General features: G+C 69.0%; 103 protein-coding genes, 1 tRNA gene and 1 pseudogene (1 of these 105 cut by a window edge). 53 read left to right on the forward strand and 52 right to left on the reverse strand.

Annotation, left to right across the window (positions count from 1 at the left end; translation table 11 throughout):
* The 3 genes in view from ABFT43_RS01270 to ABFT43_RS01280 are tightly spaced (at most 39 nt apart) and all read left to right on the forward strand, a layout consistent with a single transcriptional unit that may run on beyond the window.
* On the forward strand, positions 1–1,012 hold the end of the coding sequence (locus ABFT43_RS01270) for a CaiB/BaiF CoA transferase family protein (RefSeq protein ID WP_347958596.1). Its footprint begins 1,379 nt before the window's first position; 1,012 of the gene's 2,391 nt are visible here — the last part of the coding sequence; its start codon lies beyond the left edge, outside the window; its stop codon occupies positions 1,010–1,012.
* Entirely contained in the window at positions 1,009–1,995 is a 987-nt protein-coding gene (locus ABFT43_RS01275; protein WP_347958597.1) for a GNAT family N-acetyltransferase, read from the forward strand. Before ABFT43_RS01270 ends, ABFT43_RS01275 begins: the two co-directional genes overlap by 4 nt.
* A gap of 39 nt (positions 1,996–2,034) precedes the next feature.
* On the forward strand, positions 2,035–3,009 hold the full coding sequence (locus tag ABFT43_RS01280) for a PDR/VanB family oxidoreductase (protein ID WP_347958598.1): 975 nt from the start codon (positions 2,035–2,037) through the stop codon (positions 3,007–3,009).
* 162 nt (positions 3,010–3,171) lie between these two features.
* Here ABFT43_RS01280 and ABFT43_RS01285 read toward each other — a convergent pair whose 3' ends face one another.
* The 5 genes from ABFT43_RS01285 to moeA all read right to left on the reverse strand — a co-directional run bounded on the left by ABFT43_RS01285 (position 3,172) and on the right by moeA (position 9,456).
* Positions 3,172–3,825 (reverse strand): TetR family transcriptional regulator, encoded by a 654-nt coding sequence (locus tag ABFT43_RS01285; protein ID WP_347958599.1) that lies wholly within the window; start codon positions 3,823–3,825, stop codon positions 3,172–3,174.
* Between the two features lie 116 nt (positions 3,826–3,941).
* The gene (locus ABFT43_RS01290) at positions 3,942–6,227 is read right to left on the reverse strand and encodes an AAA family ATPase (protein WP_347958600.1); all 2,286 of its coding nucleotides are present in this window, start codon (positions 6,225–6,227) and stop codon (positions 3,942–3,944) included.
* Positions 6,227–7,399, reverse strand: coding sequence for a CDP-alcohol phosphatidyltransferase family protein (locus ABFT43_RS01295; protein WP_347958601.1), 1,173 nt, complete (start codon positions 7,397–7,399; stop codon positions 6,227–6,229). Before ABFT43_RS01295 ends, ABFT43_RS01290 begins: the two co-directional genes overlap by 1 nt.
* 14 nt (positions 7,400–7,413) lie before the next feature.
* Positions 7,414–8,145: a phosphatidylserine decarboxylase gene (locus ABFT43_RS01300; RefSeq protein WP_347958602.1), complete on the reverse strand. Its 732-nt coding sequence runs from the start codon at positions 8,143–8,145 to the stop codon at positions 7,414–7,416.
* 84 nt (positions 8,146–8,229) lie between these two features.
* The gene (moeA, locus tag ABFT43_RS01305; protein WP_347958603.1) at positions 8,230–9,456 is read right to left on the reverse strand and encodes a molybdopterin molybdotransferase MoeA; all 1,227 of its coding nucleotides are present in this window, start codon (positions 9,454–9,456) and stop codon (positions 8,230–8,232) included.
* A 131-nt stretch (positions 9,457–9,587) separates the two neighbouring features.
* Between moeA and ABFT43_RS01310 the strand changes: the two genes are divergently transcribed.
* Entirely contained in the window at positions 9,588–10,388 is an 801-nt protein-coding gene (locus ABFT43_RS01310) for an HAD-IIA family hydrolase (RefSeq protein WP_347958604.1), read from the forward strand.
* Positions 10,389–10,431: 43 nt separating this feature from the next.
* Here ABFT43_RS01310 and ABFT43_RS01315 read toward each other — a convergent pair whose 3' ends face one another.
* From ABFT43_RS01315 to ABFT43_RS01330, 4 genes are all read right to left on the reverse strand, one after another.
* The gene (locus tag ABFT43_RS01315; RefSeq protein ID WP_347958605.1) at positions 10,432–10,902 is read right to left on the reverse strand and encodes an SRPBCC family protein; all 471 of its coding nucleotides are present in this window, start codon (positions 10,900–10,902) and stop codon (positions 10,432–10,434) included.
* 98 nt (positions 10,903–11,000) lie between these two features.
* Positions 11,001–11,429 (reverse strand): DUF350 domain-containing protein, encoded by a 429-nt coding sequence (locus tag ABFT43_RS01320; RefSeq protein ID WP_347958606.1) that lies wholly within the window; start codon positions 11,427–11,429, stop codon positions 11,001–11,003.
* A 359-nt stretch (positions 11,430–11,788) separates the two neighbouring features.
* Positions 11,789–12,901, reverse strand: coding sequence for an acyl-CoA dehydrogenase family protein (locus ABFT43_RS01325; protein ID WP_347958607.1), 1,113 nt, complete (start codon positions 12,899–12,901; stop codon positions 11,789–11,791).
* 56 nt (positions 12,902–12,957) lie between these two features.
* Positions 12,958–14,151, reverse strand: coding sequence for an acyl-CoA dehydrogenase family protein (locus tag ABFT43_RS01330; RefSeq protein ID WP_347958608.1), 1,194 nt, complete (start codon positions 14,149–14,151; stop codon positions 12,958–12,960).
* 250 nt (positions 14,152–14,401) lie between these two features.
* Here ABFT43_RS01330 and ABFT43_RS01335 point away from each other — a divergent pair, with 250 nt between their 5' ends.
* Positions 14,402–15,022, forward strand: a complete 621-nt coding sequence (locus ABFT43_RS01335) for a TetR/AcrR family transcriptional regulator (RefSeq protein ID WP_347959239.1) — start codon at positions 14,402–14,404, stop codon at positions 15,020–15,022.
* Positions 15,023–15,032: 10 nt separating this feature from the next.
* Here ABFT43_RS01335 and ABFT43_RS01340 read toward each other — a convergent pair whose 3' ends face one another.
* Positions 15,033–16,286: an MFS transporter gene (locus ABFT43_RS01340; RefSeq protein ID WP_347958609.1), complete on the reverse strand. Its 1,254-nt coding sequence runs from the start codon at positions 16,284–16,286 to the stop codon at positions 15,033–15,035.
* Between the two features lie 90 nt (positions 16,287–16,376).
* Between ABFT43_RS01340 and ABFT43_RS01345 the strand changes: the two genes are divergently transcribed.
* Positions 16,377–16,991, forward strand: coding sequence for a TetR/AcrR family transcriptional regulator (locus tag ABFT43_RS01345; RefSeq protein WP_347958610.1), 615 nt, complete (start codon positions 16,377–16,379; stop codon positions 16,989–16,991).
* A gap of 20 nt (positions 16,992–17,011) precedes the next feature.
* A complete protein-coding gene (locus ABFT43_RS01350) occupies positions 17,012–18,421 on the forward strand; it encodes an amidase (RefSeq protein WP_347958611.1) in 1,410 nt (469 codons plus the stop codon).
* A gap of 181 nt (positions 18,422–18,602) precedes the next feature.
* Here the strand turns inward: ABFT43_RS01350 and ABFT43_RS01355 are convergent, their stop codons facing one another.
* From ABFT43_RS01355 to ABFT43_RS01375, 5 genes are all read right to left on the reverse strand, one after another.
* Positions 18,603–20,243 (reverse strand): solute symporter family protein, encoded by a 1,641-nt coding sequence (locus ABFT43_RS01355; RefSeq protein WP_347958612.1) that lies wholly within the window; start codon positions 20,241–20,243, stop codon positions 18,603–18,605.
* A complete protein-coding gene (locus ABFT43_RS01360) occupies positions 20,240–20,602 on the reverse strand; it encodes a DUF485 domain-containing protein (RefSeq protein ID WP_347958613.1) in 363 nt (120 codons plus the stop codon). The genes ABFT43_RS01355 and ABFT43_RS01360 overlap by 4 nt, the downstream gene beginning before the upstream one ends.
* Positions 20,603–20,791: 189 nt before the next feature.
* Positions 20,792–22,594: a sodium/solute symporter gene (locus ABFT43_RS01365; RefSeq protein ID WP_347958614.1), complete on the reverse strand. Its 1,803-nt coding sequence runs from the start codon at positions 22,592–22,594 to the stop codon at positions 20,792–20,794.
* A complete protein-coding gene (locus ABFT43_RS01370) occupies positions 22,591–22,980 on the reverse strand; it encodes a hypothetical protein (RefSeq protein ID WP_347958615.1) in 390 nt (129 codons plus the stop codon). Before ABFT43_RS01370 ends, ABFT43_RS01365 begins: the two co-directional genes overlap by 4 nt.
* Positions 22,981–23,018: 38 nt before the next feature.
* A complete protein-coding gene (locus ABFT43_RS01375) occupies positions 23,019–23,840 on the reverse strand; it encodes a LytR/AlgR family response regulator transcription factor (RefSeq protein WP_347958616.1) in 822 nt (273 codons plus the stop codon).
* Between the two features lie 262 nt (positions 23,841–24,102).
* Between ABFT43_RS01375 and ABFT43_RS01380 the strand changes: the two genes are divergently transcribed.
* A complete protein-coding gene (locus ABFT43_RS01380; RefSeq protein WP_347958617.1) occupies positions 24,103–24,720 on the forward strand; it encodes a DUF47 domain-containing protein in 618 nt (205 codons plus the stop codon).
* Positions 24,721–24,727: 7 nt separating this feature from the next.
* Positions 24,728–25,714: an inorganic phosphate transporter gene (locus ABFT43_RS01385; RefSeq protein WP_347958618.1), complete on the forward strand. Its 987-nt coding sequence runs from the start codon at positions 24,728–24,730 to the stop codon at positions 25,712–25,714.
* A 28-nt stretch (positions 25,715–25,742) separates the two neighbouring features.
* Here ABFT43_RS01385 and ABFT43_RS01390 read toward each other — a convergent pair whose 3' ends face one another.
* The 7 genes from ABFT43_RS01390 to ABFT43_RS01420 form a co-directional block, all read right to left on the reverse strand.
* Positions 25,743–26,933 carry a histidine kinase gene (locus tag ABFT43_RS01390; RefSeq protein ID WP_347958619.1) on the reverse strand — a complete coding sequence of 397 codons (1,191 nt, stop codon included), beginning with the start codon at positions 26,931–26,933 and terminating at the stop codon, positions 25,743–25,745.
* A 38-nt stretch (positions 26,934–26,971) separates the two neighbouring features.
* Complete coding sequence (locus ABFT43_RS01395; RefSeq protein WP_347958620.1) at positions 26,972–28,552, reverse strand: polyamine aminopropyltransferase; 1,581 nt, start codon at positions 28,550–28,552, stop codon at positions 26,972–26,974.
* Between the two features lie 51 nt (positions 28,553–28,603).
* Entirely contained in the window at positions 28,604–29,029 is a 426-nt protein-coding gene (locus tag ABFT43_RS01400; RefSeq protein WP_347958621.1) for a DUF350 domain-containing protein, read from the reverse strand.
* A gap of 78 nt (positions 29,030–29,107) precedes the next feature.
* Complete coding sequence (locus ABFT43_RS01405) at positions 29,108–29,638, reverse strand: DUF4247 domain-containing protein (protein ID WP_347958622.1); 531 nt, start codon at positions 29,636–29,638, stop codon at positions 29,108–29,110.
* Complete coding sequence (locus ABFT43_RS01410) at positions 29,635–30,207, reverse strand: DUF2617 family protein (RefSeq protein ID WP_347958623.1); 573 nt, start codon at positions 30,205–30,207, stop codon at positions 29,635–29,637. Before ABFT43_RS01410 ends, ABFT43_RS01405 begins: the two co-directional genes overlap by 4 nt.
* Before the next feature lie 22 nt (positions 30,208–30,229).
* Positions 30,230–30,865: a DUF4178 domain-containing protein gene (locus ABFT43_RS01415; RefSeq protein ID WP_347958624.1), complete on the reverse strand. Its 636-nt coding sequence runs from the start codon at positions 30,863–30,865 to the stop codon at positions 30,230–30,232.
* A 125-nt stretch (positions 30,866–30,990) separates the two neighbouring features.
* Positions 30,991–31,893 carry a TIGR03621 family F420-dependent LLM class oxidoreductase gene (locus tag ABFT43_RS01420; protein WP_347958625.1) on the reverse strand — a complete coding sequence of 301 codons (903 nt, stop codon included), beginning with the start codon at positions 31,891–31,893 and terminating at the stop codon, positions 30,991–30,993.
* Between the two features lie 249 nt (positions 31,894–32,142).
* Between ABFT43_RS01420 and groL the strand changes: the two genes are divergently transcribed.
* The 11 genes from groL to ABFT43_RS01475 all read left to right on the forward strand — a co-directional run bounded on the left by groL (position 32,143) and on the right by ABFT43_RS01475 (position 42,191).
* Entirely contained in the window at positions 32,143–33,768 is a 1,626-nt protein-coding gene (gene groL, locus ABFT43_RS01425; protein WP_347958626.1) for a chaperonin GroEL, read from the forward strand.
* 151 nt (positions 33,769–33,919) lie between these two features.
* The gene (locus ABFT43_RS01430; protein WP_347958627.1) at positions 33,920–34,570 is read left to right on the forward strand and encodes a DsbA family oxidoreductase; all 651 of its coding nucleotides are present in this window, start codon (positions 33,920–33,922) and stop codon (positions 34,568–34,570) included.
* Between the two features lie 29 nt (positions 34,571–34,599).
* On the forward strand, positions 34,600–35,520 hold the full coding sequence (locus ABFT43_RS01435) for an MSMEG_6728 family protein (protein ID WP_347958628.1): 921 nt from the start codon (positions 34,600–34,602) through the stop codon (positions 35,518–35,520).
* Positions 35,521–35,576: 56 nt separating this feature from the next.
* Positions 35,577–36,389, forward strand: a complete 813-nt coding sequence (locus ABFT43_RS01440) for a tyrosine-protein phosphatase (RefSeq protein ID WP_347958629.1) — start codon at positions 35,577–35,579, stop codon at positions 36,387–36,389.
* A gap of 71 nt (positions 36,390–36,460) precedes the next feature.
* Positions 36,461–37,066: a TetR/AcrR family transcriptional regulator gene (locus ABFT43_RS01445; RefSeq protein WP_347958630.1), complete on the forward strand. Its 606-nt coding sequence runs from the start codon at positions 36,461–36,463 to the stop codon at positions 37,064–37,066.
* A gap of 169 nt (positions 37,067–37,235) precedes the next feature.
* Positions 37,236–37,913 (forward strand): DUF4166 domain-containing protein, encoded by a 678-nt coding sequence (locus ABFT43_RS01450; RefSeq protein WP_347958631.1) that lies wholly within the window; start codon positions 37,236–37,238, stop codon positions 37,911–37,913.
* 87 nt (positions 37,914–38,000) lie between these two features.
* Positions 38,001–38,441, forward strand: coding sequence for an SRPBCC family protein (locus ABFT43_RS01455; protein WP_347958632.1), 441 nt, complete (start codon positions 38,001–38,003; stop codon positions 38,439–38,441).
* Positions 38,442–38,562: 121 nt separating this feature from the next.
* The gene (locus ABFT43_RS01460) at positions 38,563–39,084 is read left to right on the forward strand and encodes a DUF6764 family protein (protein WP_347958633.1); all 522 of its coding nucleotides are present in this window, start codon (positions 38,563–38,565) and stop codon (positions 39,082–39,084) included.
* A 121-nt stretch (positions 39,085–39,205) separates the two neighbouring features.
* Positions 39,206–40,156 carry a polyphosphate kinase 2 gene (gene ppk2 / locus ABFT43_RS01465; RefSeq protein WP_347958634.1) on the forward strand — a complete coding sequence of 317 codons (951 nt, stop codon included), beginning with the start codon at positions 39,206–39,208 and terminating at the stop codon, positions 40,154–40,156.
* Between the two features lie 69 nt (positions 40,157–40,225).
* Positions 40,226–41,041 carry a hypothetical protein gene (locus ABFT43_RS01470; protein WP_347958635.1) on the forward strand — a complete coding sequence of 272 codons (816 nt, stop codon included), beginning with the start codon at positions 40,226–40,228 and terminating at the stop codon, positions 41,039–41,041.
* A gap of 61 nt (positions 41,042–41,102) precedes the next feature.
* Entirely contained in the window at positions 41,103–42,191 is a 1,089-nt protein-coding gene (locus ABFT43_RS01475; protein WP_347958636.1) for an LLM class flavin-dependent oxidoreductase, read from the forward strand.
* Between the two features lie 77 nt (positions 42,192–42,268).
* Here ABFT43_RS01475 and ABFT43_RS01480 read toward each other — a convergent pair whose 3' ends face one another.
* The 4 genes from ABFT43_RS01480 to ABFT43_RS01495 all read right to left on the reverse strand — a co-directional run bounded on the left by ABFT43_RS01480 (position 42,269) and on the right by ABFT43_RS01495 (position 47,702).
* Positions 42,269–43,936, reverse strand: a complete 1,668-nt coding sequence (locus ABFT43_RS01480; RefSeq protein ID WP_347958637.1) for a thiamine pyrophosphate-binding protein — start codon at positions 43,934–43,936, stop codon at positions 42,269–42,271.
* A 5-nt stretch (positions 43,937–43,941) separates the two neighbouring features.
* The gene (locus ABFT43_RS01485) at positions 43,942–44,721 is read right to left on the reverse strand and encodes a cyclase family protein (RefSeq protein ID WP_347958638.1); all 780 of its coding nucleotides are present in this window, start codon (positions 44,719–44,721) and stop codon (positions 43,942–43,944) included.
* Positions 44,722–44,895: 174 nt separating this feature from the next.
* Positions 44,896–45,603 carry a TerD family protein gene (locus ABFT43_RS01490; protein WP_347958639.1) on the reverse strand — a complete coding sequence of 236 codons (708 nt, stop codon included), beginning with the start codon at positions 45,601–45,603 and terminating at the stop codon, positions 44,896–44,898.
* Positions 45,604–45,650: 47 nt separating this feature from the next.
* Entirely contained in the window at positions 45,651–47,702 is a 2,052-nt protein-coding gene (locus ABFT43_RS01495) for a prolyl oligopeptidase family serine peptidase (RefSeq protein WP_347958640.1), read from the reverse strand.
* A 276-nt stretch (positions 47,703–47,978) separates the two neighbouring features.
* On the opposite strand from ABFT43_RS01495, the gene ABFT43_RS01500 reads away from it, so the two are divergent.
* Entirely contained in the window at positions 47,979–49,559 is a 1,581-nt protein-coding gene (locus ABFT43_RS01500; protein ID WP_347958641.1) for a serine hydrolase, read from the forward strand.
* 98 nt (positions 49,560–49,657) lie between these two features.
* On the opposite strand, the gene ABFT43_RS01505 is transcribed toward ABFT43_RS01500, so the two are convergent.
* Positions 49,658–50,938, reverse strand: coding sequence for an NADH:flavin oxidoreductase (locus tag ABFT43_RS01505; RefSeq protein ID WP_347958642.1), 1,281 nt, complete (start codon positions 50,936–50,938; stop codon positions 49,658–49,660).
* 108 nt (positions 50,939–51,046) lie between these two features.
* Entirely contained in the window at positions 51,047–51,646 is a 600-nt protein-coding gene (locus ABFT43_RS01510) for a TetR/AcrR family transcriptional regulator (protein ID WP_347958643.1), read from the reverse strand.
* A 119-nt stretch (positions 51,647–51,765) separates the two neighbouring features.
* Here ABFT43_RS01510 and lpdA point away from each other — a divergent pair, with 119 nt between their 5' ends.
* From lpdA to ABFT43_RS01525, 3 genes are all read left to right on the forward strand, one after another.
* Complete coding sequence (gene lpdA / locus ABFT43_RS01515) at positions 51,766–53,151, forward strand: dihydrolipoyl dehydrogenase (RefSeq protein WP_347958644.1); 1,386 nt, start codon at positions 51,766–51,768, stop codon at positions 53,149–53,151.
* 306 nt (positions 53,152–53,457) lie between these two features.
* Positions 53,458–54,696: a metal-dependent hydrolase family protein gene (locus tag ABFT43_RS01520; RefSeq protein WP_347958645.1), complete on the forward strand. Its 1,239-nt coding sequence runs from the start codon at positions 53,458–53,460 to the stop codon at positions 54,694–54,696.
* A gap of 97 nt (positions 54,697–54,793) precedes the next feature.
* Positions 54,794–55,678 (forward strand): DNA-3-methyladenine glycosylase family protein, encoded by an 885-nt coding sequence (locus ABFT43_RS01525; protein WP_347958646.1) that lies wholly within the window; start codon positions 54,794–54,796, stop codon positions 55,676–55,678.
* Here ABFT43_RS01525 and ABFT43_RS01530 read toward each other — a convergent pair.
* The 8 genes from ABFT43_RS01530 to ABFT43_RS01565 are packed head-to-tail and all read right to left on the reverse strand — an operon-like array spanning position 55,675 to position 60,873.
* A complete protein-coding gene (locus ABFT43_RS01530) occupies positions 55,675–56,490 on the reverse strand; it encodes an ABC transporter permease (RefSeq protein WP_347958647.1) in 816 nt (271 codons plus the stop codon). The two genes, ABFT43_RS01525 and ABFT43_RS01530, sit on opposite strands and share 4 nt — an antisense overlap.
* Before the next feature lie 5 nt (positions 56,491–56,495).
* Positions 56,496–57,215: an ABC transporter ATP-binding protein gene (locus ABFT43_RS01535; protein ID WP_347958648.1), complete on the reverse strand. Its 720-nt coding sequence runs from the start codon at positions 57,213–57,215 to the stop codon at positions 56,496–56,498.
* Positions 57,216–57,220: 5 nt separating this feature from the next.
* Complete coding sequence (locus tag ABFT43_RS01540) at positions 57,221–57,697, reverse strand: hypothetical protein (RefSeq protein WP_347958649.1); 477 nt, start codon at positions 57,695–57,697, stop codon at positions 57,221–57,223.
* 40 nt (positions 57,698–57,737) lie between these two features.
* Positions 57,738–58,442 (reverse strand): helix-turn-helix transcriptional regulator, encoded by a 705-nt coding sequence (locus ABFT43_RS01545; protein ID WP_347958650.1) that lies wholly within the window; start codon positions 58,440–58,442, stop codon positions 57,738–57,740.
* A 43-nt stretch (positions 58,443–58,485) separates the two neighbouring features.
* Positions 58,486–58,815 carry a cupin domain-containing protein gene (locus tag ABFT43_RS01550; RefSeq protein WP_347958651.1) on the reverse strand — a complete coding sequence of 110 codons (330 nt, stop codon included), beginning with the start codon at positions 58,813–58,815 and terminating at the stop codon, positions 58,486–58,488.
* On the reverse strand, positions 58,812–59,630 hold the full coding sequence (locus tag ABFT43_RS01555; RefSeq protein WP_347958652.1) for a class I SAM-dependent methyltransferase: 819 nt from the start codon (positions 59,628–59,630) through the stop codon (positions 58,812–58,814). The genes ABFT43_RS01550 and ABFT43_RS01555 overlap by 4 nt, the downstream gene beginning before the upstream one ends.
* 36 nt (positions 59,631–59,666) lie before the next feature.
* Positions 59,667–60,329, reverse strand: coding sequence for a class I SAM-dependent methyltransferase (locus ABFT43_RS01560; RefSeq protein WP_347958653.1), 663 nt, complete (start codon positions 60,327–60,329; stop codon positions 59,667–59,669).
* Between the two features lie 7 nt (positions 60,330–60,336).
* Positions 60,337–60,873, reverse strand: a complete 537-nt coding sequence (locus tag ABFT43_RS01565; RefSeq protein WP_347958654.1) for a carboxymuconolactone decarboxylase family protein — start codon at positions 60,871–60,873, stop codon at positions 60,337–60,339.
* A 25-nt stretch (positions 60,874–60,898) separates the two neighbouring features.
* Between ABFT43_RS01565 and ABFT43_RS01570 the strand changes: the two genes are divergently transcribed.
* Complete coding sequence (locus ABFT43_RS01570; RefSeq protein ID WP_347958655.1) at positions 60,899–61,363, forward strand: MaoC family dehydratase; 465 nt, start codon at positions 60,899–60,901, stop codon at positions 61,361–61,363.
* Between the two features lie 148 nt (positions 61,364–61,511).
* Here the strand turns inward: ABFT43_RS01570 and ABFT43_RS01575 are convergent, their stop codons facing one another.
* Positions 61,512–62,894 carry a lipase family protein gene (locus tag ABFT43_RS01575; protein WP_347958656.1) on the reverse strand — a complete coding sequence of 461 codons (1,383 nt, stop codon included), beginning with the start codon at positions 62,892–62,894 and terminating at the stop codon, positions 61,512–61,514.
* 343 nt (positions 62,895–63,237) lie between these two features.
* Here ABFT43_RS01575 and ABFT43_RS01580 point away from each other — a divergent pair, with 343 nt between their 5' ends.
* Positions 63,238–64,605, forward strand: coding sequence for a lipase family protein (locus tag ABFT43_RS01580; protein ID WP_347958657.1), 1,368 nt, complete (start codon positions 63,238–63,240; stop codon positions 64,603–64,605).
* Positions 64,606–64,677: 72 nt separating this feature from the next.
* Here the strand turns inward: ABFT43_RS01580 and ramB are convergent, their stop codons facing one another.
* Entirely contained in the window at positions 64,678–66,108 is a 1,431-nt protein-coding gene (gene ramB / locus ABFT43_RS01585; RefSeq protein WP_347958658.1) for an acetate metabolism transcriptional regulator RamB, read from the reverse strand.
* An 84-nt stretch (positions 66,109–66,192) separates the two neighbouring features.
* On the opposite strand from ramB, the gene ABFT43_RS01590 reads away from it, so the two are divergent.
* From ABFT43_RS01590 to ABFT43_RS01605, 4 genes are all read left to right on the forward strand, one after another.
* Positions 66,193–66,957 (forward strand): hypothetical protein, encoded by a 765-nt coding sequence (locus ABFT43_RS01590; protein ID WP_347959240.1) that lies wholly within the window; start codon positions 66,193–66,195, stop codon positions 66,955–66,957.
* A 472-nt stretch (positions 66,958–67,429) separates the two neighbouring features.
* Positions 67,430–68,725 (forward strand): isocitrate lyase, encoded by a 1,296-nt coding sequence (gene aceA, locus ABFT43_RS01595; RefSeq protein ID WP_347958659.1) that lies wholly within the window; start codon positions 67,430–67,432, stop codon positions 68,723–68,725.
* A gap of 146 nt (positions 68,726–68,871) precedes the next feature.
* Entirely contained in the window at positions 68,872–69,774 is a 903-nt protein-coding gene (locus tag ABFT43_RS01600) for a 3-hydroxybutyryl-CoA dehydrogenase (protein ID WP_347958660.1), read from the forward strand.
* Positions 69,775–70,053: 279 nt separating this feature from the next.
* Positions 70,054–70,833 carry a heparin-binding hemagglutinin gene (locus tag ABFT43_RS01605; RefSeq protein WP_347958661.1) on the forward strand — a complete coding sequence of 260 codons (780 nt, stop codon included), beginning with the start codon at positions 70,054–70,056 and terminating at the stop codon, positions 70,831–70,833.
* 49 nt (positions 70,834–70,882) lie between these two features.
* Here the strand turns inward: ABFT43_RS01605 and ABFT43_RS01610 are convergent, their stop codons facing one another.
* Entirely contained in the window at positions 70,883–71,527 is a 645-nt protein-coding gene (locus ABFT43_RS01610) for a helix-turn-helix domain-containing protein (RefSeq protein ID WP_457590083.1), read from the reverse strand.
* Between the two features lie 74 nt (positions 71,528–71,601).
* On the opposite strand from ABFT43_RS01610, the gene ABFT43_RS01615 reads away from it, so the two are divergent.
* Complete coding sequence (locus ABFT43_RS01615; protein ID WP_347958662.1) at positions 71,602–72,780, forward strand: benzoate/H(+) symporter BenE family transporter; 1,179 nt, start codon at positions 71,602–71,604, stop codon at positions 72,778–72,780.
* Positions 72,781–72,793: 13 nt separating this feature from the next.
* Here the strand turns inward: ABFT43_RS01615 and ABFT43_RS01620 are convergent, their stop codons facing one another.
* The 3 genes from ABFT43_RS01620 to ABFT43_RS01630 are packed head-to-tail and all read right to left on the reverse strand — an operon-like array spanning position 72,794 to position 75,338.
* Entirely contained in the window at positions 72,794–73,645 is an 852-nt protein-coding gene (locus tag ABFT43_RS01620; protein ID WP_347958663.1) for a polyphosphate kinase 2 family protein, read from the reverse strand.
* Positions 73,642–74,451 carry an SDR family NAD(P)-dependent oxidoreductase gene (locus ABFT43_RS01625; protein ID WP_347958664.1) on the reverse strand — a complete coding sequence of 270 codons (810 nt, stop codon included), beginning with the start codon at positions 74,449–74,451 and terminating at the stop codon, positions 73,642–73,644. Before ABFT43_RS01625 ends, ABFT43_RS01620 begins: the two co-directional genes overlap by 4 nt.
* On the reverse strand, positions 74,448–75,338 hold the full coding sequence (locus ABFT43_RS01630; RefSeq protein WP_347959241.1) for a TetR/AcrR family transcriptional regulator: 891 nt from the start codon (positions 75,336–75,338) through the stop codon (positions 74,448–74,450). The genes ABFT43_RS01625 and ABFT43_RS01630 overlap by 4 nt, the downstream gene beginning before the upstream one ends.
* A 41-nt stretch (positions 75,339–75,379) precedes the next feature.
* Between ABFT43_RS01630 and ABFT43_RS01635 the strand changes: the two genes are divergently transcribed.
* The 6 genes from ABFT43_RS01635 to ABFT43_RS01660 all read left to right on the forward strand — a co-directional run bounded on the left by ABFT43_RS01635 (position 75,380) and on the right by ABFT43_RS01660 (position 81,384).
* On the forward strand, positions 75,380–76,720 hold the full coding sequence (locus ABFT43_RS01635; RefSeq protein ID WP_347958665.1) for a DUF445 domain-containing protein: 1,341 nt from the start codon (positions 75,380–75,382) through the stop codon (positions 76,718–76,720).
* Between the two features lie 241 nt (positions 76,721–76,961).
* Complete coding sequence (locus ABFT43_RS01640) at positions 76,962–77,474, forward strand: helix-turn-helix domain-containing protein (protein WP_347958666.1); 513 nt, start codon at positions 76,962–76,964, stop codon at positions 77,472–77,474.
* Positions 77,475–77,545: 71 nt separating this feature from the next.
* Entirely contained in the window at positions 77,546–78,895 is a 1,350-nt protein-coding gene (locus ABFT43_RS01645; protein ID WP_347958667.1) for a histone H1-like repetitive region-containing protein, read from the forward strand.
* 160 nt (positions 78,896–79,055) lie between these two features.
* Positions 79,056–79,352 (forward strand): DUF2516 family protein, encoded by a 297-nt coding sequence (locus ABFT43_RS01650; protein WP_457590095.1) that lies wholly within the window; start codon positions 79,056–79,058, stop codon positions 79,350–79,352.
* Positions 79,353–79,358: 6 nt separating this feature from the next.
* Positions 79,359–80,183, forward strand: coding sequence for a MerR family transcriptional regulator (locus tag ABFT43_RS01655; RefSeq protein ID WP_347958669.1), 825 nt, complete (start codon positions 79,359–79,361; stop codon positions 80,181–80,183).
* Between the two features lie 43 nt (positions 80,184–80,226).
* Entirely contained in the window at positions 80,227–81,384 is a 1,158-nt protein-coding gene (locus tag ABFT43_RS01660) for an alpha/beta fold hydrolase (RefSeq protein ID WP_457590084.1), read from the forward strand.
* A 46-nt stretch (positions 81,385–81,430) separates the two neighbouring features.
* Here the strand turns inward: ABFT43_RS01660 and ABFT43_RS01665 are convergent, their stop codons facing one another.
* Positions 81,431–82,537, reverse strand: coding sequence for a UDP-N-acetylmuramate dehydrogenase (locus ABFT43_RS01665; RefSeq protein WP_347958671.1), 1,107 nt, complete (start codon positions 82,535–82,537; stop codon positions 81,431–81,433).
* A 38-nt stretch (positions 82,538–82,575) separates the two neighbouring features.
* Here ABFT43_RS01665 and ABFT43_RS01670 point away from each other — a divergent pair, with 38 nt between their 5' ends.
* From ABFT43_RS01670 to ABFT43_RS01690, 5 genes are read left to right on the forward strand one after another with little or no spacing between them, the layout of a single operon-like run.
* Complete coding sequence (locus ABFT43_RS01670; protein ID WP_347958672.1) at positions 82,576–83,082, forward strand: DUF2505 domain-containing protein; 507 nt, start codon at positions 82,576–82,578, stop codon at positions 83,080–83,082.
* Between the two features lie 10 nt (positions 83,083–83,092).
* Complete coding sequence (locus ABFT43_RS01675; protein ID WP_347958673.1) at positions 83,093–83,602, forward strand: DUF2505 domain-containing protein; 510 nt, start codon at positions 83,093–83,095, stop codon at positions 83,600–83,602.
* 47 nt (positions 83,603–83,649) lie between these two features.
* Positions 83,650–84,393, forward strand: coding sequence for a class I SAM-dependent methyltransferase (locus ABFT43_RS01680; RefSeq protein WP_347958674.1), 744 nt, complete (start codon positions 83,650–83,652; stop codon positions 84,391–84,393).
* 46 nt (positions 84,394–84,439) lie between these two features.
* A complete protein-coding gene (locus ABFT43_RS01685; RefSeq protein WP_347958675.1) occupies positions 84,440–85,282 on the forward strand; it encodes a carbon-nitrogen hydrolase family protein in 843 nt (280 codons plus the stop codon).
* Complete coding sequence (locus ABFT43_RS01690) at positions 85,279–86,457, forward strand: LmeA family phospholipid-binding protein (RefSeq protein WP_347958676.1); 1,179 nt, start codon at positions 85,279–85,281, stop codon at positions 86,455–86,457. The genes ABFT43_RS01685 and ABFT43_RS01690 overlap by 4 nt, the downstream gene beginning before the upstream one ends.
* Before the next feature lie 18 nt (positions 86,458–86,475).
* Here ABFT43_RS01690 and ABFT43_RS01695 read toward each other — a convergent pair whose 3' ends face one another.
* Entirely contained in the window at positions 86,476–87,123 is a 648-nt protein-coding gene (locus ABFT43_RS01695; protein ID WP_347958677.1) for a hypothetical protein, read from the reverse strand.
* Between the two features lie 118 nt (positions 87,124–87,241).
* On the opposite strand from ABFT43_RS01695, the gene ABFT43_RS01700 reads away from it, so the two are divergent.
* The 3 genes from ABFT43_RS01700 (at position 87,242) to ABFT43_RS01710 (ending at position 92,649) form a co-directional block, all read left to right on the forward strand.
* Complete coding sequence (locus tag ABFT43_RS01700) at positions 87,242–89,005, forward strand: ABC transporter ATP-binding protein (protein ID WP_347958678.1); 1,764 nt, start codon at positions 87,242–87,244, stop codon at positions 89,003–89,005.
* Positions 89,006–89,135: 130 nt separating this feature from the next.
* Complete coding sequence (locus ABFT43_RS01705; protein WP_347959242.1) at positions 89,136–90,866, forward strand: ABC transporter ATP-binding protein; 1,731 nt, start codon at positions 89,136–89,138, stop codon at positions 90,864–90,866.
* 760 nt (positions 90,867–91,626) lie between these two features.
* Positions 91,627–92,649: an alpha/beta hydrolase gene (locus tag ABFT43_RS01710; protein ID WP_347959243.1), complete on the forward strand. Its 1,023-nt coding sequence runs from the start codon at positions 91,627–91,629 to the stop codon at positions 92,647–92,649.
* Positions 92,650–92,658: 9 nt separating this feature from the next.
* Here the strand turns inward: ABFT43_RS01710 and purU are convergent, their stop codons facing one another.
* The gene (gene purU / locus ABFT43_RS01715) at positions 92,659–93,555 is read right to left on the reverse strand and encodes a formyltetrahydrofolate deformylase (protein ID WP_347958679.1); all 897 of its coding nucleotides are present in this window, start codon (positions 93,553–93,555) and stop codon (positions 92,659–92,661) included.
* Between the two features lie 27 nt (positions 93,556–93,582).
* Between purU and deoC the strand changes: the two genes are divergently transcribed.
* A complete protein-coding gene (deoC, locus tag ABFT43_RS01720; RefSeq protein WP_347958680.1) occupies positions 93,583–94,260 on the forward strand; it encodes a deoxyribose-phosphate aldolase in 678 nt (225 codons plus the stop codon).
* On the opposite strand, the gene ABFT43_RS22645 is transcribed toward deoC, so the two are convergent.
* Positions 94,225–95,193, reverse strand: a complete 969-nt coding sequence (locus ABFT43_RS22645; protein WP_457590096.1) for an NAD(P)/FAD-dependent oxidoreductase — start codon at positions 95,191–95,193, stop codon at positions 94,225–94,227. The genes deoC and ABFT43_RS22645 overlap by 36 nt on opposite strands.
* A 213-nt stretch (positions 95,194–95,406) precedes the next feature.
* A pseudogene (locus ABFT43_RS22650) lies at positions 95,407–96,096 on the reverse strand (class I SAM-dependent methyltransferase); the annotation flags it as partial.
* A 12-nt stretch (positions 96,097–96,108) separates the two neighbouring features.
* On the opposite strand from ABFT43_RS22650, the gene ABFT43_RS01730 reads away from it, so the two are divergent.
* Positions 96,109–96,696, forward strand: a complete 588-nt coding sequence (locus ABFT43_RS01730) for a helix-turn-helix domain-containing protein (RefSeq protein ID WP_347958682.1) — start codon at positions 96,109–96,111, stop codon at positions 96,694–96,696.
* Between the two features lie 50 nt (positions 96,697–96,746).
* Positions 96,747–97,997, forward strand: coding sequence for a L,D-transpeptidase (locus tag ABFT43_RS01735; protein ID WP_347958683.1), 1,251 nt, complete (start codon positions 96,747–96,749; stop codon positions 97,995–97,997).
* A 4-nt stretch (positions 97,998–98,001) separates the two neighbouring features.
* Here the strand turns inward: ABFT43_RS01735 and ABFT43_RS01740 are convergent, their stop codons facing one another.
* Positions 98,002–98,766 (reverse strand): SDR family NAD(P)-dependent oxidoreductase, encoded by a 765-nt coding sequence (locus tag ABFT43_RS01740; RefSeq protein ID WP_347958684.1) that lies wholly within the window; start codon positions 98,764–98,766, stop codon positions 98,002–98,004.
* Positions 98,767–98,845: 79 nt separating this feature from the next.
* Between ABFT43_RS01740 and ABFT43_RS01745 the strand changes: the two genes are divergently transcribed.
* Together ABFT43_RS01745 and ABFT43_RS01750 are read left to right on the forward strand one after the other, a co-directional pair.
* On the forward strand, positions 98,846–99,973 hold the full coding sequence (locus tag ABFT43_RS01745; RefSeq protein ID WP_347958685.1) for an ROK family transcriptional regulator: 1,128 nt from the start codon (positions 98,846–98,848) through the stop codon (positions 99,971–99,973).
* A gap of 81 nt (positions 99,974–100,054) precedes the next feature.
* Positions 100,055–100,864: a transglutaminase-like domain-containing protein gene (locus tag ABFT43_RS01750; protein ID WP_347958686.1), complete on the forward strand. Its 810-nt coding sequence runs from the start codon at positions 100,055–100,057 to the stop codon at positions 100,862–100,864.
* Positions 100,865–100,931: 67 nt separating this feature from the next.
* Here the strand turns inward: ABFT43_RS01750 and otsB are convergent, their stop codons facing one another.
* From otsB to ABFT43_RS01770, 4 genes are all read right to left on the reverse strand, one after another.
* Positions 100,932–101,717, reverse strand: a complete 786-nt coding sequence (gene otsB / locus ABFT43_RS01755) for a trehalose-phosphatase (protein ID WP_347958687.1) — start codon at positions 101,715–101,717, stop codon at positions 100,932–100,934.
* Complete coding sequence (locus ABFT43_RS01760) at positions 101,714–103,336, reverse strand: alpha,alpha-trehalose-phosphate synthase (UDP-forming) (protein ID WP_347958688.1); 1,623 nt, start codon at positions 103,334–103,336, stop codon at positions 101,714–101,716. Before ABFT43_RS01760 ends, otsB begins: the two co-directional genes overlap by 4 nt.
* Positions 103,337–103,340: 4 nt before the next feature.
* Positions 103,341–103,502 (reverse strand): hypothetical protein, encoded by a 162-nt coding sequence (locus tag ABFT43_RS01765; RefSeq protein ID WP_005200235.1) that lies wholly within the window; start codon positions 103,500–103,502, stop codon positions 103,341–103,343.
* A gap of 153 nt (positions 103,503–103,655) precedes the next feature.
* Positions 103,656–105,149, reverse strand: a complete 1,494-nt coding sequence (locus tag ABFT43_RS01770; protein WP_347958689.1) for a threonine/serine exporter family protein — start codon at positions 105,147–105,149, stop codon at positions 103,656–103,658.
* A gap of 153 nt (positions 105,150–105,302) precedes the next feature.
* Here ABFT43_RS01770 and ABFT43_RS01775 point away from each other — a divergent pair, with 153 nt between their 5' ends.
* From ABFT43_RS01775 to ABFT43_RS01785, 3 genes are all read left to right on the forward strand, one after another.
* Positions 105,303–105,689 carry a RidA family protein gene (locus tag ABFT43_RS01775; protein ID WP_347958690.1) on the forward strand — a complete coding sequence of 129 codons (387 nt, stop codon included), beginning with the start codon at positions 105,303–105,305 and terminating at the stop codon, positions 105,687–105,689.
* Between the two features lie 100 nt (positions 105,690–105,789).
* A tRNA-Thr gene (locus tag ABFT43_RS01780) sits at positions 105,790–105,864 on the forward strand.
* A 159-nt stretch (positions 105,865–106,023) separates the two neighbouring features.
* On the forward strand, positions 106,024–106,375 hold a 352-nt coding region (locus ABFT43_RS01785; protein WP_347958691.1), incomplete at its 3' end, for a hypothetical protein.

Genomic DNA, 106,375 nt, shown 5'->3' on the forward strand with positions numbered 1-106,375 from the left:
CCTGCGCACCGACGAGGGACGCAAGTTGTTCCGGCGGCTGGCCGCCGAGGCCGACGTGGTGCTCGCCAACTTCAAGCCGGGAACCCTGGAGTCGATGGGCATCGGCTACGACGAGCTCAGCAAGATCAACCCGGGCATCATCGTCTCCGACGGCAGCGCGTTCGGCAGTGTCGGGCCGTGGAACACCCGGCTCGGCTACGGCCCGCTGGTGCGCGCCGCGACGGGTGTGTCGGCGCTGTGGCGCTACGATGCCACCGACACCGGTCTCAGCGACGGCTCCACCGTCTACCCGGACCACATCGGTGGACAGGTCGCCGCGGTCGCGGTCCTGGCCGCCCTGATCGCCCGGTACTCGAACGGCACGGGGGCGTCGATCGAGGTTGCGCAGGCCGACACCGCGCTGGTCGCTCTCGGCGGACAGTTGGTCCGCGAGTCGCTGAACCCCGGCTCGGTGGTCGCGACCGGCAACACCGACCCCTTCGCCGCTCCCTCAGGCGTGTTTGCATGCGCCGGGGACGACGAATGGTGCGCCGTGACGGTCCGCGACGACCGCGAGTGGGCCAACCTCGCCCGTGTCATCGGCCGCGACGACCTCGCTGCGGACCCGCGTTTCGCGACCACCGCGGACCGCATCGAACACCGCGAAGAGGTCGAGAAGGTGCTCGGCGAGTGGATGGCCGAGCGCACCCCGACCGAGGCGATGACCGCGCTGCAGGAGGCCGGGGTGCCGGCCGGCGCGATGCTCCGCCTGCCTGATCTGCTCAAGGACCCGCACCTGCGTGCCCGTGACGCCTACACGGAACTGGTCCACCCGCTGCTCCCGGGGCCGCTGCCCACCTCGGTGCGTCTCGCGCGGTTCACCGCGATCCCCGACGCCCCGCTGAACCCGGCGCCGCTGCCCGGCGCCGACACCCATGAGATCGCCGTCAACGTGCTGGACCTCACCGAGGCCGAGTACAGGCAGCTCGTCGCCGACGGCGTCCTCCAGCCGCTCGAGGAGAGTGCATCATGATCACCTACGAATGGCGAAATCGACTCGAGGGCGAGGAGCTCGACGAGGTCGTCGAACTCGTCACCCGCGCAGCCGAATACGACAACGAGGCGGGGTTCTCGCACATCGACCCAGCGATGGCCCGCGAGGCCGACGACGACACGCGGCGCATCCGGCATCTGCCCATCAAGGCGCGGCGGGACCTGAGCCCGCTCGAGGACATCCCGCTCGTGACGGTGGCGTACCTGCACCTCGAGGTGGATGCCAACGGACTCGGGACCGTCTCCTACGTGGTCCATCCGGACTACCGGTCGCGCGGCATCACCACGATGCTGGTGGAGGAGATCGGTCTCGACACGGGCGCCGAGGGAGGCTGGGACGACACCGGTGCGAAGGCATTGCGGTGCTGGGCGTATTCGACCCATCCGGCTTCGGGGCGTTTGACACGGCGGTTCGGGGTCCCCGCGGTGAGCAGGCAGTGGACACTCATCCGTCACCTCACCGGACCGTTCGCGTTGCCACTCGACACCCCGGAGGTCCCGTCGGGGGTCTCCCTCGGCACACCCCGTGAACTCCTCGCCGACGACCCCGTGCTCGACAAGGTCCTCGGCTCCGCCGATCTCGCTGCGCGACACCATGATCGGATCGCATCCGACCTCCGGCACGGCAGCGGCCTGGTCGTCGACGCCACCGGAGCCGACGGCGACGTCCTCGGTTTTGTGTGGTACTCGACCGATCACCGCCAGTACCTGGAGTTGCGCACTGCGCCGGTGAACGCGCTGGTGCTGACCGCGGCCGCCCGGGGCGCCGGCGTCGGTACCGCGCTGCTGACCGCCGCGCTGACCCACCAGCGTGACTCGAACGTCCAATTGTCCACTCTGCGCATCGATCCCGACGACGCTGGCGCGGTCCGGATGTGCCGTCTGCTCGGTTACGAGCAGGAAGACGTGCACTCCTGCTACCAGGTCGGCGAGACCGCGATCCCCTTGCCGGCGTTCCGCTGACGCGAGCACCGACGCGAACCACATGATGTGAGAAGGCCCATGAACTCCACCCGGACCACCGCCGGAACCCTCGACAACCACAAACTGCGTGTCGTCGCGAAAAACGTCGTGGCGGAGGGGGTCGTCTCGCTCGTCCTCGCCGATCCCGACGGGGCCGACCTGCCGGAGTGGACGCCGGGCGCCCATCTCGATCTCGTTCTGGGTGAGGACCTGATCCGCCAGTACTCGCTGTGCGGTGACGTCACCGACCGGTCTCGGTTGCAGGTGGCCGTCCTCCGTGAACCGGGGAGCCGCGGCGGCTCGCGCGCCGTTCATGACGACCTGGCCGTCGGTGACCTGCTCGTGGTCAAGGGGCCGCGCAACAACTTCCCGCTCGTCGAGGCCCCGTCCTACCTGTTCGTCGCGGGCGGTATCGGGATCACCCCGATCAAGGCGATGATCGCCGAGGTCGACGCTTGCGGCGCGGACTGGACCCTGCTGTACGGCGGGCGCACCGCGGCGGGCATGGCGTTCGCCGACGAACTGTCCCAACGGTATCCGGACCGGGTCACGCTGCACCCGCAAGATCGCTACGGCCTGCTCGACCTCGATGCCGCGATCGCCGGCGCCGCACCTGGCACCGCGGTCTACTGCTGCGGTCCCGAGCCGTTGCTGGCTGCGATCGAGGAGAAGTGCTCCTCGCGCAGCGACATCAAAGTGCACCTGGAGCGTTTCTCGCCGAAGGCCGTCGAAGACGGCGCTCCCGCCGAGGGATTCGAGGTCGTCCTCGAGCAGAGCGGCCAGACCCTGACGGTGGGGCCGGACGAGACGGTGCTCGACGTGTTGCTCCGCGAGGGCGTCGACATCGAATTCTCCTGTCGCGAGGGCACATGCGGCACCTGCGAGGTGGCAGTCCTCGACGGCGAAGTCGACCATCGGGATTCAGTCCTCACCGCCGACGAGCAGGCCGCGAACGACTGCATGTTCGTGTGCGTGTCGCGCAGCTGTTCATCGCGGCTGGTGCTGGACCTGTAAACCGTTCTGCTTCCGGAGAGAACCTCCCACCGCTGCCCGAGGTGCGAGAAGCGATGGTGACGAGCCACGAAGGCGTGGTGGGACTGTGGGTCACAGGCCCTTCGTGGCTCGTCGGGCCCGAGCCTCGTCGAATCTGGGGCATCGGTGGTGTTCACCGGGAATTCAGCCCGCCACAGCCCCTTCCGGCATCACCATATCGTTGTCGCGGATGATGCCGTGCAGGAAGCTGCGCACCATCGTCTCGAAGAGTTGCTTCTGGGTCAGTTCGTTCTTCGCCAGCGCCTCGGCGAGCAGCGGCTGCGAATCGGCCGAGACGTTCGGGAAGATCGCCGATTTCGGGCGTGGCGGACGGGTGGCCTCCATGAGCACCGCGCCGATGGCGAGGGTCTCCATGCCGTCGAGGATGCGGACGTGCAGGTCGATGGGGACGCCGGAGTCCAGCAGGAACCGGGCGGTGTCCTCATAGGTTCGGGTGAACAGGTCTCGTGGCAAGTGTTGCAACAGGATCGGCGCGGCGTTGCGATGGCGCAGGATCGACTGGCGGAAGTTCAGGGCCAGATTCACGAAGTACTCGGGCCAGTCCGGTCCCGGCTTCATCCGCGGCCGGCGGACCGCGGCACCGGCGATGTGGCGGGCGACCTCGGTGAGGATCTCGTTCTTGTCGTCGAAGTGGTGGTACAGCGACGGCGCGCGGACGCCGAGGTGCTTGGCCAGGCGCGGCAGGCTGAACGCATCGAGTCCTTCGGAGTCGATGATCTCGATCGACGCCATCACTGCGGCGTCACGACTGATCAGCGGTTTGGGTGGCCGTGCCATTGTTCACCTCGTTGCCTGTGTCATCCCCCGGGAGGTGCGCAGACGCGCACCACCTGACCTAACCACACTAGTTTCCGTCGGCATCGCCCGTCCACGGGCTGCAAGGAGAGTCACTGTCATTCGATGCGGCGCTCCGCGTAGGCGCGGAGGTCCGCCACCTGGTCCGGATCCAGCGACGGACGCACCCGGCCGCGGGCCTCGGCGACGTCGTCGGCGGTCACGGCAGCGGCGTTGATGTCGCGTCGCATCGCCGAGAGCGCGGCCTCGCGCAGGAGCGCCGAACAGTCCGCCGCGGAGTACCCCTCCAGATCGGCGGCGAGTTCGTCGAGGTCGACCCCGTCGAGCGGCACGTCACGCCCGCTGGCACGCAGGATGTCGGCGCGCGCGGCCGCGTCCGGCGGTGGCACGAAGACGAGGCGCTCCAACCGGCCGGGACGCAGCAGTGCGGGGTCGATGAGGTCGGGTCGGTTGGTGGCCCCGAGGACCACGACGTCCTGCAGCGGTTCGACGCCGTCGAGCTCGGTGAGCAGCGCGGCGACCACCCGGTCGGCGACACCGGAGTCGGTGGACTGCCCGCGGCGCGGGGCGAGGGCGTCGACCTCGTCGAGGAAGATCAGCGACGGTGCGGACTCCCGCGCGCGGGCGAACAGGTCGCGCACCGCCTTCTCCGACGAACCCACCCATTTGTCCATCAGCTCGGCGCCCTTGACCGTGTGCACCGAGAGCTGTCCGGACGCGGCGAGCGCGCGGACGACGAACGTCTTGCCGCAGCCGGGCGGGCCGAAGAGCAGCACGCCGCGGGGTGGGTCGACGCCGAGCCGGGCGAAGGTGTCGGGATGCTGCAGCGGCCACAGCACCGCCTCGGTCAGCGCCTGCTTGGTCTCGACCATGTCGCCGACGTCGGCGAGGGTGATGGAACCCAGCGCTATCTCCGGCGAATCGGAGCGCGACACCGGTCGGATGACCTCGAGGGCACCCACGAGGTCCTCGGTGCGCAGCACCGGCTCCGCCTTGGCGGTACTGGCTCGGGTCGCCGCGCGCAGCGCGGCCTCGCGGGCGAGGGCGGCGAGGTCGCCGGCGACGAAGCCGGGGGTACGGGCGGCCACCGAGTCCAGGTCGAGGTCGCCTTCGGTGGGCACCGACGAGAGGATCGCCGACAGCAACCGGGCGCGGGTCGCGGCGTCGGGCAGGCCGAGGACGAGCTCGCGGTCGCACAGCGAGGGGTCGCGCAGCCGGGAGTCGAGGCGCGCGGGTTCGGCGGTGGTGGCGATGAGGGCGATGCGGCCGTCGGAGATCCCCGACCGCAGTTCGTCGAGGATGAGCGTCGCCACCGGCTCGGGTTCGGCGGGCAGCAGGGCGTCGATGTCGGTGACGAGCAGGACCCCACCGGTCGCGCGTGCCCGGCCCACCGCGTCGGCGACGGTGCGCAACCGGGTCGACGCCTCGGTGGCCCCGGTCGTCGGGCCGTCCACGGTGATCAGATTTCGTTTGGCACACACCGAGCGGACGAGTGTCGCCTTCCCGCCGCCGGCCGGCCCGGTCACCAGGACGCCCAGGCGCGGCGCCGCGCCGAGGGCGCGCAGTACGTCGGGTTCGTCGAGGGTGATCGACAGCCACTCGGTGAGTTTGGTGATCTGCGAGTCGACGCCCACCAGCTCGGACACCGGCCGGACCGGGACGTCCTCCTCGGACGGAACCACCGCGGACACGGCACCGGGGGCGGCCGCCGGGTTCGACGAGCCGGTCAGCGTCGGCGACGCGTCGGGGACGAGGCCGACCGCGCCCGGGGGCGTCGGCGCGTGCGCGCTCACGCGGTCGCCGAGCGGGGGCACGACACCCGCGGACGTCGACCACAGCACCGCGGTGTTGGTCTGGACGCTCACCGGGGAGACCGGGTCGGTGGCGGTGACCGTCAGCAGTTCGGTGGTCCAGGTGATGCCCACCGACCGCGCCAGGGCCCGGGTGGCATCGGTCGCGGCGAGCTCGGGTCCGAGGTCCCGCGGCAGCAGCGACACCGCGTCGCCGACCGAGAGCACCTTGCCGAGCAGCGCGCGACGCAGGGTCGACTCGGTGATGGACTGACTGGCGAGCACCGAGCCGCTCACGACGACGCGGGTCGCGCCGTGCACCGCGACCGGGGCGAGGACGACCGAGGCGTTCTCCTTCACACCGGCGTTGGAGAAGAGGATCTCGTCGAGCAGTGCGACACCGGTCGGCGCGGACGGGTCGGTCGCCGCGACGACCGCGGCGGTCACCCGTGCTCCGGTGATCGAGACCGCGTCCCACTCCCGCAGCGACAGGGCGGTGAGCACCTCTGGATGCACCCGGACGATCCCACGGCGCGCTTCTGCCGCCGAGTTGTTGAGGCGAGCGGTCAGGGTCAACGACACCGGGCTGCTCATCAGGCCTCGCTTTCGGTCGCTGTGTCGGGGTCGGCCCCGCCGCTCTTCACATCGGGGGTGTCCGCGGCGGAGGTGGTGGTCTCTGGTGTGGTCCCGGCGTCGGCGGTCTGCGCGGAATCGGCATCCGACCTGCCGGTGGGCCGGTTGAGACCGAGGCGGCGCTCGGACTTCAGGACGGGGAGCCGACGCCGGCCCGGCGCGGTCCGCGACATCGCGCGACGCTGCGCGCGACGCTCGGCGGGCTTGTCGTCCCAGTACTCGGGCCGCGATGCCACCCAGCGGCGGGAGCGCCAGGCGAATGGGATGTGGATCGCGTAGCCGATGATCGCGATCATCATCAGGACGTACGGGTAGGTGAGCAGCAGCGCCGCGGCCACGGCGACGCCGATCAGCAGGCCGGCGATCGCGCGCGGCGGGATCGACGCGGCCTTCAGCGATGCGGTCGGGACCCGGCTGACCGCGAGGAACGCGACGAGGACCAGCCAGCCGCCGACCGCGGGCAACGATGTCCACCAGCCCTCGCCGAACTGCTGGGCCAGTCCGATCGGCAGCAGCGCGCCGATCGCGGCCGCGGGGGCCGGGACACCGACGAAGAAGTCCCGGGTGTAGCCGGGCGCCTCGTCGTCGTCGAGCAGGGTGTTGAACCGGGCGAGGCGCAGGACGATCGCACAGCAGTAGACCAGCGCGAGGGCCCACCCGAGGTCCTGGCCGTCGAGCAGATGGAAGTAGACGATCATCGCCGGCACCACGCCGAAGTTGATCGCGTCGGCGAGCGAGTCGATCTCCGCGCCGATCTTGCTGGTCGCGCCCATCAGGCGGGCCACCCGCCCGTCGATGCCGTCGAGTAGCGCGGCCGCAACGAGCAGACCCATCGCGGCATCGATGTCGCCGGTGGTCGCCGCGCGCATCGCGGTGAGACCAGCACAGATCGCCAGGATCGTCAGCGACGATGGGATGACGATGCGGCCCGCCTGGGCCTGGCGTCGCAGGCGCTTGCGTTCCGGCTCCCGCCGGGCCGGCGTGGTGTGGGTCTGCTGGACCTGGCGTCGCGCCGACCGCGCGGTGGGGACCCGCGTGGTCTTGCGTGACCTCTTGTGCGGGTTCGAGGTGCGCGGGCCACCGGTGCCCGACCTGCGCGGACCGTCGGGAGAGTTGGCTGCTGTGGGAGTCACGTCGCGGGCCGGGTCTAGAGGTCCAGGTAGGCGAAGGGCGTCTCGCCGCCGACGGCGCGCTGGCCGACCGCCACCCGCGGACGGGTGCCCGCCGGGAAGTAGACGTCGACGCGGGAACCGAAGCGGATCAGGCCGTAGGTGTCGCCGATGCGCAGGGTGTCACCGACCTTCGCGTTGCACACGATGCGCCGGGCGACGAGGCCCGCGATCTGCACGACCGCCAGTTCCGGCCCCGGCTCGCCGCCGGCGGCCGAGGTGCGGAGGGTCATCGTGGTCCGCTCGTTGTCGCGGCTGGCCTCGGGCAGATCCGCGGACAGGAAGGCTCCCGGCGTGTGGGTCACCGCGGTGACCGTACCGCTCACGGGTACGCGCTGCACGTGGACGTCGAAGATCGACAGGAACGTCGATACGCGGGGGAGCGGCTCGGTGCCCAGCCCGGATTCGGCGGGTGGGACCGCCTCGTCGACCAGGGCGATCGTGCCGTCGGCCGGAGCGACGACGACGCCCGGTTCGGTCGGCGGGACCCGCGACGGATGTCGGAAGAAGGCGGCACACGCACCGGCGGTCAGGGCCGCGGGACGGGCGATCCAGCGGTGCCGGCGCCCGAGCAGCGCGACGGCCGCCGGTGCGGCGACGAACGGGATACCGGCCGGGTGGATCGGGGGGATGGTCTCGCGGGCCAGGTCGAGGAAATGGGCGACACGACCGGTGTCGCCGGGGTCGTCCGGACGCGGACGTCTGGCCACGGTCTACCTCCTACGGTTGCCCGCTGCGGGCGTTCGGTGATGATCGCGCATCCTCGCGGATGCGGCACGCGTCCAGCTTAGAGCTCAGCGGAGGACGAGCACGTCCACCGGCGATCCGGCGGGCAGCCCGTCGACGTCGGCGGGCACGTCGATGAGGGCGTCCGCCTCGGCGAGATACCGCAGGTGATGCGAGGCAGGCGGTCCGATCGGGTCGACGACGACGCCGGCGGGGGAGTCCGTCGAACGCAAGACGCCGCGGAGGAACTGTCGCTTGCCCCTGGGCGAGCGGATGTCGGAACCCAGCCGCGCGGTCACCCGCCGGCGGTCCGGGTCCAGGCCCATCGCGGCACGCAGCGCGGGCCGGACGAACATCTCGAACGACACCAGCGCGCTGACCGGGTTGCCCGGCAGGGTGATGATCGGAACGTCGCGGTAGTGTCCGCAACCCTGCGGCATACCCGGCTGCATCGCCACCTTCACGAACTCGACCGCACCCGTTGCCGACAGGGCCTCCTTGACGACCTCGAAGGCGCCTGCACTGACCCCGCCGGAGGTGATGATCAGGTCCGCGGCGCCGGCGACCTCGTCGAGGCGGGCGAGGAATCCGGCGGTGTCGTCGGGCACGAAGTGCACGTGGCGCGCGCTCGCCCCGGCCTCGGTGGCGGCGGCGGTGAGCATCACGCCGTTTGACTCGTAGATCTGCCCGTGCCGCAACGGTTTCCCGGGTTCGACGAGCTCCGATCCGGTGGACAGGACGACGACCCGTAGTCGCTCGCCGACGGTCACCTCGGCGATGCCGAGGGCGGCGAGCAGGCCGATCTGGGGTGCGCCGATCACGGCTCCCGCGGGCAGCGCCCGCGTACCCGCCGCGATGTCGGAGCCGGCGCGCCGGATGTGCTTGCCGACCTCGACCGGGGCGGTGAACGTGACCTGCGCGGCGGCCGCACCCGAGCCGGCCGTCGCGTCGGTCAGTTCGACGGGCACCACCGCGTCCGCGCCGGCGGGCAGCGGAGCGCCGGTCATGATCCGGTGGGTGGTGCCCGGGCGCAGGGTCAGCGCGTCGGTGCGTCCGGCCGGGATGTCCTCGGCGACCGGCAGCGTCACGGGGTTCTCGGGAGTCGCGGAGGCGAGATCGGTCGCGACGACCGCGAATCCGTCCATACCCGAGTTGTCGAAGCCCGGCAGCGACAGCGGCGCCTCGACATCGGCCAGGGTGGCCAGTCCGAGGGCCTCGGACACCGGTAGACGGACGGGACGTGGGGCGTCGAACAGTGACGCGACGACGGCCTGATGCTCTGCGACGGTACGCATGCGCTCAGCATGCCAGGTGCGATCGGCGGCGCCGGAGGCTCCCCGGGAGGGGTCGAGCGGGCACGCCTGAGATGAGCCGGGTGCGGTATGCCAGTCCTGCGTCGGCCGGGTGCGCGGACTACATTCATGCCATGGGATTGGGTCTGTTGCTGGACATCGACGGGGTGATGGTCACCTCGTGGAAGGCTCTGCCCGGTGCGGTGGAGGCCGTCTCCCGACTCGCAGACCGCGGCTACCCGCGGATGTTCTTGACCAACACCACCTCCCGCTCACGCAACGAGATCGCGGAGTTGCTCGCCGCCTGTGGTTTCGAGGTCGCCCCGGAGGAGATCCTGACCGCGGCGAAGCTCACCGCGGAGTACGTCGGGAGGCACTACCCGGGCAAGCGGGTGTGGGTGCTCAACCAGGGCAGGATCGCCGAGGACATGACCGGTTGCGAACTGACCGAGGACCCGGCCGAGGCGGAGGTGGTGGTGCTCGGCGGCGCCGGTCCGGTGTTCACGCATGCCGCGCTGTCGAAGGTGTTGGAGATGCTGCTCGACGGCATCCCGGTGATCGCCATGCACCGGTCGATGACCTGGTCGACGTCCGAGGGTCTCTCGATCGACACCGGCGTCTACCTCGAGGGCCTCGAGAAGGCGTCGGGCTGCAAGATCAAGGCGATCGGCAAGCCGTCGCCGCTCGGTTTCCGGGCCGCCACCGACCTGCTCGGGCTCGAACCGCATCAGGTGGTGATGGTCGGCGACGACATGCACAACGACGTTCTCGGCGCCCAGGCGTCGGCGCTCATCGGTGTGCTCGTGCGCACCGGCAAGTTTCGTGAGGAGGCGCTGCGGGCGCTGCAGCGCGACGAGTTCGGGCCGTACCCGGACCACGTCATCGATTCCGTCGCCGACCTCCCCGAGCTGATGGAGAAGATCAGCGGGGTCTGACGGGGGAGGGTCGGCGTCGGGATCGTGGGCGCCGGTCCGGATCTCAGACGCGGTCGAGCTGATTCTCGGCCGCGCGCTTGATCTTTCCGAGGGTCTCGGCCATGCCGAGCTTGAGTTCGGCCTCGAAGGACTCCGTGCCGCCGAGCACCTTGTCGACGAGAACCGACGACACCTTGGTGGTCGAGCCGTTGACCTCGCGACGCTCGGTCAGGGTGACGCCCGAGTCCTTCGGGGTGATCGAGTAGCTCCACACCGTGTGGTTCTCGGTGACGCGGAAGGCGATCTCGCGATTCGGCTCGAACCGGACGACCTTGGCGGTGGTCGGCCACACGAGCGGACCCCGGCGGTTGATGTTGATGGTCTTGGTCCCCAACCCGACGGTGCCGCCGCGGACGATCATCTTCTTGCACTGCGGGCTCCACTCGCCCATGCGCTTGAGATCGGAGATCACCAACCACACCTGTTCCGGGGTGGCGTCGATGTCGATGGACTCTTCGATGAGTGCTGCGGTCATGCCCGTCACAGTATGGGCTTGTTGGCGCACCGTCAATAGCTTGTTGGCGGTCCGTCAACAAGGCGTGGTCGCCCAGGTGAGGGAGCGCGGAAAATCGCTCAGACCAGCAGCGTCATGCCGATGACGGCGCCGACGCCGACGAACACGGCGGCGGTGATCCAGCCCGCGGGGTGCTCGTCGTTCTCCAGCAGGAGCGTGCCCAGCTTCCCGGGGGTCAGCCAGTCGATGAGGACGAACGACCACATCATCACCGCGATCGCCAGGACGACATAGGCGACGGTGTGGAGGATGGCTCGCCACAGGACGAGCAGCTCGGTGTCGATGACCGAGCAGACCAACACGATCGACAGGCCGATGACCATCGACGTCGTGAGGATGACCGCGTTGCGGTTGTGCTCGATCCACACCAGGTCGCGCAGCTTGCCCGGGGTCACCAGGTCGAGTGCCACGAACCCGATCACGAGCAGGGCGATGCCGACCAGGCTGAAAGACGCCCCCGCGGCCAGGTTGTCACGCAGCAGTTCCATCCGAATCCCTCTCGCTCGCCGACGTCGTCGGTGAGAACAGTATCGGCACCGCGGGTGCAGAGGTGGGAGGAGCGGGGAGCTCATTCCGACACGCGCCTCGTCGCGGCTCTCGGCTGATCGGCGAACGGGGACGGGTACCCGTCGCCCCTTGGCGTGGAGATGGCAGCGATGCGGAACAGCAGCGGCGCGGAATGGCAGCGGTGCGGAATGGCAGCGGTGCGGAATGGCAGCGGTGCGGAATGGCAGCGGTATGAAAACGCAGCGAGCCACGAGGGCCCGGTGGCGGATGCTCATCGGACCCTCGTGGCTCGTCGCTGTCGCTCCTCGCGTCTCGGCCGACGCGGGAGGCGGAACCACCGTCAGCCGACGGTGATCATCTCGTAATCGCCGAGGTTCTCCGCCAGCTTGGTGACGTGGGCGTCGGCGTCGCCGAGGGTGTGGCTGATCGACGTCAGCCGGCTCACGTAGTGGGCGATCGGGTACTCGGCGGTCATGCCGATGCCGCCGTGCATCTGGATGGCCTCCTGACCGATGTGGCGTGCCGAGCGGCAGGTCTGCAGCTTGACCCGCGACGCGATGGTCGGGTCGGCGATCCCGTCGGCGAGCGCCGAGATCGCGTACAGGTTGAGGCTGCGGGCCAGCTCGAGCTGGACGTACATGTCGGCCGCCCGATGGGTGAGTGCCTGGAAGGTGGCCAGCGGGACGCCGAACTGCTTGCGCGACTTGAGGTATTCGACTGTCAGCTCGAGGCTGCGCTCCATGATGCCGAGCGCCTCGGCGCACAGCGCGGTCTGGATGCCGACCTCGGCGTCGGCGATGACCTGCGACGCGTCGCCGGAGCCCAGGCGGGTGGCCTGCGCGTCGGTGAAGGTGATCTCGGCCCCGCGGCGACGATCGTGAGTGCGGTACGGGGTGCGGCCGACGCCGGCGGCGTCGGCGTCGATCAGGAACAGGCCGACCTCGTCGCCGACGCGTGCCGAGACGATGAGCTTGTGCGCGCAATCGCCGTGTCCGACAAGCGTCTTGGTGCCGTTGAGGACCCCTTCGGCGGTCGCGGTGGTGGCGACGGCGGCCACCGGCCAGCGGTCGCCGGGCTCGTTGTGCGCGAACGCCATCAGCAGTTCACCGGAGGCGAGACCCTCCCGCAGTTCGGTACGCGTGGCGTCGTCGGCGACGCTCAGCAGCGAGCCGGGCACGAGTACCGAGTCCAGGTACGGCTCGGGGGCCAGTGCGCGACCGAGTTCGGTCATGACGCTGGTGAACTCGACCGGGCCGGCGCCCATGCCGCCCTCGGACTCGGGGAAGGTCAGGCCGAGGATGCCGATCTCGGCGAGCGACTTCCACACCTTCTCGCTCCAGCCGAGATCGGTGTCGGTCACCTTGCGGAGGGTCTCGACGTCGTAGTTCTTGGTGAGGACCTCGCGCACGGTGTCGCGCAGCATCCCCTGCTCTTCGGAAAGCTCGAAATCCATTGTTGTCCTTGCTGTGTGAGGTTTCGGGTGGTCAGCGGGCTCGACAGATCAGGGGATCAGAGGCCGAGGACGGCCTTGTCGATGATCTGGCGCTGGACCTCCGAGGAGCCGCCGTAGATCGAGACCTTGCGGTAGTTGAGGTATTCCGGTGCGGCCAGCTGGGCCCACTCGGGAGCGGAGACCTGCGCGCTGCCGTTCGGGGCGTCGGCGCTGACCTGCGCGACCGGGAGCGAGTCCGGGCCGGCTATGTCGGCGAGGAGTTCCTTGGCGGCCTGCTGCAGCTGGCTGCCCTTGAGCTTCAGCAGCGACGACGCCGGGTTCGGCTTGCCGTCGGCCGACGACGCGGCGACGCGCAGCTGGGTGACCTCGAGGGCCAGCAGCTCGTTCTCGATCTCGGCGAGGCGTGCGGCGAACAGCGGGTCGTCGAGCAGGGTGCCGCGGGCGGTCTTGGTCTGTGCCGCAAGGCGCTTCGCGCGGGCGAGGTTGGTCTTGGTGTAACCGACGCGGGCGATGCCGCTGCGCTCGTTGCCCAGGAGGAACTTGGCCTGGGTCCAGCCGCTGTTCTCCTCGCCCACCATGTTCTCGGCGGGCACCTTGACGTCATTGAAGAAGACCTCGTTGACCTCGTAGCTGCCGTCGATCAGCTGGATCGGGCGCAGCTCGATGCCCGGGGTGTCCATCGGGATCAGGAACATGCTGATGCCGGCCTGCTTCTTGACATCCGGGTTGGTGCGGGCGAGCAGGAAGATCCAGTCGGCGTACTGGCCGAGGGTCGTCCAGGTCTTCTGCCCGTTGATGACGTAGTGGTCACCGTCGCGGACCGCGCGGGTCTTGAGGGAGGCGAGGTCGGAGCCGGCCTCGGGCTCGGAGAACCCCTGGCACCACCAGATGTCGAGGTTGGCGGTCTTGGGGAGGAAGCGCTCCTTCATCTCCTGCGAACCGAACTGCGCGATGACCGGGCCGATCATGCCGGCATTGAACGGCAGCGGCTCGGGAACGAACGCCAGGCTCATCTCCTCGCGGTAGATGTGGAACTGGATCGGCGTCCAGTCCTTGCCGCCCCACTCGACCGGCCAGTTCGGAACGTGCACGCCGTGCTCGTTGAGGATGCGCGCCGAGGTGATGATGTCGTCGGGGTAGTTGAGCTTCCCCTCTTCGTTCCGCTTGCGGAGGTCCTCCGGGACCTTCGCGAAGATGCTGCGCAGTTCCTCGCGGAACGCCTCTTCCTCCGGACTGAACTTCAGGTGCATGGGTTCTTCTACTCCTGTCGAGGGTTGCCGGGTGTTCGGCGACACCATTCGCGGGCGTTGCGACGTGGGGTTTCCCGGCCGACAGCCCGCTGACTAAGCGCTTGCTTAGTGATATGTTGCACTATGCCCCGCCGAGTATGGCCTGTCAATCGGCTGGGCGTGGACCTTTCCGACGTCCACGCAGAGGTCGCCGAGCACGCAGTCGAGGAGGTGAGGTGTGGTCTCGTCAACCGGGACGTCATCGACCGGGATGTCGTCGACCGGGGCATCGTCGACCGGCACGTCTTCGAAGTCCGCGGCGGCACGCCAGCGTCTTCTGACCGCCGCGGTCGAGGCCTTCGCCGCGAAGGGCTTCAACGCCACGACGACCCGCGACATCGCGGGCCGCGCGAACATGAGCTCGGCCGCGGTCTACGTACACTTCCGTTCCAAGGAGGAGCTGCTCTTCGAGCTCTCCGAGGCGGGCACGCGACTCATCATCGACAAGATCGACGAGGTAGACGACCCGTCGGCGTCGCCCGGTGAGCGGCTTCACGCCGTCATCGCCGCGTTCACCGAGCACCACGCGCGCGAGCACGTGGGCGGCCGCGTCGTGAACTACGAGCTGGCCGCGCTCGAACCCGAGCACCTCGAGACGGTGAAGGTGTTGCGACGCGAGATCACCCGGCGCGTACGGGTGATCGTCGACGCGGGGATCGCCAGTGGGGACTTCGACGTCAGCGATTCGCAGGCGACCACCAACGCGATGCTGTCGATGGGCATCGACGTCGCGCGGTGGTACCGGCCGGGAAGGTCGCTGACGCCCGAGGAGATGGGCGAGTTCTATGCCGAGCTCGCCACCCGGATGGTCGGGTTACGGGACCGGGACTAGGTTCGGCCGCTCATCGGTTGGCGGCCGTCGCCGGCTGCCGTGCGGCGCCGGTCGTCACCGCGTCTTCTCTCCGTGACGCCGCGCGGCGCATCGCGACCGCGAGGATCGCCCCGGCCACCGCGACCACGAGCACGTAGGTGGCGTAGCCGACGATCGTGTCGCGGAGTCCGATGTGCGGCACCACGACTCCTGCGATCACCGCGGGCACGCTGAATGCCAGATAGGACGCGACGAACACCGACGAGAAGACCTGACCGCGCTGCGCGGGCGGCGTGGCGGCGGTGATGGTGTCCATCGCGCTGAGGAACGTGGGCGCCCATCCGGACCCGGCCACCACCGATCCGATGACGTAGAGCGGAAGGGACTCGGTGAGCACGCCCGACAGCGAGATCACCACGCCGATGGTCAGCGCCGGGTAACCATATGCCTGTTTGACGCTCGGCGACCGGCCGGTCACCACGAGCGACGCGATCGTCGCGCTGCCGAAGAAGGTGAAGAGGATGACGCCCGCCTCGCCGTGGTTGGCGACCCCGAAGACCTTCGAGACGACCGACGACCCGAGCGAGAGGTAGAGACCGCCCAGCGACCAGGTGGCGATCAGGGTGGGCACCGCGGCGAAGAAGACACGCCGCACCTCGTGCGGGACGCGGGCCTGGGGGGCGATGGTCGCCGCGAGGTGGCGTCGCGAACGGAATCCCTCCGGGTCCCTGGTCTCGGGGACGACGAGGAGGGCGGCCAGCAGCGCGGCGAACAGTCCGAGGATGATCTCGTAGACGAGAACCCTTGGGGCCGGTGCATATTCGACGAGCAGGCCCGCGACTCCGACACCTGCGGCCAGGCCCAGGGCCGGTGCGGCGCCGATGATCGTCGACCCGAGACGCGCGGTGGGCTGCAGATCGACGGTGGTCGCCGTCAGCGTGCCCATCGCGGCGCCGGTGGCCAGGCCCTGCAGGGCACGTGCCGCCAGCAGGGTCCCGACGTCACCGGCCACGACGAACAAGATCATGCTGACGATCAGCAGGGCCAGTGCGACGGCGAGGACGGGGCGGCGGCCGATGTGGTCGGACAGCGACCCGACCGTGAGCAGGCTGAGCAGCATCGTGACCACGTAGACCGCGAAGACCAGGGTCAACGTGAGCGCCGAGAATCCCCAGAGTTCCTGGTAGACGGGGTACAGCGGGGATGGTGCCGCCGAGGCGAACAGCACCATCACATAGGTTGCCGCAATCAGCCAGAACGCACGATGCGGGTGAAGTGGTGCCATGCCTTCTCCTTAACGCAAAAGTCTTTGCATTAAGCATGACGATACGTGCGATGCGACTCCAAAAGCAACGGGGTTTGCAATAATGGTGGCATGGCTACCGGCGAAGCGAACGCCCGGGCGGAGAACGCGGGTCCCGTCCGGCCCAGGCGACCCGGGGGCCGTAGTGCGCGGGTGCAGTCGGCCGTGTACACGGCCGTCGGGCAGCTCGTGGGTGCAGGGCAACGGGAGACGATGACGATTCCGCAGGTCGCCGACCTCGCCGGGGTGAACCCGACCAGCATCTACCGGCGCTGGGGGTCCATCGACGCGCTGCTCGGCGAGGTCGCCGTCGCCGCGCTCACGCAGGGTGAGCCGTTGCCCGACACCGGGACGCTGCGCGGCGATATCGGCGAGTGGGCTCGGGTCATCGCCGCCGACATCGGCCGGCCGAAACGGCGTGCGTACCTGCGCGCGATGGTGTCCGCGCGAGACGACGTCGTGGAGCTCTGCCCGTGCTGGGAGATCCGCCGCGAGCAGGCGCAGGAGATGATCGCGCGCGCCAACGGGCGCGGGGAGGCGACCCCGTCGGTGCGCCAGGTGCTCGACCACGTCATCGCGCCGCTCTACCACCACGCGGTGTTCGGGCTGGCCGTCGACGAGGCGTATGCCGCCGAACTGGTCGACGACGTCCTGTCGATTTTCGCCAGGAGTGCGACGTCGGCCTGACGAACCGATATGGTCCGGGCATGAAGAGGGTTCATGCGTTCACGGACGACGCGCTCGGGGATCTGGACGGTGTCGGCGTAGCGGAGCGGATCGCCTCCGGCGAGATCTCGCCGACCGAGGCCGTGGAGGCGGCGCTGGCGCGGATCGACAAGGTCAACCCGGTGTTGAACGCGGTCGCCTACGACGATCGGGAACGCGCGCGAAAGCGCGCCGTCGACAACGACTTCCCGTCCGGGGCGTTTGCCGCGTTGCCGTCGATCATCAAGAACAACACCGACTACGCGGGCTTGCCCACCCGGCACGGATCGGCGGCCGTGCCGGATCGACCGGCGACGACGAACGAGGCCTTCACCGACCAGTTCCTGGCGACCGGGGTCAATCTCGTCGGCGCGTCGACCCTGCCCGCGTTCGGGCTCACCGCCACGACCGAGTTCGTCGACCGCGAGCCGACGCGCAACCCGTGGGACACCGACCACTCGGCCGGCGGGTCGTCGGGTGGATCGGCGGCGCTGGTGGCGGCGGGCGCCCTGCCGATCGCGCATGCCAACGACGGTGGCGGTTCCATCCGGATCCCCGCGGCCGCCTGTGGTCTGGTGGGCCTGAAGCCGAGCCGCGGACGCACCGCCCCGGCGAAGCAGACCCAGGATGCCCCGATCGACCTCGTGTGCAACGGCATCGTGAGCCGGACCGTCCGCGACACCGCCCGATTCCTAGCCGACGCCGAGCGGATCCGGCCGGCCGGCGACCTGCCGCGGGTGGGGTCGGTGGAAGGACCGGGGAGGAAGCGACTGAGGATCGCACTCGTCACCGAGCCGCTCACCGGACAGCTGCTCGACCGCGAGACCCACAAGGCGGTCACCGGCGTCGCCGAGCTGGTCGAGACCCTCGGGCATCGCACGGAGATGATCCCGCTGCCGGTGGACCGGGCGTACGTCCGTCAGTTCATCGACTATTGGGCCCTGCTCGCCTTCGCGCTGGACCGCACTGGAAAGCGGTTGTTCGACAAGGGGTTCGACCGCAAGCAGCTCGACAGTCTGACCCGGGGCCTCTCGCGTCACTGTCTTCGCCACCTCTACCGAATGCCGTCGTCGGTCCGCGGCCTGCGCCGGGCCACCGCCGCGTTCCGCGGCCTGCACGAGCAGTTCGACGTCATCCTGACGCCGACGCTGGCGCACACGCCTCCGGAGATCGGGTACCTCGATCCCGGGATCGATTTCGACGAGGCGATGGACCGCCTGACGCGCTACGTGGCGTTCACCCCGGCCAACAACACCGCGGGTACCCCGGCGATCAGTCTGCCGCTGGCGCAGTCGGCGTCGGGGATTCCGATTGGCATCCAGTTCGCCGCCGACCTCGGCGACGAGAAGACGCTGCTGGAGCTGGCATTCGAGCTCGAGGCGGCACGACCGTTCGCGCGGATTCAGGACTGAGGTACGTTCTCGCGCGATGGTTCCGGGGCGGTCGGCCGATCGTCCGGTCTCGGTCGACACCCGTCACCGCCCTGCTGGTCGGTGACTGGCCGATCCGCCGCCAACGGACAAACCCACCACCGGGCAGCGATCCAGAACCGGTGGTGGGTTTGTCCAAGAGGACCGGGATTGCCGAAACCCGCTAGTGCGACACGGCCTTCTCCGCGCCGATGCCGGTCAGCGAGCGGACCTCCATCTCCGCGGTGCGCTCCACGTCACCGGTGTCCGACGGCGACGTCAGGGTTCCGATGATGCCGAGGACGAACGCCAGCGGAATCGAGACGATGCCCGGGTTGGCCAGCGGGAACCAGGCGAAGTCGGCGCCCGGGATCATCGACGACGCCGAGCCGGAGACGGCCGGGGAGAAGACGATCAGCACGATCGTGGAGATCAGGCCGCCGTAGATGGACCACAGGGCGCCGCGGGTGTTGAAGCGCTTCCAGTACAGCGAGTACACGATCGTCGGCAGGTTGGCCGCAGCGGCGATCGCGAAGGCCAGCGCCACCAGGAAGGCGATGTTCTGGCCGTTGGCCAGGATGCCCAGCACGATGCCGAGGATGCCGAGCACGACGACGGTGTAGCGGGAGACGCGGACCTGGTCGTCCTCACTCACCTTGTTGCGCTTGATGACCGACGCGTAGATGTCGTGGGCGAACGACGCCGACGCGGTGATCGCGAGACCGGCGACCACGGCGAGGATCGTCGCGAACGCCACCGCGGAGATGATGCCGAGCAACACCACGCCGCCCAACTCGAACGCCAGCAGCGGGGCCGCCGCGTTCTGTCCGCCGGCCGCGGCGAGGATCTTGTCCGGACCGACCAGGGCGGCCGCGCCGTAACCCAGGATCAGGGTGAACAGGTAGAAGGCGCCGATGAGTGCGATCGCCCAGACCACCGACTTGCGGGCCTCCTTCGCGGTCGGGACAGTGTAGAAGCGCATCAGCACGTGCGGCAGGCCCGCGGTGCCGAGCACCAGTGCGATCGCCAGCGACACGAAGTTCAGCTTGGACTCGAATGAGCTGCCGTACTGGGCTCCCGGAGCGAGAACGTCACGGGCAGCGACCTTTTCGTCGGCGGAACCGGTGATCGCGTCCTGTGCAGAACCCAGGATCGACGACAGGTTCATGCCGAACTTGGCCAGGACGATGAACGTCATGATCGCCGCGCCGCTGATCAGCAGGACCGCCTTGATGATCTGCACCCAGGTGGTGCCCTTCATGCCGCCGATGAGGACGTACACGATCATCAGCGCGCCGACCACCGCGATCACGACCGACTGGCCGAGACGGCTGTCGACGTCGAGCAGCAGCGCGACGAGGCCCCCTGCGCCGGCCATCTGCGCGAGCATGTAGAACAAGGTGACCGCCAGCGTCGAGATCGCCGCGGCGAGGCGCACCGGCCGCTGCTTCAGCCGGAAGCTGAGTACGTCGGCCATCGTGAACTTGCCTGTGTTGCGGAGCAACTCGGCGACCAGCAACAGTGCGACGAGCCACGCGACCAGGAAGCCGATCGAGTACAGGAAGCCGTCGTAACCGTAGACGGCGATGGCGCCGGCGATGCCCAGGAAGCTCGCCGCCGACAGGTAGTCACCGGCGATGGCGACGCCGTTCTGGGGGCCCGAGAAGCCGCGTCCACCGGTGAAGAAGTCGGCGGCGGAGTTGTTGTTCTTGCTGGCCCGGATGACGATGTACATCGTCACCGCGACGAATGCCGCGAAGATCGCGATGTTGGCGACCGGGCTGCCGACCGTCCCGGCGAGATACGTGATGTCAGTGGTGTTCACTGGGCGACCTCGTCATTCATCTTCTCGCGCAGCGCCTCGGCGCGCGGGTCGAGCTCACGGTTGGCGAACCGCACGTACAGCCCGGTGATCACGAAGGTGGTCACGAACTGCAGCAGGCCCAGCACCAGACCGACGTTGATGTCGCCCCAGAGCCGGATCGCCATGAAGTCGTGCGCGTAGGCCCCGAGCACGACGTACAGCGCGTACCAGGCCAGGAAGAATGCGGTCATCGGGAACACGAACCTGCGCAGCCGGGACTTGAGCTCCTGGAACTGGGGGCTGGCCTGCATCTCGACGAACTGCTCCCCCGTCGGCGCGGGTGGAGCCACTGCGGGATTGGTCGACACGTTGTCCTCCATCGGGATTCGTTCGCATCACAGGCGCGTCGCCGGGGTGGATCGGACGCTGTGATGGCACTGCTGTGATGGCACTACGGAGAACAGCCTGAATGAGGCGCAGATCACACACAATCGGGTGTTGTGGATCACACGCCGAAGTCGATTGTCCCTGCGACGGGCGGTCGATCGGCGTCGACGAACGGTGAGCGGTCAGCGGCCGTGACGACGCTCATCGGGCTCGCCGGGTCCGCCCTTCCCGACCACCGGCTCGATGCCGGGTCGTCCCGGAAGGCGGTCGAGGCCCATGCCGACCCGCTCGGGAACGTGCATCCGCGCGAAGGTGCGGGCCACATCGCCGGGGAGCCGGCGCCGCGTCGCGAGACTGACGACGATCATCGTGCCGAACGCCAGTGGCACGGTGACCGCCGCCGGGTAACCGACCACGACCGACAGCCAGCCGTCGAGAACGGAGTCGTCGACGATGTCGGCGATCGCGAGACTCGTCGCCGTCCCCGATGTCACCCCGCCGACGACCAGCCCGGCGATCGCCCCGGCAGCGGTCAGCCCCCGCCACCAGATCCCGAGGACCAGCAGCGGACACAGCGTCGACGCCGCGACCGCGAACACGAGGCCGACGGTCCGCGACAGCTCGAGCGACCCGGCCGCCAGCGACAGCGCGATCGAGATGCCGCCGCCGGTGAGCGCGGCGACCCGGAAGTCCCGCACCCGGCCCCGCAGCACGTCCGTCGACAGCGCGCCTGCCACCGAGACCAGCAGGCCCGACGACGTCGCGAGGAAGGCGGCGATCGCGCCTGCCGCGACCAGCGCCGCCAGCAGCCGTCCGGCGACCCCGCCGATCGCCGCGCTCGGCAGCAGCAGCACCGCCGCATCCGATGTGCCGGTGATCAGCAGCTCGGGCACGTACAGCCGCGCGAACACCCCGAGCAGCACCGGGAACAGATAGAACAGCGACAGCAGCGCGATCGCGGCGAGCGAGGTCCGGCGTGCCGTACGGCCGTCGGGATTGGTGTAGAAGCGCACCAGCACGTGCGGCAGGCCCATCACCCCCAGGAAGGTGGCGATGATCAGCGACAGCACCTGGAACAGCGGGTGGCGGTCCCCGAATCCGCTGCCCGGCGCGACCCAGTCGGACCCGTCGACCGGCGCGCCGTCGACGACCGGCGTGGCCGCCCCGGCGTCGAGCGAGATCACCGACCCCGACTCGATCACGTGCCGCCCGGCCGTCGGCACCGTCTCGCGCACCTCGTTCCCGTCGATGGTCCCGGTGACCCGCACCCCCTCCGGTTGGGACACGATGACGACGACGTCGGTGGTGACGTCGACGGTGGTCTGCGACGTGACACGCGGTGGTGCGGGCTCCCCGACCGGTGCGGGATCGCTCGCGAACACGCCGATCAGCACCAGCGTCGGGATCGCGATGGCGGTCAGCTTGAGCCAGTACTGGAACGCCTGCACGAAGGTGATCGACCGCATGCCGCCGCCGACCACGTTGACGATGACGATCGCGCCGACCGCCACCGCGCCCACCCAGACGGGTGCACCGAGCAGGATGTTCAGCGTCAGCCCGGCGCCCTGGAACTGCGGGATCAGGTACAGTACGCACACGACGACGACCACGACCATCGCCGTCTTGCGGACCGCGGCAGACGACAGCCGGAACTCGGCGAAGTCGGGCACCGTGTAGGCACCGGATCGACGTAGGGGTGCGGCGACGAACAGCAGCAGGCCGAGGTAACCGGCGGTGAACCCGACGGGATACCACAGCGCATCGGCGCCGTACTTCGCGATGAGCCCTGCGACACCGAGAAACGATGCGGCCGAGAGGTATTCGCCCGAGACCGCCGCCGCGTTCCACCGCGGTCCGACGGTGCGCGAGGCGACCAGGAAGTCCGACGTGGTGCGGGAGAACCGGCCTCCCCACGCGCCGACCGCGATCGTCGCGAAGGCCGCGGCGAACAGGGCGAGGGCGGTCAGGACGTCGACGCCGTTCACGTGCCGCCCGCTTCGGTCTCTCCGTCGTCGACGAGGCTCATGAAGTCGCGTTCGGCGTTCTCGGCGAGCCGCACGTACAGCCGGCCCGTCAGGTAGATGAGGGGAAAAGCCGCGAGGCCGAGGGCGAGCCACACGATGCGGAGGCCGAAGAGCGTGGCGTCGGCGACCTCGTCGAATGCAAATGCCAGCATCGGTATCGCGACCACGACCACCAGGAGCCCGAGTCCCAGCCGCAGCGCGAGTCCGAGTTGGGCGCGCATCAGGCCCCGGACGAGGGCGTCACCGATCTCGGTCTGCTCCTGCACCTCGACGCGGGTGCGCACCATCCGGGCGCCGCGACGCTGCGCGAGCACGACACGTTCGCGTTGCGGCGGGTTCTGCGACATCGTCTCTGCGTCTCTGCGTCTCTTGTGTCCGGGGCCGGTCAGGTGTCGTCGCGGGCAGGGGCGGACCGGTACTGACGCAGCGGGTCCCGGATCAGGCGGTCCTTGAGCTCGCGGAGCTGGCGCCGGCTGACCGGTAGCTCCACCGCCGCCGACTCCCCGTTGGCGCGGACCGCGACCACCGTCTGGTTGCCGGAGGTCCGCAGCCCGGTCACCATCGGCAGCGCCACCAGGTAGGAGCGGTGGACGCGGGCGAAACCCTTGTCCTGCCATCGTGATTCGAGCGTCGACAACGGGATGCGCACCAGGTGGGCGCCGGATTCGGCATGGAGCCGGGCGTAGTCGCCGACCGCCTCGACCCACGAGATCGTGTCACGCCGTACCAGCGAGGTCACCCCGCTCAGCTCGACCGGGATCACGTCGTCCGACGGCACGGCGCGTTCGGCCCGGTCCGCCGGCGCCCCGGCCGCGGACGCCTGACGCCGGCGGCGCGCCTCGAGGCCGGACCGCACCCGGGTCAGCGCCTGGGTGAGGCGTTCCTCGCGCAGCGGCTTGAGCAGATAGTCGACCGCGCCGACCTCGAAGGCGTCGACCGCCTTGTCCTCGTGAGCGGTCACGAACACCACCATCGGCGGGTCCGCGTACTTGGCGAGCACACCCGCGAGCTCGAGTCCCGACAGCCCGGGCATGTTGATGTCGAGGAAGATCGCGTCGACCCGATGGGAGTTGAGTTCGCGCAGGGCATCGGTCGCATCGCTCGCGGCGAGGACCTCGCCGACGTCGTCCTGGCGGGACAGCAGATAGGTGAGTTCGTCGAGGGCCGGTGGCTCGTCGTCTACCGCGAGGACTGCCAGCGCGGACATCCATCACCTCCCTGTGTGTCCCTGCGACCCAGGTGAACAGCAGGATCGTACCCCGCGCGACCCCTGTCGAAGCGGCCTCCGGCCGGCGGGGTGTCGGTTCCGGCGGACGGAGAAATCGGGAAAAAACGCGGTGGCAATGGGTGCGCCGTTCCGGGTTCTCGATACGCTGTCCACGGCCATCCCGACGTCAGACGGACATACGAGGACCTCGCCGGACGGCGTCGCCCCGCCGCGTTGGACGGAAGTTAGGAAGAAAGACACGGTGTTCTCCCGGTTCAAACCCAAGAACGATCTCTTCTACGGATTGTTCACGTCCTCGGCCCGGTGCCTGGCGGATGGGACCAAGGCCCTCACCGGTCTCCTCGATCCCGAACCCGAGATCGAGGCCACCGCGCGGCGGATGGTCGAGCTCGAGCACGACTGCGATCGCATCACCCACGAGATGTTCCGCACGGTCAACTCGAGCTTCATCACCCCGTTCGACCGGTCCGACATCTACCTCCTCGGCTCCAGCCTCGACGACGTCATGGACCACATCGAGGCCGCGACCCATTTGATGGCCCTCTACAACGTCACCGAGCTGCCGGGGCACCTGCGCGAGATGGTCGAGATCCTCGACACCTGCGCGAGCGTGACCGCGGACGCGATGCCGCGGCTGGCCGGAATGAAGGACCTCGAACGGTACTGGATCGAGATCAACGACCTCGAGAACCGCGCCGACCACGTCTACCGCAACTTCCTGGCCTACCTGTTCGACGGCCACCTCGACGCGTTGACGGTCATGAAGCTCAAGGACGTCGCCGACGAGTTCGAGGATGCGGCCGACTCCTTCGAGAAGGTCGCCAACATCGTCGAGACCATCGTCCTCAAGGAGTCGTGACACCCCTGTGTTCGCGCTTCTCGTGGTGATCGGCCTCGCCATGGCCTTCACGTTCACCAACGGCTTCCACGACTCCGCCAATGCGATCGCGACCTCGGTGTCGACGCGCGCCCTCACCCTGCGCGCGGCGCTGGCGATGGCCGCGGTCGGAAACCTCGTCGGATCGTTCTTCGGCGCGAAGGTGGCCAGCACCGTCGGCTCCGGCATCATCGACCTGAAGGTCGGCCCCGACGCCCTGCTGCTCGTCGGATGCGCCCTCGTCGGGGCCATCGCCTGGAACCTCATCACCTGGTGGTTCGGCCTGCCCTCGTCGTCGTCGCATTCGCTGATCGGCGGCATGGTCGGTGCGGCCCTGGTCGGCGGAGTGACCGTCCTGTGGGGCGGTGTCATCGACAAGATCCTGATCCCGATGGTGGTCTCGCCGATCGCCGGTTTCGTGCTCGGCGCCGCCGCGATGATCACCATCATGTGGCTGTTCCGCAAGGCCTCGCCCTCGGTCACGGGCCGCCGCTTCCGGCACGCACAGACCGTGTCGGCGGCGATGATGGCATTCGGTCACGGCATGCAGGACGCCGCGAAGACCATGGGCATCGTGGTCCTCGCGCTCGTCGTCGCCGGTTACCAGGACGATTACCACATACCGTTGTGGTGCTTCCTGGTCACGGCCATCGTGCTGGCACTGGGCACCGCGACCGGCGGCATGCGCATCATGCGCACCCTCGGTCGCAAGATCATCGAGCTCGACCCGCCGCAGGGCTTCGCCGCCGAGGCGACCGCGGCGTCGGTGCTCTACGTCGCGTCGCTGGGCATGGGCGCCCCGATCTCGACGACGCACGTCATCTCGTCGGCGATCATGGGCGTGGGGTCGACCAAGCGCACCAGCGCGGTCCGCTGGGGCATGGCCGGCAACATGGTCGCCGCCTGGGTGACGACCTTCCCCGCGGCCGCCGCGTTCGCCGCGTTGACGTTCGCGGTGGCGAGGCTGTTCACCTAGCGCTCACGAGCCGCTCACCGGCACCGGATCATGCGCGGATGCCAGCTCGGAACTTCGGGACCCGCATGCCGACCTTCGTGCCTGCACCGATCCCGGTTTCGACGACCAGGCCGTAGTCGTTGCCGAACGCCGCGCGTAGCCGGTGGTCGACGTTGGTGAGTCCCACGTGCGCCCCCTCGCCGGGGTCCAGCGCGTCGATCGCGCCGGAGCGCAACAGCTCGGGGTCCATGCCGACCCCGTCGTCCTCGACGGTGATCACGCAGTCGGTGCCCTCGTCGGCGGCGGTGATCGTGATGGTCCCGCCGCCCTTCGACGCCAGCCCGTGCCGCACCGCGTTCTCCACCAGTGGTTGCAGCGCGAGGAACGGCACCACGACGTTGAGGACCTCGGGGGCCACGTGCAGCCGCACGTCCAGCGAGTCGCCGAACCGTGCCCGCTCGAGGGTGAGGTAGCGGTCGATGTTGCGCAGCTCGTCGGCGAGGACGGTGTACTCGCCGCTGGCCCGGAACGAGTAGCGGGTGAAGTCGGCGAAGTCGAGGACGAGCTCGCGGGCGCGGTCGGGGTCGGTGCGCACGAACGACGCGATCGTGTTGAGCGCGTTGTAGATGAAGTGCGGGCTGATCTGGGCGCGCAGCGCGAGCACCTCGGCACGATCGAGGCGGGCGCGCGAGGCGTCGAGTTCGGCCAGTTCGATCTGGCTCGACACGTACCGCGCGACCTCGGCGACCGCGCCGAGCGTGCCCGGGCTCGGGCGTCGGGTGGTGGCCACGACGAGCACGCCGACGTTGACGTCACCGGCGACGAGCGGCTGCGCGATGAGCGCCCGCACCGGCGAGTCCGCGCCGCGCGGGTCGGCGACCAGCACCCGACGCTGGTCGCGGGTGGCCGACGCGGCGGCCTGTTCCGCCTCGCGCAGCATGGCCGGATCCCAGATCTCGTCTCCGCCCGGCTCGTGGGCGAGATGGCGCGGCTCGTCGTCGAAGAGCGCGACGGCCTCTGCCGAGGTCAGGGTGCGCAGATGGGGGAGGGCTTCGCGCGCCGAGTCCTCGGAGAGCCCGGTCCGCAGCGAACGCGCCGCGAGTGATGCGGTGTGCAGGGTCGAGTGCACCGCGCGTTCGGTCGGCGTGGTGACCACCCGCCGGGTCCGGATCAGGGCGATCAGGCCGACGACGACGATCAGCGCGAGGACGGCACCGACGATGGCGACTTGGCCGGTCATGATCCGACCTTACTGGGAGTCGCAGTCGGTTCGCGGCGTCAGTACGTGGCCCATTCGCCCTGCGCGTAGCGGAGGATGCGCGGGTTCATCAGCGTCGACGGAGGCAGGTCGAGCGGTTGGCGATCGAGGGGGAACACCGTGGCCGCGGTGAGTTGTTCGGCGCTCAGGAATCGCAGCGGTTCCGGCGGTTCGACGGTGGGGCTGACCGGCCCGCGCGTGCTCGACAGGTGAAAACCCCAGTCCCCGAACGCCGGAACATCGACGTGGTATGGCGTGGCCGGGAGTCCGGCGGCGCGCATGGTGGAGGCGATGCACCAGAACGACCTCGGGGCGAAATACGGCGACCCGGCCTGCACCACGACCCGGCCGCCGTCGGCGAGGTGGGCGCGGACCATCGCGTAGAACTCGGTCGAGTACAGCTTCGCGGTGGCCGTGTCGTCGGGATCGGGCATGTCGACGACGATCACGTCGAACCGGCGGTCGGTGTGCCGGAGCCAGCCGAAGGCGTCGGCGGTGACGATCTCGGCGCGCGGATCGGTCATCGATCCCTTGTTGAGCCGTTGCAGACGCTCGTCGGTGCGGGCCAGCCGGATCATCTCCGGATCGAGTTCGACGAGGGTGACGTCACGGATGTCGGGGTAGCGCAACACCTCTCGCAACGCCAACCCGTCCCCGCCGCCGAGGATCAGGACCGACGCGTGGGCACCGGCCATGGCAGGGTGCACCAGTGCCTCGTGGTAGCGGTGTTCGTCGATCGAGGAGAACTGCAGGTCGCCGTTGAGGTACAGGCGGGTGTCGGGACCGGCGCCGGTGCCGCGTTCGGTGATCACGATGTCCTGGTAAGCGCTGCGGGCGGATGCGACGATCGGGTCGCGGTAGAGGGCCTGCCGGGCGGTGACCTCGAATCGGCTCGACATCACGAGTGCGGCTATCAGAGCCGCCACCACCACGAGCGACGCCACCGACAGGGCCACGAGGTGACCGCGGCGCAACGCATTCCGGAAGATCACGAACACCAGGAGGCAGCCGGCGGCGGCGTTGACCAGGCCGACCACCAGGGCGCCGCGGAGCTGACCGAACAACGGCAGCAACAGGAACGGGAAACACAGGCCGCCGACGAGCGCGCCGATGTAGTCCACCGCGAACATGTCCGCCACCGCGGCCCCGGCCTCCTGGCGCCGAATCCGTTGCAGCAGCACCATGAGCAACGGGATCTCCGCGCCGATCAGCAGGCCGAGGACGAAGGCCACCGCGATCAGGGCGGGCGTGTAGAGCTCCAGATAGGCGAACGCGGCATAGAGCGCCATCACCGACAGGCCGCCGAGGAGTGCCAGGGCCAGCTCGACGACGGCGAAGGCCGTGACCGACCGCGGTTGCAGCGGTTTCGCGGCTAGGGACCCGACACCCATCGCGAACACCATCACCGACAGGACGATCGACGCCTGCGTCGCGGTGTTGCCGATCAGGAACGAGCCGAGTGAGACCAGCGCCAACTCGTACACGAGGCCGCAGGCAGCGCAGACGAACACCACTGCGAGCAGCGCCGATCGGGCCAGGCGGGGCCAGGCGACCACCGGATCGTCCGGCGGCGCGTCGTCGACGGTGTCGGTGGTGCTCATGACGAGGAGGTCATCGGCAGGACGTGGGTCGAGGATGTCGGGACGGGGGATTCACAGGATCGAGGCGGCGATGATGATCGCGACCCCGAGATGTGCGACCGCCTGCACCCACACGGCCGGATGGGTCTCCTCGTGGACCACGAGTTCGCCGAGCCTGCCCGGGGTGAGGGCGTCGATGACCAGGAAGGTCACCGCCATCACCACCAGGCCGATGGCCGAGTAGACGACGGTGTAGGTGAGTCCTTCCGGCAACCGGCCCTCGCTCGCGACGATCGACGCGGTGACGATGATTGCGACCGCGAAGAGGTTGGAGGCCACGAGGATTCCCGCGTTGCGGTTGCGGTCCGCCCACAGCTGGTGGCGCAGCTTCCCGGGGGTGAGCAGGTCGAGGATCGCGAACGCCACGATCATCAGGACCACGCCGACACCGGCGTAAGCGCCTGCGGCGTAGGCGTTCTCGGCGAGGTCAGCGAGCATCGTCATCTCCCTGGGGTCGGTGGTCGTGGGTGGACGTCGTGGTCGTGGTCGTGGTCGTGGTCGTGCAGGCGGTGGCGATCATTTGCCGCCTCCGCCGCTGCCACCGCCGCGGTTGCCGCTGCCGCTGCCGGAGTAGCCGGGGGTGGGAACCCAGAAACCGCCGATGTAGCTGTGATAGCGGTTGTAGCCCGAACGGTAGTCCCTGCTGAGCATCACGCGGGTCTGGTTGGCGGCGTACGGGAACAACGCGACGAGATAGTCGGGGTACTGCAGGAATTGGGCGCCGGCGATGTTCCCCGTCGCCGACGCTCCGGTCCGCTGATCGGTGGGCCGCTCGGCGTCGCGGATGTCCTCGGCCACCTCGGCCGGCGTGCCCTCGGCGAGGTAGGCGGCGACGTCCCCGTCGTCGAGGGCGGCGTTGCGCTGGTAGTTCTGCGAGATGAAGTCCCGCGCCGAGCCCCCGAGCCCGCCCTCCCGGACGATGCGGGCGCCACACGCGCCGATCAGCGCGAAGATCGTGATGACCACGATGACGCCGATGATGATGTTGCGGATCCGGTTGAGACGACGCCGCGCGTCATCGCCGGGCGTCGAGGACGGGCGACTCATGAGCCCGCCACCCGGTCGCGCGTGAGATGGCTTGCGGTGACCACGACCTCACCCGCGTTCGGGTAGGTGTGCCATGTCCGCCACGAGATCTCCTCCGGCAATGCCTCGGTGACGATGGCGGTCACCGCGTGCGGGTCGCCCGGGAAGACCCCGAGCACACAGGGGAACCCCGCGGCGGACTGTTCGGTCACGAGTTCGGTGAGCTGTTCGACGAGGGGCGCGAACCGATCCGGCGCGACCTGCTCGACCCGGGACGTGAAGTGATAGCCGGTCTGCTGGAAGGACTCCGGCACCGCGGAGGTGACCTCCGGCAGGCAGGCGACGGTCTCGCAGATCCGGCTCACGCCGTCGTCGACGACCACCTGGTGGCTCGTGCCGAGCAGCCTCACCGACACGGTGATGCCGTCGATCTCGGCGTCGCGGACCGCGAGCGGGTCCTGCAGCGGGGCGTCGAGGGAGAACCCCAGCCGTGCGGCGCTGGTGTCGGCGTACATCACGGACAGGGCGGTGACCGGGCTGGGGGTGAGGGGGTCGCCGGAGATCTCGGGTGCCCCGGGTTGTCTCGACATGGGTTTGTCCGGTCCTCGTGGACTAGTGGATCTCGGGTGACGGATCGGACGGGAAGATGCGGTAGTCGGCGCGCGACAGGAGCTCGCCGCGTGCACACTCCCAGCCGCTGCCGAAGTCCTCGAAGGACAGACGGTCGACGCCGGACTCGTAGTCGTGGTAGGCCATCACGCCCGATGCCGCGAGGCCGGTGGTGCCGGCGGAGGTGAACCGGGCGTTGCCCGCCTCGTCGGAGTGATACCGGCGGCCGTCGACCTCGACGGTGTCCGGACCCGGTTGCGCCGTGACGTTCGGGAGCTCGTGCCAGAGTACGACCTCGAGATCGGGATCGTCCTCCACCGAGATCCACGCCCGGCTGCCCAGTCCGGTGTCGAGGAAGTTCTCGGTCCAGGTGTAGCCGTCCTGGGTCAGCCGCAGGGTGCCGCGCACCGCGTAGGTCTGGCCGCGCAGCTCCACCAGGTCGCCGGGCTTGAGTTGCCGTGGGTCGCCGTAGACCGAGTCGTCGTCGGCCGACGAGAACGGGTCGTCCGACCGGTACGTGCGGTTGCGCAGGGCCTCCGCCTCGGCTTCCCGTGCCTTCCTTTTGCCCAGGTGATCGAAGATGACGACCACCGCGATGATGGCGAGCAGTGCCACGACTATGATCAGCAGGAACTCCACGGGACCGACGTTATCCGTGTCGGCGGGAGCAGTCAGCCGGGTCGGCGAGATGAATGACCTGCGAGACGAGTCACCGCGAGGCGATCGGCTGCCGATGTGTGACGCGGGCGTGTCCGGGGCCGGGCTCACGGTGTCCCGTCGATCTCCCGCAACCTCGCGATGACCGGTGCGAACTGCTCGCAGACAGGTTCGAGAACCGTGATGTAACCGATGCCGGTGTTCTCGCGGAGTTCGACGAGACGCCCGGCCAGGTCGGACACCGAGCCGATGAGGACCGACGGCAGGTCGCAGAACTCCTGCGGGCCGATCGTCAGTCCCCATCGGGCGATGTGCTCCTCGGCCACCGCGATCGGGTCGTCGGTGACCTCGACGATCTGTATCAGCAGGTTCCACTCGACCACGTCGGCGCGGGAGCCGGCGGCGGCACGCGCATAGGCGACCCGATCGCCGAACTCGGCCGCTGTGAGCGGGGCCAGGGCGCCGTCGCGTCCGGTCTTCGCGGCGGTGTACCCGACGATGTCGGCGCGTTCGGCGGCCATCCGCAGCAGACGGTCGCCGTTGCCGCCCAGAAGAAGAGGTATGCGTGACTGCACCGGCCTCGGCGTGAAGTCGGGATCGGACAGGAACGACATCGTCTTCTGCACGGTGTCGGCCAGATGATCGACGCGGCGTCCGGGCGGCAGATACTCGATGCCGGCCGACTCGAACTCGGCGCGCGCGTAACCGGTGCCGATCCCGAACTCGACCCGGCCGTCGGAGAGCTGGTCGACGGTCGCGACGTCACGGGCCAGCAGGGCGGGATTGGTGAACGCGGCGTTGAGGACGAACGGGCCCACGCGCAGGCGGTCGCTGATCTGTGCCGCGACCGCCAGCGCAGGCCAGGGGCTCGGGACGCCGAGGTGATCGGGGACGAGCACGACGTCGTATCCGAGTTCGTCGACCCAGCGCACCCGTCGTCGCCAGGATTCGGTGTCGCCGACCGCGAGCATGTTGACCCCGAACCGGAATGCCCTGGACGCAAGTGACATGTCCCCGAAAGTAGCGCCGGTCACAGCCTGCGGCCAGGGTCCGACGGTCCCTCGCGGGCCCTCGGCGACCCCGGAGCGGCCTTGCACTCTCCAGGGGCGAGTGCTAAAACGGACGTTGGCACTCGCGAGCCGTGAGTGCTAGGTCGGGACGGTGAGATCGGTTCCTGATGACACACCGGTCGTCCGTCGCGGGCACCGAGTCCGGCCATACGAACCTAGTGTCACCCCCCTTCGGAGGATCACTTACCCATGGCCAAGCAAATCGCGTTCGACGAAGAGGCCCGCCGCGGTCTCGAGCGGGGCCTCAACAGCCTCGCCGACGCTGTCAAGGTGACGTTGGGGCCCAAGGGTCGCAACGTCGTTCTGGAGAAGAAGTGGGGCGCCCCCACGATCACCAACGATGGTGTGTCCATCGCCAAGGAGATCGAGCTGGAGGATCCCTACGAGAAGATCGGCGCCGAGCTGGTCAAGGAAGTCGCCAAGAAGACCGACGACGTCGCAGGCGACGGCACCACCACCGCCACCGTCCTGGCACAGGCTCTCGTCCGTGAGGGTCTGCGCAACGTCGCTGCCGGCGCCAACCCGCTGGGTCTGAAGCGCGGCATCGAGAAGGCCGTCGAGGCCGTCACCGAGTCCCTCCTGAAGAGCGCCAAGGAGGTCGAGACCAAGGAGCAGATCGCTGCCACCGCCGGTATCTCGGCCGGCGACTCCTCGATCGGCGAGCTCATCGCCGAGGCGATGGACAAGGTCGGCAAGGAAGGCGTGATCACGGTCGAGGAGTCCAACACCTTCGGCCTGCAGCTCGAGCTCACCGAGGGTATGCGCTTCGACAAGGGCTACATCTCGGGCTACTTCGTGACCGACGCCGAGCGCCAGGAAGCCGTCCTCGACGACCCGTACATCCTGCTCGTCTCGGGCAAGGTCTCGACCATCAAGGACCTGCTGCCGCTGCTGGAGAAGGTCATCCAGGCCGGCAAGCCGCTGCTCATCATCGCCGAGGATGTCGAGGGCGAGGCCCTGTCGACCCTGGTTGTCAACAAGCTCAAGGGCACCTTCAAGTCCGTCGCCGTCAAGGCCCCGGGCTTCGGTGACCGCCGCAAGGCCATGCTGGCCGACATCGCCATCCTCACCGGCGGCGAGGTCATCAGCGAAGAGGTCGGCCTGACCCTCGAGGGCGCCGGTCTCGAGCTGCTCGGTACCGCCCGCAAGGTCGTCGTCACGAAGGACGAGACCACCATCGTCGAGGGCGCCGGTGACCCGGACGCCATCGCCGGTCGCGTCGCGCAGATCCGTGCCGAGATCGAGAACAGCGACTCCGACTACGACCGCGAGAAGCTGCAGGAGCGCCTGGCCAAGCTGGCCGGCGGTGTTGCGGTCATCAAGGCGGGTGCGGCCACCGAGGTCGAGCTCAAGGAGCGCAAGCACCGCATCGAGGACGCCGTGCGCAACGCCAAGGCTGCCGTCGAGGAGGGCATCGTCGCCGGTGGCGGCGTCGCCCTGCTGCAGTCGGAGTCGGCCATCGACGCCCTGAACCTCGAGGGTGACGAGGCCACCGGTGCCAACATCGTCCGCGTCGCTCTCTCGGCCCCGGCCAAGCAGATCGCCGTCAACGCCGGCCTCGAGCCCGGCGTCGTCGCCGACAAGGTCAAGAACTCGCCCACCGGCACCGGCCTCAACGCCGCCACCGGTGAGTACGAGGACCTGCTGGCCGCCGGCATCAACGACCCGGTGAAGGTCACCCGCTCGGCGCTGCAGAACGCTGCGTCGATCGCGGCCCTGTTCCTCACCACCGAGGCCGTCGTCGCCGACAAGCCGGAGAAGAACGCCGGCCCGGCCATGCCGGGTGGCGACGAGATGGGCGGCATGGGCTTCTGAGCCCGACCCCTCCTCTCGGAGCCTCGAGGCTCTGACTTTCTCAGCGGACCGGCCCACTCCTTCGGGAGTGGGCCGGTTTCGTCGTTCTGCAGGCTGTCCGTATGGCACCGCCGTCCGGAACGCGGCCGCGGGGACACGGTTGAATGAGGTCATGCCCTCTCCCATCAGCGTCGACGTGTGGTCCGACATCGCCTGCCCCTGGTGCTTCATCGGCAAGCGACGCCTCGAGCAGGCCCTCGAGCGCTTCGACGGCCGCGACGACGTCCACGTCACCTACCGCAGCTACGAGCTCGCCCCCGACACGCCCGTCGACTTCTCCGGGTCCGAGGTCGACTTCCTGGTGCGCCACAAAGGGCTCGCGCCGGAGCAGGTGGAGGGCATGCTCGCCCACGTCCGCGGCATCGCCGCAGAGGTCGGCCTCGACTACGACTTCGCGAACCTCCAGCACACCAAGACCCTCAGGGCACACGAGGTGTTGCACCTCGCGAAGGACCGCGGCAGGCAACTCGAACTCGCCGAACGGCTCTTCCGCGCGTACTTCGAACAGGGGCGTCATGTCGGTCGCCCCGCCGAGCTCGCCGACCTCGCCGCCGAGGTCGGTCTCGACCGCGAGGAGGTGCTCGACGCGCTGGAGTCCGGCACCTACGCCGATGCCGTCGCCGCCGACATCGACCAGGCGCGGGCGTACGGCATCACCGGCGTCCCCTTCTACGTCTTCGACGGCAGGTACGGCGTGTCGGGCGCGCAGGAGCCGGAGACGTTCCTCCGGGTCCTGGAGAAGGTTCGCGCAGGCGACGACTGACTTCCCGGCCGAGCGGGTACTCCGACCGGATGCAGACCTTTCTGCCGTACCCCGACCTCGCGCGGACCGCGGCCGTGCTCGATCCGGCGCGGCTGGGCAAACAGCGCGTGGAGACCCTGCAGATCCTGCGGGCGCTCGAACTCTTCGACTACGGCTGGAGCGGTCATCCCGCGGTCGCCATGTGGCGCGGGCACACACCCGCCCTCGTCGCGTACGGGCTCTCCGTCGTCGACGTATGGACCGGTGAGGGACGCGCCGACACCACTGCGTCGATGATCGCGGAGTTCGCGCCGGAGGTCGTCGGACGCACGCAGTCCGACCTGGACGCCGACGGTCTGCTGCCGCCGTGGCTGGGCGACGAACGACTGCACCGCAGCCATCGGTCCGCACTGCTGCGCAAGGACCCCGATTTCTATGCCGGCGTCTTCGGCGATGTCCCCGCAGACCTGCCATATCACTGGCCGGAACCGCCGGTGTCGCCGGAACCGACGGACTCGCGGCCGGTCCGGCTCGACGGTCCGGCGCTGTGGGTCGTCCGGCCCGCCGGGGCCGACCGGTACGCCGAGTTCCATCGGTATGGGATCGTCGGCGTCGGAACCGAATCGGGTATCGACGTCGACGCGTCGGCCGGCGGCGTCGACGCGCTGCGCGCACTGCTGAAGGAACGCGCCCCCGGGCGGCGGCCGGGCAAGGACCTGCGGGTGCTCGCGTCCTTCGTCGCCGATCTGGCGGTCGGCGACGAGATCGGCGTCGTCGACCCCGGCGATCCCGGCGTCCTCGAACTCGCCGAGATCGTCGGCGACTACGAATTCTCCGGTCGGGCAACCGCTCTCGTGCCACACCGGCGCCGGGTCCGGTTTGTCGGGAAGGTTGGCCGGGACCGGGTGGAACCGCCCGCGCTGCTCCAGAATCCGAGAACGCTGTTCCCGGTGCGCCTGCGAGCGCGGTGACACCCCGGGTCGGGGCGAATGTCGAGATCGCGCGCCCATCTGGGACGATGGGGCCCGTGAGCGTGAGTCCCGGTGCGCCCAGCCCCATCGCGAGCCTGCCCAATCTGCGTGACCTCGGTGGCTGGCCGACCGCCGACGGCCGGGTCGTGCGGTCCGGCCTGCTGTTCAGATCCACCGATTTCTCGTCCTTGGCGGTCGACGACCTCCCCGCCCTCGAGGGGCTCGGCCTGCGCACCCTGTTCGACCTGCGCTCGGCCCACGAACGCGAGGCCATCCCCGACCCCGCGCTGCCCGGCGCCAGGCACATCGGTCTCGATGTGCTCGCCGACGCGCAGATGTCGATCCCGGCGAACATCGGCGCCGTCCTCTCCGACCCGAAGACGGTCGCGATGGCCGGCGAGATGCTCTCGGGCGGCAAGGCGCGCGAGATGATCGCCGGCACCTACCGCGAGATGATCACCCTGCCCAGCAGCACCGCCGCCTACGCGGAACTCTTCCGCGGACTGCTCGGCGACGTGCCGACGCCGGTGCTGTTCCACTGCACGACCGGCAAGGACCGCACGGGCTGGGCGGCGGCCGCGTTCCTCACCCTGGTCGGGGTGGGGCGGGACGACGTCTACCGCGACTACCTGCTCACCAACGAACGACTCGTCCCGGCACTGAAGCCGATCTTCGACGGTTTCGCCGCCGCCGGCGGCGACCCGGAACTGCTCGTGCCGGTACTCGGCGTCGACGAGGTCTACCTCGATGCGGCGTTCGCCGAGGTGACCTCGCGGTTCGGCGGCATGGAGGCGTATTTCGCGCAAGCCCTCGGGATCGGCGAGTCCGACCAGGCGAAGCTACGCGACCGCTTCCTCCTCGGCTCCTGAGTTCCCGGCGCGACCCGCCGTTCTATGTATGGTTACATAGAACCTGAGGTCGAGAGATGAAGGAGGAGGTCATGGTGACCAACATCGAGTCCGTCATCTCCGGATCGGATGACCGTGGACCGCGCGAGCGGATGATCGTCCACGCGGCGGACCTGATCGGCCGCGACGGTGTCGCAGCGACGTCGATCGGCGACGTGATCGCCGCGAGCGCCGCCCCGCGCGGCTCGATCTACCATCACTTCCCCGGCGGCAAGACGCAACTGATGACCGAGGCCGTCCGGTACGCGGGCGACTTCATCTCCGAGCGACTGTCCCGCCGCGCCACCCTGACCCCGGCCGAGACCGTGCGCGAGATCGGCGGTGTCTGGCGCAAGATGCTGGTCAACACCGACTACCAGTTCGGGTGCCCGGTGATCGCCGGCGGACTCGCGCGGCGCGAGGAACCCGAGGTCGCCGACGCCGCAGCCGAGATCCTCCGCCGCTGGACGGACCTCGTCACCGCGCGACTCGTCGTCGACGGCGTCGACAGCAAGCGGGCCGACTCCCTCGCGAACCTGGTCATCGCCGCGATCGAGGGCGCGGTCGCGATCTGCCAGACCCAGCGCAGCGTCGAGCCCCTCGACCGCGTCATCGACGAACTGGCCACCCTGTGCGACGCCGCCGTCCAGCGGCAGTGAGCGCGGCGCAGACCTCCTGACGGGCTCGTCCGGGCGGACGGATGAGCAGTGCCCCCGGGCGCGCATTGGACACTCGGCGCACGCGTAGTAGGTTCACGTTGGCGTCGCGTGGGTCACACCGGCGCTGTGGAGAACGACGCACAGCCGAGATCCGGGGAGGGGTGAGCGGATGACGCCGGTTTTCCGGCAGGCGCTGGGCTCCGACTTCGACCGCCTTCATCCGAACGTCGCCTGGCGCTACGGCATCGACTCCACCTCCGGGGTCGCGCAGATTTGTCAGGGCATCTACGAGTCGGTGTACGTCTCGTCGGTGCTGCCGCCGCCGGCGCTATGGCACTACGCCAAGCGCAACGCGCTGCCCTCGAAGTCGAGCCGCATGGTCCCGTTCACGCAGGGCTACTACTGCTACTGCGACGAGCTCGGACGCGAGTCGCTGGCCGTGCTGCGCACGTTCCAGTACACGACCGGCGCGCGCAAGCTGAACTCGCTCCTCGTGGCCGGGCGGACCGGTCTCGTCGACTACTTCGGGGACGGCCCGGAGTTCCTCTACCCGATCGAGCCATCGGTGACGCCGTCCGGTGAACTGCTGCTCGAGAGCGGCCCGATGCGCTGGCTCGGCAAGGGGCCGCAGATCGGGATGAAGGGGCTGTTCACCGCGCAGATGAAGTACATCGAGGGCTGGGACGAGCGGCGGGAGCGGTTCCGCTGCGACATGACCGTCCGCAACCCGGTGATCGGCGAGATCATGCATTTTCGCGGGTGGTTCACCGCAGTCGACCAGGCGTGCACCCTGCAGGACATCCCGGACGAGGCGTGGCCGGTGAACCTCGTCGAGAGGGAGAGCTGACGCTTCCCTCCCGGCCGGTCCAGGGGTTTTCTCCCATCGCGGCGGTTCGTTGTGTGGGCGTGAGGGGCGGGCGGTAGGTTCAGCGCCATGGCTGTCTCTGCGAACACCGAATTCGACGTCGCTGCTCCCGCCTCCGTGGTCATGGAGGTCCTCATGGACATCGAGTCCCTTCCGGACTGGTCCGGCCCGCACAAGGAGGCCGAGATCCTCGACGAGTACGAGGACGGCACCCCCAAGACGGTCCGGATGGTCGTCACCGCGGCCGGCATCTCCGATGAGCAGACCTGCACCTACGAGTGGACCGAGAACACCTGCGAGTGGGATCTGCTGGAGTCCAATCAGCTCAGCCGACAGCACGGCAAGTACACCGTCACCCCGACCGACTCCGGCGCGCACGTCCACTTCGAGCTCACCGTCGACCTCAAGATCAAACTGCCCGGGCTGATCGTGAAGCGTGCGCAGAAGATGGCCGTCGACACCGCTCGCAAGGGGCTCACCGCCGAGGCGGAGAAGCGCGCGGCCGGCTGATCCGCCTGGTGTTGTGACGAGGTCATCGCCGGTCGTCGCGATCTCCCGGGTACCCGCCCGAAATGGCGGGTACGCTGGGATCGTCATCTGCCCGGGCATCGCACGATGGAGGCCAAATCACTTGAAAATCAATAAGTTTGCGGTGCGAGCACTGGCGCTTCTAGCCGGTGGCATCGGATGTGTCGCGTTTGCCGGATTCACCGGTGTGGGTGCGGCGTCGGCGGCCGTGCAGTGTTCGGTGGCCAACGGTCACCAGGTCGAGCGGGTCGTGGGTCCGAGCGGGTGCGGTGCGAAGGCCGGGGTGGGCAGTCGCGCGACCGCAGAGGATCTGAGCGCCGGCGGCACCGCCATCTCGGTCTCGGACAACGGCGGCGCCGCGCACTCGTACAACCTGCAGCCGGGTTCCTCCGCCCTCGCGGGCGCCAACACCCGCGGGGTGGCCTACTCCATCACCACCGGCCCCAAGGCGCTCTCCATCGCGCAGGCGCGGAGGGGCGGCACCGCGGTGTCGATCGGCGGCTGGGGCGGACAGGCCTACGCCGGGCCGGACGGGGCGATGTGCGCGGGCGGATTCGCGGCCGCATGGGACTCCTCCACCGGAAAGGCCTGCCTGCATTCGGGTTCGGTCGACCTCCGGAACTGATCGGCGCCTCCTCGACATCGGGGCGGTCCATCCGCCGTTTTGAGACGGACACGCCCGACGCGCCGGAATCGTCGGCCGGCGCGTCGGGCGTGGTTCATCTCCCGGTCCTATCGTGGGCGAGGTGACCGATCTCCACGAAGCAGATCCGACCATCGGCCCGGACTTCAGCCTGCTGAACGGCCGCGAGGCGCTCCAGAAGCTCGTCGACCTCCGGGACACGACGCAGTTCGTGGTCAACGACGACGATGACGACGACCCGGTCCTGCTGACCCTCCCTCATCGGAACGTCGTCGACACCTGGCGCGAGGACTACCCATACGACGAGCGGATGAGCCGCCGGGAGTACGAGGTGACCAAGCGGCGTCTGCAGATCGAGTTGCTCAAGCTGCAGAAGTGGTCGAAGAGAACCGGTCAGCGCCATCTGCTGGTGTTCGAGGGGCGCGACGCCGCGGGCAAGGGCGGCACCATCAAGCGGTTCAACGAACACCTCAACCCGCGCGGTGCGCGCGTGGTCGCGCTGGGCAAGCCGAGCGAACGCGAGGCCACCGAGTGGTACTACCAGCGCTACGTGCAGCATCTCCCGGCCGGTGGCGAGATGGTCTTCTTCGACCGCTCCTGGTACAACCGGGCGGGCGTGGAGCGGGTGATGGGTTTCTGCACCGAGGAGCAGTACCGCCTGTTCCTGGCGCAGACCCCGGCCTTCGAGAAGATGCTCGTCGACGACGGCATCAACCTCGTCAAGTTCTGGTTCTCGGTGACGCCGCTCGAACAGCGCACCCGGTTCGCCATCCGGCAGATCGATCCGGTGCGCCAGTGGAAACTCTCGCCGATGGATCTGGCGTCGCTGGACAAGTGGGACGCCTACACCGAGGCCAAGGAGGCGATGTTCGCCGCGACCGACACCGACCACGCACCGTGGACGGTCGTGAAGTCCAACGACAAGAAGCGCGCCCGCATCAACGCGATGCGGCACGTGCTGAGTCTGTTCGAGTACGAGGGCAAGAACCACGCCTTCGTGGGCACCCCGGACCCGCTCATCGTCGGTCGCGCCCGGGACGTCGTCGGGGAGTGACCGGGCCGGGAGCAGGCGGGGTCGGGGAGCAGTCGGGAGCGCCCGCACGGCCTCGGTAGCCTCGTGGCTGTGCGTAGCTTTCTCTCTGCTCTGTTGACCCTCGTCGCCATGGCGGCGACGGTGCTCGCGGTCCCGGCGCTCTGGCTGGACCTGCGCATCGTGGACCAGGAGGGATTCGTGTCCACGGTCGCGCCGATGGCGGAGAACCAGGACGTGAAGGACTATCTGGCCGACGAGATCGCCGCGCAGGCCGCCGCGCGCACCGACATCCCGATCGCGGCGCCGCTGGTGCATCCGCTGGCGGTGAAGTACACCGACAGCGAGCAGTTCCGGCTCGACTTCGCCGACGTCGTCGGTCAGCAACACGCGTACCTGTTCACCGAACCCGCGCCGGGCACCGACACCTCGGTGATGCAGCTCGACATCACGGGGATGATCAACCGAGCCCTCGGCCTGACCGGCCCGAACGCGATCTCCGGGCCGGTCGTCGTCGAATTGACCAACGGCGCTTCGGGTCTCGAAGCAGGGCGCTATGCGCAGGTGGGTGAGCAGATCTCCCTGCTCGCGCGTGGTTCGGCGGCGGTCGCGGTGATCGCGGCACTCGCCGCACTGTTGATCGCGCACCGTCGCAGCAGCGTCTTCGCGTGGCTCGGCCTCGGTGTCGTCATCGCCGGGGCGTCGACGTGGGCGATCGGTTTGTTCTTCGCCGACCGCGCCAAGCAGGAGGTGTCCGGCGCCGAATCGTCCGGCCGCAAGGTCGCCGAACTCATCATCGACGGCATCCACGACGACCTCACCCGCGTCGCGGTCGTCGTGGGTGGAGTGGGTGTGGCGATGTTCGTCATCGGCGCCCTCGGGCGGGTCATCACCGCCGGACGCCGCTAGTTCCCGACATCCCGCCCCTCGGCCGCGACCGCTGAAACACCTGACAGGAAAGAAGACAACGATGTCGACCACCGATCCGCAGCGCTTCCGCCTGGGGTTGTTCTCCGCGAACTGCTCCGGCGGCCTCGCGGTCACGAAGATCCCGGACCGCTGGTCGGCGTCGTGGGAGGACAACCTGCGTCTGGCGAGGATCGCCGACGACGTGGGCATCGATTTCATGCTGCCGATCGCGCGGTGGATCGGCTACGGCGGTGAGACCAACTTCCACGAGAGCGTGCTCGAACCGATCCCGTGGGCGACCGCGATCCTGGCGTCGACCGAGCGGTTGCGGGCGTTCGCGACCGTTCACACCGCGTTCAACCATCCGGTGGTCACCGCCAAACAGATCGCGACGATGGACCAGGTGGCGCCCGGCCGCGCGGGACTCAATGTGGTCGCGGGCTGGAACCAGCCGGAGTACGAGGCGATGGGCTCGGAGTTGCCGACCGACCACGACGCGCGCTACGAGATGGCCCAGGAGTGGTTCGACATCGTCACCGACCTCTGGTCGCGGGAGGGCAGGTGGGACCACGACGGCAAGTACTGGTCGTTGAAGGGACTCGAGGGCTCCCCGAAGCCCGCCGGTGGACGGGTGCCGGTCCTGAACGCCGGATCCAGTTCGCAGGGCAAGGCTTTCGCAGCCCGCAACGCCGACATGGTGTTCACGATCGTGGGCAGCCCGGAGGAGGGCGCCGACGTGGTGCGCTCGATCCAGGCGAGCGCGACGGCGCTGGGGCGCCGGGCCGGCGTCATCTCACCGACGCACGTCGTGTGCCGTCCCAGCCGCGCCGAGGCACAGGAGTTCCTGCACTACTACGCCGAGGAGAACGCCGACTGGGAGGCCGTCGACAACCTGATGCGATTGCAGGGCATGCATGCCCAGTCGTTCACCAAGGAGATGCTCGCGACCTTCCGCAGCCGGTTCGCCGCCGGCCACGGCACCTGCCCGATGATCGGTACCCCCGATGACGTCGCCGACGAGATCGCGAAGTTCGCCGCCGCCGGATTCTCCGGCATCACCATGTCGTTCGTCGACTACGCCGGCGAACTCGAGTACTTCGCCGCCGAGGTCATGCCTCGGCTGGCGAGCCGGGGGATCCACGTGCGGTAGCCGCCCGCTCGTCGAGCGGCGGGCGGCGCGCAGCCGTGCCGACGCGGCTCCCGCCGCCCGTATCGACCAGTATCGGGTCAGTGCCCCGCGAAAGCCTCTGCCAGCCACCATGATCCGCCGTCGTTGGCGATCTTCGCATCGATGACGAGCGGGCGGGAGGGCCCGTGTGACACCCAGGCGCGCACCTCGTCGAGGTCGTCGAGCGAGGTGACCGTCACCCCGGTGGCGCCGTGGCCGCGGGCGATGGCGGCGATGTCGACGTCCGGGAAGGTCACCGTGGTCATGTCGGCATCGCCGAAGTGATGGACCTCGGCGCCGTAGGCCGAGTCGTTGTAGACGATGACGACGAGCCGCAGGCCAAGGCGCACCGCGGTTTCCAGTTCGGCGATGGCCATCAGGAAGCCGCCGTCGCCGGTACCCAGGACCGGGAGCCGATCCGGTTGCGCGACGGCCGCACCGATCGCGGTGCCCAGGCCCAGTCCGATCGACTGGAACGCCTGCGTGAAGCAGAACCCGAACTCGTCGGGCACCGACAGATGTGTCGACGGGTAGCCCATGAAGTTGCCCGAGTCGATGGACAGGATGCGCTCGGCGGGCAGGATCTCGTCGAGTGCGATGCTCAGCGCCCGCGGATCGATGCGGCCGGCGGCGGATTCAGCGGTCACCGGGACGTCCTGCCAGCGCGCGGATTCCGCGATTCGGGCGGCCACGTCGTCGGTGCGATAACCATTGTGCTGCAGCGGCTCCCGCTGGAGCGCGACGAGCACCTCGGCGGCCGTGGCCGCGCAGTCGCCGACCACGCCCACGTCGACGGGGCGGTGCGCGCCGATCGCCTCGACCTCGACGTCGACCTGCGCCACGACGGTGTTCTCGCCGATGAGGCGACCGTGCCGCATGGTCCACATGTTCAGTGCGCAGCCCCAGGCGACGATGAGGTCGGCGCCCGCGATGAGGTCGGCGGTCGTGGGCGACGAGAAGCCCCCGGAGATGCCCAGCGAGAACGGGTTTCCGGCGAAGAGTCCGTTCGCGACGGCCGACGTCGCCAGCAGCGCCCCGCTCGCCTCGGCCAGTGCCGCGATCTGCGGGCCGGCCTCGCGGCCACCGCGTCCGGCGACGAAGACGGGGCGCCGGGCCGCCCGGATGGCGGCGGCGAGTTCGTCGACCGACGCGGCGTCGGGCCGGACTCGCGGCTGCTCGAAGGTCACCGTGATCGGGCCGGCCACCTCGGCGGGCGCGGCGGCGACATCGATGGCGACGTTGAGCACGACGGTGCGGCGCCGGGTGACCGCGGTGCGGTAAGCGCGGATGACGTCGGCGACCGCGGTCGCGGGACCGTAGACGCGATCGCTGACCGCGCCGATGCTGTGTGCCAGGGATTCCTGGTCGATGCGGAAGTTCGACTGCAGCGCGGCCGCCGGGGCGTCGGCGGTGAGCACGATCATCGGCGTGCGGCTCTTGGCCGCCTCACCGATTCCGGTGACCGCGTTGGTGAGCCCGCAGCCCTGGTGCACGCTGAGGACGCCGACGCGTCCCGACATGCGGGAATAGGCGTCGGCCATCGACGCCGCGCCACCCTCGTGCCGGGCGGCGGTGAACCCGACCCCGCCGGCCCGCAGGGCGTTGGTCATCACGAAGTTTCCGCTGCCGACGACGCCGAAGGCGTGGCCCACGCCGAGGTCGGCGAGGACCCGACCCACGACGTCGGCGACCGTGGGGCCGTAGACGGTCGACGATGTACCGCTCACGCCGCTCAGCTCTCGACGATGGCGAGGACCCGGGACGGGCTGCCCGTGCCGCCGACGATCGGCAGCGGGCTGACCACGATGGCCGCGCCGGTCGGCGGCAACTGGCCGAGGTTCTTCAGCGAGGTCAGGCCGTACTTGTCGTTGCCGAGGAAGAAGTAGTGCACCGGGAAGGCGGGGTCGAATCCGCCGGCCAGGCCGGCGTCGACGCCGACCGTCTCCACGCCGAGTCCGGTGATGTCGCGCTTCGTGGCCAGCCATTCTGCGCACTCGACGGAGACGCCGGGTGTGTGCGACCCGGTGTCGTCGGCGTTGAGGAACTCGGCCTCCGAGCCGCCGCGCGACTCCCAGCCGGTGCGCAGCAGCAGCCAGGTGCCGGAGCCGAGCCTGCCGTGTTCGGCCTCCCACTCCTCGACGTCGGCGACGGTGAGCAGGTAGTCGGGGTCGTCGGCGACCTTCGCGGTCAGGTCGAGGACCGCGGCCCGACCGATCAGTCGCTTCACCGGGATCTGCGACACGTCGTCGCCGTCGCGTCCGCTGATCCAGTGGATCGGGGCGTCGAGGTGGGTACCGATGTGCTCACCGGTGTGGATGTTGTTGTGCCGCCAGAACGGTCCGGGCTCGTTGTAGGCGCTGACCTCTTCGAGGCTGAAGTCGATCAGGTTCGCGAACGGGGCGGGCAACCGCAGGGCCGGGGTCTCGCTGGACAGCGGGGTGGTCAGGTCGATCACCTTCAGGGAGCCGTCGGCGACCCCGGCGAGGAAACCGGGCAGTGCGGAGGCGGTCATGGCGGGGTCCTTTCGCATTCGTCCCAGGGCATGGACTGGGCTGATGATCTCACGGAGGGGCACGTCGCCTCGCGCGGGACCGCTTCGATCCCGCGGGCGTCGCACGCCGTGCGGGAGGTAGGCGTTCCCGCGGGAACTCTTGGTGCCGGGCACCGACGGAATCCGTCCGGCGGGCTACTTGCGCCCGGCCCGCCAGTTCATGCCCCAGCCGTACGCCTCGTCGACCTTGTCCTGGGCGCCGCGGATGTAACGGACCTCGCGGTTGACGACGAGCTCGCCGCCGCGGTTCTCGAGCAGGGCGATGGCGCAGGAGATGGCCGACTGGTCGGCCTCGTCGAGACGCACCTCGATCTCCGGGCCGCTTGCCGGGTACAGCGTGACGACGCCGTTCGCGCTCGCCCAGTTCGGGGTGCCCTCGTAGATGTAGGCGAAGATCAGGACCCGGCGGATCCGGTCGGTGGCCGACAGGTCGATGTACATGTTCTCGCCCCCGGAGCCCGAGCGGTCGTCACCGTCGAGGTAGATGATCGGCTTGCCCTGCGACGGAGCCTGGAACGACCGGCCCAGTGCCTGCACGATGCCCTTGCTGCCGTCGGTGAACTCCCAGAGGCAGGCGAGGTCGAGGTCGATGCCCCTGGCCTTGCGGAACAGGCCGCCGCCCTTGGAATTCGAGGTCCAGTCGAGATTGACGCGTACCTGTCCGGAGGTCGCGCCCTGCTTGGTCAGCGAGACGCTCGGCGTCGACTTGGTCAGCGTGATCTTCGACAGCGACACCGGCTGGGTGGGCGGCTGCCGGTCGTGCGCGGGTGGTGCGGACGGCGGGGGAGTCGGGCTCTGTTGCGGCGGCTGGTTCTTCGGTCGTTTGGTGTAGTCGATGCCCATGGGGTTCCTGTCTCGTGATGTGGATGCCGAACGTTGTCCGGTGGCGACTAATTCCCCGGAACCAGTGTGCGCCAAAGGAACTCGTATGCCAGTGCGGACTTGAAGGCCGCCTGCTTGTTGTCCGCGGCGCCGCCGTGACCGCCCTCGATGTTCTCGTAGTACATCACCTCGTGACCCGTCTCCTCCAGTCGCGCGACGAGCTTGCGGGCGTGGCCGGGATGCACGCGGTCGTCGCGGGTGGACGTGGTCACCAGGATCGGCGGATACTTCTTGTCCGCGTCGATGTTCTGATACGGCGAGAACGGCTTCATGAACTCCCACTGCTCCGGGTCGTCGGGGTCGCCGTACTCGGCCATCCACGATGCGCCGGCGAGCAGCAGGTGATAGCGCCTCATGTCGATGAGCGGGACCTGACAGACCAGGGCGCCGAACAGTTCCGGGTATCGGGTGAGCATCACGCCCATGAGCAGGCCGCCGTTGGAGCCACCCTGTGCCGCCAGCCGTTCCGGCGTGGTGAAGCCCTTCTCGACCAGCGCTCGGGCGACCGAGGCGAAGTCCTCGTATACCTTGTGGCGCCCGGCTTTCTGCGCCTGGGTGTGCCACGACGGGCCGTACTCCCCGCCGCCGCGGATGTTGGCGATGACGTAGATGCCGCCGCGGTCGATCCAGTTCACGCCGGAGATCGGCAGATAGCTAGGCGTCAGCGAGTTCTCGAATCCGCCGTAGCCGTACAGCAGCGTGGGACCGTGGGTGACGTCGCGGCGTCGGATCACGAAGTACGGGACCTGCGTCCCGTCGTCGGAGGTGGCGAAGAACTGCTCGGCCACAATCGATTCCGGATCGAAGAACGCGGGACTGGACTTGATGACGCGCGGGGCCTCGCCGCTGTTGCCGTAGAGCAGGCTGGGCGGCTCGGTGAACGACGACGCCATCCAGAAGACCTCGTCGGACTCGTCGGGATCGGTGTCGAGCACGGACACGGTGGCGAGGTCGGGGAGGCCGGGCTGCTCGACGCGGTCCCAGGTGCCGAGCTCGCGTACCTGCACCCGGGTGTGGACGTCGTGCAACGTCGTGATGATGAGATGTGAACGCGTGTAGGCGTAGTCGACGAGGCTCGTGTGCGCGTCCGGGGTGAACAGCACCGTCGCCTCGCGGTCGCCCGCCCGATAGGCGTCGTAGTCGAAGACGAGCAGCGTGCCCGACTCGTGGGTGGTGCCCCCGAGATCCCAGGCGGAGCGGGTCATCACGATGAGCCACTGCATCCGCACACTGACATGCGCGTCGGTGGGGACCTCGACGAGTTCCGGTTCGCCGTCGCGCAGTTCGTAGAGCAGCGCGTTGAAGAAGTCCGTCGACCGCGTGACGAAATGCCGTTCGAATCCCGGGGTGTCGTCATAGCCGGCGTGCACGGAGACGTCGGTCTTCTCGCCGGCGAAGACCGTGACGGCCTCTTCGATCGGCGTCCCACGCGACCAGCGCTTGACCACCCGGGGGTAGCCGGAGTCGGTCAGCGACCCCTGGCCGTCCGGCTGCTCGCCGAAATCGGTTCCCACGTAAACGGTGTCACGATCGATCCAGCCGACGCTGGACTTGTTCTCGGGCAGTACGAATCCGTCGGTGACCCACCGGCGCGTCGGGACGTCGAACTCCCGCACCACACTGGCGTCGGCCCCGCCGCGAGACAGCGAGATCAGGGCGCGTTCGTAATCGGGACGCAGCATGGTCGCGCCGGCCCACACCCAGTTCTCGTCTTCGGTGCGCGCGAGTTCGTCGACGTCGATGAGGATCTCCCATTCGGGAGAATCGGTCACGTACGATTCGAGGGTGGTGCGTCGCCACAGGCCGCGCGGATTGTTCGCGTCGCGCCAGAAGTTGTAGAGGAAGTCGCCGCGGCGCCGCACGAACGGGATGCGGTCGTCGGTGTCGAGGATCGTGAGCGTCGACGACTCCATCTCCCGGAACCGGTCCGATGAGGTCAGGGCCTCGACCGTCGGCTCGTTGTGGGAGCGGACCCAGGCGAGCGCCTCGTCGCCGGTGACGTCCTCGAGCCAGATGTAGGGATCGTCGGTGCTGGTGGTCGCATCGGCATGCTCGGTCATGGGTCCAACCTACGCGGGGCACACCCGCCGGGACGGGTGAGCCGATGCCCGGATGCGCGACCGAGACCGGCAGGCTCGGACGCCCGTCGGCGGCAGACACCGATTTCGTGCCGCTGAACAGCGGAAACGTCGCCGCCCAGCACGGTCGGCGGGTATGGTCCCCGCAACGAGTGACGAGGAGAACCCATGCTCACTTCCGTGCGATGTGTGCCCGCTCGACGTGCATCCGTCCCGCCGCGTCCCGTGCGACGGTCCCCGGGGAGTGGACGGGGGTGGATGGTCGCCTGTGCGGCGCTGACGTCGATCGTGCTCGTCGCGGCCTGTGAGACCGGCTCCTCTGATGTCACACCGACGGATCCGTCCGGGTCGTCGGCGATGGTCAACCCCAATGCCCTCGACGCGAACCCGCTCCCGCCCGACGCGGTCGACAAGGCCGTCGGGGATCTCGACGGCCTCGTGTCGTCACTCATGGACGAGACCGGCATCCCGGGCCTCGCGGTGGCCGTCGTGTCGGGCGGAGAGACCAAGTACGCGAAGGGTTTCGGCGTAAAGGACGTCACCACCGGCGAGAAGGTCGACACCGACACGGTCTTTCAGGTCGCCTCGGTGTCGAAGCCGGTCGGCGCGACGGTGGTCGCGGCGGCGGTGGGCAAGAAGATCGCGTCCTGGGACATGCCCATCGTCGGGGGATTGCCGTGGTTCGCGTTCGCCGAACCGTACGTCACCCAGAACGTGACGGTCGGCGACATGTACGCACACCGATCCGGTCTGCCCGATCACGCCGGCGACAAGCTCGAGGACATGGGGTACTCGCGGACCGAGGTCCTGCGGCGAATGCGGTTCATGCCGCTCGACCCGTTCCGGATCAGCTACGCCTACACCAACTTCGGCGTGACGACGGGGGCCGAGGCGGTGGCCGCGAAGGCGGGCAGGGACTGGGCGACGCTGTCGCAGGACCTGATCTACGGCCCGCTCGGGATGACCAGCACGAGCTCGCGATACGAGGATTTCGTCACACGTGCCGATCGTGCGGTCGGGCACATCGAGGTCGACGGCAAGTGGACCAAGACCGACATCCCGCGCGAGCCGGATGCGCAGGCGCCCGCCGGAGGTGTCAGCTCGAATGTCGAGGACCTGGCGTCCTGGCTGAAGATGGTTCTCGCACAAGGCGAGTACAACGGAACCGAGATCGTCTCGCCGGACGCCCTGCTGCCCGCCCTGTCGCCGCAGGTCGTGTCCGGCCCTCCCGCGAACCCCGACACGCGTGCCGGCTTCTACGGTTTCGGGTTCAACGTCGGCGTGACGGCCGACGCGCGGACCCAGTTCAGCCATGCCGGTGCCTTCTCCTCCGGGGCGGGCACGATGATCTCGATCCTGCCGTCGGCGGACACCGCGATCGTGGTGCTGACCAACGCGGCTCCCGTGGGCGCGGCCGACGCCCTGGCGATGGAGTTCATGGACCTGGTCCAATTCGGCGAGATCCGCAGCGCGTGGCGTGAACTCTACGCGCAGGCGTACGAGGTGATGAGTCAACCGGACGGGGATCTGGTCGGCAAGCAGTCGCCCGCGGACCCCACCCCCTCCCAACCGTTGCCGACTTTCGTCGGAACCTACGTGAACTCGGTCTACGGCCCGGCGACGATCGTCGAGCGCGACGGGAAGCTCTTACTCGAGATGGGGCCGGCGGGAATGCGCACGCACGAACTCTCCCACTGGGACGGCAATACCTTCACCTTCCCCCTGCACAACGAGAACGCCGAGATCGGAACGATCTCGAAGGTCACCTTCGACGGTCCGCGGATGACCATCGAGTATTACGACGACGAGGTCAGCGACGGGGTGTTCGTCCGCGGATGAGTTCCGCTACCGCTCTGGAATCGCGAGTTCGGGTGCAGAAGCGCGATTCACAGCTCGCGATCGCGGTTCGAACCCGCGATTCTGCGGATGCTCGGGTCTCAGGCCATCGCCCCGCCTGCCGAGGATGCGGCGGGGAGCGGGTCGGGGACCTCGCCGGTGCGGATCGGGCAGCGGGTGCGCGAGTAGATCGTCGGCATGCACAGGTTGCAGTGCACGCAGCGCGATCGCGTCGACGGGTCCTCGGCGATGCGGAGCGGCAGATCGGGTTCGCGCAGGATCGCGCGCCCCATCGCCATGAACTCGAAGCCCTCCTTGATGGCCAGGTCCATCGACGCGCGGTCGGTGATGCCACCGAGCAGGATCATGGGGAGCTTCACCGACTTGCGCAGTTCGCGGGCCAGCGGCAGCAGGTAGCCGTCGTGGTACCGGTAGTGCTTGAGGAAGAACGGTGCGAAGGCCTTGAGCCCGTATTTCATCGGACCGGAGAACGCGGCCGCGAACTCCTTGCGCGGCGCCTCGCCGTGGAACAGATACATCGGGTTGAGCAGCGAACTTCCCGCGGTCGGCTCGATGGCGTCGATGTGGCCGTCGGACTCCAGCAGCTGCGCCACCTGGCATGCCTCGTCGACGTTGAAGCTGCTGAACTTCGCGGGTCCCTTGGCGCGGGCCTCGGGGGAACGCTCGATGTCGGGGCGGCCGACGCCGTCATAGGTGTTGAGCTTCACCCAGATCGCGGCCTCGTCGCCGACCTCGTCGCGCACGGTCTCGAGGACCTCGCGGGCGAGGCGGGCGCGGTTGACCAGGCTGCCGCCGTACTCGTCGCGTCGGTGATTGAGTAGCGGGGACAGGAAGCTGGAGATGAGATAGTTGTGGCCGCAATGAATCTCGAGTCCGTCGAAGCCGGAGTCGACGGCCAGGCGTGCGGCCCGGCGGAATTTCTCCCGCAGCTCGGCCAGCTCTTCCACGGATGGCTTGTGACACATCGACATCCCGAGCGGGGAGGGCAGGCGTCCGGGTGCCCAGGCCTTGGCGCGGTTGGACGCGGCGTTCGCGACCGGGCCCGCGTGCCCGAGCTGTGCGGCGGCGAGCGCGCCCTCGGAGTGGATGGCCTCGGTGAGCTTCGTCAGTCCGGGCACCGCCTCGGGGCGCATCCAGATCTGGTGCCGATCGGTGCGTCCCTCGGGCGAGACCGCGCAGTAGGCGACGGTGGACATCGCGACACCGCCGGCCGCGACCTCCCGATGGAACTCGACGAGGTCGTCGGTCACCAGGGCGTCGGGCGTCATGCCCTCGAAGGTCGCGCACTTGATGAGCCGGTTCCGCAGGGTGAGCGGTCCGAGCTGGGCTGGGCTGAACGGTCCGGTGGTCGGGCTGGCCACGAGGATTCCTTTCGATCGGGGGGCTGGGCTGGGCGGATGGTCTCTGTCGTCACCCTCGGGAGGGGCGGCGGGCGGTTGCCGGGCGACGCCGGGCACGGGGAATGGGCGTCACGACGGGCCGGGTGGCGCCGACAGCCCGGCGGTCACGAACTCGGCCAGCGCGTCGACGGCCGCGGGGTCGAGGGGCTCGCTGCCGCCGAAGCGCAGGAGGATCAGCTGGAACGCCAGCGCCCACCGCCGGCGGGCCGCACGCTCCGGCAGGTCGGGCACGGCGTCGAGCAGGATGTCGGCGAACGGGTCGAGGCCGAACCAGCGGGCGGTCCAGTTCACCTTCGGATGCGTGAACACGAACCGCGACAGCAGTCTGAGATGCAGGTGGCCGGTCGGGTCCCGCTGGAGCTCGACGAAGGGGCCGAGCAGCACGTCGACGATCTGCCGGACCGAGTGGACCTTCGGGTCGATCTGCGACAGCGGATCGGACCACAGCGGGCCCAGACGCGCCTCGAGCAGGGCGATCGTCAGGTCGTCCTTGGTGCCGAAGTGGTAGTGGACCGCAGCGGGGTTGACGTCCGCGGCTGCACAGATCGACCGGACCGAGACCCGGTCATACCCCTCGCTGAGGAACAACCGCTCGGCGGCGTCGAGCAGGACCTCGCGGGTTGCCGGCGAACCGGTCCCCGAGGGCAGCTCTCCGGTGGTCTGGGTCACATGGGGATGAAACCACACATCAAGCAGCGTTTCAATCAGTGATTGAACCATGCCGGGAGTTACCGCGGAGTAGAGGGACGGACTGCGGCGGCCCGCGGCCGAGACGTAGGGTGGCAGTCGTGGCTGAACACTTCGAAACAGTTGTATTGGGTGCAGGTCCAGGTGGGTACGTAGCCGCGATCCGGTCGGCTCAACTGGGCATGAAAACCGCCGTCATCGAGGAAAAGTACTGGGGCGGCGTGTGTCTCAACGTTGGATGTATCCCGTCCAAGGCGTTGCTCCGAAATGCCGAACTCGCGCACATCTTCAACCATCAGGCGAAGACCTTCGGCATCAGCGGCGATGTGTCCTTCGACTTCGGCGCGGCATTCGACCGCAGCCGCAAGGTCTCGGAGGGCATCGTCAAGGGTGTCCACTTCCTGATGAAGAAGAACAAGATCACCGAGATCGACGGTTACGGCGTGTTCAAGGATGCCAAGACCATCACGGTCGGCGATCGTGAGATCACCTTCGACAACGTCATCATCGACACCGGTTCCACCGTCAAGCTGCTGCCGGGCGTCGAATTGTCGGAGAACGTGGTCACCTACGAGACCCAGATCCTGACCCGCGAACTCCCCGAGTCCATCGTCATCGTCGGCGCCGGCGCCATCGGCATGGAGTTCGGCTACGTCCTCGCCAACTACGGCGTCGACGTCACCATCATCGAGTTCCTCGACCGCGTCCTCCCCAACGAGGACGCCGACTCGTCGAAGGCCGTCGCCAAGGAGTACAAGAAGCTCGGCGTGAAGCTGCTGACCTCCACCAAGGTCCAGAGCGTCACCGACAACGGCGACAACGTCACGGTCACCTACGAGGACGCCAAGGGCAAGGCAGGCGAGCTCACCGTCGACAAGGTCCTCATGTCCGTCGGCTTCGCGCCGCGCGTCGAGGGCTACGGACTCGAGAACACCGGTGTCGAACTCACCGAACGCGGCGCCATCGCCATCGACGACTACATGCGCACCAACGTCGAGGGCATCTACGCCATCGGTGACGTCACCGCCAAGCTGCAGCTCGCGCACGTGGCCGAGGCGCAGGGCGTCGTCGCCGCCGAGACCATCGCCGGCGTGGAGACCATGACCCTGGGTGACTACCGGTTCATGCCGCGCGCGACCTTCTGCCAGCCGCAGGTCGCGTCGTTCGGCCTCACCGAGCAGCAGGCCAAGGACGAGGGCTACAACGTCAAGGCGACCACGTTCCCGTTCACGGCCAACGGCAAGGCGCAGGGCCTCGGTGAGACCGCCGGTTTCGCCAAGCTCATCACCAACGCGGACACCGACGAACTGCTCGGCGGTCACCTGGTGGGCGACAACGTCTCCGAGATGCTCCCGGAGATGACGCTGGCCCACAAGTGGGATCTGACCGCCAAGGAGCTGGCGCGCAATGTCCACACCCACCCGACGATGTCGGAGGCGCTCCAGGAGACGTTCCACGGCGCGATCGGGCACATGATCAACCTGTGAGCCGCGTGTCGGGTTGGCATGCCACGGCGCGATCGGGCACATGATCAATTTGTGATCCGCGCGCCGGCACATGGTCGATCGGCATGCATCAACGTGTAGACCGACCAAGGGACATTCTCGCGAATGCGGGATTCGCGTCGGAAACGGCGCGAATCCCGCATTTTGTTTGTCGGCGGAAGTGCGAAAAGGAGCGTGAGGCAATTTCGTGCCAATTCCGGCAAGCCCATCGTGACAAACGCCTGATCAGCGGCGGAAATGCGGGCGTCGAGTGCCGGGAAAACAGTGTTCACACGGTATAACAAGGCTATGACCACAACAATCCTGCACAATGCCCGTCTCATCGACGGGACCGGAGCCGACGCGATCGCCGACGCGGTCGTCGTCATCGAAGACGACAAGATCGCCTACGCGGGCGCGGCTTCGGGAGCACCGCAGGTCGACGAGTCGGCGAAGCCCAAGAAGGTGGACGTCGGCGGCAACACCATCGTCCCGGGTTTCTTCGACTGCCACGTCCATCTGTCCCTCCCGGGCACCAAGGGGTCGCCGATCATGGCGGCGATGGTCCCGCCGTCGTACCGCTACTTCGAGCTGATCGACCGGCTCAAGGCCACCATCGACGCGGGCGTCACCACCGTTCGCGACCTCATGGGCATCGACGTGGGTGTCCGCGACGCGGTGGCCCACGGCCTCGTCGCCGGGCCGCGCCTGCTGGTCGCCGACAAGATGCTCAGCCAGACCGGCGGTCACGCCGACTTCCACATCCCGTCGGGCCTCAGCGGCACCGGCATCATCGGCGGTGAGCTGGTCGACACCGTCGACGAGGCCCGCAAGGCGGTCCGCGAGCTGCTGCGCAGCGGCGTCGACGTCATCAAGGTCGCCTCGAGCGGCGGTGTGTCCTCGCCGAGCGACGACCCGGACTGGCTGGGCGCACGCACCGAGATCGTCGCCGCACTCGTCGAGGAGGCCAACAACTACGGCGGTCGCAAGGTCGCCGCACACGCGATCGGGTTCCTCGGCATCCAGGCCGCCGTCCAGGGTGGCGCGCACTCCATCGAGCACGGCTACGCCCTCACCGACGAGCTGCGCCAGGAGATGGTGGAGCGTGGCCAGTTCCTGGTCCCGACGCTGATCGAGACCCTCAAGCCCGACACCGCGACCCCGCAGGCCGTCGCCAAGTCGGAGAAGTGGCACAAGCTGGCCCACGAGTCGATCGCCGCCTCGATCGAGGCCGGCGTCAAGGTCGCGGTCGGCACCGACGCCGGACTGGTCCCCGACCACGGCGCCACCCTCGGCGAGCTCGGCTGCCTGGTGAAGTTCGGCGGCATGACCCCGCTGCAGGCGATCGTCGCCGGCACCAAGACCTCGGCCGAGCTGTGCGGTGTCGACGACAAGCTGGGCACGCTGGAGGCGGGCAAGCTCGCCGACGTCGTGGTCGTGAAGGGCGATCCGCTCGCCGACATCGACTCGCTGGCCGACCAGTCCAACATCCTGCTGGTCCTCAAGGAGGGCAAGACCGCGAGCAACCGCGGCGCTTACGCTCTCTGAGCCACCACATGGACCTCCCGGGCCGGTGACCGTCATGGTCACCGGCCCGGGTCGTCTGCGACACGGGGCGGTCGGTCCACAGGTCTACGCTCGGGGTGTGAGCGCTGCCGAACAGGTCCGGGAGTGGCCGCTTCCGTGGCCGCTGGACCTGCGCGCCACCCTCGGGCATCACCGCCGGGGCAGCGGCGATCCGGCCTTCACCTACGGCAGGGACGGATCGGTCTGGCGCGTGGTGCAGACGCCTGACGGTCCGGGCACGCTGTCGATCCGGCTCAGTGCCTCGCGCGTGCTCGGCCAGGCCTGGGGCCCGGGTGCGGACTGGCTGCTCGAGACGATGCCGGCCCTGCTCGGCGCCGACGACGAACCGGACTCCCTGACCGTGCACGACGACGTCGTCGCCGGCCTGGTCCGGCGCTCCGAGGGGTTCCGGATCGGTCGGACCGGCCGGGTCTGGGAGGCGCTCGTCCCGGCGATCCTGGAGCAGAAGGTGGTCGGCCGCGAGGCGTGGAGAGCGTGGCGATATCTGTTGCGCCGCTTCGGCGAACCCGCTCCGGGTCCGGTGCCCGCCACCATGCGCGTCCCGATGCCGCGCAAGGACTGGGCCGACATCCCGTCCTGGGAGTGGCATCGCAGCGGCATCGAACCGGTGCGTATGCGCACCATCCGGAACGCGACGACCATGGACGTCGAGCGCCACCCCGACAAATTGACACTGCTACGCGGAGTCGGGATCTGGACCGAGGCCGAGACCCGCGCCCGCGCGGTCGGCGACGCCGACGCGGTGTCGGTCGGCGACTATCACATCCCGACCCTCGTCGGCATGACCCTCATCGGTGAGCCGGTTGACGACGACGGCATGCTCGAGTTGTTGGAACCCTATGCAGGACATAGGAATCGGATCGTCCGAATGATCGAGATGCACGGTGTGCGGCGGGAGCGCCGCGGCCCGCGGATGTCGGTGCGCGACTATCGGTCGTTCTAGCGCCGTCCGAACCGGATGCCCCTCGCCCTCATCGTCACCGCGACACAGCCGAGCATGAACAGCACCACCGTGATCGCGGCGCAGTAGAGCAGGCCTCCGGTCGGTCCCCACGGCGGCATGAACGCCAGCTCCTGACCGGTCCCGTAGGTGCCGTTGAGGAACGGCATGTAGTTCTGCAGCGTGTATCCGTTGGGGACGAGGCTGATCGCGTTCTCCACGACATATGCCCAACCCAGGAGTGCCACGACGGTTCCGGCCGGATGCCCGACGACGGCGGCCAGGCCGACGCCGATGCCGACGGCGCAGACCGCGAAGACCGGCACCGCGATGAGGAACCGCACGCCCGCGGTCGAGCCGATGTCCACACCGCCGTAGACCTTCGGGAAGAACGTCGGCAGGATCGCCATGACGAGCGCGACCAGCGCGCCGCTGCTGAGCGCGGCGCCCACGCCGTAGGCGATCCACCGCGACACCAGACCCGTCCATCGCCGCGGGTACAGGTAACGGGCCAGATCGCCGAGCGGACCGCGTTCGGCGGTCGCCTGTGCATAGGCCGCAACCACCGCCCAGATCATCACCGTGAACGTGATGACCCAGTACACCGAATTGGTGGTGGTCACCGAGGTGACCTGGATGTCGCTCGAGACGGATGCGAATCGTTCGGCGACGGTGGCGACACCGAGCGTGATGGCCAGGGGCAGGATCACCGCACCCGGGATGAGTCCGTAGAGGAGGATGCTGCGGGCGCCACCGACACGGGTCAGCTCGGCGCGGGTGCCGCGAGATATCTGTCCGGTGACACCGGTCGTCATCGCTGTCACCGCACGGCTCCCGCGGTACTCGGATCGGACACCGCGGCCAGGTAGGCACCTTCGAGATCTGCGTGGCCGGCGATGAATTCGTCCACCGGAGCGTCGGCGGCGATGCGGCCGGAGTCCAGGACGATCACGCGGTCCGCGGTCCGTGCGACCTCGTCGAGGTGGTGTGAGGCGATGAGCAGGCTGCGGCCGGAATCGGCCAGATTCCGCAGAAGCGTTCGTAGCCAGCGTATTCCGTCGATGTCGAGCCCGTTGACCGGCTCGTCGAGGATCAGGGTGCGCGCATCGCCGAGCAGGGCGGCGGCGATGCCGAGACGCTGGCGCATCCCGAGAGAGAAGTCGACGACGCGGCGCCGGGCGACGTCGGAGAGATGGACGAGCTCGAGGACCTCGTCCACCTGCGACACCGGGATGCCGCCGGCGCGGGCGAGCCAGGTGAGATGGCGCCGGGCCGTGTGGCCGGGGTGTGCGGCGTCGGTGCCCAGGTGCATGCCGAGGACCTGCGGCGGCGCCGGTAGCTCGGCGAACGGCCTACCGTCGATGAGGATTCGGCCGCCGGTTACGGGCAGCACGCCGCAGATGGCCTTCAGCAGCGTTGTCTTGCCGGTTCCGTTGCGGCCGAGGAGATATACCAGTTGGCCGTTCTCGACACGGGTGGTCACCCCATCGAGAACGGCCTGTCCGCCCACGTGGACAGACAGGCCGTCGATGTCGAGCATGACGGTCAGCGGTTGCAGTAGATGTTCAGGCCGACGGTCTTGACACCCTGGCACAGCGAGCCGGCCGCGAGCTTCCAGTTGCCGTCGAGCTTCTTGAACTCGATGGTCATGCGGATGGTCGGACGGCCGGCCGACCCGCTGTTCAGCGTCGCGGTGACGCTGTTGCCGTTCTGCACGAGCGGACCGGTGACCTCGTTCCAGCCGCGCGGCGCGCGGAAGAGGCCCAGCTGGTAGACGGTCTTCGGGACGATCACGGCGTTCATGCCGCCCTCGACGTTGGCGGCCTTCTCCTGATCCGAGGCGGGCGTCTCCACGAGGAACTCGACGATGTCGTCGAGGTCGGCCAGGGTGGGGTGATCGGTGGTGACCTTGAAGTTCGGCGGGAAGGTCTTGGCCGAGGCCACACCGGTCGTCGCGACGAGGCCGATGACGGCGACGAGTGCCGCGAGCACGGCGACGGTCATCCTGCGGATCGAGTGCATGTAGATGGTCCCTCCTGTTACGCGGGGCGCACGCCCCGATTTAGGAGAAACCTAGTCCTCGAAATGTGTTTAGGCAAGCCTCACCTTTGTGGTGCACCGCCTGGCGTACACGCAGGCGCGAGGGGGTGAGGCGCAGCACGATCTCGCAGTCGCCGCCCGACGGGTCGGGATCGACGACGACCGCGTACTGCGAGCCGAGCGCGGGTGAGCTCGCGGCGAGCGCCTGCTCGATGACCCCGCGGGCGATGCCGCGGGCCACCTCGGGATGGGTGCGTGCGACGTCCTGCAGCGGGCAGGAACACAAGCGCAGTTCGTGGGTTCCGAAGGCGCTCACGATGTTCGAGACCTGGAACCCGAGGTCCCGCAGCGTCTCGGTGGCGACGGTGACCGGGTCGGGGACCCCGGGTGCGGTGACCGGCCGGGCGTGTTGCTCGGCCCACAGGCGACCGGCTTCCGCGCCGGCGTGCTCCCGGGTCGCCCTGGTGCTGCCGAGTTGGCCCAGTAGATGCCCGAGGAGGGCGTCGGTCGGTGGGCGGTGCACCAGACGGTAACCGACGCGGGGCCGCCCGACCCCGGGCGTCGGGACGGTCATCGTCTCGACCCGCCCCGCCTCGACGAGTTTCGCGAGGTGGAAGCGGGCAGTCGTGACATGAAGGTGCAGGCGCGCCGAGACATCCCCGGCGGTCATCGGCTCGTCGGATTCACCGAGCAGGGCGATGATCCTGTCGCGCTGCCTGGTGGCCATGCCGATTCCTCTCGCTCTCGACGCGCCCACACCTTGTGGGTGGTCAGTTCGTGGATGGATTCTCCAACACCACGAGGGTCACCACCGCATCGGTCCGCGCCTCCAGCGCGTGCGGGATGTTCGCGTTCACGTGGATGGCGACGCCGTGCTCGAGTCGGGTGGTCTGACCCTCGACGGTGAAGTCGATCTCGCCGGTCTGGCCGAGGACCAGGATCGGGCGCGCCGCGCAGTGGTCGGGCATCGTCTGGCCGGCCCGGAACGACAAGCGGATGACGTTGGCGCCATCGTTGCGCGAGAGCACCGAGATGTCGGGGCGATCCCCGTCTTTCGGCGTCCCCTCGGTGAGGCCGGAGATCACCGTGGCGCCGCTCATGCCCGCTGCTCCGGCTTGGTGGCGATGACCTCGATGGCGGCCATGTGCGACTTGTACTTGGTGAACGTCGAGCGCATCGCGAGCACCCGCTTGCGGGCATCGCCGTCGCGGATCACGTTGGCCACGAAGCGCAGTGCGCCGGCGAGCCCCTCGTCGGCGATGACCCGGCGCGGCTCGAGCAGCGCCATCTTGGCGAAGCGGACCTTGGTGACCTCGAAGCCGGCGTCGGTGAGCAGCTTGCGCCATTCGGCCTCGGTCAGGGGACGGGCGTTTACCTTGATCGACCGCGCCAGCGACTTGCGGATCTCGGTCTTCTCCTCGTCGGGGAGGTTGTCGGGGTTGATGGCGAGTTCGTGGATGGCGTAGCGGCCGCCCGGGCGCAGGACCCGGAACGCCTCCTCGACGATCTTGGTCTTGTTGCGATCGGACTGCATGGTCAGCATGGCCTCGCCGACGGCGACGTCGGCACTCTCGTCGTCGAGCCCGGTCGACGACGCATCGCCCGGCAGCACCCGGCCGCGGCCGCCGATGGCGCTCTTGGTCAGCTCGACGGCGTTCGGGTCGTCGTCGACGCCGACGTAACTGCGCGGCGACCGCTCCAGGATCGCCGTTGCGGTCTTGCCCAGGCCCGGGGCGATCTCCAGGACGTCGGCGCCGTTGATGCCCGCGTCGTCGAGCAGGCTCTCGGTGAGTTCGAGGCCGCCCGGCCGCAGCACCCGCTTGCCGAGGCGGGCCAGCAGCCAGTGGCCCGGCATGTCCTCGGTCTTGCGCTGGTGGAACGGCAGCTGGTCGGTCCCCGAAGTTTCGTTAGTCATACCTAACCTCCATTTCGAGGAAGACCATACTGCAAATCAGCGGGGCCGGGTATCGGCCCGTGGTGCGACGCCCAGCACGTACTGGCCCTGCCCGGTGATCGTCTGCTCGACGTCGACCGCGCCCGCGGCACGGAGGCGGTCGACGATCTCGTGTCGGTCGAAGATGCGGAAGCCGGTCGTCAGCTCGACGGCGCGCTGCACGCCGGGCAGCGAGGTCAGCTCGGTCGCGACCGAGGTGAAGATGACGATGTGACCGCCGGGTCTGGCGACCCGGACCAGTTCGTCGATGACCGGCAGCGGATCGGGGATGAGGTAGAGCGCGGCCAGGCAGGTGACGACGTCGAAGGTGTTGTCGTCGAACGGGATCGCATGGGCGTCGGCGCGCAGGAAGACCGCGCGTTCGCTCGCGTTGGTGCGTACGGCCTGACGCAGCATCGCCGGGGAGAGGTCGATGCCGACGCACCGGCCGTCGCCGGTGAGGCCGTCGGCGATGAGGCGGGTGTAATTGCCTGGGCCGCAGGCGACGTCGAGGACCAGCCGTTCGCCCGGGCGGGCCAGCCATGCCCGCAGCGCGCGGTCGTGGTCCTCGGTCGCCCGCCCGCCGAGACTGAACAACCGGGTGAACGTCGGGCGCCAGATGCGTTCGTAGATCCCGGCGAAAGCGGGATTGCGCATCAGTTTCTGGCTGATCGACTCCATGGCCGTTTCACATGTGCTGGTCGCGCTGGATGCGGAGGGTGTGGATGGTCGTGGCCAGGCTGTCGTACTGGCCGACGAGCAGGGTGAACTCGATCAGCCGACGGGCGTCGAGGTGCCGGGAGAGCGCGGCCCAGGCGGTGTCGGAGACGTCCTTGCCGGTGATGAGTTCGTCGACGGCGCGCAGTATGGCGCGTTCTCGGTCGCCCCAGCCCGCGTCGGGTCCCTCCAGGATGCGGTCGAACTCGGCGTCGGTGATCCCGGCGCGACGTCCGAGTCGGCGGTGATGGTCGATCTCGTACTCGCATCCGCGCAGGTGGGCGACGCGGATGATGATCATCTCGGTGTCCTTGCGCGGCAGGGAACCGAAGGGCATGAGGCGCCCGCTGAAATGCAGCCAGGCGCGAAAGAGCCCCTTCGCCCGGCCGAGCGTGGAGAAGATGTGCGCGTCTTCGACTCCGATGACGCGGGCGGCCCCGCGCGCGAAGGCGAAGTTGAACGGACCGAGTTCCCTCAGACCCCCGGGTGCAACTCGCGGAGTGCTCATGAGGCCACGGTAGACTACGCCGACTATGACGAACAGCACACGGACGTTCACAAGTGTCGAAGAACTCAGGTCGGCCATCGGTGAGGATCTCGGCTCGGGTGAGTGGCTGGAGATCACCCAGGACCGTATCGACGCCTTCGCCGACGCCACCGGTGACCACCAGTGGATCCACACCGACCCCGAGCGCGCGAAGTCCGGTCCGTTCGGCACGACGATCGCCCATGGCTACCTGACGCTGTCGCTGCTTCCGATGTTGGCGGGCAACATCTTCAGGATCGAGGGGCCCAAGCTCGTCCTGAACTACGGCATGAACAAGGTGCGCTTCCCCAACCCGGTCAAGGTGGGGGCGCGCATCCGCTCCAACGCGGTCATCACCTCCATCGAGGAGACCCCGAAGGGCGTGAACATGGTCGTCACCAACACCGTCGAGATCGAGGGAGAGGCCAAACCGGCCTGCGTCGCGGAGAACCTGCGGGTGCTCGTCTTCTGAGCACCTCGACGAGAAGGCCCTGACCGGCGGCCGGCACCACCGCCTCGGCCCCGTGGTGTGGTCGCCGTGCCGGCCTCGCAGGCGTGACTTCGTGCTCGCTCGCCGCCGTTCGGGTCACTGTCGCCATCCGGTCACTGTCGGCATGCGTTCATCGTGGGCATTCGTTCACCGGGGGGATGCCCGCCAGTCGCCGGTCCAGCCAGTCCATCGCGACGCCGAACCCGAGCAGTGCGCCGGTGAGGTGTTCGCCGAAGATCTCCCGATACGCGGCGGTGGCACCCATCGCACATTGCCGGCGGTAGAGTGCGCGGGCGCCTGCCGCAGGGATCCAGAACTCGTGGGTTCCCTGGTAGATGAGCAGCGGCACAACGGATGTGTGGTCGGCCATCGCGGTGACCGCGTAGATCCGCTCGGCGACGGGGGAGTGGAACGGATCGGGGTCGACCGACAGCAGCTGCATCGGCAGGAAGGTGCCGCCGGCGAAGGCCTCGGGGATCATGCACACGTTTTTCAGCGGTGACGTCGCCAGCCATCGGGCCGGTCGGTTGGCCATGGCGAGCATCTCCGTGCGTTCCCGGGCGATGCCGAAGGTCGCGGCGTGGAACAGCCCGGTGGCGAGGTTGGCGTTCATCGAGCCCACGAGCATTCGGAAATCCGCGGGCACACCGCCGAGCGCGGCCCCGACGACCCGGGCCCGGAGGTCGGGGGCGTACTCGCCGAGCAGCTTCGACGCCCCGTGGGTTGCGATCGCGCCGCCCGAGTAGCCGGTCATCGCGATCCGGCTGTCCGCCAGCAGATCAGGACGGGCGGTTCGTGCCGCCCGGATGGCGTCGAGGACCACGTGTCCGGCGAGCACGGGCTCGGCGTAGGCCATGCGCGGCCCCTGGTGGTCGGGGACGAGGACGGCATGGCCCCGGTCGAGAGCGAGCTGGGTGGTCGGGGGGAACAGGTCGGTGATGTTGGTGGCGATCGAAAATCCATGGGACAGGGTGTATCCCGGTGTGCACGCGGCGCCCAGGGAGTCGATCGGCAGGTTGTGGACCAGCATCGGACGTGGGCCGCGCACCGGGCGGTCGGGAACGAGCAGGGTGGCGGTCCCGTAGATCGGTTTGCCGACCGCATCCGTGGAGACGAACTTGAGCTGCGTCGCCGAGCGCAGCGGAACGGTGACCACCGAACCTGCCGCGGCGGTCACGTCGCGGGTCGCGATCACATGCCCCGGACGGTGCCTGGCCAGATCGGACGGCCATCGGTCGAAGAACGGGTCGCCGGTCGGCGACGGCAGCAGCGCCTCCCGCAGTTCCTGTGTGCGATGGTCGAACCCGGCTGCGCGCGCACGGGGCGGGATGGACTTCAGGCGCGGGATGGGCGGCGCCGGAACCGCGGAGTCGATCGCCGCGGCGACCGGAGGCGGCAGCGGCATCATGTTGGGCGGTTCCGCGGTTGCGGAGCCCGCGTACACGCCGCACAACAGCAGCGCCGTCACGGTGGCCGTCACCGCGCCCGTTCTCCGGGATCGGACAATCGCCATCGGTGCCTCCCCGCAGATCACCTGAGCATCGTCGCCTCGCTGCATCCGACCCTAGGGCGGGGTGCGATCCCCGTTCCCGGTATGGGGGAAAGGTCATGATTTCGAGACCCGGCCGTGATCGCCGACAGCCGTCACGCCCCGGTTCGGACACGACTCGGTGGCGAGTCCTGCCGAATCCCGCGCGGGCGCATAGCATGACTGAGTCCGTATCGGAGAAAAGCGGGACGGTGTGAGCAGGCGGGGGTGGTCTGATCCGGGAATCGCTGTGTGACAAGGAGTTCGTGACATCAGGGTCTGGAGTGCGGCGTCGCAGATGACGCCATGTCCACGGGCGGCTCGCGCGATGATCGCCGCCTGTCTGCTGGCGGTCTCGCTCGTCGCGGGAACGGTCGTGGCCGGAGTCACGCCGGCCCACGCCGAACCGCCCAATCTCACCTCGATCCCGCCTCGGGTCCCGCGTGACCTCGACGCCGTGATACCCGAGCCGCCGATCCGGGAACTCCAGCGGATTCCGGCACGCTCTCGTATCCCGGGCGCTTCCCGCGAGCTGCAGGAACTCCGCGAGGCGATCATGCCGTCGCCGACCGGGGATCCGTTCTTCGACCGCTGGCCGGCGGATCTCGCGGCGATGGAACCCGGCCGGATCATCCACGCACGGGACGTGACCCGGACGGCCGGCTTCCTCGTCACGGTTCCGCTGCGCTACGCGAAACAGGTCAAGTTCCGCACCGACGACGCGACCGGCGGCCCGCTGTATGCGACCGCGACGGTGTTCGTGCCGCAGACACCGTGGAAGGGTCCCGGACCGCGTCCGGTCCTGGTCAACAACACTCCGATCGTCACGCTGGGGTACACCTGCACTCCGGGCTACACCTTCTCCCACGGCTACAACAAGGACACCAACTCCACCGATCTCTTCCCGCCGATCATCCAGCTGGCGCTCTCGCGCGGATACTCGGTGATCGTCCCCGACCACACCGGTGCGCGTCTGGCCTACGCCGAGCCGTACGTGGGCGGTCACGTGGTCCTCGACTCGATCCGGGCGGCATCCGCGCTCGACCCGAAGAACTTCGGGAGCGGACCGGTGGCCATGCACGGCTACTCCGGCGGCGCCATCGCGACCAACGGGGCGGCCAAGCTCGCGTCCACGTACGCACCCGACCTCACCGACCGCCTCGTCGGGGCCGCGATCGGCGGTGTGCCCGCCGACTTCCGGTCGCTGGCCGGTGCGATGAACGCGAACCTCGCGTCGGGCGTGTTCCTCGCGGCGGTCCTCGGGGTCGCCCGGGAGCGGCCTGAGATCCTCGGTATGTCGAACCATCTCGGCCGCTGGCTCGCGACCTCGGGACTCAAGGACGTCTGCACCAGCACCATGGGTGTCCTCGGCGCGTCGATGCTGCCGGCGCAACTGCTCTCGGAGGACCCCGACCCGTTCCACTCCCCGGTGGCCGAGCGGGTCTTCGACGAGACGTCGATGCCCGGACTCAAGGCGTCGATGCCGCTGCTGATCTATCACGGCACCTACGAGTGGTGGATCCCTGCGTCGCAGGCACGGGCGCTCTACCGCGAACAGTGTGGGCTCGGCGCTACGGCGGACTACCGCGAGGTCCCGGCCGAGCACATGACCGGCCTGATGTTCGGGCTCCCCGGGGTCGTCACCTGGCTCGACGACCGGCTGCGAGGAGTGTCTGCCCACAACGGGTGCCGTTGAGCCACACCCGATCCGGCTGCCCGTGTGCCCGCTTTTCCGGGAACGATCGCAACCGGATCGGGCGGGTAGTCCCTACTTGGTCTCGGTGATCGCCATGTACGGCGACACCGTCGACATGTGCTCGTTGACGCGCAGGGTCGCACCGAGGGCCGGGAAGGCGCGCTGCGCGCAGTTCGTTCGCTCGCAGACGCGGCAACCGGCGCCGATCGGGGTGACGTGCGCCTGCGGCCCGATCTCGAGGCCGTCGGAGTAGATCACCCGACCGGCATGGCGCAGTTCGCATCCCATGCCGATCGCGAAGGTCTTGCCCGGCTGGCCGTAGCGGGCCGCGCGTCGTTCCACGGTGCGGGCCACCCAGAAGTAGTTGCGGCCGTCGGGCATCTCGGCGATCTGGGTGAGGATCTTGCCCGGCGACGCGAATGTCTCGTACACGTTCCACAACGGGCAGGTGCCGCCGCTCGACGAGAAGTGGAAACCGGTGGCGGACTGGCGTTTCGACATGTTTCCGGCGCGGTCGACGCGCACGAACGACCACGGGATGCCCCGGAGGTTCGGTCGCTGCAGCGTCGAGAGGCGGTGGCAGATCGTCTCGTAGGACACCTGGTAGAACGCCGACAAGCGTTCGATGTCGTAGCGGAAATCCTCTGCGGCGCCGTGGAACTGGCTGTAGGGGAGGACCACCGCGGCGGCGAAGTAGTTGGCCAGGCCCAACAGTGCCAGCGACCGGGCGTCCTCGCTGGTGAAGTTCCCCTGGTCGACGAGTTCGTTCAACAGGTCGTGGTACTCGAGATAACAGAGTTCGCTGGCGAGTTTGAACGTCCGCTGACCCGCGGAGAGCGCGGCGGAGAACTCGATCCGGCGTTCCTCCCGGTTGAACCGGTGCAACACGTAATCGCCGAGGTCGACGCGGCGCACGATCGCGATGCCGTGCACGTTCTCGATGCGGTTCATGATCTCTCGCCGGATGTCCCCGGAGTGCATGCGCATCCGGTTGGTCATCTCCTCGGCGGCGACGTCGAGCTCGTGGATGTAGTTGCGCCGCTGGTAGAAGTAGTCGCGCACCTCCTCGTGCGGGGCGCTGATGGTGCCGCGCATGGACCGGTCACCGCGCTCGTCGGTGGCGGCGGCCAGCTGGTCGGTGGCGATGCGGTAGCGGCGGTGGAGATTCACCATCGCCTGCGCGATCTCGGGGTGGGAGGCGACCATCGCGCTGATCTGCTGCGCGTCCTGCGCTCCCGGCGCGGCCTCCACGTCGTCGTCGAGCAGCACCTCACGGAGTTCGGCGACCAGCCGGATGTCGTCCTGGGAGTCGAAGAACCCGGCGTCGACGCCGAACGCCTCGGTGATGCGACGCAACACCGACGCGGTCAGCGGACGGGCGTCGTGCTCGATCTGGTTGAGGTACGACGCCGAGATCCCGAGCGTCTGCGCGAGCGCCACCTGGGAGAGTCCGCGCTCACTTCGCAGCTGCCTCAGACGGGAACCGACGTAGGTCCTGCTCACTTGCCACCTCCGGAACAGGGGATGGAGGATCGATGATCCTCTTCAGGGTACGGTGACCGCGTGCGTTCACTCGGGGGCCGGCTCATGGGTCGACGCCGCAGGTCGATCGCGGCGTCCGTGGTCGTGCCCGCCGCGGTCGTCGCCATGGTGGTCACGGTCGCCGGCTGCTCCGATTCGGCGGCCGTCGCGCCGCCGAGCTCGCCGGCGGACCTGGTGCTCGCCGTGTCGGACCTGCCGGCCGGGTTCCGGCTCGAATCGGTCTCCGTCGCCGATCTCGTCGCGGCAAACCAGGCCGGCATCGACGCGGCCCGGACCACTCGGGTGACCCCGGATTTCTGCCGCCCCACCGCCGACGAGGCCCTCAACCCGAAGCTGTCCGACGACAACGCCGCGGTCCTCGGGGCCCGTGGCCCGGCCGGGGTGCTGGTCGAACTGGTCACATCCGCGGCGCGGGACATCGACGCCGACCGGGTGGCCACCACCGGCCGGTGTGCGCGCACGACGACCGAGATCACCACCGGCAACCTGGCGGGCAGCCGGGTCGTCACCGAGTACACCGAACTGCCGCAGCCGAAGGTCCCCGGCGGCCTCGGGGTGGGGGAGCAGGTGCTGCTCACCCGGTCCGAGGTCACCACGAACCTGCCCGACGGCGGGGTGCGGCGACAGACCGGATACGCCGGATACGCGGCGCTCGACCGCCCGTCGTCGGGGCCGGTGACGGTCCAGCTGACGGTGGCGGGGGAGACGACCCCGGCATCGAATCCGCCCACCGCGCCGGTGGAACCGCTCGATCCGGCGGCCTTCACGAAGCTGTTCTCCGCGGCGCTCGAGCGCGTCGTCGAGCGCTGACACGCGCGCTCGCCGCCGCTCGGGCGGGCGTCGCGACGTGTGAAAGACATCACTGTGCGGCGTGTCCGCGTGCGCCGCGGGTCGTGGACGTGACCGACCAGGCGCGACCGATCGAGCGTACTGTCGGGTAGGAAAATCCCAGTACGCGCGTACTTTTTTGGCGGAGTCGCCCCGGTTTTCACACGTGAAGATTTGCAACCTTTGCAAACTGTCGTCAAAAAATAGCCCGAATTCGCATGTCGCAAGGGTTGGACCTGCAGGTTTGTCTTGTGGCACTCTTGCTGCAGGCACCACGGACTCAATCCCAAGAGTTCGCAAAGTCCGGACGACGCGGTCGCCGGAACTCGCGAGTAACCACTCTTGCGGATCGATGTCGGATGTCTGTCAGCACTCCAGGCCTTGGCGTCGTGCCGGGCCGGTCGCCCCGATCCGAACGGACGGGACGAGCAGGACAACGAAAGCGAAGTAGCCAATGAGCAACGTCGGAAAGCCCCGCACCGCTGCGGAGATCCAGCAGGACTGGGACACCAACCCCCGCTGGAAGAACGTCAAGCGCGATTACACCGCCGAGCAGGTCGCCGAGCTGCAGGGCTCGGTCGTCGAGGAGCACACCCTCGCCCGCCGTGGCGCCGAGATCCTGTGGGAGGGCGTCACCAAGGGTGATGGCAGCTACATCAACGCTCTGGGCGCCCTCACCGGCAACCAGGCCGTGCAGCAGGTCCGCGCCGGCCTGAAGGCCGTGTACCTCTCGGGTTGGCAGGTCGCCGGTGACGCGAACCTCGCCGGTCACACCTACCCCGACCAGTCGCTGTACCCGGCGAACTCGGTTCCGAACGTCGTTCGCCGCATCAACAACGCGCTGCTCCGCGCCGACGAGATCGCCCGCGTCGAGGGTGACACCTCGGTCGACAACTGGCTCGTGCCGATCGTCGCCGACGGCGAGGCCGGCTTCGGTGGCGCCCTCAACGTCTACGAGCTGCAGAAGGCCATGATCGCCGCGGGTGCCGCCGGTACCCACTGGGAGGATCAGCTCGCCTCGGAGAAGAAGTGCGGTCACCTCGGTGGCAAGGTGCTCATCCCGACCCAGCAGCACATCCGCACCCTGAACTCGGCTCGCCTGGCCGCCGACGTCGCCGGTGTCCCCACCGTCGTCATCGCGCGTACCGACGCCGAGGCCGCGACCCTCATCACCTCCGATGTGGACGAGCGCGACCGCGAGTTCATCACCGGTGAGCGCACCGCCGAGGGCTACTACCACGTGAAGAACGGCATCGAGCCGTGCATCGCGCGTGCGAAGTCCTACGCTCCGTACGCCGACCTGATCTGGATGGAGACCGGCACCCCGGATCTCGAGCTGGCCCGCAAGTTCGCCGAGGCTGTCAAGGCCGAGTACCCCGATCAGCTGCTCGCCTACAACTGCAGCCCGTCGTTCAACTGGAGCAAGCACCTCGACGACGCCACCATCGCCAAGTTCCAGAACGAGCTCGGCGCCATGGGCTTCGCCTTCCAGTTCATCACCCTGGCCGGCTTCCACTCGCTCAACTACGGCATGTTCGATCTGGCCTACGGCTACGCCCGCAACCAGATGACCGCCTTCGTCGACCTGCAGAACCGCGAGTTCAAGGCCGCCGAGGAGCGTGGCTTCACCGCCGTCAAGCACCAGCGTGAGGTCGGCGCCGGTTACTTCGACACCATCGCCACCACCGTCGACCCGAACAGCTCGACCACCGCGCTGAAGGGCTCGACCGAAGAGGGCCAGTTCCACTAGGAACTCACATCGGTCGCACCTTGGTGTGACTTCGATTCGTGGCTGACAGATGACCCGGGGTGAGCGGGGTTTTCCGACCCGCTCACCCCGGGCTCTTCGTCTCCACACCCTTTCGGAGATGCCGCGTGTCTTTCCAGGAGCCGACAATGACCAGCCAGAAGATCGCCCGCGTGGGCGTCGTCGGTGCCGGACAGATGGGCTCGGGTATCGCCGAGGTCTGTGCCCGGGCCCAGGTGGACGTCCTCGTCCACGAGGCCACGCGTGAGCTCATCTCCGCAGGACGCTCGCGCATCCTGGGTTCGCTCGACCGGGGTGTGTCGAGCGGCAAGCTGACCGAGCGGGAACGCGATCAGGCCGCCGCGCGTCTCCGCTTCACCTGCGATCTCGGCGATTTCGCCGATCGGGACCTCGTCGTCGAGTCCGTCGTCGAGGACGAGGCGGTCAAGGTCGAGATCTTCACCCGCCTCGACGAGGTCGTCACCGACCCCGACGCGATCCTCGCGTCGAACACCTCCTCGATCCCGATCCGCACCCTGGGCGCCGCGACGCGCCATCCCGAACGCGTGATCGGCCTGCACTTCTTCAACCCGGTGCCGGTGCTGCCCCTGGTCGAGTTGGTCACCACGTCGGTGACCGGTCCCGAGATCACCGCCCGTACCGAGGCATTCGCGCACGACGTGCTCGGCAAGCAGGTCATCCGCTCCGCCGACCGCTCCGGCTTTGTCGTCAACGCGCTCCTGGTCCCCTATCTCCTCTCCGCGATCCGGATGGTCGAGAGCGGCTTCGCCACCGTCGAGGACGTCGACAAGGCCATGGTGCTGGGCTGCGCCCATCCGATGGGACCGCTCAAGCTCGCCGACCTCGTGGGTCTCGACACCGTGAAGGTGATCGCCGAGCGGATGAACGAGGAGTTCGGCGAGGCCCTCTACGCGCCGCCGGCGCTGCTGGTGCGCATGGTCGAGTCCGGGCGCCTCGGCAAGAAGGCCGGGCACGGTTTCTACGAGTACGAGCGCAAGGGATCGGGCAAGGCCGTCCCGGCGCGGGTGTAGCGCGCCGGGACCGGCGTGTAAAACCCGACACGGCGGGCCGTTCCGGCCGGCCCGAGTGACGTGAACCACACGCGTTAGCAGAACGCTTGCATTTGCTAGCACGACGTGGATACTGGACTGCGGAAGCACCAATACCGATGGCGCCGCGGTTCGGCTCATCTCGCACGGTGGCGTTATGTCCGACGGACAATCGACATACGCCCGGCAAAGAAGCCGAGATCAGCGAGACCGCATGTGCTGCAGCGCGATTGGTGACCAGAGACCACAAAGGAGTCCCTCGTGACCACCACCCGTAACTACGCACCCCTCTACGCCGCTGTCGGTGCCGGCGACTTCGCCATCACGCAGGTCACCGAGAAGATCACCGAGCTGCGCGAGCGCACCGAGGCCGCCGCCGAGACCGCTCAGGCGCGTCTCGAGGCTCGCTACACCGAGACCAAGAGCCTCGTCACCGAGCTGCCCGAGACCGCTCAGAGCCGCTTCGACGAGATCAAGACCAAGCTGACCTCGCTCCAGGAGGAAGTGCCCGCCGAGATCGAGGAGATCCGCGGCAAGCTCACCGCCGAGGAGCTCAAGAAGCTCGCGGATCCCTACGTCGAGAAGGCGACCGAGTTCTACAACTCACTGGCCGAGCGCGGCGAGGCCACCCTCGAGCGCCTGCGCACCAAGCCGGTTGTCCAGGAGAACCTCTCGCGCGTCGAGAAGGTCTACAACGAGGCCGTCGACCTCACCGAGGACGCCCTCGGTGTCGTCTCCTCGCAGACCCGCCTCGTCGGCGAGCGCGCCGCCAAGCTGGCCGGTCGCGTGAGTGAAGAGGTCGAGGACGCCGCGATCGCCATCGAGGAGGCCGGTTCCGACATCAAGGAGCAGGCCGAAGAGTTCGCCACCGAGATCGACGGCGCCGCAGGCACTGTCGAGGCCAAGGGCCGCACCGCCAAGGAGTCGCCGGCCAAGAAGGTCGCCGCCGCCAAGGAGGAGTCGGTTCCGTCGGTGAAGAAGGCGCCCGCCAAGAAGACCGCCGCCAAGAAGGCCCCGGCCAAGAAGGCGACCACCAAGTAGTCTCTCGCGCAAGCGAACACAGCGCACTTCGATCAACAGCGCCCCGTCGTCACGGCGGGGCGCTGTCGTGTCTTGGTGGGGCGGATTGCTTCCCGTAGGCGCTGCTGCTCACGTGGGAAGAAATCGCTTGTCCGCCGGCCGACGCGGGGAAGGAACGCTCTCGCGGAGAGCCGGGCGAACGGATCGTGAGGACCGCGAGGACGCCGTCGGTGCTGCGGTAGGTGTGCGGGACGTCCGATGCCCACTCCAGCGACTCGCCGGACCGGGCGGAGCGTTCCTCGCCGACGGGGCCGGCCTCGAGGTCGCCGCTGACGACGAGGATGTGTTCGACGACGCCGGGGCCGTGCGCCGGGGATTCGCGGACGCCGCCGGGGGAGACGCTGAGCCAGAACACCTCGGTGGTGCTGCCGTCGGGGAGGTGCTCGACGTGGAGGAGTCGGGCGGCGAGATGGGGGCTCGTGCCCTCCGCGCCGGTGTCCTCGCCGAGCAGTGCCGTGAGCGGCACGCCGAGCGGTCCGGCGACCGCGTACAGCGTGTCGAGTGTCGGATTACGTCGTCCGGCTTCGAGTTCGGACAGCGATCCCTTGCCGATGCCGGCTTTGCGGGCGAGTGTGGACAGGCTCATGCCGCGCTGCTCGCGCAACGTGGTGATCCGTGCGCCGACCACGCGTCGTCGTTGGTCGCCCGTCGTCATCGCTCCCCGGGATCTGTCTCGTGTCTCGGATTCGGGTGTTCTGTTTACGGAACGATACCGTTATGCTCGGGCGCATGACCAGCACTTCGGCGTCGACCCGGAGCGAACCGATCATCGCCGGTGTCGTCGCTTCGCTGGTGGGCTTCACCTCGTCGTTCGTCGTGGTGATCGCGGGCCTGCGCGCGGTGGGCGCGACGCCGACGCAATCGGCGTCGGGCCTGCTCGCGTTGTCGGTGACGTTCGGTCTCGGTATGCTCTTCCTGTCGCTGCGGACGCGACGGCCTGTCACGCTCGCGTGGTCGACGCCGGGCGCCGCGCTGCTGGCGTCGATGGCGAACTCGTACGAGGGCGCCTGGCCGGCGGCGGTGGGGGCGTTCCTCGTCGTCGGGCTGCTGATCCTCGCGACCGGTCTGGTACCCGCGCTCGGCGAGCGCATCGGTCGCATTCCCACCCCGATCGCACAGGCGATGCTCGCCGGCGTGCTCCTCACCCTTTGTCTGGCGCCGATGGCATCGCTTGCCGCGCAACCGTGGTCGACGTTGCCGATCCTCGTCGCCTGGGTCGTCGCGATGCGGTGGCTCACCCGGTGGGCGCTGCCGCTCGCGCTGGTCACCGCGTTCATCGTGATCGGCGTGCATCTCGCGGTCGACGGTCACGAAGGCCGGGGTGGGCAGACATGGTGGCCGCAACTGTCCTGGACCACACCGACCTTCGACGTCGCGGCCGTCGTCGGCATCGCCATCCCGCTCTACATCGTCACGATGGCCTCGCAGAACGTGCCCGGGGTCGCGGTGCTGAAATCGTTCGGCTACGAAACGCCCTGGCGTTCGGCCATGTTCGTGACCGGGGCGGGGACGGTCGTCGGGGCGCCGTTCGGCGCGCATGCGACCAACCTGGCGGCGCTGTCGGCCGCGCTCGCCGCGGGACCGGAGGCCGGAGACGACCCGTCACGGCGTTGGATCGCCGGCGTCTCCGCGGGCGCGACCTACCTGGTGCTGGCGGTCCTGTCGGGGGTGCTGGTGGCGATCGCCTCGATCGCGCCTGACGGGTTGTTGGAAGCCGTTGCGGGACTGGCGCTTCTCGCGACCTTCGGCTCGGCGGTCGTCGGTGCCTTCGAGAAGGAGGAGTTCCGCATTCCCGCCGCGCTCACGTTCGTCACCGCCGCGGCCGGCGTCACCTTCGCCGGGATCGGCGGCGCGTTCTGGGCGCTCGTGGTGGGCCTGTCGGCATACGGGGTGCTGAAGCGGCGGTGAGCGGCAGGCCGGATCAGTCCGCGGCCGCGAGCCGCTTCTTCTCCGCCTCGACGTCGAAATCGGCCTTCGGCCACTCGAGATCGAGACCCGCGAGGGCGCTGTACAACAACTCGCACACCGCCAGCCGCGAGAACCACTTGCGGTTGGCCGGGATCACGAACCAGGGCGCCGGGTCCTTGTCCGTGAGATCGAAGATCGCCTGGTAGGCCTCTAGATATGCGTCCCAGTGGGCGCGTTCGTCGAGGTCGCCGGGGTTGTACTTCCAGTACTTGTCCGGCCGGTCGAGTCGCTCGCCGAGCCGATTCTTCTGTTCGTCCTTCGATACCACCAGGCAACACTTGATGATCGTGGTACCGCTCGCGACCAGTTCGGATTCGAACTGGTTGATGATGTCGTAGCGCTTCTCCCATTCCGACCTCGGAACGAGGTCGTGCACACGTACCGGCAGCACGTCCTCGTAATGGGAGCGGTCGAAGATGCCGATCCGGCCGGCGGCCGGCAAGGCCTTGTGGATGCGCCACAGGAAGTCGTGCTGCAGTTCCTCCGGCGTCGGCTTGCCGAATCCCTTGATGGCCAGACCCTGTGGGTCGAGCAGGCCGCCGACGTGGCGCACGATGCCACCCTTTCCCGCGGTGTCCATGCCCTGCAACACCAGCAACACCGAGCGGTGGTCGCCGGAACGGCCGTTGGCGTACAACAACTCCTGCAGCTCGGCCAGTTTCGCGCCGCGCTCGGCGAGGAGTTCGGCGCCGAGGTCCTTGTCGCCGTCGAATCCGGGAGTCGAATCGGGGTCGAAGGAGGCGATCTGACCGACGGCGCTCGCGCGTAGGACCTCGGCGGCGGGGGCTGACCATCCTTTGCTCATGGGGCGTCCTCTCGGGTCTCCACGTCGGGTGGGAAGAGCGGACCGCCACCGAAGGCGCCGCGATGCGAATCCGGCGGCGTCCCGTCGTTGTTCACGATCCCGTAGCGCGCGCCGAGTTCCGCGGTGATCAGGGTGTGCCCGTTCACGTCGGCCAGTTGCGGATCGGAGGCGAGCCGGGAGATGACCCGGCCCACGAACTCCGGGTCCTCGGCACGCTCGAGCGAGAATCCGGCGAACTCGTCGACGCCGAGCGACAGCAGGAGTTCGGTGCGGATCAGGCCGAGCCACAACGACACCGCGGTCACCCCGGTGCCCTTCAGCTCGGCGGCCATGTCGGCTGCCATCTTGTCGAGGGCGGTCTTGCTCATGCCGTAGAGCACCGAATGCAGGTGTCCGCGCGAGCCGAACGACGAGATGTTCGCGATGAGCCCGCTGCCCTGTTCGGTCATCGTCCGGGCAGCGTATACCGACGCGACGTAGTGGGCGCGCAACCCGACCCCGATCAGGGTGTCCCAGTCGTCGACGGGCCTCTTCCAGAACGGGTCGGAGAATCCGCCGAACCCCTTCGGCGATGCCCATGCGTTGTTGACCAGCAGGTCGAGCCGCCCCTGCGCGTCGGCGATCGTCTCGAAGACGTCGGCGACCGCGGTGTCGTCGGTGTGATCGCACGCGAGCGCGAGGGCGCCCTCGGGTCCGGTCCCGTGACGAGAGGTGACGTAGGTGGTCCAGCCGTCATCGACGAGCGCACGCGCGATCCCGAACCCCACACCCCGGCTCCCGCCGGTCACCAGTGCGACCCGGGTCATGAGCCGGTGGGGGCGTCGCTGGCGTCGGCGCCGGCGACATCGGAGTCGGGTGCAATGGAGTCGGCGACATGGGAGTCGGGGGCATTGGAGTCGGGGGCATGGGAGTCGGGGGCGTCCCCGGGCGGTTCCGGCAGTGGCGGCGGCGCGGCCATGAACGCCTCCCGCGACCCCTCGACCGCGGCGATGCCGACGACCGAACTCCAGACCATCATCGTCAGGTAGTCGACGACCTGGTCGGCGTCGAGTGTGCGGCTGGTCATCCACCAGTCGACGACGTGCTGGATGCCCCCGACGAGGGCGTTTGCCCACAGTTCCGCCCCCGTGGTGTCGGAACCGCGCTCGGCCATGCGCATCACCATGCTGCTCATGACCAGCTGCGAGACGAGCCGGACCGACTCGGCCGGGGCGGGGGAGGACGTCGGGGAGCTGGCGAGCGCGAACCGGTAGAGATTCGGTTCGTCGTCGACCGCATGGACGTACACACCGATGATGGTGTGGGTGAGCGTGTACTCGTCGACGTCGTCGGAGATCGCATCGGTCAGTCGCGGCCAGATGGTCGTCTCGAAGAACCGGAGCGTGGCCGCGACGCCGAGATCGCTCTTGTCGGTGAAATACCGGTAGAGCACCGTCTTGGACACGCCGATGTGGGCGGCGATCTCGTCCATGCCGACGTCCGCGCCCAGTTCACGGACCGCGGAGATGACCCCGTCGGTCAGCTCGGTGCGGCGGGCGAGCTTGTGCTTCTCCCAGCGCTGCTTGCGTCCGTCGGGCTTGCCGCCGCCGGTCTCGGTGACCGTGGTCAGCACCTGTTCGAGGCCGCGCGTCACATTGGCCGCAGCCGCCATCGCGGCACGCGCGGCGGCTGCGGGATTCGGGCGGTTGGCCATCACGCAGCCAGCGTAGTCGGTTGATGGGTGACACTGGTGCCATGGCATCGACAGTGATCCCAGGAGTCGCCGACGAGCCGGGGGGAGAGGCGACACCGCCGTCCGCCCCGGGATTCGGTGTGGACTCCGCCGGCGACGCCCGCCGGCGCCGGGACCTCCGCAAGATGAAGGCCGTCGCGACCGGGTTCCTGGTGTTCGCGGCCCTCGTGTACCTGCTCACCCGCTACATCGAGCATCGCGACGGCGACGACGTGGCCGCCTGGGTCGGCTTCGTCCGGGCGGCGTCGGAGGCCGGCATGGTCGGTGCCCTCGCCGACTGGTTCGCGGTGACCGCGCTGTTCCGGCATCCGCTGGGCCTGCCCATCCCGCACACGGCGCTGATCCGGAAGAAGAAGGACGACATCGGCGACCAGCTCGGTGGGTTCATCGAGGAGAACTTCATGACGCCCGACGTCGTGGTCCGGCGCGCCGAGCAGATCGACCTGCCCCGCCGACTGTCGACCTGGGTCGCGGACCCGAAGAACCAGCCCCGCATCTCCGCGGAGGCGGCGCGCGCGATCCAGCTGGCGTCGGAGATGCTGCGCGACGAGGACGTCGAGCAGCTGATCCAGGCCGCACTCAAGTGGGCCGCCGAACCCGAGTGGGCGCCGCCGACCGGCCGCATCCTTGAGCAACTGATCGCCGAGGACCGGCTCGAACCGGTCTTCCAGATGCTGTGCGACCGCGCGCACGAATGGGCCCTCGGCAGCCAGGACGTCATCGACCGCGTCGTGGACCGCGACGGTCCGCAGTGGACTCCGCGGTTCGTGAACGCACTGGTGGGCGACAAGATCTACCGCGAGCTCGTCGAGTTCACCTTCAAGGTGAAGAACGACCCGGGCCACGAATTGCGCCGTGCCATGCACGAATTCGTGGAGAAGTTCGCCGACGACCTGCAAAACGACCCGGAGATGATCGCCAGGTTCGAGAACATCAAGCAGGAGTTGGTCGGTCGCGACGAGGTGACCGGCGCGGCGTCGACCGCGTGGAAGACCGGCAAGGCCGTCATCGAGCAGATGCTCGACGATCCGAACTCGACGTTGCGGAACACCCTCGCCGACTCGATCATCCAGCTGGCCACCAGGATTCGGGACGACCGGCCGCTGCAGGAGAAGATGAACGGCTGGGTGGCGCGCGTCGCCCATCACATCGCCGCGAACTACTCGCAGGAGATCATCTCGGTCATCACCGACACCGTGCGCGGCTGGGATGCCGACGACACGAGCCGCAAGATCGAACTGCAGGTGGGTCGTGACCTGCAGTTCATCCGGATCAACGGAACCGTGGTCGGCGCGCTGGCCGGCCTGGCCATCCACACCGTGTCGGTGTTGATCTTCCACTGATGTCGATCATCCGCTGCTGTCGATCATCCGCTGACGTCGGTCGAGTACCGGTGTCGATTCTGCGCTGACCGGCGGAGGCCACGCCGGTGAGACATCCGGCACGCGGGGACGCCGAATGTGGCACACACGGATTTGCAGTGTGCTTGCACGTGCTAGCACCTGCGCCGATACTGAGGGAATGCGGGGGTGCCCGGGTGGTTCTCGGCCGCCCCGCGGAGAACGACCCTGCGAACGGAGCGTGATGAAGCGCGAGAAGGACGAGGCTTCCCTCGACGCCGCCGGCGGCGAGGCCGAGTCCGGCGACGCTGCGTCGGGCAACTCGCCGGACGGGGACGGGAACCACACGGCCGGCGCGGTGGAAGCCGTCGAGGCGGTGGCCAACGCGGCCCAGGATGCGGTGACGAATGCGGCCCAGGACATCGGGGCCTTCATCCGATCGCAGCGTGTCGCGGCGAAGGTGTCGCTGCGACAGCTCGCCGAACGGGCCGGGGTCAGCAATCCTTATCTCAGTCAGATCGAACGCGGACTGCGCAAACCGTCGGCGGATGTCCTCGCCCAGATCGCCAAGGGCCTCAGGGTATCCGCGGAGGTCTTGTATGTGCGCGCGGGAATTCTCGAAGAACGCCCCGCGAGCCCGGTTCGTGATGCTCTGATCGCAGATGACTCGATCAACGAACGCCAGAAGCAGATGCTGTTGGAGATCTACGAGTCCTTCCGCAAGGAGAACGCCAACGAGTCGAACGGCCATGAGTAGCTGAGCCCTAGCCGCTGATGAGCCCGGATCCATCAACGAGTGCGCAAGAGAGCCGACCGAGGAGAAGCTGCATGAGCGAGAACCCGTTGACAGCGGCAGTGGGACAGGTGGCCGCGTTGCTGGCCGAGGTCCGGGGGCGGGGTGAGGCCGCGTCCGAGCAGGCGCAATCCCGCATCGCGGAGACCCAATCGAGGCTCGCCGAGACCGTCGAACAGACCCAGGCGCGACTCGCCGAGACCGCCGAGCAAGCGCAAGCGCGACTCGCCGAGACCGTCGGGCAGACCCAGGCGCGCATCCAGGGTTCCCGCGACGAGGCGCAGGCAAGGATCGACGAGGCGCTCGCAACGGCCCTCGCGATCTTCGAGGAGGCGAGGTCGAAGCTGTCGACGTTGCCGGTGGAGCTGCCCGTCGAGATCGAGGAACTGCGGGCACGGTTCTCGACCGAAGAGCTGCGGAAGGTCGCTGAGGCGTATCTCGCGGTCGCGGCCGGATTGTTGACCGCGCTGTCGGAGCGGCGGGACGAGGCCGTCGAGAGGTTGCGGTCGCGGCCGGTCGTCGGGGCCAACCTGCCGAAGCTGGAGAAGGTCTACAACGACGCGGTCGGGCTCACCGAGGAGGCGCTGGGGACGATCTCGGAGCAGACGCGGGCCGTCGGCGAACGCGCACTGCGCCTGGCCGGACTGAGCGAGGACGCCGAGCCCGCGAGGTCCCCGGAGAAGGACGCGCCGAAACCCGCCGCGGAGGCCGCGCCGCTGACCGATGCCGAACCGGAGGAGCCCACGAAGAAGGCGTCCGCGCAGAAGGCGTCCGCGCAGAAGGCTCCCGCGAAGAAGGAGCCCGCGACCGAGGCCGCGGCCGAGGAGGCTCCTGTGCAGGAGCCCACCCCACAGAAGCCCACCCCACAGAAACCCACCGCACAGAAGCCCACCGCACAGAAGCCCACCGCACAGAAGCCCACCGCACAGAAGCCCACCGCACGGCAAGCTCCTGCGAAGAAGGCGTCCGCGAAGAAGGCTCCTGCGAAGAAGGCGTCCGCGACGAGGGCTGCGGCGGACCGGGCCGCCGCCAAGCGAACCCCTGCGAAGAAGACGGCACCCAAGAAGACGACGGTGAGGACGGCCAGCGCTGCCCGCGCCGCGGCCGCCAAGGCGACGGCCGACAAGGCCACCGCGAAGAAGACGGCGGCGAAGCAGACGGCGGCGAAGCAGACGGCGGCGAAGCAGACGGCGGCGAAGCAGACAGCGGCGAAGCAGACGGCGGCGAAGAGGACGGCCAAGAAGGCGCCTGCCAAGCAGGCCACCGCACAGCAGGCCACCGCACAGCAGGCCACCGCCAAGAAGGCCACCGCCAAGAAGGCCACCGCCAAGAAAGCCGCGGCCAAGAAGGCGCCTGCCAAGAGGACCGCTCCGAAGGCGAACTGAGCCTCGGATCGGTCACCGCCCGATCCGAGGGCCGATCGTCACCGCCCGATCCGAGGGCCGGTCGCCCATGGACCACCTGGGCTTCTGGGTCGTCCGCGTGGGGCTTTGATACAAGCGTGACGTCCGCGACTACAGTGTTGGCGTGGACTTCTTCACCGTGATGGCGGCCGGACAGAATCTGATCCTGTTGGCGCTGACGGTTGTCGCGGGTGTCGCCGCGGTCGTGTGTCTGATCCACGCGGCCATCCAGCGGGCCGACGCGTTTCCGGCGGTCGATCGTCAGACCAAGGTGATCTGGGTGTCGATCCTTGCCGGGGCGACGCTGTTCATCTGGTTCTTCCAGGCCCCGTCGCTGCTGTACATCGTCGGCGTGGTCGCGATGCTCGTGTATCTCGTCGACGTCCGCAAGCGGGTCGACGACATCCAGGGCAAGTCCTGGTTCAGCAAAAAGGCCTGATGCACAGTGGCGGAGTATCGGATCAACGACCTGGCCGAGGCGTCGGGTGTCAGCGTTCGCAACATCAGGGTCTACCAGGACCGGGGACTGCTCCCGCCGCCCACGATCCGCGGTCGTGCCGGCTGGTATTCGGATCAGCACCTCGTTCGCCTGAACCTCATCTCCCGCATGCTCGAACGCGGGTACACCTTCGCGACGATCAGTGAGCTGCTCCATGCCGCCCACCACGGCATGCGCGTGGAGCAGGTGCTCCGCGGTTCACCCAAGGGCGGCCGGTTCCGCAACTTCAAGCGCGCCGCGACCATCACCATCGCCGAGCTGAAGAAGACGCTCAACGCCACCGACCGGTCCATCGCGCTCAGCCAGAAACTCGGGCTGCTGGTCAAGGACGGAACCCACTACGCCATCAAGAACCCCGAGCTGCTCGAGGGTGCCGAGGTCCTGGTGAAGGCCGGGGTCGATCTCGAGCTCCTGCTCGACCGATGGGTGCGGGTCCAGGAGGATCTCGAGGACGTCGCCAAGAGCTTCGTCTCGATCATCACCGACAAGTACTTCGACGAGAACCTGCCGGACCTGGGTGAAAAGGGCGTCAGCAAGATGGCCGACCTCATCCAGACGGTGCGCCCGATGGCGCACGACATCGTCGAGTCGACCTTCCGCAAGGCCCTCGACGAGCAGATCTCGAAGGCGATCGGCGAGGCCGCGACATACTTCGACGCCGCCCGCGACGACGCCCAGGCCTCCGACATGGGCGAGGACGGGCGCGAGAAGTCCGGCCCGGGCTACGAGACAACGGACATTGGTACATTGAACACCGACACGGGACGCTGAACCTGACGGCGTCCCTCGGCGGCGGATCACCTGATCCGCCCGAATGCGAGGAGTGCCGGTGAACACGAAGTCGTTGGCCAAAGTGGGCGGGATCGCGACCGCGATCGGCGCCGGGGCGATCGGGGTGGGCGTCGGAACCGTCCTGCTCGGGATCACTCGTGAGGCGCTGCGGGTCGCACCGGCCGTCGACGACGGCCCCGACGAGCTGCTCTCCGAGCCCCGGGTCGCGCCCCGCCGGCAGGTGGTGCGCACGCCCGACGGCACCGGGCTGAACGTCGAGATCTACGGCGCCGACGACGACGATCCCGCCGGCGACGTCTTCGTCATGGTCCACGGCTGGACCTGCAACACCGCGTACTGGTACCCGCAGATCAACCACCTCATCACGCCCGAGGCCGGAGACCGCCGCGTCATCGTCTACGACCAGCGCGGCCACGGCCGGAGCGAGCGGGGACGCCGCCGCCCGACGGTCGCCATGCTCGGACAGGATCTCGATGCGGTGCTCGAGGCCACCGTGCCCGCCGGTCGCCGCGCGATCCTGGTGGGCCACAGCATGGGTGGCATGACCATCATGTCGTGGGCGCAGCAGTACCCGGACAAGGTCGGCACCCGGGTCTCCGCGGTCGTGCTGGTATCCACCGCGGCCAAGGCCGTCATGGAGAACCACGGACTCGTCCCCGTGGACCTGCCCGCCTACGCGCGGCGGTTCACCCCGGTCACCACCAAGGCGATCACCTCGGTGCCCGTCCCGATCCCGAAAACGCCTCTGGGCGTGCGCTTCTCGCACTATCTCGCGCTGGGTCCGAACGCGCGCAAGGCGCACGTCGAGTTCGTCGACGAGATGGTCGGCGCCTGCCCGCCCCGCGCCCGCGCGGGCTGGGGTTCCGCGATGGGCAGGCTCGACGTGACCGCCGGGCTCGAGGCGCTGACCGTGCCGACCGTCGTGGTCGTCGGCACCGAGGACCGGCTCACCCCGCCCAAGCACGCCGAACAGATGGCGGAAGTGCTGCGGCGCAACGGTTCTCTGCGTGATCTCGTCGTCTACGAGGGTGTCGGCCACATGTCGAGCATCGAGGCGGCCGAGTCCTTCGACGAGATGCTCGAAGACCTCGTCGCCGAGGTCTCCGACAACGTCGCCGAGGTCTCCGACAACGTCGCCGAGGTCTCCGACAACGAGAAGGCCGGACAGCGGCTCGGCTGAGAGCCGCCGCGCTCCGGCGGGATGTTCGCCGGAGCGGGGACGTCGGTCAGAGCGAGCAGTTCACGAAGACCGGCTCGGGCTCGAGGGTGACCCCGAAGACATCGAACACCCCGTCGCGCACCTGACGGGCCAGTCCCAGGAGTTGCTCGGTGGTGGCCGAGCCCCGATTCGTCAGTGCCAGGGTGTGTTTCGTCGACAGTCGCACGGGTGAGTCGGGTCCGGGGTGGCCACGCGAGAACCCCGCGCGCTCGATGAGCCAGCCGGCGGAGAGCTTGATCGCATGTGCTCCCGCCGGTGCGTTCGGCTGCGGTCCCGCGGGGTAGGTGGGGATGGTGACGTCCTCGCCGACGCGTGCGGCGATCCGGTCGAGGATCTCCGGGGCGTCGTCCCCGGGGACGATCGGGTTGGTGAAGAACGACCCGGCGCTCCAGGTGTCGAAGTCGTCGGGGTCGAGGACCATGCCCTTGCCGCGTCGCAGTTCCAGCACGGCCTCGCGGGCGGTCGCGGCGTCGACGCGTTCACCCGGTTCGACGCCGACCTTCGAGGCCAGTTCGCGATAGCGGATCGGCCGGCTCCGGCGGTCGTCGTTCAGCCAGAAGGACACCGCGACCACGACGAAATCGTGGCGGTGCTTGAGGTTGCTGGTGCGGTAGCCGAGGCCCAGTTCGCCCGGGGACACCCAGCGCAGCGTGCCCGACCTGCGGTCGAGAACCTGCACCGAGCGCAGGATGTCGGCGACCTCGACGCCGTAGGCGCCGACGTTCTGTACCGGCGTCGCGCCCGCGGCGCCCGGGATGCCCGACAGGCACTCGAGCCCGCCGTACCCGGCGTCGACGGTCGCGGCGACCAGCTCGTCCCAGTTCACGCCCGCGTCGGCGACCACATGGGTGCGTCCCGACTCGCGACCGGTGTCGAAGGCGATCCGGTCGCTGCCCAGGACCACGGCCGTGCCGTCGAACCCGGCGTCGCCGATCACCAGGTTGGAACCGCCACCGATGACGAGCACCGGCTCGGACCTCGCGTCGAGCTCGGTGATGGTCTCGACGATGGTCCGGGTGTCGGTGCAGCGCACGATCTCGCGGGCGGGTCCGCCCAGCCGCAGGGTGGTCAGCTCGGCGAGGGGAGCGCTCAGGGGCGCCTGCGTGTCGGTCACGCTCTAAACGTTAACCGGCGGGCTGTAGCGTTCTCCGCATGGCGAGCAAGCTTTCCCATTCGGTGTCCTACCCGTTCTCGACGCAGCGGCTGTGGGCGATCTACACCACAGAGCAGTACTGGCACGAGCTGGTCGAGCGGATGAACTCCGGCCACGGCTATGTGGAGAAGGTGTCGATCGCCGGCGACGCCGTCACCGTCGAGATGAGCCAGGGCATCCCGGCCGACCGGCTGCCGTCGGCGGTCACCAAGGTCATGCCCGGCGATCTCCGGATTCCGCGCAAGAACACCTATCGCCTGGTCGGCGACCGGATCGAGGGCGACATCCACGCGACCGTCGAGGGTGCGCCGGTCCCGGTGAACGTGACGGGCCGCATCGTGACCAGCGGCGATCCGGCGGTGAGCGAGTGCGCCGCGGAGGTCTCGGTCAACCTCCCGCTGTTCGGTGGGAAGATCGAGAAAGCCGTGGTCGACGAGCTGGTCGGCCTGCTCGATCACGAGCGGGGCCACACCGTCGATTTCGAGGCGGAAAATCCGCTGACGTAGCCTGGTCAGCATGGCACGACGGCTCAGCTACTCCGCCCGCTACCCCCAACCCGCGGAGAAGCTCTACGAAGCGCAGAGCATTCGGCAGTACTGGGAAGACATGATGGCGGGATTCCAGATGATCTCGCCGCACTGCGAGGTCGACTCCTTCACCTCCGACGAGACCGGCATCCGGGTCGTCCTGAAGCAGACGATCGGTCGTGACCAGCTGCCGCCGCTCGCGCAGACGGTGATGATGAAGGACATGGTCATCACGCGTGAGGAGACCCTCGGTCCGTTCGATCCGGACAACACCAAGGGGACCTACAACGCGTCGATCCCCGCCGGTCCGGGCAGCCTCAACGGGTGGCAGGAGCTGTTCCCGACCGAGGACGGCTGCACGATCCGCCGGACGAGCGAGGCCAAGGTCTTCGTGCCCTTCATCAACGGCAAGCTCGAGCAGATGATCCTCATCAACCTTGTCGACCTGTTCCGGGCCGAGGCCGAATACGCCAAGGACTGGATTCACAAGAACCTGTGAGCGCGGTCCTCGCCGGGCGAAGCCCCGTGCGAGGACCGATCGGCCGCGTGACCCGCGGAACCACCAGCATCAACAGGCTGCGCCGCGTGGATCGGTGGATGACGCACGAACCCGCCGTGGTCGCGGCCCTCGGTGTCGCACGCCCTCTTGTCGTCGACCTCGGGTACGGCGCCCGCCCAGACACCTGCGTCGAGATGGCCGGACGCCTCCGTCGCGTCGCCCCGGACCTCGAGATGGTGGGACTCGAGATCGACCCGGACCGGGTCGTCGAACCCCGTGACGGAGTGCGATTCGCCGTCGGCGGGTTCGAACTGGCCGGCCTGCGCCCGCGCGTGGTGCGCGCCTTCAACGTGCTGCGCCAGTACGACGAGGACGAGGTCGCCGGCGTGTGGGCACAGCTGCGCGCCGGCATCCATCCCGACGGCGTGATCGTCGAGGGGACCTGCGACGAGATCGGCCGGCGTTGTTCGTGGGTGATGCTCGACGCCGCGGGCCCGGTCAGCTTCACGCTCGCCTGGTCGCCCGAACACTCCGAACGGCCTTCGGACCTGGCGCCGCGCCTGCCGAAGGCGCTCATCCACCGCAATGTGCCGGGGGAGAGGATCCACGATCTGCTGCGTCTGGCGGATCAGTGCTGGGACACCGCCGCGCCGCTCGCGCCGTACGGGCCGCGGGTCCGGTGGCGTCACGCGCAGGAGCTGCTGCGTGAACGCGGCGTCGCGTGCACGGTCTCGCGGCGACGGATGACCGACAACATCCTCACCGTCCCGTGGGAACTGGTCGCACCCTGACCGGACTCCGGTGAGCCGCACCGGCGCGGGCACTACTGTTGCCCTCATGCGTGTGGCACTTGCCCAGATCAGCTCGTCCGACGATCCGAACGAGAACCTCGCGACCCTGCGCGCGGCCACCGAGGACGCCGCATCCCGTGGCGCCCGCCTCGTCGTGTTCCCCGAGGCGACCATGTGCCGGTTCGGCGTCCCGCTCAAGCCGGTGGCCGAGGACCTCGACGGACCGTGGGCCGGCAGGGTCTCCGAGATCGCGCAGGCGTCGGGGGTCACCGTCGTCGCCGGGATGTTCACCCCGTCGGAGGACGGCCGGGTCTTCAACACGGTGCTGGTCGCGCAGCCGGACGGAACCCGCCTGCGCTACGACAAGATCCACCTCTACGACGCCTTCGGGTTCTCCGAGTCGAAGACCGTCGCGGCCGGGTCCCGGCCGCTGACCTTCGACGTCGACGGCGTCACGGTCGGGGTCGCCACCTGCTACGACATCCGCTTCCCGCGGCTGTTCACCACTCTCGCCCGACGCGGCGCACAGCTCATCGTGGTCCCCACCTCGTGGGGTTCGGGACCCGGCAAGCTCCACCAGTGGCAGATCCTCGCCACCGCCCGCGCACTGGACTCGACGACCTTCGTCGCCGCGGTCGGGCAGGCGCTCCCGACCGACGAGACCGTGGCCTCCTCGGGTGCGCCGACCGGCATAGGACACAGCCAAATCACAGACCCTTTCGGTACGGTGGTCGCCGCATACGACGAGACGGTCCGCGTCGACGTCCACGAGCTCGACCTGGGCCTCGTGGACAAGGCCCGGACGCAGTTGGCGGTGCTCGCCAACGAACGCGAGCTGCCCGCCGCTGAACCGCTCCATCAGGCCGACGACCGAGGACGGAACCAATGAGCGACGACACGACCCCCGAGGGCCCGGCGCCCGAGAACGCGACCCCCGAGGGCGCGGCGCCCGAGAACGTGACCCGCGAGGGCGCGGCGCCCGAGAACGTGACCCGCGAGGGCGCGGCGCCCGACAGACCCGGCGACGAATGGCGCCCGGTCGGCGGTGACGACGCCGCGTCGACCGGCGAGACCCGGCACCTCCCGACCGAGAAACTGCCGCCCGGCCCGATTCCCCCGGCGCCCCAGGCCTATTCGCAGGTGCCGCCCTCCGAGGCGGACACCACCGATCTCTCCGGCGGCTCGCGCCCGCCGACGGCCGTGTACGGACCCGGCGACCAGCCCTTCACGGACACGTCGAGTGCGCCGCTCGGACCCGACCCGACCGGCAGCGGTCAGGTGATGTACTCGCCGGCCGGACGCCGCAGCACGGGCAAGATCGTGGCCCTGAGCCTGGTCGCGGTGTTGCTCGTCGGCGTCATCGCCGCCGTCGGCGGTGAGCTGTATCTGCGCAACAAGGTCACCGACTGCCTGGAGAAGTCGTTCAGCGGGCTCACCGGCGTCCCGACCTCGGTGTCGCTGAGTCGCAAGCCGATCATTCTGCAGGGCACCGGCGACATCCCGTTCGTCCAGGTCGACACCAAGGACGACAGCAGCCCCGACGCGGTGCGACTGCACATGCGCGCCGACGGGATCTCGGGTGACGACACGACCACCGACATCCGCAGCCTGCAGGGACAGGGCTTCGTTCCCTACGAGCGGATCGTCGAACTCAGCAAGGAGAACGCGCCCGCCGCCGGGCAGGGCACCGGTAACGGCGCGGCGCAGGTCGGCACGGTCGAGGAGATCACCGGCAACGCCACCGACGGCACGTTCGACGTGCAGGCCTCGTTCCCGGTCATGTTCTTCGCGGTGCCGGTGTCGGCGACGATCAAGCCGGTCGTCAACGACGGGCGGGTCGATTTCGAGGTGGTCAAGGCCAGTGCCCTGGTCTTCGGCATCCCGCCGGACTTCGCACAGCAGATCGTCGACCAGGTCACGGAGTCGGCGCTCGGACCGTTCTTCGACGAGGTGCAGGTCGACCAGCTGAAGGTCACCGACACCGGGCTCGAGTTCGCGATCAGCGGGTCCGACGTCCAGCTGACCAGTGAGATGACCGGCAACCAGCAGAGCAGCTGCGCCTGATCGGGACCACGTCGCGCCTCAGTCCGTCCCGGGCGGATCGGCGCGGTGCACGAAGAGGCTGGGTCCGTCGGTGAGCGTGTACCGGGCGCGGACCGGCGCGTTCCAGCGTCGCGCGTAGTAGTCCGACATCACCGGGTCGGCGGTGGTGGTCACGACGACCCATCCCCTGCGCAGGCCGTCGCGGACGATCGGGTCGACGAGCGCGGTCAGCGTGCCGTTGCGCCGGTGATCGGGGCGCACCAGCGCGAACATGATCGAGAGCGGCTCGTCGGCGACCGAGGCGTCGGCCGCCTTGGTCCGTAGCTCGGTCAGCCGCTGTGGAAATCCCGGCAGCGCGCGAACCCAGTGGTTGTTCTGCGCCTTCAGCTCCTCGCTCACCGGCGCCGACCGCCGGCCGGGCTCCGAGAACGCCACCAGGGCGATGAGGTCGCCCGCGGCGTCGAACGTCCCCTTCAGACCGGCGAGGTTCTCGGCGAAGAGGAGTTCGCCGTACCAGCGATAGGCGTCCGACGGAGCGTCCTCGCCGAGCAGCCAACGGTACATCGGCACTTCCTGTAGTCCGCTCTCGAGCAGGTCGAGTGCGGCCTCACGATCCTCCTCGGTCATCGGCCGGGTCTGGGTCGCCGAGGTGTCGGTGAACCCGGATTCAGGACTGCGTGGGGTCATGGGTCCATACCAGCACACCGGAAATCCCGGGGTCCTCGATTCGGACGTGCCAGGGTGTTGGGTACGGTTCCGATCAACGTAAGTCCGCTTCTCTCACCGGTTCGGAGTGTGTCGCCCCATGACCGTCGGTCGCTCGCTGCGCGGAAGTGAGGTGCGGGCACTCCTCGCGCTCATCGGAGCGGCGGTGCGCGCATATCCGTGGGCGGTTGCGGGTTTCGCGGTCTTCCAGCTCGCCACCGTGCTGACGTCGCTGGCGCAGCCCGCGCTGAACGCGGCGATCATCGACGACGGTGTGCTGCGCGGCGACACCGAGACCATCAAGCTCGTCGGCCTGGCGATGCTCGCGGTGGCCGTGGTGAATCTCGGGGTCGCGATCGGCGCGACCTACCTCGCATCGCACGTCTCGTCCGCCGCCGCCCGCGACCTGCGGAAACGGATCAACGAACGCATTGCCGCCTTCACCGACCCGCAGGTGGCCGGGGTCGGGCTCTCGAGCCTGCTCACCCGGTCCACCGGGGACGTCGGACAGATCCAGGCATTCCTCTACATCTCGCTGACCGTGGTGGTGACCGGGCCCCTCATGTTGCTCGGCGCGCTGTCGCTCTCGCTCGCGCAGGGCTGGCGGATGGCGCCGATCATCGTGGTCGCGGGATGCGTGCTGGCGGTGGCGGTCACGATCCTCATGCGACGCCTCGTGCCCTGGGCGGCGAGTCTGCAACGGCGCCTCGACAGCGTCAACCGCCTCTTGCGGGAGCAGCTGCGGGGGATCGCGGTCATCCGCACCTTCCGGCAGGAGGACCGCGAACGCACCCGGTTCGCGGTCGAGAACGACGAACTGACCCGCACCGCGCTCAACCTGGGTCGCATCCAGGTCATGATGCTGCCGACCATCACGGTCGTGGCCAACCTCGCGTCGGTGGTGGTGTCCGCGCTGGGTGCGATCTTCGTGGACCGCGGCCAGATGCAGATCGGCCAGATCACTGCGACCGTCGGCTACCTCGCCCAGATCCTGCTCGCGGTGTCGATGCTGACCGTCATCGCCGGCGTCATCCCGCGGGCGGTGACGAGCGCCGCGCGCGTCACCGAGGTGCTGGACACCGACACGCTCGCCTCGGGGGACGCGGGGCCGGAAGAGACGAGCAGCCCGCCCATCGTCGTGTTCGACGCGGTGACCGTCGGCTACCCGGGCGCGGAGGCGCCCGCGATCGACGGGGTGTCCCTGACCTGCGCGGCCGGGACGGTCACCGGCGTCATCGGCGGCACCGGCAGCGGCAAGTCGACGCTGCTGTCGCTGGTGCTGCGGTTCGCCGACCCGACCTCGGGCGCCGTGACCTGGGACGGACGCGACCTCGCCGGGATCGCGCCGGCGTGGGTGCGCGCCCGCTCGGCCTTCGTCGGGCAGGGGGCGTCCCTGATCACCGGCACCATCGCCGACAACCTGCGGCTCGGCCGGCCCGATGCGACCGACGACGAGCTGTGGGAGGCCCTCGAGGTCGCCGCGGCCGCCGACTTCGTCCGGGAGCGGTCCGGCGGTCTGCAGGCCGCCGTCGCACAAGAGGGCCGCAACTTCTCCGGCGGTCAGCGGCAGCGACTCGCGCTCGCCCGCGCGATCCTCCGCCGGCCGCCGCTCTACGTGCTCGACGACCCGTTCAGCGCCCTCGACGTCGACACCGAGGCGGTGATCATCGAGCGGCTCCGCCGGATTCAACCGGACGCGACGATCCTCATCGCGGCTCAGCGTGTTTCGTCGGTCCGCCACGCCGACGTCATCGGCGTCCTCGAGGACGGGAGGCTCGTCGCGGTCGGGACCGACGAGTCCCTGCGCGTCGACAGCGACATCTACGCCGAGATCGCCCACGCCCAGGCGGTGACCAATGCCTGACGCCGTGACCGCGAAGAAGGCCGGGTCGGCCGAGAAGGAGGGGGCCGCCGAGAAGGCGGGGGCAGCGACCAAGACCGGTTCGTCGGCGAAGAAGGCCGCGAGCCCGACCGCCGGTTCGCTGCGGTGGCTGATGGGGCAACTCCGGATCGGCCGGGCGCGGGCAGTCGTGATCTCGCTGTGCGCAATCGGCGCCGCGGTGGCGGGGGTCGTCGCCCCGATCCTGTTCGGCGCCATCACGAATGTGATCGTCGACGGCACGGTGGGCGATGACGCCGCGATGGACTGGAACCGGTTGTGGACCCTGCTCGGCGTCCAGCTCGCGGTCTACCTGGTCGCTGCCGCGCTCACCTACACGCAGGGGCAGCTCCTCACCCGGGCGGTGCAACGGTCGGTGGCGCGACTGCGCGAACGCATCGAGGACAAGATCCACCGGCTGCCGCTGCGCTACTTCGAGACGACCAAACGCGGTGCCCTGGTCAGCCGGCTCACCGCGCACACCGACAACGCCGCGACCGTGATCGCGCCCGTGTTGGTGACCGTCCCGACGAATGCGCTGACCCTCGTCGTGGTGACCGCGGTGCTGTTCGTCATCTCCCCGTTGCTGGCCGGGGTCGCGCTGATCGCGGCCCCGGTGTCGGCGGTGGCGTCGGTGCTCATCGCCCGGCGTTCCCGTCCCCACCAGGAGACCCGCTGGACCATGACCGCGGCGCTGACCGGGCACGTCGAGGAGGAGCTGAGCGCCCGCCGGATGCTGCAGGCGTACAACGCCGAGTCGCTCGCGGCGCTCCGTTTCGATGCCCTCAACGAGCGGTTGTTCCGCTCCACCCGGGCCGCTCAGTGGACCTCGGGCACCCTCGCCCCCGTGCTCACCGCGATCAACGCGCTGGTGTTCCTGATCCTCGCGGTGGCCGGCGGACTCATGGTCGTCGACGGGACGCTGAGTCTCGGCGCGGCGACGGTCGCGGTCATCTTCGCCCAGCAGCTCACCTCCGCGGTCCGGGAGCTCGCCGGGTTCGTGACGAAGGTGCAGTCGGGCACGGTCTCGGCCGGCAAGGTCCGCGAGGTGCTCGACGCCCCCGACGACGAGGCGGTCGGGGACCGGCAGTCCGGGACCTCGACACCCGAGACGGCCGGACGGCATCGGCGGCCTCCCGAGATCGTCTTCACCGACGTGTCCTTCGCCTACGAGGAGGACTCGCCGGTGCTGCGGTCGGTGAACCTGCGGCTGCCGTCCGGCACCACCACGGCGATCGTGGGGTCCACCGGCGCGGGCAAGACCACCCTGACCAACCTGCTGCAGGCGTTCTACCGGCCCACCGGCGGGACGATCACGATCGACGACCAGGACATCGCCGAACTCGGTCCATATCGGACCCGCGCCGGGATGGCGGTCGTGACCCAGGAGCCGTGGCTGTTCACCGGCACGGTGCGCGAGAACATCGCCTACGGCGTCGACGGCGACGAGGCGGCAGTCGTCCGGGCGGTCCACGACGGCCACCTCGATCAGATCGTCGCGGCCCTTCCGGATGGTCTGGACACGGTCATCGGGCAAGAGTCGGAGAACCTGAGCGCGGGGGAGAAGCAGCTCGTCACCGTGGCACGTGCGATCGCGGCGTCACCGCGCATCCTCATCCTGGACGAGGCGACCAGCGCCGCCGACCCGCGCACCGAACTCCTCGTCCAGCGGGCGCTGCACCGGCTGCGCGCCCGCACCACGACCCTCGTCGTCACCCACCGCATGGCGACCGCGGCACTCGCGGACCAGATCGTCGTGCTCGAGGGTGGCGAGATCGTCGAGGCCGGCACCCACGACGAACTCATCGCCGCGGGTGGCATCTACGCGCGCAGGTGTGGCGCGTGAGGTCCTGACCTGTACGCGGGTACCGTTTTTGTCGAATCGACCAGGTATTCGCCCGCGCGTTCGCCAAAGGCGTTTTGACAATTGCCCCCAGATGTCGACATCGGTGCCGACCCGGGAAATCCATGGTTGCCATCCGGAATGAGTGTCTCGGATTTATCGGACCGACGTGGAAATGTTGCATCGCACGTTGTAACAATTCCCGACGGGGTTCGCCGAATATGGACGGGCGTCCAAGTAGATTCCCTTGTTCGTACGAATGGCCGGCGTTGAACTGCTGTTTTCTGCTGATTTCGGCCGACGTGAAGACATATTCGTGACGGTTCTTCGAGAAGAACCCGAACAATTCCGAGATCGATATGTAACCTGACTTCCGAGCCGGAACCGAGGTGAGAACGACCGGCCGAAACCCCCGCACATCTCACCAACTCAAAGGAGAGCCCATGTCTGATGCCATCGGAGATTCGATCGACCTGAACGCGATCATCACGGGTGTGATCACCGATCTGATCACCTCCGGGTCCGACGACGCCTGAGCGCTCTCGGCACATCCCCTCACGAACCGCCCCGCACCCGTCGATGTGGGGCGGTTCGCATTGCCGGGAGAGGTTGCCGGGAAAGCGTGGGAAACGGGTCGGCTGAATCCGGGATCCGTGGGACACGCACCCCGAGCAGCCGGGGTACCCTACCGTCGATGATCAGCCGTCCATTGCGGACCGCGATGCCTGCCCGAGGCGATTCGGGCTCCGAGGAGGAGGAATTCATGCACCAGCGTCTGCGCAGAAGCGGTGTTGCTCTTGCGAAGGCATTGGGAGCCGGGGCAATGACGATCGGGCTCGCGGCGTCGGTGTCCGTGACCGCGGGGTCGGTGACCGCGGGCACGGCGTCGGCCGATCCGGCGCTGGTGTCCCCGGGCTCGTCGACCGGGCGGGTGACCGACATCGTCGTGCACTCCGACGCGATGGACAAGGACATCCCCCTCACGATCATCAAGCCGGCCGACGAGTCGAAGCCGCGCGGAGTGCTCTACCTCCTCAACGGTGCGGGCGGCGGCGAGGACGGCGCGAACTGGCTCGCGCGCACCGACATCGTCGAGTTCACCAAGAACAAGAACCTCTACGTGGTGATCCCCAATCAGGGGCAGTACAGCTACTACACCGATTGGGAGAAGCCCGATCCCAAGCTCGGCGTCCACAAGTGGTCGACCTTCCTCGGCAAGGAACTCCCGCCGGTGATCGACGCGACCTACAACACCTCCGGCCGCAACGCGATCGGCGGCATCTCCTCGTCGGGCACCTCGGTGCTGAACCTGGCCATCGAACATCCTGGCCTGTACAAGGCCGTGGGCGCCTACAGCGGATGCCCGACGACCGCGGACTACTTCGGGCAGGAGAGCATCCGGCTCGTGGTCGAGGTCCGCGGCGGCGGCGACGCCCGCAACATGTGGGGCCCCTACGGCGGTCCCGGATGGCGCAAGCACGACCCGGTCATCAACGCCGAGAAGCTGCGCGGCACCAAGTTGTACATCTCCAACGCAACCGGTCTGCCCGGTCAGTACGACAACCCGACCTACGTCCAGGACCAGAAGACGCTGGCCGACCAGATCGCCGTCGGGGGAATCATCGAGGGCGGCACGATGACCTGCACCCTGCAGCTCGTGAACCGGTTGCGGCAGCTGAACATCCCCGCGACCGTCGACCTGCCGCCGGTGGGCACCCACTCGTGGGGCTACTGGCAGGACCAGCTGCACCGCTCGTGGTCGTTCTACGAGCGGGCGCTGGCCTGATCCACGGTCCTAGTTGAAGATCACCGTCTTGCGCCCGTGGACCAGGATCCGGTCCTCGAGGTGCCAGCGGAGTCCGCGCGCGAGGACCAGGGCCTCGATGTCGCGTCCCTGACGCACCATGTCGGCGACCGAGTCGCTGTGGTCGATGCGGATGACGTCCTGTTCGATGATCGGCCCGGCGTCGAGGTCGGCGGTTACGTAGTGGCAGGTGGCGCCGATCAGCTTCACGCCACGGGCGAACGCCTGATGGTACGGCCGTGCACCGACGAAGCTCGGCAGGAAGCTGTGGTGGATGTTGATCGCGCGGCCAGCCCAGGCCTCGCACAGCTTGGGCGGCAGGATCTGCATGAAACGGGCGAGGACCACCGCGTCGGGCTGATAGCCGTCGACGATCTCGCCGAGCTGTGCGAACGCCTCTGACCTGCGCTCCCGGACGAACGGCACGTGATGGAACGGGATTCCGAAACGCGTTGCGAGGTCCTCGAGTTCGCGGTGGTTGCCGACGACTGCGCGGATCTCCGCGGGCAGCTCGCCGCGATGCGCGCGGCCCAGCAGGTCGATGAGGCAGTGGGTCTCCTTGCTCACCAGCAGCACGACGGACTTGGCGTCGCGGGAGTCGGTGAGCTTCCACTCGGTCTCCGGGCCGAGCCAGTCGGCGACCTCCGTGGCGAAACGCGCCCGCAGTTCGTCGGCGTCGTAGGGGACGGAGTCGGCGCGGATGGCCTGCCGGGTGAAGAACCAGCCGGTGTCCTCGTCGGAGTGGTAGGCCGCCTCGGTGATCCAGCCGCCGACCTCGGTGAGGAAGCTCGAGATGCGGGCGACGATGCCCATGCGGTCGGGGCATCCGAGGGTCAGGACATAGCGGTGCTCGGTCTGGTCGGTGGGGGTCGTCTGTTCGCTGGCCACGACAGTCAGTGTGCCAAGCTCGTCATTGTGACGAACACGGACCTTCGACGCGGCGACGTCGCCGCGATCATCGACCACACCCTCCTCAAGCCCGAGGCCACGCGCGCCGATGCGGAGGCCGCCGTCGCCGAAGCCGCACGGCTCGGCGTGTTCGCGGTGTGCCTGTCGCCGTCGATGTTGCCGATCGATACCGGTGACCTGCGGAGCTGTGTGGTCGTCGGTTTCCCGTCGGGTAAGCACCACTCGCTGGTCAAGGCGGCCGAGGCGCGTCTCGCCGTGGACTCCGGGGCCCGGGAGATCGACATGGTGATCGACGTCGGCGCCGCGGTGGACGGGCGCTACGACGAGGTGTTCTCCGACGTCCTCACGGTTCATGAGGCGATCGGGGACTCGGCGCTGCTGAAGGTGATCATCGAGTCCGCGGTGCTCCTCGAGCGCGGCGGCCCCGACATGGTGACCGAGGTGTGCCGCCGCGCCGAGCAGGCCGGCGCGGGGATGGTGAAGACGTCGACCGGGTTCCATCCCGCGGGCGGGGCGAGCGTCGAGGCGGTGCGGGTGATGCGCGCGGCCGTCAGCCCGCACATCGGGGTCAAGGCGTCCGGCGGCATCCGGACCGCGGAGTTCGCCGCCGAACTGATCGCCGCCGGCGCCACCCGGCTGGGTCTGTCGTCATCGTCGGCTGTGCTCGACGGTTTCCCCGAGTAGCACGTCGGCCATCACCAGGTCGGCGTTGATCGCCGCACCTGCCGAGACTCCTTCGCCCATCGCGACGGTCACCACCGCGTTGAGCGTGGTGTTGTTGCCTGCCGCCCAGACGCCGGGGACCGCGGTCGCGCCCATCGGCCCGGTCTCGATGATCTGGCCCATCGGGGTTCGTGCCAGTGTGCCGCCGAGTCGTTCGTAGAGGTCACCGCGTACCGCGAATCGCGGTGCCACGACGACGGCATCGGCCTGCAGGACGGTGCCGCCGGACAGTTCGACGCCGTCGAGGCGCGTCGTGCCGGCGTCGTCGCGGGTCCGGACCCGGTCGACGGTCGCGTCGACGATCGACACCCCGGCGGCGGAGAGTTCGGCGCGGGCCTCGTCGGTGACGGCGTCCGAGGCGTGCGCGACCAGGGTGATGTCGTCGGTGAGCCGCGCGAACAGCAGTGCCTGGTGAGCCGACATCGGGCTCGTCGCGAGCACCACGATCCGCGTGCCGCGCGCCTCGTAACCGTGGCAGTACGGACAGTGCAGCGCGTCGCGCCCCCACAGTTCGGCGACGCCGGGCAGGTCGGGGAGTTCGTCGACGAGACCTGTTGCCAGTAGGAGGCGTCGCGCCCGGACCGTGCCGCCCGACGCCAGGGACAGGGTGAACCCCTCGCCCTCCCGGTGGGCGTCGACGACGGTGTCGGAGCGGACCTCTCCGCCGTAACCGCGGACCTCGTCGCGTCCCCGGGACAACAATTCGAGCGGTGGGATGCCCTCCCGGCCGAATGCGTTGTGTGCGCCCTCGGCGGGGGCGTTACGTGGTTCACCGCCGTCGATGACGACGACCGATCGCAATGACCGGGCGAGTGTCGTCGCTGCGCTCAACCCTGCGGAGCCGCCGCCGACGATGGCGACGTCGTGATCGACAGCCGGCCGCGCGACCCACAGCCGGCGGCCGGCGGCGAGGGTGAGACCGGTGCGTCGATACAACGATGCGGGGTCATCCGGGTCGATGAGGGAATCGAGAAATGTCAGATCGGAATCGGAGAGCGCATCGCCCAGACGGTGCCGGAACTGGCTGAACCAGTGGATCGCGTATCGGGCGACCTGCTCATCGGGACCGGTGCGCGCGAGGCGGATCGTGTCCCGGTGGATCACGTCATGACCTGCCGCGCCGAGGATTTCGGTCCAGTCGGCGAGTGAATCCCACCCGGCGATGGCCGCGGCGTCGTGACATCGATCCTCGAGCCTGCCCAGCGGGGAGTCGGCGTCGGGGGAGAACCGCGGTAGACCATCCATCTCGGCGATGGCCAGGATCCCCTCCGGTGCCAGTGCGGACGCGGCCTCGCACAGCAGCGACGCGGGGTCCGCGACGTGGTGCAGCGACAGCGCGGCCCAGATGAGGTCGGGGGAGCCGAGCGGGGGCAGGCCGTCGTCGAGGTCTGCGACCACGGTGGTCACCCGCCCGGCGAAACCGCCCGCGGCCGCCCGCCGTTCGACGAGCGAGGTCATTGCGGCAGAACCGTCCACGGCGAGGAGTTGCGCGTCGGGGAAATTCCGTGCGAGCGCCTCGGTGCCGGTGCCGGTTCCCGCGCCGAGGTCGACGATTCGTCGCGGTGCTCGTCCGAGGCTGCGGGTGATGGCCGCGGCGGCGTCGTCGAGGTAACCGCCGAGGAGTTCGGCCTCCAGGTCGAGCACCGAAGCCAGGTGGGCGGGGTTGTGGTCGTGCCCGTGGTGGTCGTCGTGGTGGTGGTGCCCGTCGTGGTCGTGGTGGTGGTGGCGGTGGTGCACGTCGCGATCGTGGGAAGGGGTCATGGGGTCGACGGTAGCGCGCGTGTGCGTGCTCGGCATACTGTCTTGCGTATGGAGCAAGAACTCGATTCGGTGGTGCGTCAGCGCATCCGCGGTCTCCGGCTGGCCAAGGGTTGGACCCTCGATGCGCTCGCCGCACGGTGTCACTTGTCCCCGTCGACGCTGAGCCGCATCGAGACCGGGCACCGTCGGGTGGCGCTGGACCAGTTGGTTCCGATCGCGAGGGCGTTGGGGACGACGCTGGATCAGCTCGTCGAGGCCGCCGACGACACCGACGTCGTGATCCGACCCCAGCCGCACGCCGCCGAGGGTATGACGGTGTGGTTGCTCTCCCGGGAGAACAGTCCGCAGGGAGTGACGGTCGCGAAGATCCGCTTCGAACGAGAACAGCCGCCCGGCGACCTGCGGGTCCATCCCGGTCGTGAGTGGTTCACCGTGCTCTCCGGCGCAGTGCGGCTCCTGCTCGGCGACCGCGCGATCATCGTTCCGGAAGGGGATGCCGCGGAGTTCTCGACCATGATCCCGCATGCGATCGTCGCTCACGACGGCCCGGCCGAGGTGCTCTCGATCATGGACCATGCGGGCGAGCGGGCCCACATGCCGTCCCTGGCGTCGGTGGGCCACGACCGGCAGATCTGAGTCGCCGGGTTCGGGTTCCATCACCGCAGATCGGTAGGCTTGACGGGGTGATGACTCCCAGGACACCGGTGAACCGACGTGCCGTGCTCGCCGCGGCAGGAGTCGGGGTACTCGGGGTCGCGGTGGCGGCGTGTGCGGGCACCGGCTCGGACCGCGACCAGCCCGACGAACCGAAGGTCGAGTTGATCTTCACCCCGCCGCTCGACGGGGACCCGCCGAATCCGGTCTCCGAGGTCTCGGTGCAGGCGCGCAACGGCACGCTCAACCCCGATGTGAAGCTGACCAATCCGCGCGGCCGGGTCGTCAACGGCAGGCTGTCGGAGGACCGCACCAGTTACACGATCGCCGAGCCGCTGGGCTACGGGACCGAATACACCTGGAGCGGAACGGCTGTCGGGACCGACGGCAAGGTGGTGCCGGTCGCCGGTCGCTTCACCACGCTCGAGCCGGCGAGCCAGATCAACGTCGTGGTCAACATCGGCGACGGCCAGGAGGTCGGAATCGCCGCGCCGATCATCCTGAAGTTCAACGCCACCGTCGAGGACAAAGAGGCCGTCGAGCGGGCGCTGACGGTCACCACCACGCCGCCGACCGAGGGGTCGTGGGCCTGGCTCGGCGAGGACAACGGCTCACGCGTGCACTGGCGGCCGCGCGAATACTGGGCGCCGGGGACCAAGGTGCACATGGCCGCCAAACTGTACGGTCTCGACCACGGCGGGGGAGCCTATGGCGCCGCGGACGTCACCAGCGACTTCTCCATCGGGCGTGCCCAGGTGGTGAAGGCCGACGCCCCGTCGCACCGCATCGTGGTCCTCCGGGACGGCGCCGAGCTGATGACGCTGCCGTGCAGTTACGGCGAGGGTGCGCTCGACCGCAACGTCACCCGGTCCGGCATCCACGTCGTGACCGAGAAGTACGAAGAGTTCTTCATGAGCAACCCCGCGGCCGGGTATTTCAACATCCGGGAGCGCTGGGCCGTGCGGATCTCCAACAACGGCGAGTTCATCCACGCCAACCCGGAGACGGTGAACGTCCAGGGCACCGCGAACGTCACCAACGGCTGCATCAACCTGTCCGAGGCCGACGCCGAACGCTACTTCCGCACCGCCATCTACGGCGATCCCGTCGAGGTGACCGGCACACGACTCCCGCTGACCGAGGCCGACGGCGACATCTACGACTGGATCTTCGACTGGGAGACCTGGCAGGGCATGTCGGCCGTCAAGGGCGAGGTCACCGACTCGTCGGTGCCGGCGACGCCGCGTGGTGCGCCCACCTCGGACGCGCCGGCACCGCGCTGAACGCCTAGCCGGTCTTGATGTTCCGTCGCGCCGACGCCTGGTCGCGCGGCTTGAGCACGATCTGGTCGAGGTTGACGTGCGGCGGGCGCGACACCACGAACCCGATCACCTCGGCGACGTCCTCGGCGGTAAGCGGGGTCAGGCCCTCGTAGACCGCGTCGGCGCGTTTCTCGTCGCCGTCGAAACGCACCAGCGAGAACTCGGTCTCGACCATGCCCGGGCAGATCTCGGTGAGACGGACCGGCTTGCCGAGCAGCTCGTAGCGCAGGGTGCGGTGGGTGATCGCCTGGGCGTGCTTGGCCGAGGTGTATCCCGCGCCGTTGTCATAGGCCTCCAGGGCGGCCACCGAGGTGATGGCGACGATGAGGCCGTCCCCGGAGGCGATGAGCGCCGGGATGAGGGCCTTGGTCATGCGCAGGCTGCCGAGGACGTTGGTCTCCCACATCCACCGCCAGTCGTCGAGGTCGGCGTCGGCGACGGGGTCGAGGCCCTTGGCGCCACCGGCGTTGTTCACCAGGACGTGGACCTTGTCGAGGCCCTCCACGAACGCCGCGACCGAGTCGTCGTCGGTGACGTCGAGCTGCTTGCCGGTGCCGCCGATCTCCTCGGCGAGCTTCTGCACGCGGTCGAGGCGCCGTGCGCCGAGCACGACGTGGTAGCCCTGGCCGGCGAGCTGCCGGGCGGTGGCCGCCCCGATGCCGGAGCTCGCACCGGTGACGACGGCGATCGGACGCTGGTCAGAGGTCTGTGCAGGGGTGTCAGGACTCATGCGCCCACCTTACGACGCGATGCGAGGACGGCCCGACGGCCCGCCGCCGGGGGCACTGGCGCACTGCTACATTCGTCGCATGCATGGGGGAGTGATCCCGGCGGCGCTGCAACTGACGTCGACTCCGGCGGCCGCGGTGTTGCACGCGATCCGGGTCGGCGGGCCGGTGACCCGGGATCAGCTCGCCGAGGCGACGGGCCTGTCGGCGGCGACCATCAACCGCCAGGTCCACGCGCTCGCCGCGCACGGCCTCATCACCGAACGCCCCGATCTTGCTACACCGAAAACCATTGGGAGACCGAAGAACCCGCTGACCATCGACCGGGATTCTTTGTGTGTGGCCGGCATGCACATCGGCGCTCGTCGTACGGTCCTGGTCATCGCCGACCTCGGTGGCCGACCCCTCTACAGCCATGCGGTGCTCACCCCGGCCGGTGACCAGCAGAAGGCGGTCGAGGACCTGAGCGCGCAGCTGGCCGAGCTCGCCGGGCGGTTCGGCGGGCGACGGCTGCTGTGGGGCGGCGTCGCGATCGGCGGTGCGGTCGATGCCGAGACCGGCGTGGTCGATCACAAGGTCCTCGGCTGGCGTCAGCTCCCTGTCGGCGCGACCCTGGCGGCGCACCTCGACACCCCGGTGTCGGTGTGCGAACACGTCGAGGCGATGGCGGCCGCGGAACTGCTGCTCACCGGGCCCCGCGACACCACCGGTACCGGCCTGTTCTTCTACGCCCGTGAAACCGCCGGCATGGCAATGACTCTCGAGGGAAAGGTGCATGTCCCCGAACGCGGGGCGGGCACCATCGCGCACCTTCCGGTGACCGCTCCGGTCCTCGCGCCCGGTCTGGCCAGGGTCCGGCTGCAGAACGTCATCGGCGACGACGCCGCGCTCGCCGCCGCGCAGCGTCTCGGCATCGATCCCGACTCCGCGCGGATCGTGGACGAACGCGCACGCGTTCTCGGCGAGGCCGTCGCGCTCATCCGTGACGTGATCAACCCCGACACCATCGTCGTGGCGGGCGACGCCTTCTCGGCGCATCCGCATGGTCTCGCGCCGGTGCAGGCCGCCTTCGACGAGGCGACCACATTGGAGTGGCCGCTGGAGATCGCGCCGTCGAGATTCGGTGTGCACGTTCAGGAAAGCGCTGCCGTGGTGGTTGCGCTCAGCGTCATCTACGCAGATCCGATCGCCGCGGTCGCAACCCTCTGACCCGCAGGCACCGCCGGCGCGGTGTTCCCGACCGCCCACAGGCGATGTGCTCCGGCACGATTCTTCACCTACGGTGGGGGCATGACGATGCCCCGCGATGTGTCCGCCCGACTCGAGGTGGCCATCGACGACCCCACCGAACTGGAGATGCAGCTCACCGTGGCCAAGCTGCCCGGGCTGCAACTGCAGGAAGAGCTGAAGATCGAGCTCGACGGGCAGACCGTCGCGCCCGAGGAGATCATCGCCGACCACGGTTCGCGTATTCACCGCATGCAACTCGATCGCGGCCTGCTGACCATCGACTACACCGCAGAGGTGCTGACCCCGGCCGACCCGATCCCGGTGGAGGCGACCGACCGCTCGAAGTACCTGCGGCCCAGTCGCTATGCCGAGTGCGACAAGTTCTTCGGTTTCGTCGCAGGGCAATTCGATCTCTCGCTGCCCGAGGGGGAGCTGCTCAACCAGGTGGCGGCCTTCGTCGAGGAGCGGCTCAGCTACATCCCGGGCGCGAGCGATCCCATCGACGGCGCCGCGGACACCCTGCTGGCCGGCGCCGGCGTGTGCCGCGATTACGCGCATCTGGTCGTCGCCCTGCTGCGGGCGCTGAACATCCCCGCCCGCCTGGTCGCGGTCTACGCGCCCGGGTGCTCGCCGATGGACTTCCATGCGGTGGCCGAGGCGATCATCGACGGCGAGTGGGTTGTCGTCGACGCGACCCGGCTGGCGCCACGACAGTCCTTCGTCCGGATCGCGACCGGGCGCGATGCCGCCGACACCGCGTTCCTCGACAACCACCGGGGACAGATCACCCTCAACTCGTACGAGGTGACCGCCACGGTGCGCGGCGAGCTGCCCTACGACGACCGCGCCGCGCGCGTGGCGATCGGCTGACGAGCCCCTGGTCCTCGGAAAGGACCCGGTGACCGGGACCCCGCCGGAGGTTGCCCGTGGGAGGTTCTCAGGACCCGACGAACTCGCCGCGGCGGGTCGCGACGAGATCGAGCACCGCGGCGACGTCGTCGGTGTCGAAGATGCGGTACGCGGCCGCGGTGTCACCCTGGCCCACCTTGATGCCGACGTCACCGGCCTCGGGGCGCAGGTGGGCGAACGCCTTCTCGTCGGTGACGTCGTCGCCGAGGTAGATCACCACGTCGCAGTCGAGCTGCTCGCGGAGCGTGTCGAGGGCATGACCCTTGCTGGTCTCGATGACCGCGAGTTCGAGGACGGCCTTGCCCTCGGTGCTGTGCACGCCCTCCCACGAACCCGGACCGGATCGTGCGGCGTCGAGTGCGGTCTCGGCGTCCGCGGGTTCGACGTTGCGCACATGCAGCACCGTGCTCACCGGCTTGGTCTCCACCGTTGCGCCGGGGAAACGCGCTGCGATCGAATGCAATTCGTCGATGATCCGGGCGAGCAGCGCCTTCTTCTCGTCGGTCACCTCGACCGCGAACCCGGTGTCGAACTCGCTGCCGTGGCTCCCGACGAGGGTCACCGGTGCGCCGAGCCCGGAGAGATCGGCGAGCACGGCGAGTTCCCGGCCCGAGATCACCGCGACCTCGGTGTGGGGCAGCGCGGCCGCCTTCTCCAGCGCGGCGATCGACGCGGGATCGGGCACCGCGTCCTCCGGGCGCGACACAATCGGTGACACGCAGCCGTCGTAGTCCGACGCCAGGAGCAGGCGGCGCGCACGCGCCGCCGTGCCCAGCGCGTCCTGCAGTTCCGCGGGAATTCCGTTGACGCTCATTCGTTCTCGGCCGCGCCCAGGGGCTCGGCTTCGACCGGATCGGTGACCGGTGCGATCTCCGGGAGTTCCGTGACGGGCGCGTTCGAATCCACCAGCTGCACACTGCGATTCGGGGACACCTCGGTCTCCGAGTCGGCGGTGAGCGTCCCGAGGAAACTGCGTGCCCACTTGTCGACGTCGTGGGCGAGCACCTGACGGCGCAGCGCGCGCATGCGGCGCCGGCCCTCGTGCTCACTCTGGTTCACCGCGGCCTCGATCGCGTCCTTGACGCCGTCGAGGTCGTACGGGTTGGCCTGGTAGGCCGAGCGGAGTTCGGCCGCGGCGCCGGTGAACTCGCTGAGCACCAGGGCCCCGCCGAGGTCGGTGCGGCAGGCGACGTACTCCTTGGCGACGAGGTTCATGCCGTCGCGGAGCGGGGTCACCAGCATGACGTCGGCGGCGACGAAGAAGGCGATCAGCTCCTCGCGCGGCACCGGCCGGTGCAGGTACTGCACGACCGGGTGTCCGACGGTGGCGTAGGTGCCGTTGATGTTGCCGACCAGTTGCTCGATGCCGGCCCGCATCTGCTTGTAGCTCTCCACGCGTTCCCGGCTGGGGGTCGCGAGCTGCAGCATGACGGTCTCCGACGGGTCGAGTCGCTTCTCGGCCAGGAGCTCCGAGATCGCCTTGAGCCGGACGTCGATGCCCTTGGTGTAGTCGAGGCGGTCGACGCCGAGCATGATCGTCTTCGGGTTGCCGAGTTCCCGGCGGATCTCGGCGGCCCGGTCGCGGATGCGCTTGGTCTTGGCCAGCGCCGCGAGTTCACCGGAGTCGATCGAGATGGGGAAGGCGCCCACCCGCACGGTGCGGAAACCGACCTGCACCACGCCGAAACGCGAGCGCACGCCGACCGTGCCCTTGCTGGTGGCCTGACCGGCGAGACGCCGGGCCAGGTAGAGGAAGTTCTGGGCACCGCCGGGCAGGTGGAAGCCGATCAGGTCGGCACCGAGCAGGCCCTCGACGATCTCGGTGCGCCAGGGCATCTGCATGAACAACTCGACCGGCGGGAACGGGATGTGCAGGAAGAATCCGATCTTCACGTCGGGGCGCAGCATGCGCAGCATCTTCGGCACCAGCTGTAGCTGGTAGTCCTGCACCCACACGATGGCGCCCTCGCCGGCCGCGCGCGAGGCGGCCTCGGCGAACCTGCGGTTCACCTCGACGTAGGTGTTCCACCATTCGCGGTGGTACTCGGGCTTGACGATCACGTCGTGGTACAGCGGCCACAACGTGGCGTTGGAGAAGCCCTCGTAGTACTCGGCTATCTCCTGGGCGGACAGGGGCACCGCGTGGATGTCGATGCCCTCGATGTCGGGATTGTCGTCCGAATCCGGGATACCCGACCAGCCGACCCACGCGCCGGTATTGGCACGCAGGATCGGTTCGAGAGCGGTCACCAGACCGCCGGGACTGCGCTTCCAGTTGACCGTGCCGTCGGGCAGGACCTCTTTGTCGACGGGCAAGCGGTTGGCGACGACGACGAATTCTGCGCCGTCGTGCGGAGCAGTCCTGTGCGGCCGTTCCCCGTTCTCGACGTCACGGGCAGGGTCGGGCCCGGTTCCAACCGTTCGCGGCGCCACCTGATCAGGCGTTCTCGCCCGGAGCGATCCCCAGCATGGCGAGCAGCATCCGGCACTCGTCGGCATCGGTGGCGTAGGCGGCGACGACGCGGCGCGCCGAGTTGGCGGTCTCGTCGGCTACCGGTTCCAGTTCTTCGTCGGCGATGTCGGTGGTCTTCGCGGGCATGTGATCCCCTCGTCGTACGGGCGGTGAGTCGCGTGCGGCCTGGGGCCGTGCTCTGTGGTTTCTGTTCTGTGGTTTCTGTTCGGTTCTCGTCGGATGCCTGCGCGGCAAACCCGGTTTCCCATCTTACCCGGGCTTAGGGGGCGGTCAGAACAGTCACGGAGACCGTCTCGGCGGTGGCGGCCATCTCCGGCTCGCGGGCGGAGGCCATCTCCGGCCCTCCCGCGGCGTCCGTTCCCGGAGGGCCTGGCGCCGGCGGAGGATCCAGTCGGGTCGCGGAGGCAGCTGCGGACGGCGCAGTGAGCGGGCGACGAACTCGCCGAGAGTGACGCCCGCGGCGAGAGCGCATCCGATGGCCAGGGCGTTGGCGATCCAGGTGAAGCCGCTGAGGGTCTGTTCGCTCAGGATGCCGTACAGGCCGCGGTACACCGCGAGACCCGGGAGCAGCGGGGTGATGCCGGCGACCGCGACCACCAGCGGCGGGGTGAGGGCCCGCCGTGCCAGCAGACCGCCTACGAGGCCGACGAAGGCCGCCGCGAGTCCGTTCGCGACGACGTCCCCGACGCTGGTGAACGTCGCCGACGCCGCGACCGCGGTGCCGATCAGGCCCCCGAGGAACGCGACCCCGAGTGCACGTTTCTCCGCATAGGAGGCCAGGGCGTAGGCGCAGGCCGCGGCCGCGCCCGCCACCACCCGGATCGGCAGCTCGACCGCCTCGAAGCTCGTCGAGGTGGTGATGGTCGGCAGGTAGATGCCCGCGGCCTCGAGCAGCCGGATCGCGACACCGACGCCGGCGATGATCCCGCCGGTCATGAGGAGCAGCTCGAAGAACCGTGCGACGCCGGTGATCGGGGCACCGGTGATCGCGTCCTGGACCGAACCGACCAGCGACAGCCCGGACAACAGCACGACGATCCCGGCCGCGATGACCTGCGACGGCGCGATCTGCACGCCGAGTCGCTCGGACGCGGCGAAGACCAGCGTCGCCGGGACCACGGCGATGAACCCGCCGGCGAACTGCTGGAAGAAGACGGGCGTGCCGATCCGGTTGAGCCTGCGGTTGAGGGTCACGGTGGCCCCGGTGGTCAGGAACGCCAGCGCCGCCACCAGGTACTGGCCGCCGAGGAGGACCGAGATGGCCGACGCCATCGCGCCCCACGCCACCGTCGCGACCCAGTGCGGGTACGGGTGTGGGGCGGTGATGATCTCGTCGACCATCCGATGCGCCGTCGACGGGGTGATGCCGGAGTCGCGGATGCGTCGGACGAGCCGGTCCACCTGGGCGAGCCGCGTGAAGTCCATCGAGCGGTAGTAGACCTGCTCCATGGTGGTGATCGGCGGCAGCGTCGCGCCGCGCCGGGCGCTGACCACGATCGTGTTGTAGGTGACGTCCACGTCGACGTCCTCGAGTCCGTACACTCCCGCGACGAACTTGATCTGGGTCTGGGTGTCGATCGCGCCGGTTCCCGAGTCGAGCAGGATCGCGCCGATCTTGGTGGCGAGGTCGAGGACCTCGGTGATCGCCGCGACGTCGAAGGGCTCGATCGGTTTGCGCGGCGACACCATGATGCTGCCGGGTTCGATCGTGTCGATCGTCGCCTGCCGGGTGCCGGTGAGCCGCCGCAACGCGGTGCGGAGGAACTCGCGCACGCAGGCCTCCTTCGTGGGTCGTCCGGCAGCGGTCCGATCTCGCGGCTCGATGCTCGCCGCTTGCGATCCTCGCAGGGGCCTACCCAGTTTGCGCGGAGGTCACGCCTCGTGGCGTGTGGGCCGGACCCGGGAGCGCGCGTCTACGATCGCCACATGTCGGCAGTCCAGATCAACGGTCCCCGCGACGGTCACACCCGCAGCGCCACAGTGGCCCCCGGAAGCCTCGTCTTCACCGCCGGTGCGGCGCCGATCGACGCCGACGGGGCGACGGTCGCCCCGGGCGACGTAGCCGAGCAGACCCGGCAGTGCCTGGTGAACCTCGAGGCCGCGCTGGCCGAGGCCGGGGCCGCGCTGACCGACGTCGCCAAGATCACCGTCTTCGTCGCCGAACGCCTCCAGGCCGATCTCGTGGTGGCCTGGGAGGTGGTGACCGGGTACTTCGGCGAGCACAGGCCCGCAGGCAGCCTGATGGGTGTGACGGTCCTGGCCTACGACGACCAGCTCGTGGAGATCGAGGCGGTGGCCGCGGTCCCCGCGTGAGCGCCCCGCATGACCGCCCTCCCGGCGTGTCGCGTCCCTGCCCACCGGCCACGGCCGCTTGGAGAATCGGGGCGCGGGGCCGATATACTCGCGCACGCACGCCTCCTTAGCTCAGTGGTAGAGCACTCGCCTTGTAAGCGAGCGGTCGTCAGTTCAATCCTGACAGGGGGCTCCACCAGGGCCTCCGGGTCCGCGGGGAAGCGGAGATGAGACACGGGCAGACCGTCGATCGACACCACCGGTCCTCACCGCGGTCCGGGGCCCGATCTGTTCGCCCTCGAGACTGGCCGTCCTCGGGACGGTCACCGGCGTCGTCGTCCTCAACTGCGTCGTGATGGGCGCGTTCGTCCTCGTGCTGCGGGCCACCTCCCCGGCGGACGCCGGCCGGCCCGTCGACGAGACACAGGTTGTCGAGTTCGCCCGGACGACCATCGTCGACCTGCTCTCCTACACGCCCGACGACACCACTCGCGTCGAGGCCGCGCTCGCGCGCCTGTGCCCGGACTCGCCCGAGGCCGGCTCCGCCCGGGGGCTTCTCGAGCAGGTGCGGCGATCCGCCGCCTCGTCGGAGGTCCGGGACTCGTCCGTCGGCCAGATCGTCGCGCAGACGCCGGAAGGCCACTTCGTGGTGTCGGTCCGGGTCGTCGTGGTGGTCGGTCCGTTCGGCGTGCGCGCCGAGCGGACCG

Origin of the sequence: Gordonia aurantiaca (genome assembly GCF_039939235.1) — a bacterium.
In the GTDB taxonomy this organism is placed as follows: Bacteria; Actinomycetota; Actinomycetes; order Mycobacteriales; family Mycobacteriaceae; genus Gordonia.

Coding starts and splice junctions, on each gene's coding strand:
- ABFT43_RS01600 (WP_347958660.1), top strand. CDS start 68,872: ATGACCAGCCAGAAGATCGCCCGCGTGGGCGTCGTCGGTGCCGGACAG.
- ABFT43_RS01275 (WP_347958597.1), top strand. CDS start 1,009: ATGATCACCTACGAATGGCGAAATCGACTCGAGGGCGAGGAGCTCGAC.
- ABFT43_RS01750 (WP_347958686.1), top strand. CDS start 100,055: ATGACGATGCCCCGCGATGTGTCCGCCCGACTCGAGGTGGCCATCGAC.
- aceA (WP_347958659.1), top strand. CDS start 67,430: ATGAGCAACGTCGGAAAGCCCCGCACCGCTGCGGAGATCCAGCAGGAC.
- ABFT43_RS01330 (WP_347958608.1), bottom strand. CDS start 14,151: ATGCACCTGAAGTTCAGTCCGGAGGAAGAGGCGTTCCGCGAGGAACTG.
- ABFT43_RS01560 (WP_347958653.1), bottom strand. CDS start 60,329: ATGGAGTCGATCAGCCAGAAACTGATGCGCAATCCCGCTTTCGCCGGG.
- ABFT43_RS01740 (WP_347958684.1), bottom strand. CDS start 98,766: ATGAGTCCTGACACCCCTGCACAGACCTCTGACCAGCGTCCGATCGCC.
- ABFT43_RS01405 (WP_347958622.1), bottom strand. CDS start 29,638: ATGAGTCGCCCGTCCTCGACGCCCGGCGATGACGCGCGGCGTCGTCTC.
- ABFT43_RS01630 (WP_347959241.1), bottom strand. CDS start 75,338: ATGGCCAACCGCCCGAATCCCGCAGCCGCCGCGCGTGCCGCGATGGCG.
- ABFT43_RS01500 (WP_347958641.1), top strand. CDS start 47,979: ATGGTCGCCTGTGCGGCGCTGACGTCGATCGTGCTCGTCGCGGCCTGT.
- ABFT43_RS01360 (WP_347958613.1), bottom strand. CDS start 20,602: ATGGAGGACAACGTGTCGACCAATCCCGCAGTGGCTCCACCCGCGCCG.
- ABFT43_RS01745 (WP_347958685.1), top strand. CDS start 98,846: ATGCATGGGGGAGTGATCCCGGCGGCGCTGCAACTGACGTCGACTCCG.
- ABFT43_RS01350 (WP_347958611.1), top strand. CDS start 17,012: ATGAAGAGGGTTCATGCGTTCACGGACGACGCGCTCGGGGATCTGGAC.
- ABFT43_RS01315 (WP_347958605.1), bottom strand. CDS start 10,902: ATGACCGCAGCACTCATCGAAGAGTCCATCGACATCGACGCCACCCCG.
- ABFT43_RS01735 (WP_347958683.1), top strand. CDS start 96,747: ATGACTCCCAGGACACCGGTGAACCGACGTGCCGTGCTCGCCGCGGCA.
- ABFT43_RS01375 (WP_347958616.1), bottom strand. CDS start 23,840: ATGTCCGCGCTGGCAGTCCTCGCGGTAGACGACGAGCCACCGGCCCTC.
- ABFT43_RS01310 (WP_347958604.1), top strand. CDS start 9,588: ATGGGATTGGGTCTGTTGCTGGACATCGACGGGGTGATGGTCACCTCG.
- ABFT43_RS01495 (WP_347958640.1), bottom strand. CDS start 47,702: ATGACCGAGCATGCCGATGCGACCACCAGCACCGACGATCCCTACATC.
- ABFT43_RS01590 (WP_347959240.1), top strand. CDS start 66,193: ATGGGTCGACGCCGCAGGTCGATCGCGGCGTCCGTGGTCGTGCCCGCC.
- ABFT43_RS01520 (WP_347958645.1), top strand. CDS start 53,458: ATGACCACAACAATCCTGCACAATGCCCGTCTCATCGACGGGACCGGA.
- ABFT43_RS01280 (WP_347958598.1), top strand. CDS start 2,035: ATGAACTCCACCCGGACCACCGCCGGAACCCTCGACAACCACAAACTG.
- ABFT43_RS01645 (WP_347958667.1), top strand. CDS start 77,546: ATGAGCGAGAACCCGTTGACAGCGGCAGTGGGACAGGTGGCCGCGTTG.
- ABFT43_RS01565 (WP_347958654.1), bottom strand. CDS start 60,873: ATGAGCACTCCGCGAGTTGCACCCGGGGGTCTGAGGGAACTCGGTCCG.
- ABFT43_RS01540 (WP_347958649.1), bottom strand. CDS start 57,697: ATGCACTCGATCCGCAGGATGACCGTCGCCGTGCTCGCGGCACTCGTC.
- ABFT43_RS01450 (WP_347958631.1), top strand. CDS start 37,236: ATGACGCCGGTTTTCCGGCAGGCGCTGGGCTCCGACTTCGACCGCCTT.
- ABFT43_RS01580 (WP_347958657.1), top strand. CDS start 63,238: ATGATCGCCGCCTGTCTGCTGGCGGTCTCGCTCGTCGCGGGAACGGTC.
- ABFT43_RS01545 (WP_347958650.1), bottom strand. CDS start 58,442: ATGGCCACCAGGCAGCGCGACAGGATCATCGCCCTGCTCGGTGAATCC.
- ABFT43_RS01410 (WP_347958623.1), bottom strand. CDS start 30,207: ATGTCGAGACAACCCGGGGCACCCGAGATCTCCGGCGACCCCCTCACC.
- ABFT43_RS01475 (WP_347958636.1), top strand. CDS start 41,103: ATGTCGACCACCGATCCGCAGCGCTTCCGCCTGGGGTTGTTCTCCGCG.
- ABFT43_RS01690 (WP_347958676.1), top strand. CDS start 85,279: ATGAGCGACGACACGACCCCCGAGGGCCCGGCGCCCGAGAACGCGACC.
- ABFT43_RS01390 (WP_347958619.1), bottom strand. CDS start 26,933: ATGACCGGCCAAGTCGCCATCGTCGGTGCCGTCCTCGCGCTGATCGTC.
- ABFT43_RS01640 (WP_347958666.1), top strand. CDS start 76,962: ATGAAGCGCGAGAAGGACGAGGCTTCCCTCGACGCCGCCGGCGGCGAG.
- ABFT43_RS01400 (WP_347958621.1), bottom strand. CDS start 29,029: ATGCTCGCTGACCTCGCCGAGAACGCCTACGCCGCAGGCGCTTACGCC.
- ABFT43_RS01685 (WP_347958675.1), top strand. CDS start 84,440: ATGCGTGTGGCACTTGCCCAGATCAGCTCGTCCGACGATCCGAACGAG.
- ABFT43_RS01635 (WP_347958665.1), top strand. CDS start 75,380: ATGGCATCGACAGTGATCCCAGGAGTCGCCGACGAGCCGGGGGGAGAG.
- ABFT43_RS01615 (WP_347958662.1), top strand. CDS start 71,602: ATGACCAGCACTTCGGCGTCGACCCGGAGCGAACCGATCATCGCCGGT.
- ABFT43_RS01555 (WP_347958652.1), bottom strand. CDS start 59,630: ATGACTAACGAAACTTCGGGGACCGACCAGCTGCCGTTCCACCAGCGC.
- ABFT43_RS01490 (WP_347958639.1), bottom strand. CDS start 45,603: ATGGGCATCGACTACACCAAACGACCGAAGAACCAGCCGCCGCAACAG.
- otsB (WP_347958687.1), bottom strand. CDS start 101,717: ATGAGCGTCAACGGAATTCCCGCGGAACTGCAGGACGCGCTGGGCACG.
- ABFT43_RS01625 (WP_347958664.1), bottom strand. CDS start 74,451: ATGACCCGGGTCGCACTGGTGACCGGCGGGAGCCGGGGTGTGGGGTTC.
- ABFT43_RS01550 (WP_347958651.1), bottom strand. CDS start 58,815: ATGAGCGGCGCCACGGTGATCTCCGGCCTCACCGAGGGGACGCCGAAA.
- ABFT43_RS01370 (WP_347958615.1), bottom strand. CDS start 22,980: ATGTCGCAGAACCCGCCGCAACGCGAACGTGTCGTGCTCGCGCAGCGT.
- ABFT43_RS01650 (WP_457590095.1), top strand. CDS start 79,056: ATGGCGGCCGGACAGAATCTGATCCTGTTGGCGCTGACGGTTGTCGCG.
- ABFT43_RS01535 (WP_347958648.1), bottom strand. CDS start 57,215: ATGCTCGACATCGACGGCCTGTCTGTCCACGTGGGCGGACAGGCCGTT.
- ABFT43_RS01345 (WP_347958610.1), top strand. CDS start 16,377: ATGGCTACCGGCGAAGCGAACGCCCGGGCGGAGAACGCGGGTCCCGTC.
- ABFT43_RS01325 (WP_347958607.1), bottom strand. CDS start 12,901: ATGGATTTCGAGCTTTCCGAAGAGCAGGGGATGCTGCGCGACACCGTG.
- ABFT43_RS01320 (WP_347958606.1), bottom strand. CDS start 11,429: ATGGAACTGCTGCGTGACAACCTGGCCGCGGGGGCGTCTTTCAGCCTG.
- ABFT43_RS01335 (WP_347959239.1), top strand. CDS start 14,402: ATGTCGTCGACCGGGGCATCGTCGACCGGCACGTCTTCGAAGTCCGCG.
- ABFT43_RS01575 (WP_347958656.1), bottom strand. CDS start 62,894: ATGGCGATTGTCCGATCCCGGAGAACGGGCGCGGTGACGGCCACCGTG.
- ABFT43_RS01700 (WP_347958678.1), top strand. CDS start 87,242: ATGACCGTCGGTCGCTCGCTGCGCGGAAGTGAGGTGCGGGCACTCCTC.
- ABFT43_RS01610 (WP_457590083.1), bottom strand. CDS start 71,527: ATGACGACGGGCGACCAACGACGACGCGTGGTCGGCGCACGGATCACC.
- ABFT43_RS01675 (WP_347958673.1), top strand. CDS start 83,093: ATGGCACGACGGCTCAGCTACTCCGCCCGCTACCCCCAACCCGCGGAG.
- ABFT43_RS01430 (WP_347958627.1), top strand. CDS start 33,920: ATGCCCTCTCCCATCAGCGTCGACGTGTGGTCCGACATCGCCTGCCCC.
- ABFT43_RS01705 (WP_347959242.1), top strand. CDS start 89,136: ATGGGGCAACTCCGGATCGGCCGGGCGCGGGCAGTCGTGATCTCGCTG.
- ABFT43_RS01710 (WP_347959243.1), top strand. CDS start 91,627: ATGCACCAGCGTCTGCGCAGAAGCGGTGTTGCTCTTGCGAAGGCATTG.
- ABFT43_RS01570 (WP_347958655.1), top strand. CDS start 60,899: ATGACGAACAGCACACGGACGTTCACAAGTGTCGAAGAACTCAGGTCG.
- ABFT43_RS01420 (WP_347958625.1), bottom strand. CDS start 31,893: ATGTCACTTGCGTCCAGGGCATTCCGGTTCGGGGTCAACATGCTCGCG.
- ABFT43_RS01485 (WP_347958638.1), bottom strand. CDS start 44,721: ATGACCGCCTCCGCACTGCCCGGTTTCCTCGCCGGGGTCGCCGACGGC.
- moeA (WP_347958603.1), bottom strand. CDS start 9,456: ATGCGTACCGTCGCAGAGCATCAGGCCGTCGTCGCGTCACTGTTCGAC.
- ABFT43_RS01285 (WP_347958599.1), bottom strand. CDS start 3,825: ATGGCACGGCCACCCAAACCGCTGATCAGTCGTGACGCCGCAGTGATG.
- ABFT43_RS01660 (WP_457590084.1), top strand. CDS start 80,227: ATGCGAGGAGTGCCGGTGAACACGAAGTCGTTGGCCAAAGTGGGCGGG.
- ABFT43_RS01290 (WP_347958600.1), bottom strand. CDS start 6,227: ATGAGCAGCCCGGTGTCGTTGACCCTGACCGCTCGCCTCAACAACTCG.
- ABFT43_RS01695 (WP_347958677.1), bottom strand. CDS start 87,123: ATGACCCCACGCAGTCCTGAATCCGGGTTCACCGACACCTCGGCGACC.
- ABFT43_RS01765 (WP_005200235.1), bottom strand. CDS start 103,502: ATGCCCGCGAAGACCACCGACATCGCCGACGAAGAACTGGAACCGGTA.
- ABFT43_RS01395 (WP_347958620.1), bottom strand. CDS start 28,552: ATGAGCACCACCGACACCGTCGACGACGCGCCGCCGGACGATCCGGTG.
- ABFT43_RS01445 (WP_347958630.1), top strand. CDS start 36,461: ATGGTGACCAACATCGAGTCCGTCATCTCCGGATCGGATGACCGTGGA.
- ABFT43_RS01435 (WP_347958628.1), top strand. CDS start 34,600: ATGCAGACCTTTCTGCCGTACCCCGACCTCGCGCGGACCGCGGCCGTG.
- ABFT43_RS01620 (WP_347958663.1), bottom strand. CDS start 73,645: ATGAGCAAAGGATGGTCAGCCCCCGCCGCCGAGGTCCTACGCGCGAGC.
- ABFT43_RS01530 (WP_347958647.1), bottom strand. CDS start 56,490: ATGACGACCGGTGTCACCGGACAGATATCTCGCGGCACCCGCGCCGAG.
- ABFT43_RS01340 (WP_347958609.1), bottom strand. CDS start 16,286: ATGGCACCACTTCACCCGCATCGTGCGTTCTGGCTGATTGCGGCAACC.
- ABFT43_RS01775 (WP_347958690.1), top strand. CDS start 105,303: ATGTCGGCAGTCCAGATCAACGGTCCCCGCGACGGTCACACCCGCAGC.
- ABFT43_RS01455 (WP_347958632.1), top strand. CDS start 38,001: ATGGCTGTCTCTGCGAACACCGAATTCGACGTCGCTGCTCCCGCCTCC.
- ABFT43_RS01670 (WP_347958672.1), top strand. CDS start 82,576: ATGGCGAGCAAGCTTTCCCATTCGGTGTCCTACCCGTTCTCGACGCAG.
- groL (WP_347958626.1), top strand. CDS start 32,143: ATGGCCAAGCAAATCGCGTTCGACGAAGAGGCCCGCCGCGGTCTCGAG.
- ABFT43_RS01730 (WP_347958682.1), top strand. CDS start 96,109: ATGGAGCAAGAACTCGATTCGGTGGTGCGTCAGCGCATCCGCGGTCTC.